Source organism: Duganella sp. FT27W (genome assembly GCF_009295655.1).
GTDB classification, from domain to species: Bacteria; Pseudomonadota; Gammaproteobacteria; order Burkholderiales; family Burkholderiaceae_D; genus Rugamonas; species Rugamonas zoogloeoides.
On record NZ_WHIV01000001.1, the window covers coordinates 686957 to 801048 of the forward strand.

105 protein-coding genes and 1 pseudogene (2 of these 106 running past the window's edge) are annotated in these 114092 nt (G+C 63.6%); 63 read left to right on the forward strand and 43 right to left on the reverse strand.

The window, feature by feature from the left end:
- The 11 genes from rseP to F8197_RS02980 form a co-directional block, all read left to right on the forward strand.
- A protein-coding gene (rseP, locus tag F8197_RS02930; RefSeq protein WP_152879821.1) for an RIP metalloprotease RseP crosses the window boundary here: on the forward strand, nucleotides 1-429 show its 3' portion. Its footprint begins 966 nt before the window's first position; 429 of the gene's 1395 nt are visible here — the last part of the coding sequence; its start codon lies beyond the left edge, outside the window; its stop codon occupies nucleotides 427-429.
- A 78-nt stretch (nucleotides 430-507) separates the two neighbouring features.
- On the forward strand, nucleotides 508-2844 hold the full coding sequence (gene bamA / locus F8197_RS02935) for an outer membrane protein assembly factor BamA (RefSeq protein ID WP_193333309.1): 2337 nt from the start codon (nucleotides 508-510) through the stop codon (nucleotides 2842-2844).
- 66 nt (nucleotides 2845-2910) lie between these two features.
- Nucleotides 2911-3438 (forward strand): OmpH family outer membrane protein, encoded by a 528-nt coding sequence (locus F8197_RS02940; protein ID WP_040377325.1) that lies wholly within the window; start codon nucleotides 2911-2913, stop codon nucleotides 3436-3438.
- Between the two features lie 14 nt (nucleotides 3439-3452).
- Nucleotides 3453-4508: a UDP-3-O-(3-hydroxymyristoyl)glucosamine N-acyltransferase gene (gene lpxD / locus F8197_RS02945; protein ID WP_152879825.1), complete on the forward strand. Its 1056-nt coding sequence runs from the start codon at nucleotides 3453-3455 to the stop codon at nucleotides 4506-4508.
- Complete coding sequence (gene fabZ / locus F8197_RS02950; RefSeq protein ID WP_026636885.1) at nucleotides 4505-4999, forward strand: 3-hydroxyacyl-ACP dehydratase FabZ; 495 nt, start codon at nucleotides 4505-4507, stop codon at nucleotides 4997-4999. The genes lpxD and fabZ overlap by 4 nt, the downstream gene beginning before the upstream one ends.
- Nucleotides 5000-5001: 2 nt before the next feature.
- Nucleotides 5002-5790, forward strand: coding sequence for an acyl-ACP--UDP-N-acetylglucosamine O-acyltransferase (gene lpxA, locus F8197_RS02955; protein ID WP_056147585.1), 789 nt, complete (start codon nucleotides 5002-5004; stop codon nucleotides 5788-5790).
- The gene (gene lpxB / locus F8197_RS02960; RefSeq protein ID WP_373996766.1) at nucleotides 5774-6934 is read left to right on the forward strand and encodes a lipid-A-disaccharide synthase; all 1161 of its coding nucleotides are present in this window, start codon (nucleotides 5774-5776) and stop codon (nucleotides 6932-6934) included. The genes lpxA and lpxB overlap by 17 nt, the downstream gene beginning before the upstream one ends.
- Before the next feature lie 28 nt (nucleotides 6935-6962).
- Nucleotides 6963-7586 (forward strand): ribonuclease HII, encoded by a 624-nt coding sequence (gene rnhB / locus F8197_RS02965; RefSeq protein WP_373996767.1) that lies wholly within the window; start codon nucleotides 6963-6965, stop codon nucleotides 7584-7586.
- Entirely contained in the window at nucleotides 7583-8368 is a 786-nt protein-coding gene (locus tag F8197_RS02970) for an RNA methyltransferase (RefSeq protein ID WP_152879827.1), read from the forward strand. Before rnhB ends, F8197_RS02970 begins: the two co-directional genes overlap by 4 nt.
- 21 nt (nucleotides 8369-8389) lie before the next feature.
- Complete coding sequence (locus F8197_RS02975; protein WP_152879829.1) at nucleotides 8390-9583, forward strand: EAL domain-containing protein; 1194 nt, start codon at nucleotides 8390-8392, stop codon at nucleotides 9581-9583.
- A 122-nt stretch (nucleotides 9584-9705) separates the two neighbouring features.
- Nucleotides 9706-12120 (forward strand): catalase, encoded by a 2415-nt coding sequence (locus tag F8197_RS02980; protein ID WP_152879831.1) that lies wholly within the window; start codon nucleotides 9706-9708, stop codon nucleotides 12118-12120.
- Nucleotides 12121-12221: 101 nt separating this feature from the next.
- Here F8197_RS02980 and F8197_RS02985 read toward each other — a convergent pair whose 3' ends face one another.
- A complete protein-coding gene (locus F8197_RS02985) occupies nucleotides 12222-13070 on the reverse strand; it encodes a pyruvate, water dikinase regulatory protein (protein WP_026636884.1) in 849 nt (282 codons plus the stop codon).
- Between the two features lie 167 nt (nucleotides 13071-13237).
- On the opposite strand from F8197_RS02985, the gene ppsA reads away from it, so the two are divergent.
- The 9 genes from ppsA to F8197_RS03030 all read left to right on the forward strand — a co-directional run bounded on the left by ppsA (nucleotide 13238) and on the right by F8197_RS03030 (nucleotide 19997).
- Complete coding sequence (gene ppsA / locus F8197_RS02990) at nucleotides 13238-15670, forward strand: phosphoenolpyruvate synthase (protein ID WP_152879833.1); 2433 nt, start codon at nucleotides 13238-13240, stop codon at nucleotides 15668-15670.
- Nucleotides 15671-15838: 168 nt separating this feature from the next.
- Entirely contained in the window at nucleotides 15839-16273 is a 435-nt protein-coding gene (locus F8197_RS02995) for an NfeD family protein (RefSeq protein ID WP_152879835.1), read from the forward strand.
- Nucleotides 16274-16298: 25 nt separating this feature from the next.
- Nucleotides 16299-17249, forward strand: coding sequence for an SPFH domain-containing protein (locus tag F8197_RS03000; protein WP_019919670.1), 951 nt, complete (start codon nucleotides 16299-16301; stop codon nucleotides 17247-17249).
- A 17-nt stretch (nucleotides 17250-17266) separates the two neighbouring features.
- Complete coding sequence (locus tag F8197_RS03005; RefSeq protein WP_056147559.1) at nucleotides 17267-17698, forward strand: DUF4259 domain-containing protein; 432 nt, start codon at nucleotides 17267-17269, stop codon at nucleotides 17696-17698.
- Nucleotides 17699-17709: 11 nt separating this feature from the next.
- Nucleotides 17710-18156, forward strand: a complete 447-nt coding sequence (locus tag F8197_RS03010; protein WP_152880805.1) for a zf-TFIIB domain-containing protein — start codon at nucleotides 17710-17712, stop codon at nucleotides 18154-18156.
- Between the two features lie 18 nt (nucleotides 18157-18174).
- Nucleotides 18175-18768 (forward strand): hypothetical protein, encoded by a 594-nt coding sequence (locus tag F8197_RS03015; RefSeq protein WP_056147552.1) that lies wholly within the window; start codon nucleotides 18175-18177, stop codon nucleotides 18766-18768.
- Between the two features lie 94 nt (nucleotides 18769-18862).
- Entirely contained in the window at nucleotides 18863-19474 is a 612-nt protein-coding gene (locus F8197_RS03020) for a hypothetical protein (protein ID WP_193333310.1), read from the forward strand.
- Nucleotides 19475-19525: 51 nt separating this feature from the next.
- Nucleotides 19526-19804, forward strand: coding sequence for a biopolymer transporter ExbD (locus F8197_RS03025; RefSeq protein WP_056147545.1), 279 nt, complete (start codon nucleotides 19526-19528; stop codon nucleotides 19802-19804).
- On the forward strand, nucleotides 19791-19997 hold the full coding sequence (locus F8197_RS03030; protein ID WP_152879839.1) for a hypothetical protein: 207 nt from the start codon (nucleotides 19791-19793) through the stop codon (nucleotides 19995-19997). Before F8197_RS03025 ends, F8197_RS03030 begins: the two co-directional genes overlap by 14 nt.
- Before the next feature lie 30 nt (nucleotides 19998-20027).
- Here the strand turns inward: F8197_RS03030 and F8197_RS03035 are convergent, their stop codons facing one another.
- Genes F8197_RS03035 through F8197_RS03055 form a run of 5 tightly spaced genes read right to left on the reverse strand, consistent with a single transcriptional unit; the run spans nucleotide 20028 to nucleotide 23905 of the window.
- On the reverse strand, nucleotides 20028-20360 hold the full coding sequence (locus tag F8197_RS03035; RefSeq protein ID WP_056147539.1) for a hypothetical protein: 333 nt from the start codon (nucleotides 20358-20360) through the stop codon (nucleotides 20028-20030).
- An 8-nt stretch (nucleotides 20361-20368) separates the two neighbouring features.
- Nucleotides 20369-21064, reverse strand: a complete 696-nt coding sequence (locus tag F8197_RS03040; RefSeq protein ID WP_373996768.1) for a TorF family putative porin — start codon at nucleotides 21062-21064, stop codon at nucleotides 20369-20371.
- The gene (locus tag F8197_RS03045; RefSeq protein ID WP_227012032.1) at nucleotides 21061-22587 is read right to left on the reverse strand and encodes a S8 family serine peptidase; all 1527 of its coding nucleotides are present in this window, start codon (nucleotides 22585-22587) and stop codon (nucleotides 21061-21063) included. The genes F8197_RS03040 and F8197_RS03045 overlap by 4 nt, the downstream gene beginning before the upstream one ends.
- Nucleotides 22584-23348: a zf-HC2 domain-containing protein gene (locus F8197_RS03050; protein WP_373996769.1), complete on the reverse strand. Its 765-nt coding sequence runs from the start codon at nucleotides 23346-23348 to the stop codon at nucleotides 22584-22586. Before F8197_RS03050 ends, F8197_RS03045 begins: the two co-directional genes overlap by 4 nt.
- On the reverse strand, nucleotides 23321-23905 hold the full coding sequence (locus F8197_RS03055; RefSeq protein WP_152879843.1) for an RNA polymerase sigma factor: 585 nt from the start codon (nucleotides 23903-23905) through the stop codon (nucleotides 23321-23323). Before F8197_RS03055 ends, F8197_RS03050 begins: the two co-directional genes overlap by 28 nt.
- Before the next feature lie 129 nt (nucleotides 23906-24034).
- Between F8197_RS03055 and F8197_RS03060 the strand changes: the two genes are divergently transcribed.
- The 6 genes from F8197_RS03060 to F8197_RS03085 all read left to right on the forward strand — a co-directional run bounded on the left by F8197_RS03060 (nucleotide 24035) and on the right by F8197_RS03085 (nucleotide 30082).
- Complete coding sequence (locus tag F8197_RS03060; RefSeq protein ID WP_152879845.1) at nucleotides 24035-24853, forward strand: alpha/beta fold hydrolase; 819 nt, start codon at nucleotides 24035-24037, stop codon at nucleotides 24851-24853.
- 70 nt (nucleotides 24854-24923) lie between these two features.
- Entirely contained in the window at nucleotides 24924-25328 is a 405-nt protein-coding gene (locus F8197_RS03065; RefSeq protein ID WP_152879847.1) for a hypothetical protein, read from the forward strand.
- Nucleotides 25329-25598: 270 nt separating this feature from the next.
- Complete coding sequence (locus tag F8197_RS03070) at nucleotides 25599-26402, forward strand: DUF4349 domain-containing protein (RefSeq protein WP_152879849.1); 804 nt, start codon at nucleotides 25599-25601, stop codon at nucleotides 26400-26402.
- Between the two features lie 269 nt (nucleotides 26403-26671).
- On the forward strand, nucleotides 26672-27526 hold the full coding sequence (locus F8197_RS03075) for an NAD-dependent protein deacetylase (protein WP_152879851.1): 855 nt from the start codon (nucleotides 26672-26674) through the stop codon (nucleotides 27524-27526).
- A 113-nt stretch (nucleotides 27527-27639) separates the two neighbouring features.
- Nucleotides 27640-29007: a family 43 glycosylhydrolase gene (locus F8197_RS03080; RefSeq protein ID WP_152879853.1), complete on the forward strand. Its 1368-nt coding sequence runs from the start codon at nucleotides 27640-27642 to the stop codon at nucleotides 29005-29007.
- 22 nt (nucleotides 29008-29029) lie between these two features.
- Nucleotides 29030-30082 (forward strand): glycoside hydrolase family 43 protein, encoded by a 1053-nt coding sequence (locus F8197_RS03085; protein ID WP_152879855.1) that lies wholly within the window; start codon nucleotides 29030-29032, stop codon nucleotides 30080-30082.
- Between the two features lie 25 nt (nucleotides 30083-30107).
- On the opposite strand, the gene F8197_RS03090 is transcribed toward F8197_RS03085, so the two are convergent.
- From F8197_RS03090 to smpB, 3 genes are all read right to left on the reverse strand, one after another.
- Nucleotides 30108-30662: a FlgO family outer membrane protein gene (locus F8197_RS03090; RefSeq protein ID WP_152879857.1), complete on the reverse strand. Its 555-nt coding sequence runs from the start codon at nucleotides 30660-30662 to the stop codon at nucleotides 30108-30110.
- Entirely contained in the window at nucleotides 30663-31334 is a 672-nt protein-coding gene (locus tag F8197_RS03095; RefSeq protein WP_152879859.1) for a hypothetical protein, read from the reverse strand.
- 195 nt (nucleotides 31335-31529) lie between these two features.
- Nucleotides 31530-31979 carry an SsrA-binding protein SmpB gene (gene smpB, locus F8197_RS03100; protein ID WP_019919646.1) on the reverse strand — a complete coding sequence of 150 codons (450 nt, stop codon included), beginning with the start codon at nucleotides 31977-31979 and terminating at the stop codon, nucleotides 31530-31532.
- Nucleotides 31980-32090: 111 nt separating this feature from the next.
- Here smpB and F8197_RS03105 point away from each other — a divergent pair, with 111 nt between their 5' ends.
- From F8197_RS03105 to F8197_RS03115, 3 genes are read left to right on the forward strand one after another with little or no spacing between them, the layout of a single operon-like run.
- The gene (locus F8197_RS03105; protein WP_152879861.1) at nucleotides 32091-32540 is read left to right on the forward strand and encodes a type II toxin-antitoxin system RatA family toxin; all 450 of its coding nucleotides are present in this window, start codon (nucleotides 32091-32093) and stop codon (nucleotides 32538-32540) included.
- Nucleotides 32515-32838 (forward strand): RnfH family protein, encoded by a 324-nt coding sequence (locus F8197_RS03110; protein ID WP_152879863.1) that lies wholly within the window; start codon nucleotides 32515-32517, stop codon nucleotides 32836-32838. The genes F8197_RS03105 and F8197_RS03110 overlap by 26 nt, the downstream gene beginning before the upstream one ends.
- Nucleotides 32838-33512, forward strand: coding sequence for a hypothetical protein (locus tag F8197_RS03115; RefSeq protein ID WP_152879865.1), 675 nt, complete (start codon nucleotides 32838-32840; stop codon nucleotides 33510-33512). The genes F8197_RS03110 and F8197_RS03115 overlap by 1 nt, the downstream gene beginning before the upstream one ends.
- 55 nt (nucleotides 33513-33567) lie before the next feature.
- On the opposite strand, the gene F8197_RS03120 is transcribed toward F8197_RS03115, so the two are convergent.
- The 3 genes from F8197_RS03120 to F8197_RS03130 form a co-directional block, all read right to left on the reverse strand.
- Nucleotides 33568-35772, reverse strand: coding sequence for a glycoside hydrolase family 3 C-terminal domain-containing protein (locus F8197_RS03120; RefSeq protein ID WP_227012103.1), 2205 nt, complete (start codon nucleotides 35770-35772; stop codon nucleotides 33568-33570).
- 90 nt (nucleotides 35773-35862) lie between these two features.
- Complete coding sequence (locus F8197_RS03125; protein ID WP_227012034.1) at nucleotides 35863-38247, reverse strand: GH36-type glycosyl hydrolase domain-containing protein; 2385 nt, start codon at nucleotides 38245-38247, stop codon at nucleotides 35863-35865.
- Between the two features lie 15 nt (nucleotides 38248-38262).
- Nucleotides 38263-39615, reverse strand: coding sequence for an MFS transporter (locus tag F8197_RS03130; RefSeq protein WP_373996770.1), 1353 nt, complete (start codon nucleotides 39613-39615; stop codon nucleotides 38263-38265).
- A gap of 259 nt (nucleotides 39616-39874) precedes the next feature.
- Between F8197_RS03130 and F8197_RS03135 the strand changes: the two genes are divergently transcribed.
- Together F8197_RS03135 and F8197_RS03140 are read left to right on the forward strand one after the other, a co-directional pair.
- Nucleotides 39875-40486, forward strand: a complete 612-nt coding sequence (locus F8197_RS03135; RefSeq protein ID WP_227012035.1) for an antitoxin Xre/MbcA/ParS toxin-binding domain-containing protein — start codon at nucleotides 39875-39877, stop codon at nucleotides 40484-40486.
- Complete coding sequence (locus F8197_RS03140; protein WP_152879869.1) at nucleotides 40483-40956, forward strand: RES family NAD+ phosphorylase; 474 nt, start codon at nucleotides 40483-40485, stop codon at nucleotides 40954-40956. The genes F8197_RS03135 and F8197_RS03140 overlap by 4 nt, the downstream gene beginning before the upstream one ends.
- 174 nt (nucleotides 40957-41130) lie before the next feature.
- Here the strand turns inward: F8197_RS03140 and F8197_RS03145 are convergent, their stop codons facing one another.
- Nucleotides 41131-42159 (reverse strand): LacI family DNA-binding transcriptional regulator, encoded by a 1029-nt coding sequence (locus F8197_RS03145; RefSeq protein ID WP_152879871.1) that lies wholly within the window; start codon nucleotides 42157-42159, stop codon nucleotides 41131-41133.
- Between the two features lie 135 nt (nucleotides 42160-42294).
- On the opposite strand from F8197_RS03145, the gene guaB reads away from it, so the two are divergent.
- From guaB to F8197_RS03170, 5 genes are all read left to right on the forward strand, one after another.
- A complete protein-coding gene (gene guaB / locus F8197_RS03150; protein WP_070247568.1) occupies nucleotides 42295-43758 on the forward strand; it encodes an IMP dehydrogenase in 1464 nt (487 codons plus the stop codon).
- A 67-nt stretch (nucleotides 43759-43825) separates the two neighbouring features.
- Nucleotides 43826-45436, forward strand: a complete 1611-nt coding sequence (gene guaA / locus F8197_RS03155) for a glutamine-hydrolyzing GMP synthase (protein ID WP_152879873.1) — start codon at nucleotides 43826-43828, stop codon at nucleotides 45434-45436.
- Between the two features lie 592 nt (nucleotides 45437-46028).
- Complete coding sequence (locus tag F8197_RS03160; RefSeq protein WP_152879875.1) at nucleotides 46029-47579, forward strand: sensor histidine kinase; 1551 nt, start codon at nucleotides 46029-46031, stop codon at nucleotides 47577-47579.
- Complete coding sequence (locus tag F8197_RS03165; protein ID WP_152879877.1) at nucleotides 47572-47769, forward strand: hypothetical protein; 198 nt, start codon at nucleotides 47572-47574, stop codon at nucleotides 47767-47769. Before F8197_RS03160 ends, F8197_RS03165 begins: the two co-directional genes overlap by 8 nt.
- A 17-nt stretch (nucleotides 47770-47786) precedes the next feature.
- The gene (locus tag F8197_RS03170; protein ID WP_152879879.1) at nucleotides 47787-48539 is read left to right on the forward strand and encodes a LytTR family DNA-binding domain-containing protein; all 753 of its coding nucleotides are present in this window, start codon (nucleotides 47787-47789) and stop codon (nucleotides 48537-48539) included.
- A 175-nt stretch (nucleotides 48540-48714) separates the two neighbouring features.
- Here F8197_RS03170 and vapC read toward each other — a convergent pair whose 3' ends face one another.
- The 3 genes from vapC to F8197_RS03185 all read right to left on the reverse strand — a co-directional run bounded on the left by vapC (nucleotide 48715) and on the right by F8197_RS03185 (nucleotide 52375).
- Nucleotides 48715-49116 carry a tRNA(fMet)-specific endonuclease VapC gene (gene vapC / locus F8197_RS03175; RefSeq protein WP_152879881.1) on the reverse strand — a complete coding sequence of 134 codons (402 nt, stop codon included), beginning with the start codon at nucleotides 49114-49116 and terminating at the stop codon, nucleotides 48715-48717.
- Nucleotides 49117-49347, reverse strand: a complete 231-nt coding sequence (gene vapB, locus F8197_RS03180) for a type II toxin-antitoxin system VapB family antitoxin (protein ID WP_152879883.1) — start codon at nucleotides 49345-49347, stop codon at nucleotides 49117-49119.
- 148 nt (nucleotides 49348-49495) lie between these two features.
- The gene (locus F8197_RS03185) at nucleotides 49496-52375 is read right to left on the reverse strand and encodes a TonB-dependent receptor (RefSeq protein ID WP_152879885.1); all 2880 of its coding nucleotides are present in this window, start codon (nucleotides 52373-52375) and stop codon (nucleotides 49496-49498) included.
- A gap of 379 nt (nucleotides 52376-52754) precedes the next feature.
- On the opposite strand from F8197_RS03185, the gene F8197_RS03190 reads away from it, so the two are divergent.
- Both F8197_RS03190 and F8197_RS03195 read left to right on the forward strand, forming a co-directional pair.
- Nucleotides 52755-53315, forward strand: a complete 561-nt coding sequence (locus F8197_RS03190; RefSeq protein ID WP_152879887.1) for a DUF4142 domain-containing protein — start codon at nucleotides 52755-52757, stop codon at nucleotides 53313-53315.
- Between the two features lie 148 nt (nucleotides 53316-53463).
- Complete coding sequence (locus F8197_RS03195; protein WP_152879889.1) at nucleotides 53464-55008, forward strand: M28 family metallopeptidase; 1545 nt, start codon at nucleotides 53464-53466, stop codon at nucleotides 55006-55008.
- 254 nt (nucleotides 55009-55262) lie between these two features.
- On the opposite strand, the gene F8197_RS28770 is transcribed toward F8197_RS03195, so the two are convergent.
- Entirely contained in the window at nucleotides 55263-55475 is a 213-nt protein-coding gene (locus F8197_RS28770) for a DNA-binding protein (RefSeq protein WP_373996771.1), read from the reverse strand.
- On the opposite strand from F8197_RS28770, the gene F8197_RS03205 reads away from it, so the two are divergent.
- A complete protein-coding gene (locus F8197_RS03205) occupies nucleotides 55459-55950 on the forward strand; it encodes a glycoside hydrolase family 6 protein (RefSeq protein ID WP_227012105.1) in 492 nt (163 codons plus the stop codon). The genes F8197_RS28770 and F8197_RS03205 overlap by 17 nt on opposite strands.
- Before the next feature lie 16 nt (nucleotides 55951-55966).
- On the opposite strand, the gene F8197_RS03210 is transcribed toward F8197_RS03205, so the two are convergent.
- From F8197_RS03210 to F8197_RS03220, 3 genes and pseudogenes are all read right to left on the reverse strand, one after another.
- On the reverse strand, nucleotides 55967-57688 hold the full coding sequence (locus F8197_RS03210; RefSeq protein WP_152879891.1) for an ABC transporter ATP-binding protein/permease: 1722 nt from the start codon (nucleotides 57686-57688) through the stop codon (nucleotides 55967-55969).
- Nucleotides 57689-57918: 230 nt separating this feature from the next.
- On the reverse strand, nucleotides 57919-60030 hold the full coding sequence (locus F8197_RS03215; protein WP_152879893.1) for a tetratricopeptide repeat protein: 2112 nt from the start codon (nucleotides 60028-60030) through the stop codon (nucleotides 57919-57921).
- A 97-nt stretch (nucleotides 60031-60127) separates the two neighbouring features.
- Nucleotides 60128-60589 (reverse strand): annotated as a pseudogene (locus F8197_RS03220) (SDR family NAD(P)-dependent oxidoreductase); the annotation flags it as partial.
- A gap of 83 nt (nucleotides 60590-60672) precedes the next feature.
- Between F8197_RS03220 and F8197_RS03225 the strand changes: the two are divergent.
- Nucleotides 60673-61359, forward strand: a complete 687-nt coding sequence (locus tag F8197_RS03225; protein WP_152879895.1) for a LysR substrate-binding domain-containing protein — start codon at nucleotides 60673-60675, stop codon at nucleotides 61357-61359.
- Between the two features lie 17 nt (nucleotides 61360-61376).
- Here F8197_RS03225 and F8197_RS03230 read toward each other — a convergent pair whose 3' ends face one another.
- The gene (locus tag F8197_RS03230; protein WP_152879897.1) at nucleotides 61377-63557 is read right to left on the reverse strand and encodes a TonB-dependent siderophore receptor; all 2181 of its coding nucleotides are present in this window, start codon (nucleotides 63555-63557) and stop codon (nucleotides 61377-61379) included.
- Between the two features lie 184 nt (nucleotides 63558-63741).
- On the opposite strand from F8197_RS03230, the gene F8197_RS03235 reads away from it, so the two are divergent.
- The gene (locus F8197_RS03235; protein WP_152879899.1) at nucleotides 63742-65868 is read left to right on the forward strand and encodes a TonB-dependent siderophore receptor; all 2127 of its coding nucleotides are present in this window, start codon (nucleotides 63742-63744) and stop codon (nucleotides 65866-65868) included.
- Nucleotides 65869-65947: 79 nt separating this feature from the next.
- On the opposite strand, the gene F8197_RS03240 is transcribed toward F8197_RS03235, so the two are convergent.
- Entirely contained in the window at nucleotides 65948-66628 is a 681-nt protein-coding gene (locus F8197_RS03240; RefSeq protein WP_152879901.1) for a Fe2+-dependent dioxygenase, read from the reverse strand.
- A gap of 139 nt (nucleotides 66629-66767) precedes the next feature.
- Nucleotides 66768-66998 (reverse strand): cupin domain-containing protein, encoded by a 231-nt coding sequence (locus F8197_RS03245; protein WP_373996772.1) that lies wholly within the window; start codon nucleotides 66996-66998, stop codon nucleotides 66768-66770.
- Nucleotides 66999-67211: 213 nt separating this feature from the next.
- Between F8197_RS03245 and F8197_RS29135 the strand changes: the two genes are divergently transcribed.
- The gene (locus F8197_RS29135) at nucleotides 67212-67343 is read left to right on the forward strand and encodes a hypothetical protein (RefSeq protein WP_255472785.1); all 132 of its coding nucleotides are present in this window, start codon (nucleotides 67212-67214) and stop codon (nucleotides 67341-67343) included.
- A gap of 6 nt (nucleotides 67344-67349) precedes the next feature.
- On the opposite strand, the gene F8197_RS03255 is transcribed toward F8197_RS29135, so the two are convergent.
- The 3 genes from F8197_RS03255 to F8197_RS03265 all read right to left on the reverse strand — a co-directional run bounded on the left by F8197_RS03255 (nucleotide 67350) and on the right by F8197_RS03265 (nucleotide 70565).
- The gene (locus tag F8197_RS03255; RefSeq protein ID WP_152879903.1) at nucleotides 67350-67829 is read right to left on the reverse strand and encodes a response regulator; all 480 of its coding nucleotides are present in this window, start codon (nucleotides 67827-67829) and stop codon (nucleotides 67350-67352) included.
- 166 nt (nucleotides 67830-67995) lie between these two features.
- On the reverse strand, nucleotides 67996-70101 hold the full coding sequence (locus F8197_RS03260) for a TonB-dependent receptor (RefSeq protein WP_227012036.1): 2106 nt from the start codon (nucleotides 70099-70101) through the stop codon (nucleotides 67996-67998).
- 137 nt (nucleotides 70102-70238) lie between these two features.
- Complete coding sequence (locus tag F8197_RS03265) at nucleotides 70239-70565, reverse strand: NIPSNAP family protein (protein WP_152879905.1); 327 nt, start codon at nucleotides 70563-70565, stop codon at nucleotides 70239-70241.
- Nucleotides 70566-70695: 130 nt separating this feature from the next.
- Between F8197_RS03265 and F8197_RS03270 the strand changes: the two genes are divergently transcribed.
- Nucleotides 70696-71856: an endo-1,4-beta-xylanase gene (locus tag F8197_RS03270; protein WP_227012037.1), complete on the forward strand. Its 1161-nt coding sequence runs from the start codon at nucleotides 70696-70698 to the stop codon at nucleotides 71854-71856.
- A 27-nt stretch (nucleotides 71857-71883) separates the two neighbouring features.
- On the opposite strand, the gene F8197_RS03275 is transcribed toward F8197_RS03270, so the two are convergent.
- Nucleotides 71884-73110, reverse strand: coding sequence for an alpha-hydroxy-acid oxidizing protein (locus tag F8197_RS03275; protein ID WP_152879907.1), 1227 nt, complete (start codon nucleotides 73108-73110; stop codon nucleotides 71884-71886).
- Between the two features lie 239 nt (nucleotides 73111-73349).
- Nucleotides 73350-74216, reverse strand: coding sequence for an SDR family NAD(P)-dependent oxidoreductase (locus F8197_RS03280; protein WP_152879909.1), 867 nt, complete (start codon nucleotides 74214-74216; stop codon nucleotides 73350-73352).
- A 226-nt stretch (nucleotides 74217-74442) separates the two neighbouring features.
- Between F8197_RS03280 and F8197_RS03285 the strand changes: the two genes are divergently transcribed.
- The gene (locus F8197_RS03285) at nucleotides 74443-74808 is read left to right on the forward strand and encodes a helix-turn-helix domain-containing protein (protein WP_152880822.1); all 366 of its coding nucleotides are present in this window, start codon (nucleotides 74443-74445) and stop codon (nucleotides 74806-74808) included.
- A 45-nt stretch (nucleotides 74809-74853) separates the two neighbouring features.
- On the opposite strand, the gene F8197_RS03290 is transcribed toward F8197_RS03285, so the two are convergent.
- On the reverse strand, nucleotides 74854-75753 hold the full coding sequence (locus F8197_RS03290; RefSeq protein ID WP_152879911.1) for a LysR family transcriptional regulator: 900 nt from the start codon (nucleotides 75751-75753) through the stop codon (nucleotides 74854-74856).
- Between the two features lie 115 nt (nucleotides 75754-75868).
- Between F8197_RS03290 and F8197_RS03295 the strand changes: the two genes are divergently transcribed.
- The 4 genes from F8197_RS03295 (at nucleotide 75869) to F8197_RS03310 (ending at nucleotide 80558) form a co-directional block, all read left to right on the forward strand.
- Nucleotides 75869-76768, forward strand: a complete 900-nt coding sequence (locus tag F8197_RS03295) for an arginase family protein (RefSeq protein ID WP_152879913.1) — start codon at nucleotides 75869-75871, stop codon at nucleotides 76766-76768.
- A 185-nt stretch (nucleotides 76769-76953) separates the two neighbouring features.
- Nucleotides 76954-77154: a hypothetical protein gene (locus tag F8197_RS03300; protein ID WP_152879915.1), complete on the forward strand. Its 201-nt coding sequence runs from the start codon at nucleotides 76954-76956 to the stop codon at nucleotides 77152-77154.
- Nucleotides 77155-77367: 213 nt separating this feature from the next.
- Entirely contained in the window at nucleotides 77368-79359 is a 1992-nt protein-coding gene (locus F8197_RS03305) for a hypothetical protein (protein WP_152879917.1), read from the forward strand.
- A 179-nt stretch (nucleotides 79360-79538) separates the two neighbouring features.
- Nucleotides 79539-80558 carry an NADP-dependent oxidoreductase gene (locus F8197_RS03310; protein ID WP_152879919.1) on the forward strand — a complete coding sequence of 340 codons (1020 nt, stop codon included), beginning with the start codon at nucleotides 79539-79541 and terminating at the stop codon, nucleotides 80556-80558.
- Here F8197_RS03310 and F8197_RS03315 read toward each other — a convergent pair whose 3' ends face one another.
- The 4 genes from F8197_RS03315 to F8197_RS03330 all read right to left on the reverse strand — a co-directional run bounded on the left by F8197_RS03315 (nucleotide 80559) and on the right by F8197_RS03330 (nucleotide 84747).
- Entirely contained in the window at nucleotides 80559-81203 is a 645-nt protein-coding gene (locus F8197_RS03315) for a hypothetical protein (RefSeq protein ID WP_152879921.1), read from the reverse strand.
- A gap of 72 nt (nucleotides 81204-81275) precedes the next feature.
- On the reverse strand, nucleotides 81276-83021 hold the full coding sequence (locus F8197_RS03320) for a bifunctional diguanylate cyclase/phosphodiesterase (protein WP_152879923.1): 1746 nt from the start codon (nucleotides 83019-83021) through the stop codon (nucleotides 81276-81278).
- A complete protein-coding gene (locus F8197_RS03325) occupies nucleotides 83018-84361 on the reverse strand; it encodes a sensor domain-containing diguanylate cyclase (RefSeq protein WP_152879924.1) in 1344 nt (447 codons plus the stop codon). Before F8197_RS03325 ends, F8197_RS03320 begins: the two co-directional genes overlap by 4 nt.
- The gene (locus F8197_RS03330; protein WP_152879926.1) at nucleotides 84358-84747 is read right to left on the reverse strand and encodes a phosphonate transporter; all 390 of its coding nucleotides are present in this window, start codon (nucleotides 84745-84747) and stop codon (nucleotides 84358-84360) included. Before F8197_RS03330 ends, F8197_RS03325 begins: the two co-directional genes overlap by 4 nt.
- Before the next feature lie 261 nt (nucleotides 84748-85008).
- On the opposite strand from F8197_RS03330, the gene F8197_RS03335 reads away from it, so the two are divergent.
- Genes F8197_RS03335 through F8197_RS03350 form a run of 4 tightly spaced genes read left to right on the forward strand, consistent with a single transcriptional unit; the run spans nucleotide 85009 to nucleotide 91709 of the window.
- A complete protein-coding gene (locus tag F8197_RS03335) occupies nucleotides 85009-87303 on the forward strand; it encodes a TonB-dependent receptor (protein WP_152879928.1) in 2295 nt (764 codons plus the stop codon).
- Between the two features lie 50 nt (nucleotides 87304-87353).
- Nucleotides 87354-90011, forward strand: a complete 2658-nt coding sequence (acnA, locus tag F8197_RS03340; protein ID WP_152879930.1) for an aconitate hydratase AcnA — start codon at nucleotides 87354-87356, stop codon at nucleotides 90009-90011.
- 31 nt (nucleotides 90012-90042) lie between these two features.
- Nucleotides 90043-90948: a GntR family transcriptional regulator gene (locus F8197_RS03345; RefSeq protein WP_152879932.1), complete on the forward strand. Its 906-nt coding sequence runs from the start codon at nucleotides 90043-90045 to the stop codon at nucleotides 90946-90948.
- A gap of 23 nt (nucleotides 90949-90971) precedes the next feature.
- A complete protein-coding gene (locus tag F8197_RS03350) occupies nucleotides 90972-91709 on the forward strand; it encodes an ABC transporter substrate-binding protein (protein WP_152879934.1) in 738 nt (245 codons plus the stop codon).
- Between the two features lie 108 nt (nucleotides 91710-91817).
- Here the strand turns inward: F8197_RS03350 and F8197_RS03355 are convergent, their stop codons facing one another.
- Nucleotides 91818-93134: a nucleoside hydrolase-like domain-containing protein gene (locus tag F8197_RS03355; RefSeq protein ID WP_152879936.1), complete on the reverse strand. Its 1317-nt coding sequence runs from the start codon at nucleotides 93132-93134 to the stop codon at nucleotides 91818-91820.
- 166 nt (nucleotides 93135-93300) lie between these two features.
- Nucleotides 93301-94185, reverse strand: coding sequence for a LysR family transcriptional regulator (locus tag F8197_RS03360; RefSeq protein ID WP_227012038.1), 885 nt, complete (start codon nucleotides 94183-94185; stop codon nucleotides 93301-93303).
- Nucleotides 94186-94291: 106 nt separating this feature from the next.
- Between F8197_RS03360 and F8197_RS03365 the strand changes: the two genes are divergently transcribed.
- The gene (locus F8197_RS03365; protein WP_152879938.1) at nucleotides 94292-95077 is read left to right on the forward strand and encodes a dioxygenase; all 786 of its coding nucleotides are present in this window, start codon (nucleotides 94292-94294) and stop codon (nucleotides 95075-95077) included.
- 12 nt (nucleotides 95078-95089) lie between these two features.
- Nucleotides 95090-95770, forward strand: a complete 681-nt coding sequence (locus F8197_RS03370; protein ID WP_152879939.1) for an alpha/beta hydrolase — start codon at nucleotides 95090-95092, stop codon at nucleotides 95768-95770.
- Nucleotides 95771-95906: 136 nt separating this feature from the next.
- On the opposite strand, the gene F8197_RS03375 is transcribed toward F8197_RS03370, so the two are convergent.
- Nucleotides 95907-97571 (reverse strand): methyl-accepting chemotaxis protein, encoded by a 1665-nt coding sequence (locus F8197_RS03375; RefSeq protein WP_193333312.1) that lies wholly within the window; start codon nucleotides 97569-97571, stop codon nucleotides 95907-95909.
- A gap of 363 nt (nucleotides 97572-97934) precedes the next feature.
- Here F8197_RS03375 and F8197_RS03380 point away from each other — a divergent pair, with 363 nt between their 5' ends.
- Entirely contained in the window at nucleotides 97935-98921 is a 987-nt protein-coding gene (locus F8197_RS03380; protein ID WP_193333313.1) for a TauD/TfdA family dioxygenase, read from the forward strand.
- Nucleotides 98922-98923: 2 nt separating this feature from the next.
- Nucleotides 98924-99838: an AEC family transporter gene (locus F8197_RS03385; RefSeq protein WP_152879943.1), complete on the forward strand. Its 915-nt coding sequence runs from the start codon at nucleotides 98924-98926 to the stop codon at nucleotides 99836-99838.
- 21 nt (nucleotides 99839-99859) lie between these two features.
- On the opposite strand, the gene F8197_RS03390 is transcribed toward F8197_RS03385, so the two are convergent.
- The 3 genes from F8197_RS03390 to F8197_RS03400 form a co-directional block, all read right to left on the reverse strand.
- Nucleotides 99860-100267, reverse strand: coding sequence for a hypothetical protein (locus F8197_RS03390; protein WP_152879945.1), 408 nt, complete (start codon nucleotides 100265-100267; stop codon nucleotides 99860-99862).
- On the reverse strand, nucleotides 100264-100551 hold the full coding sequence (locus F8197_RS03395) for a hypothetical protein (protein ID WP_152879947.1): 288 nt from the start codon (nucleotides 100549-100551) through the stop codon (nucleotides 100264-100266). The genes F8197_RS03390 and F8197_RS03395 overlap by 4 nt, the downstream gene beginning before the upstream one ends.
- A 100-nt stretch (nucleotides 100552-100651) precedes the next feature.
- Nucleotides 100652-101587 carry a LysR family transcriptional regulator gene (locus F8197_RS03400; protein WP_152879949.1) on the reverse strand — a complete coding sequence of 312 codons (936 nt, stop codon included), beginning with the start codon at nucleotides 101585-101587 and terminating at the stop codon, nucleotides 100652-100654.
- Between the two features lie 124 nt (nucleotides 101588-101711).
- On the opposite strand from F8197_RS03400, the gene F8197_RS03405 reads away from it, so the two are divergent.
- The 4 genes from F8197_RS03405 to F8197_RS03420 all read left to right on the forward strand — a co-directional run bounded on the left by F8197_RS03405 (nucleotide 101712) and on the right by F8197_RS03420 (nucleotide 105967).
- A complete protein-coding gene (locus F8197_RS03405; protein ID WP_152879951.1) occupies nucleotides 101712-102461 on the forward strand; it encodes an SDR family oxidoreductase in 750 nt (249 codons plus the stop codon).
- Nucleotides 102462-102622: 161 nt separating this feature from the next.
- Entirely contained in the window at nucleotides 102623-103705 is a 1083-nt protein-coding gene (locus F8197_RS03410) for a catalase family peroxidase (RefSeq protein WP_152879953.1), read from the forward strand.
- On the forward strand, nucleotides 103702-104232 hold the full coding sequence (locus tag F8197_RS03415; protein ID WP_152879956.1) for a cytochrome b: 531 nt from the start codon (nucleotides 103702-103704) through the stop codon (nucleotides 104230-104232). Before F8197_RS03410 ends, F8197_RS03415 begins: the two co-directional genes overlap by 4 nt.
- 70 nt (nucleotides 104233-104302) lie before the next feature.
- Entirely contained in the window at nucleotides 104303-105967 is a 1665-nt protein-coding gene (locus F8197_RS03420) for a diguanylate cyclase (protein WP_152879958.1), read from the forward strand.
- 9 nt (nucleotides 105968-105976) lie between these two features.
- Here F8197_RS03420 and F8197_RS03425 read toward each other — a convergent pair whose 3' ends face one another.
- From F8197_RS03425 to F8197_RS03440, 4 genes are all read right to left on the reverse strand, one after another.
- Entirely contained in the window at nucleotides 105977-107116 is a 1140-nt protein-coding gene (locus tag F8197_RS03425; RefSeq protein ID WP_152879960.1) for an FAD-dependent oxidoreductase, read from the reverse strand.
- A 48-nt stretch (nucleotides 107117-107164) separates the two neighbouring features.
- Nucleotides 107165-107515 carry a Rieske 2Fe-2S domain-containing protein gene (locus tag F8197_RS03430; RefSeq protein ID WP_152879962.1) on the reverse strand — a complete coding sequence of 117 codons (351 nt, stop codon included), beginning with the start codon at nucleotides 107513-107515 and terminating at the stop codon, nucleotides 107165-107167.
- Nucleotides 107516-107642: 127 nt separating this feature from the next.
- Complete coding sequence (locus F8197_RS03435; RefSeq protein ID WP_152879964.1) at nucleotides 107643-109004, reverse strand: sensor histidine kinase; 1362 nt, start codon at nucleotides 109002-109004, stop codon at nucleotides 107643-107645.
- Nucleotides 109001-109669 (reverse strand): response regulator transcription factor, encoded by a 669-nt coding sequence (locus F8197_RS03440; RefSeq protein ID WP_019924294.1) that lies wholly within the window; start codon nucleotides 109667-109669, stop codon nucleotides 109001-109003. Before F8197_RS03440 ends, F8197_RS03435 begins: the two co-directional genes overlap by 4 nt.
- A gap of 138 nt (nucleotides 109670-109807) precedes the next feature.
- Between F8197_RS03440 and F8197_RS03445 the strand changes: the two genes are divergently transcribed.
- The 3 genes in view from F8197_RS03445 to F8197_RS03455 are tightly spaced (each overlapping or abutting the next) and all read left to right on the forward strand, a layout consistent with a single transcriptional unit that may run on beyond the window.
- Nucleotides 109808-110938, forward strand: coding sequence for an efflux RND transporter periplasmic adaptor subunit (locus tag F8197_RS03445; RefSeq protein ID WP_152879966.1), 1131 nt, complete (start codon nucleotides 109808-109810; stop codon nucleotides 110936-110938).
- Nucleotides 110938-114009, forward strand: a complete 3072-nt coding sequence (locus tag F8197_RS03450; RefSeq protein ID WP_152879968.1) for an efflux RND transporter permease subunit — start codon at nucleotides 110938-110940, stop codon at nucleotides 114007-114009. Before F8197_RS03445 ends, F8197_RS03450 begins: the two co-directional genes overlap by 1 nt.
- A protein-coding gene (locus F8197_RS03455) for a DUF3240 family protein (protein ID WP_152879970.1) crosses the window boundary here: on the forward strand, nucleotides 114006-114092 show its beginning. Its footprint extends 231 nt past the window's final position; 87 of the gene's 318 nt are visible here — the first part of the coding sequence; its start codon is at nucleotides 114006-114008; its stop codon lies off the right edge, out of view. The genes F8197_RS03450 and F8197_RS03455 overlap by 4 nt, the downstream gene beginning before the upstream one ends.

Below are 114092 nucleotides of genomic sequence, written 5' to 3' on the forward strand. Positions count from 1 at the left end.
GTCGCCTTGCGCCCGGATATGATCAACGTGCCCTCGGGCCCGCTGAGCGCATTGGGCAAGGCGGTCGAGCGGGTATGGGATACCTGCACCATGACGCTCAAGATGATCGGCAAGATGGTCACCGGCGAAGCGTCACTCAAGAATGTCACCGGTCCGATTACAATTGCCGACTATGCCGGCCAGACCGCACGCCTGGGCGTGGCCAGTTATTTAAGCTTCATTGCGTTCATCAGTATCAGTCTGGGCGTAATGAATTTGCTACCGATTCCCGTTCTAGACGGGGGGCATTTGCTGTATTATTCGCTGGAAGTTTTAACCGGGCGTCCCGTGTCCGAGCGCGTAGCGGAATTCGCCCAACGCATCGGTATCGGTTTATTGATGACCCTGATGGTGCTGGCGGTATTTAACGACATCACCAGACTCATGTAACTCGATGAGTTCCCCGGTTTGTACTCACAGTTACATAGTTATATAGTAGTTCGTTGAATGAGACATTGAATAACCCCGATGAAATTATATTCTGACCGTATTACTCCATCTTCCATGCGCCGCAGTCTGATTGGCACCGCCGTCCTGGTACTGTGTGCCGGCAACGCCATGGCGATCGAACCCTTCGTGATCAAGGACATCCGCGTCGAAGGCATCCAGCGGACGGAAGCCGGTACGGTCTTCAGCTACCTGCCGGTACGCGTGGGTGAGACCTTCAACGACGATAAAAGTATTACCGCCATCAAGGCGCTGTATGCCACCGGCTTCTTCAAGGACGTGCGCCTGGAAGCGGACGGCCAGGTACTGGTGGTGCTGGTCGAGGAACGCCCGGCCATCTCCAAGGTGGAATTCACCGGTACCAAGGAATTCGAAAAGGACGTGCTGGTCAAGGCGCTGAAAGACATCGGCGTGGGCGAAGCGAAAATCTTCGACAAGGCGTCGGTGGACCGCGCCGAGCAGGAACTCAAGCGCCAGTACCTGTCGCGCGGCCTGTACGGCGTCAAGCTGGTGACCACGGTCACGCCGCTCGAGCGCAACCGCGTCAACATCACGTTCGCGGTGGACGAGGGCGAAATCGCCAAGATCAAGCAGATCAACATCATCGGCAACAAGGTGTTCTCGGACAAGGAACTGCGCGAGCAGCTGGCGCTCAATACGGGCGGCTGGTTCAGCTGGTACACCAAGGCGGACCAGTATTCCAAGACCAAGCTGACCGGCGACATCGAGTCGCTCAAATCGTTCTACCTCAATCGCGGCTACATCGAGATGAACATCGATTCCACCCAGGTCTCGATCACGCCCGATAAAAAAGACATCTACATCACCATCAACATCACCGAAGGTGAAAAGTACAACGTCGCCGACATCAAGTTCGAGGGCGAGACCTTCGGCCGCGAGGACGAGCTGCGTTCGCTGGTATTGCTGCGCAAGGGCGCCGTGTATTCGGGCGAACTGCTCACCGCCACCAACAAGCTCATTTCCGACCGCCTGGGCACCTTCGGCTACGCGTTCGCCAACGTCAACGCCAACCCGGACATCAACCAGGAAAAGCGTGAAGTGAGTTTTACCTTCATGATCGATCCGGGCAAGCGCGCCTACGTGCGCCACATGAACATCGCCGGCAACACCACCTCGCGCGACGAAGTGATCCGCCGCGAGTTCCGCCAGTTCGAATCGTCCTGGTACGACGCCAACAAGATCAAGCTCTCGCGCGACCGCGTCGACCGCCTCGGCTACTTCAAGGATGTCACCATCGACACGCCGGAAGCGCAGGGCACGTCCGACCAGGTGGACGTGAATCTGACCGTGGTGGAAAAACCGACCGGTAACTTCACCATCGGCGGCGCGTTCTCGCAGTCGGAGAAATTCACGTTCCAGGCGGCGATCCAGCAGGCCAACTTTGCCGGTTCCGGTACCACCGTGGGCATGGAACTGAACACGTCCAAGTACAGCCGCACGATTTCGTTCTCGCAGTTCGACCCGTACTACACCGACGACGGCATTTCGCGTTCGTACGAGGTGTACCTGCGTACGCAGCGTCCGCCGGCGCTGAACATCGGTAGCTACACCATCAAGCAAAAGGGCGGCCGCATCAGCTACGGCGTGCCGTTCTCGGAAACCGACACCGTGTTCCTCGGTATTGGCCTTGAGCGCTCGTCGATCGAAACCGATTCGACGTCGCCAACCCGGTTCCTGCAATACGTGTCCGACGTCACCGGCAACACCAGCGGTATCGGCAAGGCCGAGACCAACGCCGTGCCGCTCACGCTGGCATGGTCGCGCGACAGCCGCGATTCCGGCCTGACGCCGTCGGCCGGCCGTTACCAGCGCCTGAACCTCGAACTGGACGTGATCGGCAGGCAGAAATACTACCGCGCCATCTACGAGCAGCAGTACTACAAGCCGCTGATCTGGCGCTCCGTGCTCGCGCTCAAGGGCGAAATCGACTACGGCCGCGGCCTCGGCGACACGCCGTACCCGGTGTTCAAGAACTTCTACGGCGGCGGTATCGGTTCGGTGCGCGGCTACGAAAGCTCGTCGCTGGGCGCGGTCGATGCCCGCTACGGCGATGCCCTGGGCGGCGCCTCGCGCCTGATCGGTAACGCCGAGCTGCAACTGCCATTCCCGGGCTCCGGCCAGGATCGCAGCCTGCGCTGGTTCGGCTTCCTCGATGCGGGCCAGGTCTACCAGGAAGGCGAGAAGATGCGCTACTCGCAGCTGCGCTACTCGGCCGGTCTGGGTATCAGCTGGATTTCGCCGGTGGGCCCGCTCAAGTTGAGTTATGCTAAGCCTCTTAATGCCAAGCCGGGCGACCGCCTGGAACGCTTCCAGTTCCAGATGGGTACTGGTTTCTGACCTGTGCCCCCGACTCGGCTATCTATATTTAATCGGAGAATCAAGTTGAATACTGCATCCGCCAAGATGACCAAGACCTACGGCGCCTCGCTTGCCGCTACGCTTGCCCTGGCAGCGTTGGGCTGGTGCGCCATGGCGCCGGCGCAGGCGCAGACCTCGTTGTCGCGCATCGCCTGGCTCAGCCCGGAGCGCATCTACAACGAGTCCAAGCTGGCCAAGCTGGCCAGCGAAAAGCTGCAGGAAGAGTTCAAGTCGCGCGAAAAAGCCATGCAGGAGATGGAAGGCCGCCTGAAAGCGGCTTCCGCCAAGCTGGAAAAAGACGCGCCGGCCCTGGCCGAAGCGGAACGGGTACGCCGCCAACGCGACGTGTTCGATCTCGACAAGGAATTCCAGCGCCGCCAGCGCGAGTTCCGCGAAGACCTGAGCCAGCGCACCAACGAAGAGCGCCAGGCCATTTCCGACCGCGCCACCAAGATCATCCGCCAGATGGCCGATACCGAAGGTTTCGATATCGTGCTGCAGGATGCGGTGTGGGCCAGCAAGCGTATCGACATCACCGACAAGGTTCTGGCCGCGCTGGACAAAGATAAATAATCAAAGGATACCCGATGGGCACTCGACTAGGCACATTGGTCGAACGCTTCGGTGGCCGGTTGATGGGAGACGCGAACCTGGAAGTGACCGGGATCGCCCCATTGGCAGACGCCGGCGTTTCGCACATCAGCTTTCTCAGCAATAGCAAACTGCGCGCCCAGGCGCGCGACAGCCACGCGGCGGCGTTGATCGTCGCCGAAAAAGATGATGAGTTCATCGCCGCCGGCTACACCGGTGCGCGCATCGTCGTCGCCAACCCCTACGTGTATTTCGCCCGCGCGGCGCAGTATTTCGAATCGCTGACGGCCTTCGTGCCGGCGCCCGGCATCCATGCCAGCGCCGTGGTTGCCGATGATGCCCACGTCGCCGCCAGCGCCCATATCGGCGCACGCGTGGTGATCGAGTCGGGCGCCGTGATCGGCGAACACGCGGTGATCGACGCCGGCTGCTACATCGGCCGCGAAGCGGAAGTGGGCGAGGGCACGCATTTCTTTGCCAACGTCACGTTCCACGCCCATTGCATCATCGGCGCACGCGGCATCATCCATTCGGGCGCCGTGATCGGCACCGACGGTTTCGGCTTCGCCAACGAGGGCGGCGTGTACATCAAGATCCCGCAAACCGGGCGCGTGGTGATCGGCGACGATGTGGACATCGGCGCCAACACCACGATCGACCGCGGTGCACTGGCCGACACCATCATCGAAGACGGCGTCAAGCTGGATAATCAAATCCAGATCGGCCACAACTGCCACATCGGCGCTCACACGGCCATGGCCGGGTGTACCGGCGTGGCCGGCAGCGCCAAAATCGGCAAGTACTGCACCTTCGGCGGCGCCTCGATGGTGCTGGGCCATTTGACCATCGTCGATCGCGTCCACGTGGGCTCGGCCTCAATGGTGTCGCGCTCGATCCTGGAACCGGGCCAGTACACCGGCTTTTATCCGCTGGCGAAAAACGCCGAGTGGGAAAAGTCGGCCGCCATCGTGCGCAATCTGCCGGGCATGCGCGAGAAAATCCGCGCGCTCGAAAAAATTATCAAGACCAATAAAGAAAACGAAGAATCATGACCACTACTCAGCCCGACACCTCCAAGACCATGGACATCTGCGAGATCAAGTCCTACCTGCCGCACCGCTATCCGCTGCTGCTGGTGGACCGCGTGCTCGCGTACGAAGAGGGCAAGTCGATCACCGCGATCAAGAACGTCACCGTCAACGAAGAATTCTTCAATGGCCACTTCCCGCACAAGCCGGTCATGCCGGGCGTGCTGATGATCGAAGCGATGGCGCAAACCGCTGCGCTGCTGTCGTTCAAGACCATGGGCATCAAGCCTGACGAAAGCTCGGTGGTGTACTTCGTCGGTATCGACGGCGCGCGCTTCAAGCGTCCGGTCGGTCCTGGCGACCAGCTGAAAATGGACGTCGAAATCCTGCGCAATGCGCGCGGCATCTGGAAATACAAGGCCGTGGGCACCGTCGATGGCCAGGTGGCCGTGGAAGCGGAACTGATGTGCACCATCCGCAGCGTTGCGGACGCCAGCCAGCCTGCGGGGCAGTAATCATGGGTACCATCCACGCTACCGCAGTCATCGATCCGAAAGCGCAGCTCGATAGCAGCGTCGACGTCGGCGCATACACGGTCATCGGACCGCACGTGCAAATCGACGCCGGCACCGTGGTCGGCCCGCACGTGGTGATCGAAGGTCATACCACCATCGGCCGTGACAATAAACTGTTCCAGTTCTCGTCGATCGGCGCTGCGCCGCAGGATAAAAAATGGGCCGGCGAACCCACCCGTTTGACCATCGGCGACCGCAACACGATCCGCGAATTCTGCACGTTCAACACCGGAACGGTGCAGGACAAGGGCGTGACGTCGCTCGGCAACGACAACTGGATCTCGGCCTATGTGCACCTGGCGCACGACTGCCAGGTGGGCAGCAACACGATCTTCTCGAACAACGCGCAGATCGCCGGCCACGTGGAAATCGGCGACTGGGTGATCATGAGCGGCTTCGCCAATGTCCACCAGTTCTGCAAGATCGGCGCCCATGCGTTCGTGGGCATGAGCACCAGCCTGACGCAGGACGTGCCGCCGTTCGTGCTGTTGAACGGTAACCCGGCGCAGGCGCACGGCGTCAATATCGAAGGCCTCAAGCGCCGTGGTTTTACGCGCGAAGAGATCAACGGCATCCGCACCGCCTACAAGCTGCTGTACCGCTCGGGGCTCACGCTGGAAGAAGCCAAGGCCGCGCTGCGCGCCGAAGAAGAGGCCACGCCCGGTGCGGCGGTCCACATCCGCGCCATGCGCGAATTCCTCGATACGGCGTCGCGTGGCATCGTCCGCTGACAAGCTGTCGCTGGCGATGGTCGCCGGGGAACCATCGGGCGACCTGTTGGCCGCCCGTTTGCTTTCCGGCCTCAAGCCGCACCTGCCCGGTGTGCGCCTGCACGGCATCGGCGGCGAGCACATGATCGCCCAGGGTTTCGAGTCGCACGTGCCGATGGACAAGCTGACCGTGCGCGGACTGCTGGCCGTGATTCCGCGCTACCGCGAAATCAAGGGCATCCAGAACCAGCTGCGCGACCAGTTGCTGGCCGACCGGCCCGCCGCCTTCATCGGCGCCGACTACCCGGGTTTCAACCTGGGGCTGGAAGAGCAGCTGAAGGCGGCGGGCATCCCCACCATCCACTACATCGGGCCGCAGATCTGGGCCTGGCGCGGTGGCCGCATCAAGAAGATCGTGCGCGCGGTGTCGCATATGCTGGTGGTGTTCCCGTTCGAGGAAGAGATTTATCGCCAGGCGGGGGTGCCGGTCAGCTACGTCGGCCATCCGCTGGCGGAAGTGATCCCGATGGTACCGGACGAGGCGGGCGCGCGCGCCAAACTCGGTCTGCCGCAGGACGCCAACGTGGTCACCATCATGCCCGGCAGCCGCATGTCCGAGCTCAAATACAATACCGTGGCTTTCGTGCAGGCGGCCAAACTGCTCAAGCAGCGCGACCGTTCGCTGCGGTTCGTGGCGCCGATGGCGGGCGAACGCCAGCGCCAGTATTTCCTGGAACTGGTGGCGCAGGCCGGCTTGCAGGACGTGGAGATCGACCTGCTCGAAGGCCAGTCGCACACGGCGATTGCCGCCGGCGACGCGGTGCTGGTCGCTTCGGGCACCGCATCGCTGGAAGTGGCGCTGTTCAAAAAGCCGATGGTGATTGCCTATAAAATGATGGCGCTGGAATGGCAGATCTTGCGCCACTTCGGCTACCAGCCGTGGGTGGGCCTGCCCAACATCCTGGCACGAGAATTTCTGGTGCCCGAGATGCTGCAGGACGCCGCCAACCCGCAAGCGCTGGCGGACGCCATGTGGCAGCAACTGTCCGACGCGCCGCACCGGCTGCGCCTGGCCCAGCGCTTCACCGACATGCATCACAGCCTGCTGCGCAACAGCGCGGTGGAGAGTGCGGCGGCGGTGTTGAAGGTGATCGGCCGTGGTTAGCCAATTAGATGAATAAGTGAAGTAAAACGTGAAAAACCCAAATCCCGGCCTGTTCGACGACCTCCCGAACTCCCCCGACGAAATCATTTGCGGGGTGGATGAAGCCGGCCGTGGCCCGCTGGCCGGCCCGGTGTTTGCCGCTGCCGTCATTCTCGACCCGAACCGCCCGATCCTCGGCTTGCGCGACTCGAAAAAGCTCACCGAAGCCAAGCGCGACCTGCTGGCACCGGTGATCAAGTCGCAGGCGCTGGCCTGGGCCATCGCCCAGGCATCGGAAGACGAGATCGACCAACTGAACATCCTGCAAGCGTCGATGCTGGCCATGCGCCGCGCGGTTGAAGCGCTGTCCACCGTGCCCACCCTGGCACTGATCGATGGCAACCGCTGCCCGGTGATGCAGATCCAGTCGATCGCCATCATCGGCGGCGACGACAAGGTCGATGCCATCTCGGCCGCATCGATCCTGGCCAAGACCGCGCGCGACGCCGCCCTGGTCGAACTGCACGCGCAGTACCCGCATTACTGCTTCGACCAGCACAAGGGTTATGGTACCGCGCTGCACCTGGCGCGCTTGCGCGAGCATGGCGCGTCGCCCGTGCACCGCCGTTCGTTTGCGCCGGTGCGTGCCGTGCTGCTCAAGGTGGGCGCATGAAGACGATTACCTCGCGCGACAACGCGCAGTACAAGGATCTGGTCAAACTGGCCGGCAGCGCCCAGGCGCGCCGCAAGTCGGGCCGCACGCTGCTCGACGGCGTGCACCTGTGCCAGTCGTACCTGCAATTGCGCGGCGCGCCCGAGCAGTGCGTGGTCAGCGAAACCGCGCTGCACAACCCGGAAGTGATGGACATCGTCGGCGGCCTGGAAGCGCAACACGCGCACGTGCTGGCCCTGCCCGATGCGCTCTACAATGCAATCAGCCAGGTCGAACACGGCGTGGGCGTGATGTTCCTGATCCCCACGCCGGAGCGCGCGGTGACCGGACCGTTGCAGGTGTCGGCAGTGCTGCTCGACGGCGTGCAGGACCCGGGCAACGTCGGCTCGATCCTGCGCAGCGCGGCAGCGGCTGGCATCACGCAAGTGTATTGCAGTCCCGGCACCGCGTTCTGCTGGTCGCCCAAGGTGCTGCGCGCGGCCATGGGTGCTCACTTCGTGCTTGATATCTTCGAGAATGTCGATTTGCCGGCGCTGGTAGCGAATTCGCAGGTGGTGTCGCTGGCCACCAGCGGCTATGCCACCCAGCGCCTGTATGATGTGAACCTGCGCCAGCCGGTGGCGTGGCTGTTCGGCCACGAAGGGCAGGGCGTGGCGCACGATTTATTGGCACTCGCTTCGCACCAGGTAGTCATTCCCCATGCAGGCCAGGTGGAGTCGCTCAACGTCGCAGCTTGCGCAGCAGTATGCTTTTTCGAACAACTCAGGCAGAATCAGGGCTAGGCAGTTTCCACCGGAGCGGTTATGGATATCGGGCAGTTGCACTTTCTGGTCGCAGAAGGAGACGTCGCGCAGCGCCGCGTGCTGGTCGATATCCTGCAACGCACGGGGGCGCTACAGATTACCGAGGCGCCAGACGGCGACACCGCGCTGCGCTGCCTGGGCCTGCGCTACCAGCCGGCCGTCAACATCGTCATTCTCGACTTGCAGGTGCCCGGCATCGACGCGCTGGAAGTCATCCGCCGCATGGGCGACCTGCAAAGCCGCGCGGGGCTGATCATTTTCGGCTCGCAAACCAATTCCGTGCTGTTCTCGATCGAATCGATGGCCGATGCCTTCGGCCTCGACGTGCTGGGCGTGATGACCAAGCCGCTGATCGCGGGACGGCTGGAAGCGGTGATCGCCGCCCACCTGAAACCGCCCGAAATGCGGCGCGAGCGCGTGCCCACGCTGTCGTTCGCGGAGGTGGGCAATGGGCTCAATAACAACGAATTTGCACCGCACTTCCAGCCCAAGATCGAACTGGAAACCGGCCGGGTAAAAGGCCTGGAGATGTTTGCACGCTGGCGCCATCCGCGTTATGGCCTGCTCGGTCCCGCGTCGTTCATGCCGGCGCTGGTGGAAAACCACCGCATCGACTTCCTCGACTGGGCGCTGATCGAAAAATCGGTGCAAGCCTGCCGCCGCCTGCACGACGACGGCATTCCGATTTCGTTCTCGGTCAACGTCGATCCCAGCACGCTGGCGCACCCGCAGTTCATGGAGCAGATCGACGCCTGCCTGGAACGCCACCGCATCATGCCCGACTATCTCACCTTCGAGATGACGGAAAAGGCGGTGCTCACTACCACGCCGCACTTCCTGGAGCGGCTGCTGCGGCTGCGCATGAAGGGGTTCGGCCTGGCCATCGACGACTACGGCACGGGGCTGATCAACCTGCAACTGCTGGCGCGGGTGCCGTTCTCGGAACTGAAAATCGACCGCAGTTTCGTCGATGGCGCGTTCCGCAAGCCGGCGATTGCCACCGTACTGCGCTCGTGCCTGGGCCTGTCGCGCAGCCTGGAGCGGCGTTCAGTGGCTGTGGGGGTCGAGACCAAGCAGGATTGGGATTTCCTGCAGGGGCTGGGCTGCACGTATGCCCAGGGCTATTACATCGCCAAGCCGATGCCGGTCGAGGAGTTTCCCGACTGGCTATCGGATTGGCGCCACTTTTTCTAGGCGTTTTTCTGCGGCATTCCTGTTCTCCCGGCGCTTGAGCAACATCAAGCGGCGTCATCCCAAGACTCTCAAACTCGACTTCAGCCCGACGTTCGGAGCGGGTATTGAACAGGAGTCGAGACATGGCCAAACGCAAAAGCAATGGTGGCGACGTGGACGGCGCCGGTTCCATCCTGAGCACCCTGGGCGGTCCCTCGAAGGCGCCGCGCCCGTCGCGCCTCGGCCCGCCCAACCCCATCGCCACCCAGTTGATCGAGAAGGTCGTCAGCGACGCCCAACTGGCCGCCGACATGCCCTACAATCCCACCAAGGCGCTCGAATACGGCGATGCCGCCTGGGTGCCGCACGAGGGCGATACGGAGACGCCCACGTCGCCGCTGGCCACGGCCAGTACCAGCACCGAGACCGTGGCCTCGCCCAAAGTGGGCGCCGGCCAGCCGGACCTCGGCGACAATCCGCTTGACGGCCCGCTCGACCGGGTGCGGGTGGACGATACCGGCCGCATGCTGACCACCAACCAGGCGGTGCGCGTGGCAGATAACCAGAACAGCCTCAAGGCGGGCCTGCGCGGTCCCACCCTGATGGAAGATTTTATTCTGCGCGAAAAAATCACGCACTTCGACCATGAGCGCATACCGGAGCGCGTGGTGCACGCGCGCGGCTCGGCCGCCCACGGCTATTTCGAGAGCTACGGCGACCAAAGCGCCATTACCCGCGCCGCACTGTTCGGCGCGACGGGCAAACGCACACCGGTATTCGTGCGGTTTTCCACCGTGGCCGGCGAGCGCGGTTCGGCCGACACGGTGCGCGACGTGCGCGGCTTCGCCGTCAAGTTTTATACGGAAGACGGCAACTGGGACCTGGTAGGGAACAACATCCCGGTGTTCTTCATCCAGGATGCGATGAAATTCCCGGACCTGATCCACGCGGTGAAACCCGAACCGCACCACGGCATGCCGCAGGCATCGAGTGCGCACGACACGTTCTGGGACTTTGCGTCGCTCAGTCCCGAAATCGTTCACATGCTGCTGTGGCACACGTCGGACCGGGCCATTCCGCGCAGCTACCGCATGATGCAGGGCTTCGGCGTGCACACGTTCCGGCTGGTGAATGCGCATGGCACGTCGGTCTTCTGCAAGTTCCACTGGTCGCCCATGGCCGGCACCCATGCGCTGGTGTGGGACGAGGCAGTGCGCCTGGCGGCGGCCGATCCCGATTACCACCGGCGGGATTTGTGGGAAGCCATCGACAGCGGCCAGTTCCCGCAATGGGAACTGGGGCTGCAAGTATTCAGTGAGGCGCAGGCCGCGCGCTTCCCGTTCGACATTCTCGATCCCACCAAGCTGGTGCCGGAAGCGCTGGTGCCGCTGCGCTCCGTGGGCAAGCTGGTCCTCAATCGCAATCCCGACAATTTTTTTGCCGAGACCGAGCAGGTGGCGTTTTGCGCCGCCCACGTGGTGCCCGGCATCGACTTCACCAACGATCCGTTGCTGCAAGGCCGCTTGCACTCGTACGTCGATACCCAGATCTCGCGCCTCGGTGGCGCCAACTTTCATGAGATTCCGATCAATACGCCGGTGGCGCCCATTCACAACAACCAGCGCGACGGCATGCACCGCCAGCAGATCAACCGGGGTCGGGTCAACTACGAACCGAATTCGCTGGCAGGCGGCTGCCCGTTCCAGGCCGGCGTGCGCGGTTTTGTCAGCGTGCCGGAAGCGTCGCACGGCAACGAGGTGCGCGGCAAGCCGGAACTGTTCGCCGACCATTATTCGCAGGCGCGCCTGTTCTGGATCAGCCAGACACCGGTCGAGCAGGACCACGTCGTGCAGGCGTTCCGGTTCGAACTGACGCGGGTGCAGACGCCGGCCGTGCGCAAGCGGGTGCTGGCGGCGCTGGTCAATGTCGATAATGGGCTGGCCGCGCGCGTGGCCGCCAGCCTTGGGATGGACGTGCCGGACCCACTGCCGCCGGCCACCAGCCGCCCGCCATACCAGTATTTGCCATCGCCGCCGCTGTCGCTGTTCCACCGCCCCGGCAACGTGGGCGTGGCCACGCGCCGGGTAGCGCTGCTGGTGGCGCCGGGCGTCGATGGTCCGCAAACGCGCAAGCTGTATGCAGCCTTGCTGGACCTGGGCGCGGCGCCGCGCCTGGTGGGCGAACAAATCGGTAAGATCGCCGCCAGCGACGACGCGCCCTTGGACGTGGAAATCAGCATCGAGGCGGGACCGTCGGTGTTGTTCGATGCGGTGATCGTGCCCGATTATCCCGAGGGAGAGTGCGCGCTGTCGCGCGATGCACGCGCGCTCGAATTTTTAAAGCTGCAGTTCCGGCACCTGAAGCCGATGCTGGCCGTGGGCAGCGGCGCCGTGCTGCTGCGGGCGGCGCACATCCCGGACAAGCTGCCCGACGGCCAGCCGGATCCGGGCGTCATCAGCGCCGAAACCTGCGACCTGGCCGATGCGCTGGCGCGGTTCGTCGCGGTGCTGGCGCGGCACCGCGTGTACGCGCGCGATACCGATCCCCCAAGGGTTTAAGGGGCGCCCGAGAAAGCGTTCGGAGCAAGGCGCCGCCACGAAGACAGTACGACTGGTACGGCCGGGAGCGGCAACGCCGCCATGAAGCTTTTCCGGCGCTCCTAGTATTCGCGGCGGTCCGGCTTGATCTCCTGCAAAATCGTTGTCGAGATTTCCTCGATCGACTTGGTGGTGGACGACAGCCAGCGTATCCCTTCGCGCTTCATCATGGTTTCCGCCTCGTTCACCTCGTACCGGCAATTCTCGATCGACGCGTACTTGCTGCCCGCGCGGCGCTCGTTGCGGATCTCGCTCAGGCGTTCCGGCGTGATCGTCAGGCCGAAAATCTTCGACTTGAACTCGTACAGCGACGACGGCAGGCGGCCCCGTTCGAAATCGTCGGGGATCAGCGGGTAGTTGGCCGCCTTGATCCCGTACTGCATGGCCAGGTACAAGCTGGTGGGCGTCTTGCCGGAGCGCGATACGCCGACCAGAATGATGTCGGCCGAGGACAGGTTCTTGTGCGACTGGCCGTCGTCGTGGGCCAGCGAGAAGTTAATCGCCTCGATGCGGTTTTTGTACTCTTCGCTGTCGACGATATTGTGCGAACGGCCGATGGTGTGGGTCGATTTGACGTTCAATTCCTGTTCCAGCGGCGCCACGAAAGTCTGGAACAAGTCCATATACATGCCCTTGCAGCGGCGGATCACGTCCGACAGTTCGGTCTGCACCAGCGTGGAAAAAATGATCGGGCGCTGACCGTCGGTAACAAACGCCTCGTTGATCTTGCGTGCGGCGTCGTGCGCCTTGTCGAGCGTATCGATGAACGGCAGCCGGATCTGGCGGAAGCGCAGTTCGAACTGGGTCAGCACCGAGTGACCGAAGGTTTCAGCCGTGATGCCGGTGCCGTCGGAGACGAAGAACACCGTGCGTGATGCGGTAGGAAAGGAGGTTCGTTGTTCTTGTGTCATGTATTTTTCTGCCGGTGATGATCGGGAATCGTCAATTGTCGTTACAGGCTGTAGAATGGTTGCCAATAGCATGATTGTGGTGCACGACGACCAGAATAACAAGAACAAGCAAAACGGAGACGTCTGCACCCGGCTGAAAGATTTCTATCATCAAAAAGGTGTTTTTTATGTCTAACGCAGCATTGAAGGAGCAGGCAGGGGAAGCGGTTTACGTCGCATCGTTCGAAAATTTACGCATGACCGATGTGGAATCGGTCGGCGGCAAGAACGCGTCCCTGGGCGAAATGATCAGCCAACTGGCTGGCGCCGGCGTGCGTGTGCCTGGTGGCTTTGCCACCACGGCGCAGGCATTCCGCGACTTCCTCGAACACAGCGTCGACGGCGGCAAGCCGCTGGCCGAACGCATCGCCAATCGTCTGGCCGACCTGAATATTGACGACGTGCGCGCCCTGGCGCAAGCGGGCGCCGAAATTCGCGGCTGGATCGTCGAAACCCCGTTCCAGCCCCGCCTGCAGGCCGACATCACGGCCTTCTACGAGCGCCTGGTCGCCGACTCCACCACCGAAATGTCGTTTGCCGTGCGTTCGTCGGCCACCGCCGAAGACTTGCCCGACGCCTCGTTCGCCGGTCAGCAAGAGTCGTTCCTGAACGTGGTCGGCATCGACAACGTGCTCGAAGCAATGAAGCACGTGTTCGCGTCGCTGTACAACGACCGCGCCATTTCGTACCGCGTGCATAAAGGCTTCACCCACGCCGAAGTCGCATTGTCGGCCGGCGTGCAGCGCATGGTTCGTTCCGACCTGGGCGCCGCCGGCGTGATGTTTACCATCGATACCGAATCGGGCTTCAAGGACGTGGTGTTCGTTACCTCGAGCTATGGCCTGGGCGAGACCGTGGTGCAGGGCGCCGTCAACCCGGACGAATTCTACGTCCACAAGCCAATGCTGGAAAAAGGCAAATCGCCTGTCATCCGCCGCAACATCGGCTCCAAGCTGATCAAGATGGAATTCACCAACGAAGCCAAGGCTGGCCGCTCGGTGAAAACCGTGGACGTGCCAGTGGAACTGCGCAACCGCTACTCGCTCAACGACACCGAAGTGGTGGAGCTGGCCAAGTACGCCGTCATCATCGAAAACCACTACGGCCGTCCGATGGACATCGAGTGGGGCAAGGATGGCCGCGACGGCAAACTGTACATCCTGCAAGCGCGTCCTGAAACCGTCAAATCGCAGCAGAAAGCGACCGACGTGCAGCAGCGCTTCAAACTGAAATCGACCGGCACCGTGCTGACGTCCGGCCGCGCCATCGGCCAGAAAATCGGCGCTGGCCCGGTGCGCGTGATTACCGACCCGTCGGAAATGGAACGCGTGCAGCCCGGCGACGTGCTGGTGGCCGACATGACCGACCCGAACTGGGAACCGGTCATGAAACGCGCTTCGGCCATCGTCACCAACCGTGGCGGCCGTACCTGCCACGCGGCGATCATCGCCCGTGAACTGGGCGTGCCGGCCGTGGTCGGTTGCGGCGACGCGACCGAAGTGCTCAAGGACGGCACGTTCGTGACCGTGTCGTGCGCCGAAGGCGACGAAGGCAAGATCTACGACGGCCTGCTGGAAACCGAAATTTCGGAAGTGCAGCGCGGCGAACTGCCGAAACTGCCGACCAAGATCATGCTCAACGTCGGCAACCCGCAACTGGCGTTCGACTTCCAGTCCGTGCCGAATGCCGGCGTGGGCCTGGCACGCCTCGAGTTCATCATCAATAACAATATTGGTGTGCACCCGAAAGCGATCCTGGAATACCCGAACATCGACGCCGACCTGAAAAAGGCAGTGGAATCGGTCGCCCGCGGCCACGCGTCGCCGAAAGCCTTCTACGTGGACAAGCTGGCCGAAGGTATCGCCACCATCGCCGCCGCGTTCTGGCCGAAAAAAGTCATCGTGCGCATGTCGGACTTCAAGTCCAACGAATACAAGAAGCTGATTGGCGGTTCGCGCTACGAACCGGACGAAGAAAATCCGATGCTGGGCTTCCGTGGCGCTGCGCGCTACCTGGCCGAAGACTTCGCCGGCGCCTTCGAAATGGAATGCCTGGCCATGAAGCGCGTGCGCAACGACATGGGCCTGACCAACGTCGAGATCATGGTGCCGTTCGTGCGCACCCTGGGCCAGGCTGAAAAAGTCGTGAACCTGCTGGCCAAGAACGGCCTGGTACGCGGCGAAAACGACCTGCGCCTGATCATGATGTGCGAAGTGCCATCGAACGCGATTTTGGCCGACCAGTTCCTCGAGTTCTTCGACGGCTTCTCGATCGGTTCCAACGACCTGACCCAGCTGACCCTGGGCCTGGACCGCGATTCCGGCATGGCGCTGCTCGCTGCTGACTTCGACGAGCGCGATCCGGCCGTCAAAGCGTTGCTGTCGCTGGCCATCAAGGCCTGCCGCGAAAAGGGCAAGTACATCGGTATTTGCGGCCAGGGTCCTTCCGACCACCCGGACTTCGCCGTGTGGCTGATGGAGCAGGGCATCGAATCGATGTCGCTGAACCCTGACTCGGTGATCGACACGTGGCAGAAACTGGCAAGCCTGCAACCTAAATAAGGTAGCCAATAAGAGTTGACGCAAGACAAAAATCGTTTAGACTGGAGTTAATGAATTTAGTAGCCTTTTACTCCACAAAAAACGTTCTTGCATCCAAGACCCTCGTGGCCCATATTGGGCTCCGGGGGTCTTTGTATTTGAAAATAGCTCACGAGAGGAGGAGACATCATGGCTGACTGGAGTTTCTGGTTGATCGCCGCCGGCGTTGCGGTAACCGTCGAACTGTTCATCGGCACGTTCTACCTGCTGATGATCGCCATCGGCCTGGTGTTCGGCGCGCTCGCTGCCGCCATCGGGCTGGCGCTGCCGATCCAGACCATGGTGGCCGCCATCGTCGGCGTGGCCGCGACCATCGGCTTGCGCCGCAGCCGCTACGGCAGGATGGGCACCCGCGTGGAAGCCGAGCGCGATCCCAATGTGAACCTCGATATCGGCCAGACCGTTACCGTGCCGGCCTGGCAGGACGGCGTGGCGCGCGTGATGTATCGCGGTGCGCTGTGGGACGTGGAGCTCGACCGCACGGCAACTGGTGCTGCGGTCCCGGCGCCGGGCCAGTACATCATCCGCGAAGTACGCGGCAGCCGCCTGATTGTCGCGGCCTAATCAATTTCAAACGAAGGAGACCTGGATGGATATCAGTTTCGGCAATGTGACCCTGGTGCTGTTTGTGCTGGCATTGGTGTTTGTGTTCAAGACCATCAACGTGGTGCCGCAGCAGCATGCGTGGGTGGTGGAGCGGCTCGGCAAATACCATGCGACGCTGGGCCCCGGCCTCAATATCGTGATCCCGTTTGTCGATCGCATCGCCTACAAGCACGTGTTGAAGGAAATTCCGCTCGACGTGCCGCCGCAGGTCTGCATCACCAAGGACAACACGCAGTTGCAGGTGGACGGCATCCTGTACTTCCAGGTCACCGACGCCATGCGCGCCTCGTACGGTTCGTCCAACTACATCGCCGCCATCACCCAGCTGGCGCAAACCACGCTGCGCTCGGTGATCGGCCGCATGGAGCTCGATAAGACCTTCGAGGAACGCGACCATATCAACACCACCATCGTCAACGCCATCGACGAATCGGCCGCCAACTGGGGCGTGAAAGTGCTGCGCTACGAGATCAAGGACCTGACGCCGCCGGCGGAAATCCTGCACGCGATGCAGGCGCAGATTACCGCCGAACGCGAAAAGCGCGCGCTGATCGCCGCCTCGGAAGGCCGCAAGCAGGAGCAGATCAACATCGCCAACGGCGAACGCGAAGCGCAGATCGCCCGCTCCGAAGGCGACAAGCAGGCCGCCATCAACCGTGCCGAGGGCGAGGCGGCTGCCATCGTCGCGCTGGCCGAGGCCAACGCCAATGCGCTGCGCCAGGTGGGTTCGGCGATCCGCGATCCCGGCGGCGAAGACGCGGTGAACCTGAAAGTGGCCGAGCAATACGTGGAAGCATTCGGCAAGCTGGCCAAGACCAACAATTCCATCATCGTGCCGGCCAACCTGGGCGACATCAGCGGCTTGATCGCTACCGCGATGCAGGTCGTCAAATCACAAAAAGACGTGCCGCTGGTCAAACCGGTGCGGCCATAATTTAGCAGGAGCAGGACATGGGTACATGGGCGGTAGACGCTTTCGGTAATGACTTCGCCCAGGACTGGGCCGAGGACCTGCACGAGACGACCAATATGGACGCCATCGAGAACACGCTCGATACGGCCTTGGCAGGCGCCGACGCCGGCGGCGAACTCGAAGCGCCGCTGGCAGCCGAAGCGCTGGCGGCGATCGAAGTGCTGGCACGGCTGCAAGGCAAGGGCGGCGCACGTACCGAGGACAGTGCGGCCATCGACGAATGGGTGGATGCGCGCAAGGAAAAAGCGAAAGGTGCGGTCAAGCCGCGCACCGACCTCGCCGCCAAGGCGCAGCAGGCATTGGCGCGCATCGTGTCCGAACAGTCGGAGCTGCGCCAGCTATGGGAAGAGAGTGAGCATTACGCCGAGTGGTGCGCTTCGGTGGACGACCTGGCGGCGCGCCTGGGGTAAGGAGCGTGGCCATGCTTTGTCCAGCAGACGATACGCCGTTAGCGGCCAGCGCCTCCAGCGGCTACGAAGTGCATCGTTGCCCGCAATGCCTGGGCGTGGCGGTCGCGGGCAATGTGCTGCCCGCAGTACGTGCCTACGCGGCGCTGGAGCTGCACAAGCAACCGGACCAGCCAGCGCACGTACGGCCCTGTCCCCGCGACGGCAAGATGATGAAATCGCTGCCGTACAAGGGCATCGCGCTGGACGTCTGTCCCGAATGCCGGGGCCTGTGGCTCGAAGCCGGGAAGTTGCCCCGCTTGCTGGAACTGGCCCACGTCGCGCAGCCGGTGAACCTGGGCCGCCTGGCAGACGGCACGGAAATACGGCGTGAAAGGTCAACGCTCAACCTGGTCGACAAGGTGGAAGGTATCTGGTTGCTTGGTGATCTTGCCGGCTTGTTGTTCAAATTTTGGAAATAAACATCTCTCAAGGTCATCATGGCGACTGACTGGCTTTTCTACTGGGCGACACTGCCATTCGGGCTGATCCTCATCGGTATCGCGGTAGCGCTGCCCTGGTGGCTCTGGCGCTGGTTGCTCGGTCCGGAATATGACCGCATCGGCGTGATGCCGTATGCGGCAGGCTACCTGGCGGCGCTCGCCGGGCTGTTGGTCGTCAGCTTCGGCTATGCCTATCATGACTTCACCGGCTTGCCAGCGGACGGTGTATTCGCGCAAACCAAGTGGTGGACCTTCGTGCCTGGCCGGGGCATTTACATGATGGTACTGTCGCTGCTGTTTGTCTTGCCTTTGCTTGCACTGGTCGGCGTTCCCGTGGCAGCGGTGCTGATACGCCGTCATTGGTTCAACTTCCGGACGGTACTTGCCGTCGTGGCGATTGTGTCGTCAGCGATGACGTACCTGATGTGGTCGACGCCACCAAACAACTGGTCAAAAGCACATCCGCTAGAGTGGTTCACCATTGTGTTGACTGGAGTGTTGCCCGGGACGCTGATGGTCGCCTTGCCGTTCCTGCTCGCAATTCAATACGCGGTGCGTCTTCGTTGCGCAGGAAATGCTGAAGCGGGATAGTGCCGACTATCTGGATACAAAAAATCGATAGGCGTGAGGAGCATTGGACGATGCTGCCGGAGCGGTTTTTATTTCATCTGTCAAAGAAAATATCATGAGCTTCGCATCCAGGTGCTGCGGCATATTGCTCCTTCTATTGTTGGCCTGTTCGAAAAGTGAGCCGGCAAATACCATCGAAGAAATTGAGCTGGTTGACGGTGCACTTACCCGAAAATTTCTGATCCCATCGACGGTCAAGTCGGAAACTTCAGTGCCTTCAATGCTGAATTTTTCACTCCAATATCCCGGCATGGCGGCACGCAATTGGCGCGATGCTCCTCGTGCGGACGAGATAAGGGGCCAGATAATGCTTGGACGCGGGCAAGGCCGTACCGAATGGCTGGTTGCGAACGCTGCAGGTAAAATCGATACCACCAAGCCGGGCCGTCTTTATCGAGATGGCACGTCGGAAGGTTTCGACATCTACCGTGGCATGCTGAACAAGAAAACGATGAAGCCCGAATCGACGCTGTACGTCTTTCGTGACGTAGATGGTCATTTAGTAGGAGTGAACGATCCTGGAAGCTGGAGCGTGAACTATGTCGCATGGACCAAAATCGATCTCGACATGGAGATTCGGTACCATATCGCCAAGCCGCTGGGGAACGATTTCGTGACGATCAATCGCGCAGTAAAGAAGTTTGTTCGCTCGCTTATCAAGCAGTAAGCCGAGCGTGACATTCCCGGCGGTTCCAATTTTTATGACAAGGTAGTCACTATGAGCGACACACTGGTACTGAAAATTTCCGATAATTCCCGCGTCGAGCTGGAAGGGCAGAAAATGGCGTCCACTGCAGAGGTTGCGCAGGCGCTGGAAAAAATTATCCGTGACAGGCCCAATGTGGTCGTCTCCATCGAGGCAGACAAATCAGCACACTACGAAGCGATCGGCATGGCGATCTACGGCAGCACCCGGGCCGGATTCAGCGGTGAACGTTTGCGTGTAACGGTAGGCGGAAAGCCTTTACTGAGTGGTGAAGATAATGAAACGCGTTAACAAGTGGGTGGAAGCTATTTCCCTGCTCTTCATTGGACTGCTGATGTGCTACGGTTCGTGGGGCAAGGAGAGGGTGCTGCCGATCGGCGAGTTTACCCAGGTCGGCCTGGTTCTCTGTGCTGGCGCCGGTGTCTTATGGTATCGGACGCGGCAGGAAAAGCGGTTGCGCGAGGATGTAGCGGGAGGTAAATAATTTTTCGAAGTGCTGTTATTCTTGCCGTGCTCACGCGGGCGGGAGCTCCGCGTACCAGTGCGCATAGGGCGTATTCTTGACCATGTGCCGGTTCAAATCCGGTGCGCCATCGGTCCACCACACGGGCCCACGTTCTCCGAGCCCATGCTTGGCCTGGTCCACCGCCGCGCGCGCTGCGCGTTCGCGCTGCTTGTCGCCAGTCTTGCGCGCGGCGCCGACTTCGCTCCGCGCCGCCATCAACTGCTTGACCAGCGCCTCGCGGCGTTCCGGCGCCAGGTCGGGATTGCTCAGCCTCCACAGTCTGCCCTTGACCACGAAGTAGCGTCCATCCGGCGTGTGCGGATGCGGGTCAGCGCTGGCCATGGCCGCTCCTAGAACGCATAACTCAAGCCCAGGCTCCACTGCCGTGGCGGATGCACCGGGTACATGGTGTAGCGGCGGCCGTCGTCCTGCACGTGTTCGCGGGCCAGTTGCAGCGTGTAGCGCCCGAAGGGAATGCCGATGCCGATACGGACGTCGTAGCGCGAGGAGGTGGGAATGCCGGGGAAGTAGCCGCCGCTGAGGTTGCGCAGCAGGCCGATATGGCCTACCAGGTTGAAGCGCGGGTGGACCGGGTAAAAGGTGTTGATCTCCCCGTACAGCACGCGCGCGTCGTAGCCGAGGTACTTGGGCGAGTAGTAGAGCCGGGTGCTGCCGCGCTCGAAACTGAGCCCGCCATAACATTCGCTGAAGTCGTTGTCGTGCGCCTGGGTGTAGGTGATGCGGCTGCAGCCGAGTTCCCAGCTGCCGCCCCTACGCAGGCGCTGCGCGTAGCCGGCGTAGCCTTGCAGCTTGTAGCCGTCGAGATCGCCGATGGTCATGGCGCTGGCAAATGCGCCGCCGTACCAGCCCCGGTCGGTATCGATGTTGACGGTGGCCTGCGGCACGGCGCCGCCCTGGCCAGGATTCTGGCCCCGGTAACGGTATTCCGATTGCACCGCAACGCTGCCGGTAATGTCGAGCTGGGCCGAAGCGCACGGCGCCAGCATCGCAATAAAGGGTAACAGTGCCAGTCCGCGCCAGGTCACGGCACGGGTGCGCGCTGGATGGCGGGAACAGGGCAGGTGCAACTGCATTGACGGATCAGGCGGGAAATGGTGGCGCATGCGTCGATATTAGCAGTCTTGACCATGTCGGCGGGTTGCAACATGGTGCGCAATTGTGTGGGCGAGGCGTCGGGCCGCAGCTCTTCGAGCAAGGCCAGCATGCCGGAAACGTGCGCCGCCGCGTACGAGCTGCCATTGACGAACGACCAGCGCGCGCCGGGCGAGGTGGTCGGGATGTCGTTGCCGGGCGCCAGCAGGCCGGACTCAGTGCCGCTCCTGGTGGCGGCAATTACGGTCGGCGCCGCGCCGGGGCGCGGCTGCGCAGCCACCGCCATCACGCCGCGATGGCTGGCGGGAAACGCCGGTCCGCTGTTTTGCGGATCGATGGCACCCACCACGCTGATGCCGCGCTCGAGTGCGACATCGAGCAGGCGGTCGAGCAGCTTGTCGGGCGGGCCGGACAGGCTCAGGTTAATGATTTTGGCGTTGTTGAGGATGGCATAGTTGAGCGCCTTGGACAGCGTAAAACTGTTGCAGCGGGTGCGCTGGAGATTGGTCTGCCAGCAGGCACGCAGTCCCATCAACTTCGCGCGCGGCGCCACGCCGACAATGCCGCCGTTGCCGCTGCGCGCGGCAATGATGCCGGCAACCGCCGTGCCGTGCAGCTCGGGCGGCGGCGGACCGGCATCGACAAAATTGGTGTTGACCGCGAGCTGGCCTGCCAGGTCGGGGTGTTCGCCATCGATGCCGCTATCGACCACTGCCACCCGCACTTCGCGGCCGGTGGCATGGCGGTGCAGGTCCGCCACGTGCCAGTAGCGGGCGGCTGGCTGCACCTGGTACAGGGCGTCGGCGGCATCGGCGGCGGCCGAGTCGGGCACCAGCGCCATGCCGTCGAAGCGGGCCACGCTTTGCGCCCACTCCACCTGCGGATCGCGGCTCAGTTGTTCGATCAGCAGGTGCGGGTCGGCATGGTCGCCGTACTGCATCACGTAGCAGTCGATGCCGAGCAGCGACATGGCCCAGCCTTCGACCACCGTCAGACCGTGCTGGCGCGCCAGCGCTTCGGCGCGGCGGCGGCGCGCGCCGTTGCCGTTGTCGTCCATGTAGCGCCCGCCATAGGTGGCGTCGGGGCGATAGTGGGTGGCGGGCAGGCTCAGCATGACCAGCAACTGGCGCTGGTTCGGATCGCTTGCGCTATCGGCCTCGGCCTGGTCGGCGCTGCCGGCGGGGACCACGCCGACGTCGTCGTCGCCCGGTGCACCGATGGCGCTGTCCTGGGCGACGCTACGCCAGGCGTGCGCCGGCGCTGTCATGACTGTCGCGGTCAGCAACAGTGTGGCTGCTGCCAGTGCGGCAAAGCTGCGCGGCCAACAGGCGCTGATTGTCGCTCGCCGGACGGCCAATGCCAGCGCTGCCAGGAGGCGCGGCCGGCGCGCGCTTGCAGTTGGCGGCCGGGAGACCGCTGCCGGCGCGGCCGAGCCGAATAGCCAACGAGCGTTCATGGCGTACCGTTTTCGTCCAGCGCTTCGGCTAAACGCACGGCAGGATCGTGGCGCAGCGCCTCGAGCGCGCGCTGGCGCTCGGTGTCGGCTACCTGCAACAGGTAGGCATCGGTGACGGTCGGGCCATCCACCACGCGCGCGCCATGGCGTTGCAGGATGCGGCGGAATTCGCGCTCGGTGGTCGCCGGCTCGAATATCACGACCAGGTTGCCGCCGGATGGCGCGGCGCCATTGCCTAAAGCGTGATACGCGGACAGGCTGGCGGTGTCCGCCGCGTCGGGACGCGCCAGCAGCGCGGCCATGCCGACGATCACCACGCACTGGGCTGCGGCCGCCCAGCGCAGCCACGACGGCTCGTTGGCGGCGGCACGGCGCCACCACGGCAGCGCGGCACGCAGCGGCACGACGGCCGGGCTGGCGGCTGGCGGTGCAGGTGGGCTGGTGTCGGTATCGCTGGCGTCACCAGACTGATCCTGCGCGCCCAACTGCGGCATCAGGCGCGCCAGCGCGGCGTCCATATCCAGTCCCGGTGGCAGGACCTCGTCGTCATTGGCGGCGGCCAGCAGCGCGCGTTCGCGCGCCAGATCTCGCCGGCAGGCGATGCAGTGTTGCAGGTGGCGCGCCACGCGACCGCTTTCGTCGGCCAACAGCCTGTCTGCCGCATACCAGGGCAACAGCTCTTGCACCGCCTGGTGTTCCGGGCCCGATCCATCGATGTTGAAGACGCCCGCGTTCATCGGTTGTTCTCTCTTTCGTTCCACAACACTTCCTTCAATTTCTGCCGCGCGTTGAACATGCGCGTTTTGACCGTATTGACCGGACAGGCGACGATGTCGGCGATGTCGCTATAGGCCATCTCGTGATAATACGTCAGCACCATGACCGCGCGCTGCGGCGCCGGCAGTGCGTCGAGCGCGTCTGCCACGGTTTGCTGCAACTGCTGGCGGTGCATATGCTGCTCGGGCTGCAGGCCGAGGTCATCTTCGTACAACGTGGCGTCGGATTCCAGCGGTTCATCGCTGGCGCGCAGGCCTTTCAGGGTCTTGCGGTAGGCGATCGCAAACACCCAGGTCGAGGGCTTGCACGTGCCGTCGAAGGTGGCGGCTTTTTGCCACACCACCAGCATGGTGTCGTTGATCACTTCCTCGATCAGCGGGGTGCTGCGCGTCATGCGTCCCACGAAACGCGTCAGCCGGGAAAAATACAGTTTATATAGTTTTTCAAACGCAGCGCGGTCCCCGCCCGCCACCCTGGCCAGCAGGCACTTCTCGTCGTTGTCACTGTGAGAGCCCGTCGACAGGCCCAGTTGATGCTGCATCAGCGATCCTCCTTGTTACCGTTGATACCTTGCCGCCTACAAATGGTTCTACAAAACAGGAAATTATTTTTACGGGCGCATGGTAGCACTGTGCTTGTTCCCGGCAGGCATAACTATTAAGATGACAACATGAAAAAAATCCTGCTGCCGGCCGTCATGGCCACTTCCGTCCTGTTCGCCGCTGCGCCGGCCCACGCCGCGCCGCCAGCCGGCCAGGATGCCTTTGCCGGCGCCCAGGTGCGCGTCGATGTCGGTGGGCGCAAGCTCAATATGTATTGCCTGGGTAAGGGATCGCCCACCGTGCTGTTCGAAGCCGATGCCGGCCGCGCCGGCTGGGACTGGTCGACGGTAATGCCGCAGGTAGCGGCCCGCACCCGCGCCTGCGTGTACGACCGTGCCGGCATGGGCGCGAGCGATCCCATTATCCGCGCCGCCTCGGTCGGCAATGCCAGCCGCGACCTCGGTTTCCTGCTCAAGAACGCCAGGATCGAGGCGCCGCTGGTGCTCGTTGGCGTGGGCTTCGGCGCGCTGGTGGCGCAGCAGTATGCCTGGCGCTCGCGCGGCGCGGTGACCGGGCTGGTGCTCGTCGATGCGCTGCATGAAGGTGCGTTGCCGGCCGGACGCGACGTTCAGTTACAAGCAGCGTTGGGATGCCTGGCGGCGGCCGAGCAGGGCAGCATGGGCGCCGGCTGCGGTTACCCTGCGGTAGCCTTCAACGGCGAGATCGGCCCAACACTGGCGGCGGCCCAGATGGCGCAACTGCGCAAGCCGACTTACTGGCGCGCCCGCGCTTCCGAACTCGACAGCCTGGAGGTGAGCGCCACCCAGGTGCGCACCGCGCGCAAGCCCTTCGGCACGCTGCCGGTGGTGGCGGTGGAGCAGGGCGATGCGGCCGCCATTGTCGCTGCAGTCATGCAAGTGCTCGACCAGCAGTTGCCTTTGAAATGAATTTTAAAAAGCTGACAATTTGTGAAAGCAGGCCCTCCAGGCGGCCCGAACAATTCATGAGCGGGGCGCGATGAAAATAGTAGCTTTGTTGCTAGCGGCTTCGACAGGTGTCTCAAGTCTGCCGCCATCTCCCCCGACGCCGCTCACGAAGACAGACATCAATCAAATCGTCGGTGCCGTACTGACCCACGTGAAGGTCGCACAGTATCTGCATCCGGAGATGCCTGGACGCCTTCCTGTCAAGATTGCCATCGCCGCACCTTACTCGGGTACCCAGCCAGACCTGGTGCTTTATAACCGGCCGGTGGTAGTCGTCGTAGCGGGAGACGACGCCGTAAACTTCGAGATTGGCAGCACTTCTAACGGCGCTAAAGCCGAAATATCCTATCGCCCAGAAGGAATGGGGGGAACGGTACTGCTGCTCAAAGTACGGAATCGATGGATAGTGAGCAGTGCCAGCATCTATGAGTATTAATTTGACCGTCAATCTACCAAGGCAGGCATTAATAAGAAATTTATGAAAAGAATACTGATGACCGCTTTGCGGGTGACATCAATTGGGAAACGTCGATAGTTTTCGACTTGCTTTTTGGACTTATTTTTATTTTTTTGGGAGCAAAAGCGGGAGGTGTGGAGGTCGAACGGCAGCGTACTATAGCGTCGGCATATTCTATGCGCTATGGCTCTCGCCGGCCGAGAATGGAAGTTCATATGAAGTATCTAAATTTTATTTTAGGAGTAATTGATGTACCGTCCGCTTCTTATCGCAATTTTGATGATTGGGTTGTCTGGTTGTACTAAAAAAATAGAAGCGGGGGAAAATTCGCCGTTGATGCCATTAAAAATAAAAATGATTGATGAGGCGGGAAATGAGTCAGGTCGCGATTTAGCTTATGAGCGCTCAATTACCATTGATTCAAGCGAAGATAAAATAGTCGGTCTATTTGAGTCATTTCAAAAGAATTGTCGTGATGCATCTGCCGATGCCTGCACTGTTCTAGATTCAAATATTGAAATGAGTCGCAATCCTTCCGCGCGAATTAAATTCAGGGCGAAGCCAAAGGGAATTCAAAAACTCGTTGACTCAATTGGTAAGCAGGGCGAAATTTTTGAACAATCTACTCGTGCGGAAGAATTGGCAACTCCGCTAATGGACGCGTCAAAGCAACTGGAAATGCTTAAAGACTATCGCTCAAAACTAGAGGCGTTGCTGAATCGAAAAAATCTTGATGCTGACAGTCTAATAAAATTAAATAAAGAACTTTCACAAGCTCAAAGTGAAATTGAAACACAGGCCGGAAAGCAAGCGTTTCTCAATCAGCGGCTCGAAACTGAAATTCTTAACGTATCCATAGTTACCTACAAGAACTTATCCTTCTGGAATCCAATCACCAGGTCTGTGCAAGACTTTGGCACGAATCTTTCGGAGGGAATTTCCAGCGCAATTATTGGAATTGCTTTTTTAATTCCTTGGCTAATTTTATTGTTGTTCCTTGTTTGGCTGGGACGAAAGTTGTGGAGACGTCGAAACCTGACAAAATCAAGTTGACTGGCCACTAAGGAGAAACCTAACTCGCCGCAATGGAGCGAACTTCATAGGCTGCTTCGGGGCGACAGCACCGACTCGCAAAGTTCAGGTAGTCCGACAAGGTGCGGCCACTCCCGTGCCTCGACGAGCGTCAGTAACGTACCAGGTTTTTGCGCGCACAGCGGGTGAAACGCTGTCCTCTTCATGCGCTGCAGTTGACCCGCTGATCATCGGCGGGATGGTGGCCCGGCACCTTCCGCCGACCACCGTCGGGCCGCCATGGTGCTAACATGACGGCCATGAACCTCCATCCCCATCTCACAGCTCAAATCGACCAGCTCCAGACCTTTTTACACCAGCACCGCCGCGTGCTGGTACTGACCGGTGCCGGCTTGTCCACTGCGTCCGGTATCCCAGACTATCGCGACAAGGACGGCGTGCGGCGCGGTCGGGCGCCGATCCAGGGGCCTGACTTCCGGCGCGACGTGGCCGTGCAGCGCCGCTACTGGGCGCGCAGTATGGCCGGCTGGCCGGTGATGTCGAAGGCGTCTCCCAATATCGGCCACCACGCGCTGGCCGAGCTGGAAGCGGCGGGGCGCATTGACGCCATCATCACCCAGAACGTCGATGGCTTGCACTACCGCGCCGGCAGCCAGAAGGTCATCGAACTGCATGGCAATATCCACGGCGTGGTGTGCCTCGATTGCCGCACCGTCCATCCGCGCGATGAAATCCAGGCCTGGCTGGCGCGCGAGAATCCGCACATGGTCCACACCGGACCGGTCGATGGCGTGGTGCCGGAAGCACGGCCCGACGGCGATGCCGAGCTGGAACTGAACGGCCAGGATTTTCACATGCCGGTCTGCGCGCAATGTGGTGGCGCGCTGCAACCCGATGTGATTTTTTTTGGCGACAATATTCCCGCAGAGCGCACGGCGCGCGCGCTGGCGCTGGCCGACCAGGCTGACGCCTTGCTGGTGGTGGGATCGTCGTTGATGGTGTTTTCGGGCTACCGGTTCTGCAAGCTGGCTGCAGCTGCTGGCAAGCCGATCGCGGCGATCAATTGGGGGAAGACGCGGGCCGATGAGCTGATCAGTCTGAAGGTGGAGGCGTCGGCGATCGAGGTGCTGCCGCTGCTGCTCTAAACCAGGCCGTATTCAATCATCGCCACGACTATTTTCCGGTCGGCAGGCTGAATGCTTGACTGGCGCATGGATCGGTTTAGTATGGTTTCGCCTTGCTAACCTCCCTGACATCCATGCATTTGCCGCTTGCCCGCCACCGCCGCATCTTGTTCGCCGTGGCGCTGTCTGCCACCTGCCTGCTGGCGCCCGCCGTGGGCGCGGCTCCGTCCAAATGGCCGGTCGATGCCTGGATCCGGCCACTGGCGCTTGCCGACGGTGTGCGCTGGCAGGTGAGCGACGACGGCACGCACTGGCGTCAGCTCGAACACGCGGGATTTACGCCGCAAAATGGCGGCGGGCTGCGCGAACCGCAGTTGTCACGGGGCGTGGACGGGCTGTTCCGGCTGCGATGGCGCGACGATCGGCACGGTGCGCAATGGCGGTTCGCCAAGTCCGCAGACCTGGTGCATTGGTCGGATGCCGCGGCGGCCGGTGCGGCGGACGGCGTTCCGGCAACGGCTGCGCTATGGGTGCCGCCATGGCTGATCAAGGAGATGCTGGCAGCGCCGGCCGCCAGGGATTCAGTCGCGCCGGCGCCTGCGCCGGCACTGGAAGGCTACACCGCCGATCCCGCCATCCGCGTATTTGGCGACACTTATTATCTCTACCCCACGTCCGACAAGCCACATTGGCAGACCACGGATTTTTCTGTCTGGACCTCCAGCAACCTGGTGCAATGGAACAAGCAGGCGATGGTGCTCGATGTCACCCGCGACCTCGGTTGGGCCAGGATAGAAGCCTGGGCGCCAGACGCCATTGCACGCGATGGCAAATTCTTCTTTTACTTTTGCGCCGGCGGCGAGATCGGTGTTGCCAGCGCCGCCAGTCCGCTCGGGCCGTTCAAAGACGTGCTGGGCGCGCCGCTGATACGCAAGGGCACGGGCATCGAGACCAATCCGATCGATCCGTATCCGTTCATCGACGATGACGGGCAAGCCTACCTGTACTACGGCAATGGCCGCCTGGCCAATGTGTACCGGCTCAAACAGGACATGGTGACGCTTGACGGTCCGCCGGCGGCGATCGCACTGAAGGAATTCCGCGAGGGCGTCGTGGTCTTCAAGCGCCAGGGAAAGTATTACTTCATGTGGTCGATCGACGATGCGCGCAGCCCCGATTACCGGGTGGGCTGGGGTGTGGCCGATTCGCCGTTGGGGCCGGTAACGCCGGCCGCACAAAACTTTATCGTGCTGCAGCGGCATGGCGCCGCCGTCGGTACCGCCCATCACAGCGTGGTCAACGTGCCCGGTACCGACCGCTGGTACGTTGCCTACCATCGCCATGCGCTGCCGGTCGGCGGCGGTTACCAGCGCCAGACCGTGCTGGCGCGAATGGAATTCGACGCCGCTGGCAATATCCTGCCGATGGATCCGCTGGCTGCGCCATTCCAGCCCGGCGACATCGGCGAGCCCATCGTCAATGGCAAGGGCTTGCCCCGCTGATGGCGTACACCGGAGACCTCCCATGAACAAGCTGAAAATTTCCCCTCGTATGCCGATGCGCCTGCTTTGCGCCGCCCTGTTGCTGGCAAGCGCAGCGGCGCACGCGGCGGCAGTTCCCGAACAAGCAAGTTATCTGCTGGTGCACTTTACCGAAGGCGCACCCGACAGCGAACAGATTTATTTTTCCACCAGCACGGACGGCGTGCGCTGGAGCGACCTTAACGGTTCGCGCCCCGTGCTGGTATCGGACGTCGGTGAAAAAGGCTTGCGCGACCCGTCCATCGTCCGTTCGGCCGATGGCAGCAAGTTCTGGATCCTGGCTACTGATTTGCGCATCGCCAGCAACAAGGGCTGGCAGGCGGCCATGCACCGGGGCAGCACGTCGATCGTGATTTACGAGTCGTCCGACCTGGTAAATTGGTCTGCGCCACGGCTGGTCGATATCGCCGGCGCCATCGACAAGGCCGGCTGTGCCTGGGCGCCGGAAGCGATCTTCGACGAAGAAACCGGTGATTACCTGGTGTACTGGACCACGATTTCGCCCATAGACGGCATCGACAAGCCGCGGATTTATTACGCCCGCACGCGCGATTTCATCAATTTCACGCCTGCACGGCTGTACATCGACCGGCCCGGCAATACCGGCGTGATCGATACCCAGATCGTGCGCGACGACCATCCCGGCGCGCGCTATCGCTATATCCGCGCTTCGGGGGATGGCGAGATCACCATCGAGGGCAGCCAGCAGTTGCTCGGCGAGTGGCGCACCCTGGGCAACCTCGGTGCTATCGGACTGACCGGCAAGGATGTCGAAGGACCGATCCTGTTCCAGATGCCGGCCAGCGGCGCATGGGGGCTATGGGTCGATCAGTACCGCTCACGTGGCGGTTATCTGGCGCTGCAGACCAGCGACCTGTCGCGGCCGCAGGACTTTCGCCGCAGCCCAGCGTCGGCTGTCGATTACGGCGCCAGAAAAAAGCGCCACGGCTCGATACTCAATCTCAGCGAACAGGAATACCGGCGCGTGCTGGCAAAGTGGCCTGCCGGCGCGCAGCAGCCGGTGGCGGGCAACTAGCGCGGCGACCTGCCGTGGCCCGCGGCTAGTTACGCTGCAACATCGACCGGACTACGGCTTCCTTGGCCAGCACATAATCCTGGCCAGCCAGCACGAAGTTGGTATTCGGCTGGATCACCTTGACGTTGATGAACACCATGTCGCTGGTCTCGGCATACGAGCCCACCACGATAGCTTGCGCATTGTGGGCGGTGGCCACTTCGCCGATCTCGCGGGTGAGCATCAGCTCGCCCTGGTTGCGCTTCAAATACACATTGCTGCGCAATTTCATTTCCACCATCGACAGGCCGCCCTGCGCCAGGCGCGTGGACAGCTGTTCCGATACCAGCCGGCCCAGCGTGGTGGTTTGTTCCAGCTCGTCGATGTTGACCAGGGTGGCCATGATCAGCGGCTTGTCGCCGGCCAGCTTGCCGGTCAGCTGGCGCATCAGCGAATCGGCCGCCTTGTAGTTGGCCTCGATGAACTGGTTGGACGAGACGGTGGTGTAATCGCGCTGTTGCTTGTCCTTGTTGGTGGCGCATGCCGACAGCAGCAGCGGCAGGGTGAGCAGGAGGGCGCTAGCCAGTTTGGTCATCGGCATTTACAGGTCTCCGCGTACTTTGAATACGCGCGTCAGTTTGGTGTTTTCAGGTTCCGGCTCGGTCACGCCGTACAGCGCGTAGTCGGCGTCGGCCACGTAATAGGCCGACGTGCTGCGCGCCAGATAGCGGTACTGGTCCGACACCGAAATGGTGACGATGATCTCGGTGCGCGGCGTGGCGCCGGGCGCAAATTCGGAATCGAGCGGATCGATGGGTTCGTTTTCCACGTGCGGTGCGGTCAGCTCCTGCGCCATCCACACGCCGCCCGCCAGCGGAAAGCGCTGGCCGAAGTTGCGCCGGTACTGCGGACGGTTGGGGGCAAAGGTCAGTGTTTGCACGTCGAGGTCGATCTTGAGGGCGCCGGCCGGCGCGCGCGCCACCGTGAAGCCGTCGTTCACCAGCGCGGTGATCAGCTGGGTAGCCAGCGCGCGCTGGAACGGGTTAGGTTCGGCGGGGATATTGATGTACACCGGGCGGGTAGGCGTTTTTTTCAGCTCCACCGCCAGTTGCCGTTCGACCGCATTGGCGACGATGCCCCAATGGTACGTTGCCTGCAGCTTGGCCTGCTTGGTGGACGGGAAGTTGGCCGCCAGCGGCGCGGGCGTGTAGCGGGTCGCACATCCCGACAGGATCAAACCGGCTGCGACAGCCATTGCGAGTTTCAGCGCCATTTGTTGCCTCATTGTCAAAAAGTAGCTTTTGTCACGTCTCCACGCCGCACGAGCGCAGGCCATGAATGACAAATCATCTGCGCCAAGTGTAACATGGATGTTTCTCGTTAGAAATTACCCGGGCAATAAAAAACCCGGCGCCGGGCCGGGTTCTGTCATGGGCGCGCAACAATGGCACGCCATGATGGCGTGGCGTCAACGGTTGTGAGTCTTCATGGCGGCGGCCACTTCGCGCTTGCCGTCGCGGTCTTTCTCGGTGGCGCGCTTGTCGTGCTGTTTCTTGCCCTTGGCCAGGCCGATTTCACATTTCACGCGGCCTTCCTTGTAGTGCAGGTTGAGCGGCACCAGCGTGTAGCCGGAGCGCTCCACTTTACCGATCAGCTTGTCGATCTGGGCGCGGTGCAGCAGCAGCTTGCGGGTGCGCACGGCTTCGGGGCTGATGTGGGTGGAGGCGGTGGGCAGGGCGCTGATGTGGGCGCCGAAGAGGAACAGCTCGTCGCCACGGATGGTGACGTAAGCTTCCTTGATCTGCACGCGGGCGTCGCGGATCGCTTTGACTTCCCAGCCTTCGAGCACGATGCCGGCTTCGAAACGGTCCTCGATGAAGTAGTCAAAAAATGCTTTTTTATTATCTGCTATGGTCATGAATTCGGTAAATCGACGATAAACCCGTACCGGGTCGGTTAAATTTCGGTTTCGCGTATAAAATTACGGCTTACAGCATCTTATTTCCACATCATAGCAAATGGTTAGCCAATGGCAGTAGTGCACAAATCAGTTTTCCTCGGTTACAGCGCCCAGCAGATGTTCGAACTGGTGGCGCGCATCGAAGACTATCCCAAATTCCTGCCGTGGTGCGGTGGCGTCGATATCCGCGAGCGCACTGAAAACCGCACCGTGGCCAGCGTCGGCATCAACTACCACGGCGTCAAGCAGAGTTTTACCACCGCCAACGACAACGTGCCGTTCGAATCGATCCGCATGAAGCTCGTCGATGGTCCGTTCAAATGCCTCGACGGCGTGTGGACCTTCAAGGCCCTGCGCGAAGACGCCTGCAAGATCGAACTCGACCTGCGCTACGAATTTTCCAGCACCATCCTCGACAAGCTGGTGGGCCCGGTGTTTGGCATGATCGCCAACAGCATGGTCGATTCCTTCTGCAAGCGCGCGGAGACGGTGTATGGAAATTCCCCCCTTCGTGGTTGATACGGCTGCCACCTTTACCGTCGAAGTCTGCTACGCCAGCGACACCGTGCAGTTTTTGCGCGCGTTGCAGGTGGCGCCCGGTACCACTATCGAGCAGGCGCTGGCCCTGTCCGGCGTGGCCGTCGAGGTACCCGGCATCGACCTGGCTACCCTGCAGACCGGCATCTACGGCAAGAAAAAACCGCTCGATACACCTTTACGGCCCCACGACCGGGTGGAGCTCTACCGCCCCCTGATCGCCGATCCCAAGAACGCGCGGCGCCGCCGCAAGAATCCCCCTGTCACTTCCGCTTCCTGATGCCCGATACACAACCTGCTCCCTCCATCCTGCGCCGCGCCGGCGTAGTGCTCCTTGCGCTGTGCGCGTTCGAACTGGCCTGGATGGCATGGCGCATCGCCACCGGCGCCGATTATTCGTACAGCATGATCATCCCCGCCCTGATCGGCGGCATCTACCTGGTGCGCGGCAGCCTGCGTGCCGCCTTCTTCCTGGTCTGGATCGCCAGCGTGCTGCTGCCGCTGGCGCTCGCCATGTTCGTGCTCACGCTGCTGCAGCCGTTTGACCTGACCCTCACGCAATGGCAGCTCGACCCCGGTGCGCAACTGGCGGTGCTGCTGCCGCTGCTGCTGTTTTGCGCCGTGCTGCACTGGCTGCGCACCGAACTGCTGCGTCAGCCCGTACGCACCGCCATCCTGTCGAGCGGCCGGCGCGAACCGGCAGCCCACCTGGCGCTGGGCATTGGCGTGGTGCTGGCATTGCTGGCGCTGGGCGGCCACCAGCTGGGCCGCGATGCCGACCTGGTACGCAAGGCCGAATTCCTGGCCAAAGAAAAGCACGGCGAGGAATACCACTACTACGCCACCAAGATCACCCCGCGCGACGATATGGAAGGTACTTTCGTGGAAGCGAAGGTGCAGGCCTGGCGTGCGGACCGGATCGATACTGTCGACGTGTTCTGGAAAGAGAAGTAGGCGCGCGTCGGGGGGAGGGGGGAAGTCCCGCGCGAGTGCGCGGGACTGAGCGAAGTTACTTGCCGTGGATATCGACGGTCTGCGCGTCGAGGCTGACCTTGACCGTGGCGGCAGGCTTGGCGCCTGCCGAGTCGGCCAACGTTACCACGTACTCGCCCGGGGCGATCTTCCAGGTCTTGCTGGCGCTGTCGTACATGGCCAGCAGGCGCGGATCGACCTTGACGGTGGCTTTGCCCGTCTCGCCGGCTTTGACTTCCACTTTATCCCAGCCGCCCAGGCGCTTCGGCGCTTCCCAGCCGCCTTTGGCCGGTGCGATGTACACCTGTCCCACCGCCTTGCCGTCACGCTTGCCGGTGTTCTTCACGTTGAAGGTCACTTCGATGCCCTTGTCGGCCTTGTTCGCCGCGAGGTCGGACAGCGCGAACGTGGTGTACGACAGGCCGTAACCGAACGGGAACAGCGGCTTGTGGCCCTTCAGGTCGAACCATTTGTAGCCGACCGCCGCGCCTTCGATGTTGTAGTTGGTGGTGGTCTTGTTGAGGATGTCCTCGTCCTTGGTCACGGCGTCGCCGTCGATCACGGGGCGCGGCAGCTGCGCCACCGAGGCCGGGAAGGTCGCCGGCAGGCGGCCGCTCGGATTGACTTCGCCGGTAAGCACGCGCGCGATCGCGGCGCCGCCATTGGTGCCCGGGTACCACGCTTCCAATACGGCCGCCACGTTGTTCAGCCACGGCATCACGACCGGGCCACCGGTTTGCAGCACCACCACGGTCTTGCTGTTGGCCTTGGCCACGGCGGCGATCAGGTCGTCCTGCTTGTTGGGCAGGTTCAGGTCGGGCGCGTCGATGCTCTCGGCGGCCCACTGGTTGCCGAACACGATCACCAGGTCGGACGATGCTGCCAGCTTGGCTGCCGACTTGAGATCTTTACCGTCGGCGTAGCTGATCCTGGCCTTGGTGCGCGACGCCAGTTCCTGCATCGGCGACGAGCGGTGATAGACCATCGGGCCCGGGAAGAATTGCGGACCTTCGTTCGGCACCGGCGACAGGCCGATCGGATACACCTGGGCCGAACCGCCGCCCGACATCACGCCCACGTTGGCGTGGCCGCCGATGATGGCGATGGTGCGTACAGTCGCCGCCAGCGGCAGGATGTCGCGGCTGTTCTTGAGCAGGACCATGCCTTCTTCGGCGCCGGTCTGCGAGATTTTGCCGTTGGCGGCAAAGTCGATGCCGGCGTCCTTGGTGGTGGCGGCTTTTACCGGATGCTCGGCCAGGCCGTGGGCGAACATGGTGCGCGTGATGCGCTTGACCATGTCGTCGAGGCGCGACTGCGGCACGTGGCCGTTGACCACCGCCTCTTTGAGCGCCTCGTTGAAGTACGCCGACTTGTCGAACGGATGGCCCGACTGCTGGTCCAGGCCTGCCATGGCGGCCGGGATGGTGGAGTGCGTGGCGCCCCAGTCGGACATCACGTAACCCTTGAAGCCCCAGTCTTTCTTCAGTACTTCGTTGAGCAGGTAATCGCTCTCACAGGCGTACGGGCCGTTCACTCGGTTGTACGCGCACATGACGGAGCCGGGGTCGCCCACTTCCATCGCGATCTGCAAGGCCAGCAGGTCGGACATGCGGCCGGCGGCGTCTTCGATCTTGACGTTGATGTGATTGCGGTTGGTTTCCTGGTCGTTGAACGCGAAGTGCTTGAGCGTGGAGACCATGTGGTTCGACTGGATGCCGCGAATCTGCTCGCCGACCATCACGCCGGCCAGCAGCGGGTCTTCGCCGCCGTATTCGAAATTGCGGCCGTTGCGCGGTTCGCGCATCAGGTTCACGCTCCCGGCCAGCATGATGTTAAAGCCGCTCATGCGCGCTTCGCTGCCGATCATGTGGCCGCCGGCAAACGCCAGCTTGCGATCCCAGGTGGCGGTGGTGGACAGGCCCGAGGGCAGGGAAGTGCGTTCGACCGGATTCTTGGACGCGGCTTGCGTGGCCACGCCCATGCCGGCGTCGGCCTGCCATTGCGACGGCAAACCGAGGCGCTCGATGCCGGGCACGAAGCCGGCCGAGTCCTTGCGGCCGTCTTTCGGGGCCAGGTACTGCTTGGATTCGAAATCGGTGGAGAAGTAGCCGAACACGGTCTGGATTTTTTCATCCAGCGTCATCGCCTTGACCAGCTGGTCGGCGCGCGCGTCCGGCGACTGCGCGGCGTCGAGCCAGGGGCGGTTGGCTTCGGGGGCGGCATGGGCCGCGCCAGTCATCATGAGGGGGTAGGCCAGGGCCAGCGACAACCAGAGACGCTTCTTCAATTTGTTTATCCTTGTAGTGTAGTTTCAGTCTTAAACGCGCTGTCCTTAACGCGGAATCAGGACTTCCAGCGCGTGTACTCCACCCGCAACGATACCTGTCACTTTCGTATCAGGCAATCGTTTTCCGTCGAGTTTGACAACGATTTCATGAATATCGCCGCGTTGTATAACTACATGGAATGTCGCACCCCGGAATTGGCGTACCACGCGTATGCCACCCCAGTGTTTCGGCAGTTGCGGCGCCACGCGCAGGCCATCGATTTCTCCCTGCAAGCCGCACAGCCCTTCAATGAAGCAGCGGTACACCCACGACACGGTGCCGGTGTTGAACAACTGGCTCGAGCGGCCTGCCGTGCGCGGATACTGGTGGTAAGCGCCGCGATAGTAGTTGGGGATGAACACCGGCAGCTGGCCGCGCTGCAGGTAGTCTGCCTCGCTGGGGCCGGGGATCATCTGGCGCAGCAGTTGGTATGCGCGGTCGCCTTCGCCCACCGAGTACAGGCTGTAGATGTAGAAGATCGACGCGTGGTTGTACACCGCGCCATTTTCCGCCGACCCCGGGTGCTTTTGCGTGACGCGGCCCACGTCGTCGCGCATGGCGCTGTACGGCGGCGCGAACATGGCCACGCCGTACGGCGTGTGCAACTGCTGCTTCACCTGCTCAAAGATCGACGCGCGCTGGCCCGCATTGGCCGCGCCGCCCAGCATGGCCCAGGCCTGCGGGTTCAGGTAGATGCGGCCCTCCACGTCTTTCGAGACGCCGAAGACCACGTTGTCGTCGGTGATCCCGCGCGCGTACCAGTCGCCGTCCCACAGGTGCTCGTTGGCGGCGCGGTTGACGGCTTGGGCGCCGCTGCGGAAATGTTTGGACTTGTCGGCCAGCGCACCGTCGATGTGAGCGCCTTGCTCGCACATCCCGGCCCACAGGTTGAGTGCGTACGCGGTGGCCACCGTCAGCCAGCCGGAAACGCCTTTGCCCTTGTAGCCCACCATGTTCATAGGATCGCACCAGTCGCCCTGGGCGATGTAACTGAGGCCGCGCGCATCGCGCGCCTGCAGCAACCAGTCCATGGCGGCGTGCATGCGTTCGGCCACGGTCAGCGTCACGCCGCTGTCTTTTCCGGTCACCGGCGCGGCCAGCACGTCGTAGTCACCGGTCTCGTCGAGATAGACTTTCAACGCGATCGGCAGCCACACGCAGTGGTCGGTATGCGGCACCTGGTTGATGTATTTGAGCTCCGCCCCCTCGACCAGCAAGATCCCGTCGGGCATCGCGCCGCTGGCTTCCTGCTGCGCCAGCGCGTGCAGCAGCGCCGCGCGCATCACGGCGGGCTTGATGAAGCTCATGCCCATATTGTCTTGCAGGTAGTTGCGGGTTTGCGGATCGGTGGACAGGCGATTGACGTCGCCGTGGTAGAACACCTGGCGTGGCAGCCAGTGGTTGACGAAGTTGTCGAGTTCCTTGTCGGGCGTGTCGATACGCAGGCAGCCGGTGCCGCTGGCGATGTAGTCGGCGTAGTCGGCGCGGGCCTTGGTAAAACCTTCGGCGTGGAGGTAGCGCGCACGTACGGCGGCGATTTCGGCGTCATCGAAAGCGGGGCCGAAGATGAAGCGGTAGTCGTGCGAGGCGTTCGCGTCTAGCGCCAGGCGGTACTGGACCACGGCGGCGGGCGTTTCGTAACGGGCGTCGCCGTTGGCCAACAGCTCGGCATCGATGGCGGTGGGGCGATGCAGGCCGCCTTCGCCTTCGAACGCCTGCTGCTGTACTTCCCACGCGTCGGGTGCTTCTTCGCACAGGAAGTAGGTCTTGTCCTTGAAATCCTTTTGCTTGAAGTAGTCGGCCACCTTCTGGTACGGCGCCACGCTGCTGGCCACCACGCCGCCCAGGTCCGGCCGATACTCGCCCGATTGATTCATCCACGACATGTAGCCGATCGGGAAATACGGGTACACACTGAGCTTGCGTGCGCGGCCCGACAGGTCGGACACGCGCAGCGACCACAGTTCCACCACGTCCGACGTCGGAATGGAGAGGGTGAGTTCCACCCGTACGCCCAGGTGTTCGACAGTCCAGGCCAGGTCGTTCTTGCCGACCGAGAAAGCGAAACGGTCAACCGGTGCGCGTACCGGCTCGTACGGCGCGGAGAACAGTTCGCCGGTTTCCTCGTCCTTGATGTAGAAGAAGCGGCCCGGGTGGTGCGCGTAGTAATTCTGCTCCGGCTGCATGAAGGTCTTGGCTTCCAGGTTGGGCGCGTGCGCGTACTTGGCCGGTTCCGGCTGCATGAACTGGGCGACCGCGTAGCCGCGGCAGGTCACCTGGATCATCATCTTCTGGTTCCACAGGAAGCCGCCCGCGCGCGGCATGGCCGTGGGGCTGGTCAGTTCGTAGCGGTTGCCATCATCGGCAGGGCTTAACATCGGGCGTGACATGAAACAGGTCTCCATTTATTGAATTTTGCGCGCTTGCAGGTCGGCCTGGATCTGCACCAGCTTGCGGTTGTCGAGGTTATAGAAAAACATGATGGCCACGGCCAGCACCGCAAACGCGGCGGGGATGAACGACATCAGCCACACGATGCCGGCCTGCGAGCCGCTGTTCTGGGCCGAATTGGCCACGTAGCCGAGCACCGTGAACAGCCAGCCGATGACCGCCACCGCGATCGCGGTACCGAGCTTTTGCGAGAAGGTGGCGGCGGCAAACGTCATCGCGGTGGCGCGGCGGCCGGTGCGCCATTCGTTGTAGTCGGCGGTGTCGGCATACATCGAGAACGCCAGCGGCGACTTGGGGCCGAGCGCCAGGCCCATGCCGATCTGCAGTGCGAACATCAATGTGACCTGGTCGCTGGGCACGAAGAAGAACGCCGACGACAGCACGGCGGTAATGCTCATCAGGATAATCATCAGCTTTTTCTTGTCCACGTAGCGCGTCATCAAGGGCGTGAGCGAGGCGCCGATGGCGGCCGAGATCATGTACGCTGGCACGAAGCCCTGCATCAGTTCCGGGCGGCCCACCACGTACTTGAAGTAGTAGGCGGCGCTCGTGGTGCGCAGGGTGATGGTGATCATGATGATCAAGGCCAGGAAGAACAGCACCACCCACGGCCGGTTCTGCGACAGGTCGCGGATATCCTGCATCACGTTCGACTTTTGCGACGGGGGAGGGGCGATCCGTTCACGCGTGTTGAAGAAGGTGAGCACGAACAGCAGCGAGGCGAAAATGCTCCACACCAGCATGGTCAGTTGCCAGCCCAGCTTGTCGTTGCCGTTGCCGAACCAGCCCACCATGGCCGGCGTGGCGGCGGTGACCAGGGTGCCGCCGGCAAACGCGAAGATGAAGCGCAGGCCATTGACGGTGGAGCGCTCCTGCGGATCCGCCGACAGCACGCCGGACAGCGCGTTGTACGGAATATTGATGCAGGTGTAGCAGACCATCATCAGCAGGTAGGTGCCGTAGGCCCAGACCAGTTTGCCGTCGCGCGACAGGTCGGGCGTGGTGTAGGTGAGGATGGCGGCGCAGCCGAGCGGAATCGGCACCCACAGCAGGTAAGGGCGGAACTTGCCGAAGCGGGTGGTGGTGCGGTCGGCGGCGGCGCCGATCATGGGGTCGGTGAAGGCATTGATGATCTTCACCGAAAACATCATCGACGCGGCAGCCGCAGCCGAGATGCCGAACACGTCGGTATAGAAGATCAGCAGGAAGGTGGCGATATTGGTCCAATAAAAATTGAACCCCATGTCGGCCACGCCGTAGCTGAATTTTTCGCGCCAGGTAAGCGGCGCAGTCTGGGTCGGAATCACAATCGCCTTCAAAAAGAAGGCAGCGGAGCGCTCGCTCCACTGCCCGGAACAGGGATCACGCCAGTGGACGCTACCCTGAGAGAGCCCAATAACAAAAAACCATGTTAGCGCTAACAGTGATGTTAAGCAGTGTAAGGGTTTGCCAAGATTTGTAAACAGAATTTCATGTTGCGGCGCAGCGAACTTATATGCGCCATTGAGTCTTGCGCGATTGTGGGTTACCATTTGACTGTCATAATCCAACCAAATGGAGGGCGGTATGGCTGCAACGGACGAAATAATTGTTGCTCACCGCAGCCGGGGAGGCGCGGAGAAATTGGGAACCAAGAGCGTAGCGGAACGTCCGCAACCTGCTGTCCGCAAGATCCATGTTCTGTGGGACAAAAAATTGGGGCAGTCAGGCAGTACCGGGAAGACCCCGCTGCTGCAACTCAGGGCGCTGGTAGAACGAGTGCGCGAGGCGCCAGGCGTTCAGCTGTACGACGCGGTAGAAGCGGGGGTGCCAACCGACGTGGTCAAGATGATTGCCAGGGCCACGGGCGAACCGGCTTCCATCATCATGGGACTGGCCGGTGTGTCGCAGACTACTTTTGTGCGCAACGAAGCTGCCAACAAGCCGCTGCCTGACGTTGCTGGGCATCGCATCATGGCTTATTTGCGCCTGCTGGCCACCTTGCGCAGGATGCTCGATGAGAGCGGCGACCCTGAGCAGATGAAAACCTTTGACCTGGAAGGTTGGTTTGCGCGCTGGATCCATGAAAAGCTGCCTGAACTGGGGAACAATACCCCGGCCGACATGTTACGCAATCCCGAAGGGCAGCGCGCGGTCGAGCAAGTGCTGGAGCGTATGCGCGGTGGACTGGCAGCATGACGGTCCATTTGTGGCGCATTGCCTCGGACACCCCCAGCTATACGGCGGAAGACATGGCTGGCAAGGGAGCAGCCAGCGGCGGGGCGCGATGGAACAATGCCGGCGAGCATGTGACCTATGCGGCAACGTCGATTTCGCTGGCAGCTTGGGAAACACGCGCCCATTTCGCCAGAGGAGCAATGCTGCCATGGAACCGTATCTTGGTGCGCATTGACGTGCCGGACGTGGTGTGGGCAGCGCGCATCGTCACGCCCCGTCCTTTGCCAGTCGGCTGGAATGTGGTTCCCGAGGGCATGGTCTCTCGTTCCGTTGGCTCGGCCTGGTTGGCGGGCGGTGCTTCAGCACTGCTGGTTGTGCCGTCGGTGATCATCAACGAGGAAGACAATGTATTAATCAATCCGGCCCATCCCGACGCAGCCTTGATCACGATCGCCCGCGTCCGGCGTTTCGTCTACGATCATCGCGTCTAGCGCAAACTGTGGCCTGGCGGTGCCGCGGAAGAAAATCGCTCAATCAGTGTCTCCACCGGCACGCCATCGTCCCCGTCCTGCGCCAGCTTTCGCAGGTCTACGCCACTGGCGAGAATCCCATGCCGGAATGCCTTGACCTGTCTCAGTTGCCAACACACAGAACGTTTCGCTCACTCACGCACTCTCGCGCGCCATCAAGGTAAATCCCAGATCGATCTGCCGAACTGCCGGCGCATCTCCTTTGATCACCGACCGCAGCAAGGTGGCCGCCTCGAACCCGATGCGGTAGCGCGGCGTGCCGATCGTGGTCAGCGATGGATTCATCCAAGCCGATGCCGGCAAATCGTTGAAGCCGCAAATGGCCAGTTGCGCCGGCACCGCGATGCCGCGCCGCTGGCACTGGTAGATGGCGCCGTGGGCCAGGTCGTCGTTGCAACAGAAGATGGCGTCGCAGTCGGGCGCCTGGGCCAGCATGCGGCCCAGCAGTTCGGCGCCCAGCGCCAGGGTGGATGGATCGGGCACCATCACTTCCAGGCGGGGATCAAACAGGCCCGCCTCGTGCATGGCCTTGCGGTAGCCTTCAGCACGGCGCAGGGTGCGCTCGTCGAGTTGGGCGCCAATGAAGCCGATGCGCCTGTGGCCCTTGTCCAGCAAATAGCGGGTCATCGCCTGGCCAGCCTGGAATTGCGAGAAGCCCACGGTGAGCTGGGCCGGGTCGGTGGACATGTCCATCATCGACACCACCGGCACGCGCGAGGTGGTCAGTATCTGCTGCACGCGGTCGCTGTGGGTCAGGCCCGACAGCAGCATGCCGTCCGGGTTCGATTGCAGGTAGGTGTTGATCAGCTTTTCTTCTTCGCGGTCGGAGTAGCGCGTGTTGCCGATCAGGATCTGGTAGCCGTCGGCGTCGAGTGCATCCTGGATGCCGGCCAGCACCTCGGTAAACACGGCGTTCGACAGCGACGGCACCAGCACCGCGATCACCTTCGATTGCGACGAGGCCAGCGCCCGCGCAGCGCGGTTGGGTACATAGCCCAGTTCCAGCACGGCTTTATCCACGCGGTCGCGCAGCGCCTGCGACACCATGTCGGGTTGAGTGATGGCGCGCGAGGCCGTCATGGTGGCCACGCCTGCATGTTGGGCCACCATCGCCAGGGTAATGCGCCCGCTGGCGCGGCTGCGGACCGCTTGTGATTTCGTCATCGACTATGGCTCATGAACATTGATAGCGATATCATACGGCAGCTATGGTGAAAGTGACAGCGGCCGATCGCAAGCTATGCCTGACAGCAAGGCCGTTTTCCTGTACAATGCCGCTTTGCGCCTATAGGAAATACTATGCGTCTACTCCAAAAAGCACTCACGTTCGATGACGTGCTCCTCGTTCCAGCCTATTCCAACGTCTTGCCTGCAGATACGTCCCTCAAGACGCGCCTGACCCGCAATATCAGCCTCAACATCCCGCTGCTGTCCGCCGCGATGGATACCGTGACTGAAGGCCGCCTGGCCATCGCCATGGCGCAAGAGGGTGGTATCGGCATCATCCATAAAAACCTGCGCCCGGCCGACCAGGCCCGCGAGGTCGCCAAGGTCAAGCGTTTTGAAGCTGGCGTGCTGCGCGATCCGATCACGATCCCGCCGGACATGAAAATCCGCGACGTCATCAAGCTGACCGAGTTGCACGGTATTTCCGGTTTCCCTGTCGTTGAAGGCAAGGAAGTCGTCGGCATCATCACCAACCGCGATTTGCGCTTCGAACAGGAACTGGACGCCGAAGTGCGCGCCAAGATGACGCCGCGCGAAAAACTCGTGTATGTCAAGGACGACGAAGACCGCGACGAAGCCAAGCGCCTGATGAACAAGCACCGCCTCGAGCGCGTGCTGGTCGTCAACGACAGCTTCGAGCTGCGCGGCCTGATCACGGTAAAAGATATCCAGAAATCGACCGAGCACCCGAATGCGTCGAAAGATTCGCACGGCAAGCTGCTGGTCGGCGCTGCCGTTGGCGTCGGTGCCAAGGATGAAGAGCGTATCGACCTGCTGGTTGCTGCCGGCGTGGACGTGCTGGTGGTCGATACCGCCCACGGCCACTCGCAAGGCATTCTCGACCGCGTAAAGTGGATCAAGACCAAGTACCCGCACGTGGACGTCATCGGCGGCAACATCGCTACCGCCGCCGCCGCGCTGGCGCTGGTGGAATACGGCGCCGATGCAGTCAAGGTCGGCATCGGCCCGGGCTCGATCTGCACTACCCGTATCGTTGCTGGCGTGGGTGTGCCGCAAATTACCGCGATCTCCAACGTGGCCGAAGCACTGGAAGGCACGGGCGTGCCATGTATCGCCGACGGCGGTATCCGCTTCTCGGGCGACATCTCGAAAGCACTGGCCGCTGGCGCCTCGACCGTCATGATGGGTTCGATGTTTGCCGGTACCGAAGAAGCACCTGGCGAAGTGATCCTGTACCAGGGTCGTTCGTACAAGTCGTATCGCGGCATGGGCTCGCTGGGCGCCATGTCCGACGGTTCCGCTGACCGCTACTTCCAGGACGCCACCATGAAGGCCGACAAGTTCGTGCCTGAAGGTATCGAAGGCCGTGTCGCTTACAAGGGCTCGGTGCTGGCGATTATCTTCCAGCTGGTGGGCGGCGTGCGCCAGTCGATGGGTTATTGCGGCTGCGCCACCATCGAAGAGCTGCGCAACAAGGCGGAGTTCGTCGAGATTACCTCGGCCGGCATGCGCGAATCGCATGTGCACGACGTGCAAATCACCAAGGAAGCGCCGAACTACCGTTCGGGCGACTAAGTCCTTGCAAACGCCGGCATGATGCCGGCGTTTTTCTATAGTCTTCATACTGCTCAGTACCTACCCTATGCACTCAAAAATCCTCATTCTCGATTTCGGCTCCCAGGTAACCCAGTTGATCGCGCGCCGCGTGCGCGATTCCGGCGTGTTCTCGGAAGTGTTCCCGTACGACGTCAGCGACGAATTCGTCCGCAACTACGGCGCCGCCGGCGTGATCCTGTCGGGCAGCCACAGCTCCACCCTGGAAGGCGACGCCCCGCAGGCGCCTGCCGCCGTGTTCGAACTGGGCGTGCCGGTACTGGGCATCTGCTACGGCATGCAAACCATGGCCGCGCAACTGGGCGGCAAGGTCGAGAACGGCCTGGTGCGTGAATTCGGCTACGCCGAAGTGCGCGCCCGCAGCCACACCAAGCTGCTCGATGGCATCAACGACTTCGTCACCGACGAAGGCCACGGCATGCTCAAGGTCTGGATGAGCCACGGCGACAAGGTCCTGGAAATGCCGTCAGGCTTCGTCCTGATGGGCAACACCCCAAGTTGCCCGATCGCCGCCATGGCCAACGAAGAAAAGCAGTTCTACGGCGTGCAATGGCACCCGGAAGTCACGCACACGGTGCAGGGCAAGGCCATGCTGGGCCGCTTCGTGCACGAGATCTGCGGCTGCAAGGCCGACTGGAACATGCCCGACTACATCACCGAAGCAGTCGAGAAAATCCGCGCGCAAGTCGGCACCGATGAAGTCATTCTCGGCCTGTCCGGCGGCGTCGATTCGTCCGTCGCTGCCGCGCTGATCCACCGCGCCATCGGCGACCAGCTGACTTGCGTGTTCGTCGATCACGGCCTGCTGCGCCTGGACGAAGGCAAGATGGTCATGGACATGTTCGCCAAGAACCTGGGTGTGAAAGTGATCCGCATCGATGCCGAAGACCAGTTCATGGGCCACCTGGCCGGCGTTGCCGATCCGGAACAGAAGCGCAAGATCATCGGCCGCGAGTTCGTCGAAGTGTTCAACGCCGAATCGGGCAAGCTGGTCAACGCCAAATGGCTGGCGCAGGGCACGATTTACCCGGACGTGATCGAGTCGGCCGGCAAGGGTAAAAAGGGCCAGACCATCAAGAGCCACCACAACGTGGGCGGCCTGCCGGAACACATGAAGCTGTCCTTGCTGGAACCGCTGCGCGAACTGTTCAAGGACGAAGTGCGTAAACTCGGCGTCGCACTGGGCCTGCCGCACGACATGGTTTACCGTCATCCATTCCCGGGCCCTGGTCTCGGCGTGCGCATCCTCGGTGAAGTGAAGAAAGACTTCGCCGACCTGCTGCGCCGCGCCGATGCGATCTTCATCGAAGAACTGCGCAACACGCCGTACGAGTTCATCGCCGGCCAGGCCGTCGATAGCGACAACCTGCCGAAGAACTGGTACGAAGCGACGTCGCAGGCGTTTGCCGTGTTCCTGCCGGTGAAATCGGTGGGCGTGATGGGCGATGGCCGCACGTATGAATACGTGGTGGCCTTGCGTGCGGTGCAGACGCAGGACTTCATGACGGCTCACTGGGCGCATCTGCCGCATGCGTTGTTGGGTAAGGTGAGTAATCGCATCATCAACGAAGTGCGCGGGATTAACCGGGTGGTGTATGACATCTCGGGCAAGCCGCCGGCGACGATTGAGTGGGAATGATTTCCTAGTCGGCACAGGCCGGCAACCGCTGGCAGACTGATCCTTCCAAGCCCCTGATTTTCAGGGGCTTTTTCATTTTCGGGCAGCGATGGTTGGCAAGCTCAGGCATTCGTAAGCAGCGCGGTTTGATGGTATTCATGATGGTATCGCTCATATGCTGCATTTGCTCGGGAGCGGCGCGAAGACGGCACAGCGATAATTAGCCGATACGCTCGATGGCGTGGTCGACAACAAGGGATTCACCGGTCATGAAACGCTTGAGCAGCTCGATCTGGTGTATGTGAACGGCAGGGTATATGATCCGCTGGTGGCGCGTTTCCTGTCGGCAGATTCATTTATACAAGATCCGTACAACAGGCAGAACTACAGTCGTTATATCCGATTTGGAACTCCTAACGGAGGAAAGCAGGTTTATTCGTGGGATAACGCGCGCCGCGACAGGAGCCTGGGCGCGGCGCCACACGGCCACCGTATCTTGCCCGGGCCACTCTGCGCCTGTTTCGTCGCCTCTCAGCCGGTCTTGTCGCATCGATGCTTGCTGAGGACTGTACACCTTACACTGGCGCCTCCTCCAACCACCCAAGAGCGCACCATGATCGCGTCCGATTCTCTGTACACAAGAGCAAGTACCTCCTCATTGCTGCCACCGGAAGTGGTGGTGCAAACCAGCTGGTTTGGGCGCGCGCGCAATTTTTCGATTTTCAGCCTGGCTTGGTATCGCTACCGCAGCACGGCCTTCCTGATCGGCACGCTGCTGGTGGCCCTGCTGCTGACCGCGCTGGCCGCCGTCCCGGCTCAGCCGGTCGACCTCGACTGGGGCGACGTTCTGCAGGTGGCCGCCGTTTACTGCGTGCCTGTCGCCTTGCTGATCTTGCTGGGGCCGGGATGGGCGGTTTGGGTGCACAAACGGGCATGGACAGGTCGGGTGGAGCTGTTCACCATGTTCATGGTCCTGCTGTTGGGCATAGCGGTAAGCCTCGCAACCTTTTTCCAGCTCAAAACCCTGTATGAGGCTGTCCGGGTCGACCAGGCCAGCGGCGTCCGGTCATGGAAAACCTTGCCGCGCGCAGAAGTGTTCGTGAACCGGCAGCGCAGCCTCAGCGCTGGCGGGCCTCCTTACACACTGCAGACAGACGAAAGCAAGCCAATGTTGGCGATGGTCGCGGCGATCGAGGAGATGGCCCGAACGGCGCCTCGTAAAATCGACCCACCAGACGACGCCGACCGACCGCTGCATATGTCCGAGATTTTGACGCCGACAGAGCGAGCTGCGATGAATGACTATTTCAAGCTGCATGCAAGCGGAACGCCGCCAACGCCGGCTCAAGAAAAAGCGATCGGAAACGGACTGCAAGCAATCGAGAAATGGCAGCGCGCCATTAACGACTATGCCAGCAAGCCGCACAAGCCAGTCCGTACCGAGCCGGAGAGCGCCGAGTACAAGGCGGCGGTGGCTAAATTCTTGCTGGCGCAGAAGGAAGTCACGCAGAACATGCTCAGCCGCGCACCGCCACAGCTTCCACCTCAAGCTGTGGCCCAGCCAGGCGCACGCAGCGTCGCCGCCGACGCCGGCACGGCCACCTTGGCGCTTGCCATTGTGCTGCTGCTGTCCTGGCTTGGCGGCCTCACCGACTTGGTCGCATTTAGTCGCCAGCGCGGCAAGCTCGACTATGCCCTGCAGGCCCAAGCGCTACGCCGCGCCGACGCCGCGCGTGGCGAGGCCGAATTGCGCCTGTCGGTGCTGGCGGCCCAGGTGGAGCCGCACTTCCTGTTCAACACCCTGGCCAGCCTGCGCTCGGCGATGGTGTCGGACCAGGCGCGCGCCGCCAACATCCTCGATCACCTGGTCGACTACTTGCGCTCGACCATTCCGCAAATGCGCAGCGACGCCGCCAGCCCCAGTGTCTCCTTGGCCACCCAATTCAATGCCGCACGCGCCTACCTGGCGCTGATGCGCGAGCGCATTCCTCGCCTGTCCTTCTCGGTGGACGCCGAGAGCGGTTTGGACGAGGCGCAGATGCCCCCGCTGATGCTTATCTCGCTCGTCGAGAACGCCGTCAAGCACGGCGTCGAGCCCAAACCAGGCGCCGCCCACATCGCCGTGATGGCGCGCCGGATAACGGAGCGAAACGGATATGCTTGAGCTGAGCGTCAGCGACGACGGTGTCGGCTTCGGCAACGCCACCGGTGGCAGCGGCATCGGCCTGGCGAATATCCAGGAGCGGTTGGGCAACCTGAACCGCCAACAGGCCAAACTGGTGCTGCGGGCCTTGCCGGACGGTGGCGTCGCCGCTATCCTGCATCTGCCCCTGCGTTTTCCACCCGAGACCTGAGAACTGAGACCTGAGCCATGCCTACTGCAATCATCGCCGACGACGAAGACTTGCCGCGCGCAGCGCTGCGCCGCCTGCTGGCCAATGCCTGGCCGGAACTGCAGGTGGTGGCCGAATGCGAGGACGGCCACGCCGCGTTGGAGGCGATCCGCAGGCACCAGCCTGACATCGCGTTTCTGGACATCCGCATGCCGGTCCTGAGCGGGTTGGAGGTTGCGATCGCGGCCAACGGTGCCTGTCTCGCCGTATTCACCACGGCCTACCACACGCACGCCCTCGACGCTTTTGAGGCCGGCGCGATCGACTACCTTCTCAAGCCTGTCACTTCGGCGCGGCTGAGCCTGTGCGTGGACCGGGTCCGGGCGCGGGTCCGGCCGTCGGTACAGGACATGAGCGCGCGCCTGGCAGAACTGGAGCGCCGCCTCCGTCCCCAGGCCGCAGCGCCGCGCCTGCGCTGGATCAGCGGCAGCGTCGGCGACACCATCAAGGTGATCCCGGTGTCGAAAATCCTGTTCCTGCAGTCCGAGGACAAGTACACGCGCATAGTCAGCAACGACGACGAGACCCATGTGCGCAAGTCGATCAAAGAGTTGCTTGAGGCACTAGACCCTGAAGAATTCTGGCAGATCCACCGCAGCGTGGTAGTGCGCGCCGACGCGATCGCGCACGCGCGGCGCGACCTGATGGGGCGCATCACCGTGCAATTGGCGGGACGCGAGGAGATATTGAAAGCCAGCCAGACATTCGCCTGGCGCTTTCGTCCGATGTAGGCGCCACCGGTCGTCACGCGGATGGCCTGGCGGCGCCAAGTAAGCTGCTACCAGAGCAGTGGTCTAGTTTGCCTGAGTAATTACCCCATTTTTAGAGCGCGCTAAAAGTAGAGGTTAAGCGGCGAAGGCAAAGGGGATGCCGGCCCGGTGGTTCAGTATTGGGTCCGCGCCAGCACTACACGGTCCAGTCTTCCACGCGCAGTCCCGGCACACGGTCAAATTCTCGCCGGTTGTTGGTGACAATTATCAGGCCTCGTGAGCGGGCATGGCCTGCGATCATCTGGTCGTAGGGGCCGATTGGCGTGCCAGTTCGCGCTAATTCTGCCCGGATCTGTCCTGTGTTTGCTGCGGCATGACCGTCGAAGTCCAGTACCTCCAGCCTGGCCGCGAAGCCCTCCACTTCCGCCAGGTTGCGTGCCGGGTTGGACGATTTCTCCACGCCGTAAAATAACTCAGCCAAGGTCACTGTACTGATGCACATCAAACCATGCTGCCTTATGAAGTGCTCTCGAATATGGGCAGGCTTGTTCTTGATGGTAAAAATGCAGATATTGGTATCGAGCATGAACTTGAGCATTTAAAACGATTCCCTTTCCTGCTCCGCTGGCTGCTCGCGCTCTAGCATACAGTCAGCGCTGACGCCTGGACCATCAAACCAGCTCTCCCATGATGAACCTGCTGGTGTAATGATTCGAGTTTTGCCCAACACCACGACATCAACCCGCTTCACATGGTCAGGAAAAGCCACAGCCTTGGACAAGCGTATTGCCTGGCTACGATTGCTTTGAAAAATGGCACCTTGATCCATGATTGACTCCGCAGTATATACAAAACCCATATCCCATTTTAGGGGTCTATCGGGATATGTCAATGGTATATCCGGCGGCACATCCAAGTGCCGCCGCTATTGCTACACATCCACTAGGCGTGACGTGCGAGGTCTTCCTGACGATGGACTACATCTTCCAGCGCAAACCAACCGACACCGAACGTCCGATCTGCAGCGTACCGAAGTTGGTGGTCTGGGCGTTACCCGCATTACCGAAGTGGTAGTACTGCTGCTGCATTTCGTTGGTCAGGTTGACGCCGCTGATATCGACCGACATGTTGTCGTTGATTTTGTAGGACACCTGCATATCCACGCTCTTTTCCGGATGACGCCAGATACCGATCGGGTTGGCGAACAGGGCGGCTTCGTTGGCGGCCAGGAAGCCGGAGCGCCAGACATAGGACAGGCGCGCGCTGACCGGGCCTTTTTCGTAAGCCATGGTGGCGTTGTAGGACCGGTTGGACACGCCGAAGAACGGGGTCTCGAGCTGGGCGACGATTTCACCGGCATCGTTCGCGTCAGGCACGTTCTGCGACGAGCTCAGTCGCGTAAAGCTGCCCTGGAATCCGAGGCCGTCCAGCAGGCTCGGTAATCCTTTCGGGAAGTAGATCAAGCCCAGCTCGACGCCCTTGATCGTGCCGTCCGAGGCGTTGACCGGCGAGTTGATCACGTAGTCATAGCCATTCGTGTGGTCGCCACCCGAGGTCGAGTTACGGAACGGGTCGTTCGCCGGATCGACGTGCACCTTGCGGCGCAAGCCCACGACCAGGCCGTCGATCTTGCGCTTGAACACTGTGCCATACAATGCGCTGTCCTTCTGGAAATACCACTCGGCTGTCAGGTCGAGGTTCTTGGAGCGCGTCGGTTTCAGGTCCGGATTGCCACCGCTGCCCGAGCCATAGCCTACCTTCGAGACGTCGTCGCCGAGTTGCAGGACCGGATTGAGATCACCGAAATTCGGGCGGCGCAAGGTTTCGCCATAGTTCAAGCGCATCACAACGTCCTTGGCCGGATCGTACATCAGGGTCAGGCTGGGCAGGAACTTGCTGGTCGACTTGCTGGCGCTGGACGGGGTAACCGCCTTGGTGGTGGCATCGACCTTGTAGAACGTCATGTCGGTCTTGACCTTGACATAGCGCACCCCGAAATTACCGCGCAGGCGATGGCCGAACAGCTCGGATTGGGCGTTTCCCATCAAGAACAGGTTGCTGGTCTTTTCTTCGACCTCGAACGTCTTTTGCAGGCTGAGTTTGTCTGTTGTCAGGAAGTTCGGATCGGTCGCGTTGAACATCTTGCGCCAGTCGTCGATATGGTCGCGGATGTAGTACGCATTGGGCTCGACCCAGGAGCGGGGAACGTTCGAGATGTCCGTGCCGAAGTTCGAGTTGGTCGAGGCGTACTCGGGACCCAGCGAGGCAAGGTTGCGGTTCAAGGTGCCCGACTGGGTCCGGTTGGCCTCCGACGCCTTGCGGTCGTCGAAGCGTGCGCCGAAGTGGATCGTCTCCAGCGCGCCCCAGTCGGCGTCGAACACACCGGACAGATTGGCCGTCGCGGCGCTGCCCTTGTTGCGGTTGGCGTTATCGTAGAATTGTGCAACGTTCCACTTGGACGCGTTGGTCAGGTCGGCATTGTCGTTGAAGCTGAACGCCGTGTTGCCGCCGCCGGCATTGAAGTCGACGTTGATGGAGGGCGCCACGCGATCGATGCGGGTGGCGGTAAATTCCGAATGATAGGTGCTGGATTGGTAGGCCACGTCACCTTCGAGCCGCAGGCGGTCGCCCACATTCCACTTGCCGTTCAGGGCATAAATGCGGGAGTCGGTTGCCGACGTGGTGTAGTCGCCGCTGTTGAAGCCATAGACATTATTGACGGTGCGGCTCTTGATGATGTTCGTTCCCGGGAACGTAGTAATGGTCGAGGCAGGATTGCTGCCCAGATCGCCCCACCAGTCGACAAAACTGAACAGCAAACGGTTGAAGGACTTGTCACGATAACCGTTGTACATCGATTCGAAGGTGTAGACCGAATCGCTGTTCGGCTTCCACTGCAGGGCGATATTGGCGGCAGGGCGCTCACGTTCGCCTTCAACGTCGCTCTGGAACACGGCGTCGCGCGCCAGGTAATAAGGATACGCTTTGCCGTTGAAATCGAGTGTTGAACCTGCTGCGGACGGCAAGCCGGCATGGGTGCCAGGCTTCCAGATATTGGTGTCGGTAATGCGCTGCAGGGGCGTATAGCCGGGAGGGACCTCCGCAGCATTGGGACTGGTGAACGGCACCATGGCGCCCGGCGTCACACTCTCGTTGCGGTACTTGGTCCGGCTGGCCGACAGGTTGACCAGGGCGCCGACTTCACCGATGCCGGTTTCCCAGCGGTTGCTCAACATGGCGCTGAGCTGCGGGTTGGCCTTTTTAGCGGGGTCGAGATAAGTCTCACGCGCCAGGACCGACACTTTGGGGCCCTTGAAATCGAAAGGCCGCAGCGACTTGACGTCCACCTGGCCGGCGATGCCGGTGTCCAGCTGGCTGGCGTCGCGTGTCTTGTAGACGTCAATCTGGCGTACCAGAGTGGAAGGAATGTCCTGCAGCGCCACCTGGGTACCGGACGCAGTGAAAATACTGCGACCGTTCCAGGTGGTCTGGACATCGGGCAGACCGCGAATCGACAGGGTGCCGACTTCGCCGCCGGCGCGATTGGTGACCTGAATCCCCGTCACTCGCTGTAGCGCTTCTACAACATTATTGTCAGGCAGCTTGCCGATATCTTCGGCAACGACCGATTCCACGACCTGATCACTGTTGCGCTTGATCGCCAAACTCTTGATCAGCGATGCCTTGACGCCGGTGACCACCACCGTATTTTCAGGCGTCTCGGTCGTGTCGGTGGTGGCTTGCGCCCACACGGAAGCGCTGCTCAGCACGCCAGCGCCCAGCAGGGTAGCGACCGACAGTTTCAAGTAGAGTGGGCGTGCGATGACAGCCCCGATGCGTCCGCATTGGTTGTCCATAATGTCTCCTTTATGTAATTTTTTTAATGCAGTTTTTGCACTGCGTAAATCATCTTATGGAGACCTTAAATTGTGATCCAATCGTTTATTTTTGCTATCCGATATTGGTTTCAGTATCGCAGTTGAGGAATGCCGCGAACGCGTCGCGATAGCGATCCAGTTCATCCTGGTATAAATCGTCCACGCCGTCGATACAGCCGCCCCAACAAGTCTTGGTGCGTTCTCTTCACACGGCGTAAACCGGTGCGCGACCGGCATTGGCATGCACCGTCGCATGGCAAGCTGGTCTCTGTAACCTTGCGTACAGAGTTGTTGCAGTGCTTGCTGCACACTTGATATTCCAGACAGCCAGTCTTAACCTGCACCACGGAAGATCATCATGAAACCAGCAAAACTGTTTATTGCCTTATCGATTGCCGCCTCGCTCTCCGCTGTCGCGCATGCACAAACCAGCGTCACCGCCAAGAACAGCGTCAGCGCCAAAACCGGCACGGCAACCACCATCAGCAAGGACGACTCGGCCCGGCTGATCGGTATCGCGCAATCCAATATGGCAGAAATCGAGACGGGCAAAATGGCGCTGAAAAAAAGCAGCAACGCGGACGTGAAGGCCTTTGCCCAGCTGATGATCGACGATCATACCAAGGGCCTGGAAGAGACCAAAAAAGTCGCCGCAGCCAAGAAAGTGACTTTGCCGACCGAGCCTGATATTGCGCATCAAAAGCTGGCGGCCGAACTCGATGCACTGTCCGGCAAGAGGTTCGATGAGGCTTATGCCAAGCGTGCCGGCGTGGCGGGCCATGCCAACGTTCACGCATCGCTGAAAAAAGATATCTCGGCCGTCGAAGACCCTGATGTCAAAGCGCTGGCCACCAAGCTCGAACCCACTGTCGCGCATCACCTGGCGATGTCGAAGAAGCTTGCCGACGCGGTGAAATAATTCGGCCGGCCATCGCTGCGCACGATGGCCGCCCTTCGCAGGGCGCCACCGGTTGGGGGCTGCTGCGGCCCTCCTGCTGATGCACGGCGAACTCTGATATGATCCGTTGCACAATAAACATGCCGTCAGGCACAATACAGGATCACACATGCAGAGATTATCCGCCTACGCTTTCGCAGCGTTCATCGGCTTCGCCGGTATTTATGCAGGCGCCAGCGCCGCCGCAGATCCACACCTGACACCCGACACCAGCGCGACTCTCGAACGCATTTCAGCAGACTCCTTGCGCGGCCACCTGTCGTTTATCGCATCGGACCTGCTGGAAGGGCGCGGCACGCCATCGCGTGGCCAGGACCTGGCGGCCGAATACATCGCCGCCCAGTTCCGCCGTGCGGGACTCGAAGCGGTTGGCGACGACGGTTATTTCCAGACCGCGAACTGGACCTTCGCCGAGACCAACCTGAAGGATTTTTCGTTCAGGATCGACGCCGGCAAGGAGCACTTGAACATTCCCGCCAACCAGCTCAGTTTCAGTCTCCCGCACGCACTGGCGCTGGCGCCGTCCGCCATCGTCAACATCGACGCCGGCAACGCCGCCGCGCTCGGTGCGCACAGCAGCGCCACGCTGGCCGGCAAGGTCGTGGTCAGCGATCTGCCCGACTTCAAGTCCATGCCGCCCGAGCAGGCCAAGGTCGCCTACCTTGGCTGGCAGGCCTACAACGCGCAACTGGCGAAGTTGCGGCCGGCGCTGCTGCTGATCGTCGATCGCAAGCAACCGAAAGGTAATGCCGGCGGCAACGGCCGCCTGATCGATCCCGAGAACAGTGGCGAAACCGTCGCCACCGTCCCGCGCATCACGCTCCACTCGGCGCAAGCCATACAGGCGCTGGACGCGTTGCGCGCCGGCGGCGGTGAACGCGTCAGCGTCAGCGTCAACGTGGCGGCGCCGGTCGAACGTGCGGTCAAGCTGCGCAACGTGATCGGCGTGCTGCGCGGCTCGGACCCGGAACTGAAAAATACCTATGTGATGGTGACGGCGCATTACGACCACCTCGGCATCAAGGACGGGGTGATACACAACGGCGCCAACGACGACGGCAGCGGCACGGTGTCGGTCATGGAGATTGCCGGCGCACTGGCCGGCATGAAGCAGCGGCCGGCGCGCAGCATCGTCTTCATGACGGTGTTCGGCGAGGAGCTGGGCCTGTTCGGCTCGCGCTACTACGGCCGCCACCCGATCCTGCCGATCAGGCAGACGGTGGCCAACGTCAACCTGGAGCAAGTGGGGCGCACCGACAGCTCGGAGGGCCCGCAGTTGAATAACGCGTCGATGACAGGCTTCGATTTCTCCGATGTCGGCACGATATTCCGGAAAGCCGGCAAACTCACCGGCATCAACGTCTACAAGAATGAAGCCAACAGCGATTTCTATTTCGCCCGCAGCGACAACCAGGCGCTGGCCGACCAGGGCGTACCCGCACACACGCTGTGCGTGGCCTTCGAATATCCCGACTACCACGCGCCCGGCGACCACTGGCAAAAGGTCGACTATGCCAACATGGCCAAGGTGAACCGGATGGTGGCGCTGGGCGTGCTGATGATCGCCAACGATCCCGTCGCGCCCAAGTGGAATACGGCCAATCCGCTGACCAGGCCGTATGTCGAGGCGTGGAGGCGGCAGTCGAGCCAGTGAGGCGAACCGTCGCAGCAAGAGTTAAGACTGGTTTTGGAATTGCCCCTTTCTGCCCCTATGATCGTAAGTGATAAGAACTAGAACCATGCCAAGCCCGCTAATCGCGGGCTTAATTTATTTGAAATCTCTGCTGCTCGCAGCGCTTCACAATAACTACGCCATCGACTACAGCTTTCCAGTACTATTGCCTGAAAAAAGGCCGGATACGATCTTACAGTCTATTAGCGCTGATTCTGATCCGATCTTCGCCCGCATTAAATAGCGTGATACACCCTGGCTTTAATCCAGCAGCTGTCGAGAACAGCCATCAGTGTCTTCATAGTGGGATTGCTATTGGGCGAGAGCGCTCGATACTGACTTTCACGCGGGATTCTGGCGCGCCAGGCTACTCCTGCCCTACCTTGAGCTTCGGCGACGTGGCGTAGTGCAGCCCTGCCGCAACTGGACTGCCTGGACGCAGCCGGCAAAAGCGCACGGCTGGAACTGCTGCGCTACGCAGTGGCGCAATTTGCCGCGCTGGCGCCCGGCGCTTACCTGTATCTCGACATGGGCAACAGTGCCTGGCTGACCCCGGCGGAAGCGGCCACGCGGCTGGTCGATGCCGGCGTGGCCGGCGCACGTGGCTTTGCGCTCAACGTGTCCAACTACCGTACCGATGCCGAGAGCAACCCGTACGGCGTGGCGGTGGCCAACGCCTTGCGCCAGCGTGGCCTGGAAAAAGCCTTCGTGGTCGATACCAGCCGCAATGGTAACGGACCGAACGGCACCCAGTGGTGCGATCCCGCCGGCCGCAAGCTGGGGGTGGCGCCGCGCGTCAATCCGGCCTGCAGCGCGCCGGAAATGGTGTTGTGGATTAAGTCGCCCGGAGAATCGAACGGCTGCGCGGCGCCGGCAGGGACCTTCTCGCCGGACCTGGCCTACAAGATGATCTACGGTTATTAAAACCCGGTTTGCGCGGCTACGCCGCCTGCGCCGCGCTCGGCACCAGTTCGATGATGTCGTCGTGGTAGTCGGCCACGGCGGTGCGGTGCGCCACGCTGATGATGGCGCTGTCGGGCAGTTCTTTCAGCAGGGCCTGGTACAGGCTCGCTTCGGTGGCCGGGTCGAGCGCGCTGGTGGCTTCATCGAGAAACACGAAGTCTGGCCGTTGCAGCAGCACCCTGGCAAAGGCGACGCGCTGCTGTTCGCCGCCGGACAGCAACTGCTGCCAGTTGTCGCGCGTATTGAGCGACGTGATGCGCCCGCCCAGGCCGCAGATTTCCAGCACGCGCCGGCAGGTGGCGTCGTCGAACTGGTCGGGCATCAGCGGGTAGCACATGGCGGCCTTGAAGGTGCCGCTCGGCAGGTAGCTGCGCTGCGGCAGAAACATGATGCGCGCCTTGGCCGGCAGGGTGACGGTGCCGGCGCCGTGCATCCAGATGCCGGCCAGGGTGCGCAGCAGCGTGCTCTTGCCGGTGCCGGACGGGCCGCGCACCAGCGTGCGGCTGCCGGCCGCCAGTTTCAGCGGCGCCACATCGGCCAGCGGCTCACCTTCCGGGGTGCGCAGGGCCAACACGCTGCTGTGGATGTCGGACTGGTTGCCGCGCACCACGGTAAAACCGTTCGGCCGGGCATGGGCCTTGTTGATCGCCCACGAAAAATCGCGCAAGCGGTTGGCCAAAGCCAGCCACATTGCAAAACTCTTGTACGACTCCTGGAAATAACCGAGCGACGCGCTTAGTTGGCCGAAAGCACCGACGGCCTGGGTGACGCCGCCCATGGTGATCTCGCCGGCAAAATAGCGCGGCAGGGCGGTCAGCGTGGGCAGCACGGCAAACAGGTGGCCATAGACTGTCCTGGTCATTTCGAGCTTGGCGTTGCGCACGACCGTGGCCAGGACGTTGTCGCGGATTTTCGCAAAGCGGCGGCGCAGGCGCTGCAATTCGTTGGCGGCGCCACCATAAAACGCGATCTGCACGGCATTTTCGCGCACCTGCATGGCGCCGTAGCGGTAGTCGGCCTCGACGGTCTGGCGTTTCATGCCCAGCACGATCAGGCGCTTGCCCACCCAATGGACCAGCAGCAAATAGGCGATGTTGTACAGCAGGGCGACATAGACCATGTAGCCGGGGATTTGCACCCGCCAGTCGCCGATCGGGATGGTGAGCGTGCCAGACAGCGCCCACAGCACGGCCGTAAAGGCGACGATATTGACCAGCACGTTGATCATGTTGGAGATGTTGACCACGCTGCTGTTGGCAAACAGCCGGACGTCTTCGGCGATGTGCTGGTCGGCATTGGAGAGGGCGCCATCGGGATCCATGGCGTAGTAGGCGTGCGAGCTGAACCACTGTTCCAGGTAGTGGTTGCTGAGCCAGGTGCGCCAGTCGAGGTCGATCAGGTCGATGATGGCGGTGCGCACCACGCCGAGCGCCCCCACCAGCAAGCCGACGCCGATGGTCATCCAGACCACTTTTTTCAGCACGTCCCAGTTGCGCGCCAGCAGGGCGTCGGTCAATTCGCCGGTCAGCTCGTTGGCGCGGACGTACAGCCATGCGGAGCCCAGCGTGATCGCCAGCCACAGCACTACCAGCAGCCAGGCACGCCAGCGCTTGCGCGCACCCCAGTACGGCGCGAACAGGTGCAGCATGCCGGGACGGCGCGCCGCGTCGATCGGGGAATGGGCCGGCGCGGCGCTCATGGCCTGCTGGTTTGCCAGGTGCGGCCCGGCATCGGTCGCGGCGGCTGCGCACGGTCAGGATCGGCGCGGCGCGCAGGTGGGCTTAGCAAGTTGAAAATGGATGAACGTGCCATGAAATGCGCCTATGAGATGATTTGGGTGCATAAATTACGCTGCTGCACCGCATCATAGCGCCAAAGTAAAAATGTTTGCAAAACGGCAGGCAACCGTGCGCGTTCATCCACTTTCATTCAGTTCACTTCGAACACCACTGCCGGCGTCTCGAGCCCGTATTGTCTCAGCTTCTCCGCCATGTTTTTCAGGTCTGCGCGGTAGCTGCCCTTCTGCTCGGGCGTGCCGCGGTACTTCAGTTTGCCCTCGCGCTGCAAAGCCTGCATCAGCGCCACGGTTTGCTCGAAATCGCGGCGCGCTGCATCGGTGCGGCCCAGCTTGTCGTAAGCAAGGCCGCGATAATAAAACGCTTCGAAATAGTCGGGCTGGTATTGCAGGCCGGTGGTCAGCGATGCCGCCGCCTCTTCATCGCGGTTGAGCGCCAGTTGTGCCCGTGCCCGGTGGTAGTACAAGGGCATGCCCGGATGGGTATAGATCCGGTTGGCGATGGTTTCCGCCTTGGCCAGGGCACGCAGCGCTTCGTCCAGCAGACCCTGTTTGCGGGCCACGGCGCTGGCATAGTACAGCAAGCCCCGGTACAGGTGGTCGTCGCGCTGGCGGATTTCGGCGGCGTCCGGGCGCATGCGGCGCTCGCCGCTGTGAGCCAGGCATTCGTCATAGGCTAGTTCGCCGCGATAGCCCCAGCTCTGGAACACGCGCCGTTCGCCGATGCGGCGCAGCACGTCGTCCATGACCGGATAGTCGCGCGCGCGGCAGGCAAAATACGCGTACGCATTGAGATTCCATGGATCGGGATAGCGCGCCACCATGGCGTCGAAACTGGTTTTCATGCGGTCCCAGTCGGCCAGGCTGGCCGGGTCGTCGAACAGCTTGTCGCCATAGACTTCTTGGTTGGCATACCAGTACACGCGGGCGTACATGGCGGCGGCGTCGGCGCCGCCAGCTGCCGCGCCGCGAGTGGCAATGTCCTCGATTTCATCGGGCGCGGCATTCCACATGGCGTTGCCGAACAGCGCCGCCGTAAAATACAGCTCATGGTAATCCGGGTAGTGTTGAATGCCCATGCGCAGCCCGGTGCGGTTGTCCGTGGCGCGGAAGTTGGCGGACCAGGCGGCGATGTTCATGAGCAGCCGGTACAGTTCCGGATCCTTGTCCTTGACCAGTTGCTGATCGGCCTGCGTCAGAACGATTTGCGCCTCGCCCATGGCCGCGAGCAGGCGGTTGAGGTCTTCCTGGCTGACTGCTTCGACAAAACCAGAGCCACGGTAGGACAGGCCGCGCGCCATCAGCACGTAGGCATGGAAAATACGCGCCGCGCCCGAGGCGGGCGCCTGCTTTTCCCAGGCCTTGGCGCGCGCTTCCATCTGCACCCAGTGGGCGGCATCGCGGGTGCGACCAGGATAACTTTTCAGTGCGCCGTAATACACCGCCAATTGCCAGACGCCGCTGGCCGTACGCGCCCGGGACTTGAGCAGGCGGTTGCGCAGCGCGTCGAGCTTTTGGTAATCGTTGTTACGCAGGTAGCCTTCCACTTCCAGGATCAGGGCCCTGCGTTGATTGAATTCGGTCGCGTCGGTCGCACGTGGGGGGGTGTCGGCAACCGCATCGGTAACCGGGGCGGCGGAGGGCAGGCCGGCATCGGTGCCCACCGCGCGCTGCAGGATCGCTGCCAGCCGTCCCGCCTCCGGTCCCTGCGCGGTCGGTGCAAGTTCGGTCAGGCTGATAGGGCGCTGCAAAACCTTGCCGTCGATGTAGGCACTCAGGTAGCCCACGTAGTTCATCAGCAGCGGTCGGCTTTTGCCAAAGTAATTGGCATCGACCACGCCGCCGGTGCCGGCGGGCGGCGTCGGATCGGGTGTGAGCATGACCTGGCGGATCGCCTGGCTCACGCGCTCGGGGTCGAGCGCCTGGCACGGAGTTTTCATGAACTTCGGGTGGAACGGGCACGCCTGGGCGCCGTTGCGGGTGACGATGAACCACGTCGCTTGCGCATCGCCCGCATGGGAGTCCGGGCGCTCGACCAGCAGAGATGCAATGATGGGCTCGCCCTGGTAGGCGGCCAGTTTTTTGTGGATGGGTCGCTCTGGATGTTGCAGCGGCCAGATACGCATGAATTCATTGTCCGCGATCGGGTGATCGCGCAAGGCTGCCTGGTAACTGAGGTCCCACGGTAACTCGGCCGCCCGCCCCGACACACACAACATCAAGGCGGCCATCGCTTTGTAGCGCATAAAAATCCGATGTCTTTAAAACAAGCGAGGATATCACTGTTGTAAAGGAAATATTGATTTTCTTGCCAGCTCCGGATGCCGTGCGTGGTCGCTCGCCTTACACCTGCGCCAGGCCACCGTCCACGAACAATTCCGCGCCGTTGACGAAACTGGCGTCATCGGACGCGAGGAACAGCACCGCCCTGGCGATTTCCTCGGGTTCTGCGACGCGGCCGAGCGGTACCTGTGCGGCCAGCATGTCGAGCAGCCCTTGCTGGGCGGCGGCCTCGGGGCCGGCCAGTTCCACCAGTCCCGGGGTGCGCACCGGGCCGGGGCTGACGACATTGATGCGCACCGCGCGGTCTTTCAGGTCAAGGATCCAGCTGCGCGCCAGGTTGCGCACGGCAGCCTTGCTGGCGCTGTACACGCTGAAGGCCGGAGTGCCCACGACGCCAGCGGTGGAGCTGGTCAGCACCACCGAGGCGCCCTGGCCCAGCAGCGGCAATGCATATTGGACGGTGAAGATCAGGCCCTTCACATTGCGGTCGAACGCGTCGGCAATATGTTCCTCGGTGATGGCGCACCACGCGCTCGATCACGGTCACGCCGGAGGGCGCCCAGTACTACGAGCGGGCGCGGCGCCTGATCATCGACCTGGAAGAAATGGACGCTGCTGCGCGGCAAACGCGCGCGCGGCCCGGCGGGCGGCTGCGCGTCGATATCGGTTCGATCCTGGCCAACCAGATCCTGCTGCCGGCGCTGCCGCAGTTCCAGGCGGCCTATCCCGACATCGAGCTGCGGCTGGGTGTGAGCGACCGACCCACCGACCTGGTCAGCGAAGGTATCGACTGCGTGGTCCGGGGCGGGCCGCTGGCCGACACCACGCTGATCGGGCGTAAATTGTGCGACATGGAATTCATCACCTGCTGCCATGCGTCTTACCTGGCGCAGTACGGCCGTCCGGCGCATCCGCGCGACCTGGAAACACACCGCATCATCGGCTATTTTTCTTCGCTGAGCGGCAAGGTGTTCCCGCTGCGCTTCCAGCGTGGCGACGAGACCCTGGAGATCGACGCAGCGGCGGCGGTGGCCGTCAACGAAAGCACCGCCCACCTGACGGCGCTGGCGGCGGGGCTCGGCATCGGTCAGACCTTCGCGTGGTTCGTGCGCGAAGCCGTGGCGCGCGGCGACATGGTGCAACTGCTGCCCGACTGGCAACCGCCGCGCCATCCGCTGCACGTGCTCTATCCGCCCAACCGCCACCTGAATGCCAAGGTGCGCGTGTTTGTCGACTGGGCGGTCGAGGTGTTTGCGGCGTTGGACGCCCGGGTCAGCCCGGCATTCCGTTGACGTAGCGTTGCAGCTCGTCAGAAATCAACCGTCGCCGACAACGTCACCGTGCGCGGCGCCGCCAGCACCAGCGCGCCCGAGTCGAACGACACGACTGCCGCCGACCAGTAGTTGCGGTCTGCCACGTTGTCGACGCGGGCGCGGAAGGTCACGTCGCGGTCGGCGATGCGGGCCAGGTAGCGGGCGCCGAGGTCGAACCGGGTCCACGAACCGATTTCCAGCGTATTAGCCGGGTTGATGTACTGCTTCGAGGTGTACACCGCGCGGGCGGTCAGGGCCAGGCCGGCAGCGCCAGGCACGTCCCATTCGGTACCCAGGTTCAGTTGCGTCTTCGGTGCGCCGAGGGCATCCTTGCCCGAGTACGCGGTGCCGCGCTGTTCGGCATTGAGCAATGACAAGCCGCCGAGCAGGCGCAGGCCCTGGGTCGGCACGCCGAACACGCTGAGGTCCAGGCCCCGGTTGCGCTGTTCGCCACCGAGCGCATACACGCCGTTCAGCTCACCGGTGCCGATCGGCTTGGCGGCGGTGTACAGCGCCGCAGTCATGCCCAGCTTGCCGCTATCGTACTTGACGCCGATTTCCTTTTGCTTGGTTTTATATGGCGACAGCACGGCGCCGCGATTCGAATAATCGCTGCCGACAATGCCGCCTTGTACCAGGCCTTCGCTGTAGTTGGCATACAGCGACAGGTCGCTGCGCACCTTGTACACCACCGCAGCAACCGGGGTCGTGGCGCTCTCGTCGTAGTGGGTGTCTGTGGCCAGGCCGGTGTTATAGGCGTAGCCCTGGTCCTTGATGGTCTGGCGGCGTGCGCCGATCGTCACCAGGACGGTATCGCCGTTGAAGCCCAGCGTGTCGGCAATCGCATAGCTCGACAGAATCGACTTCTGCGTGGTGCGCGGATCGTTGATATCGTTGCCGTAGGAGAGGGCGGAAGTGGGAATGTAGGTGGTTGTCGGCGCGTTCAGGTTGGTATTGCCGAGGCCGAAGCCGCCGAAGCCGTAGGCATTGCGCGAATCGAGCCAGAAGCCCGAAGCGGAGGCCACCAGCGTGTGCGTGACCGCGCCGGTGGCGAGCTTGCCCCGTACGCCCGTTTCACCGGTACGGGTATTGCGTTTGCCGGCATTGTCGAAGCGGTAGAAGCTGGCGGCCCCATCGGCCGACGACGATGTCATGTTCGCCAGGCTATTGTTTTCAACGCCGGCGCGGCCGCCGAAGGCTGCCCAGGCGGTGATGTTCTGGTTGAGGTCATATTCGGCGCGGACGGTGCCGAAGGTGTCGCGCTCCCTGGAGAACGACCATGGCTGGGCAAAATTCTTCGATGCATCGGGAGCGGCCGGTACCGCCGTGCCACCCACGGTGACGCTAGGGCGTGGTGCGGTCAGGTCGAAGTCCTGGTAGCCGAGGTCGGCGGACACGCGCAGGTTGCCGGCGCGGTAATCGAGGCCCACCGTAAACAGGCTCACTTCACTGCGCTGGTTGTCAACGCTGGTTTCGCCCTTGCGCTTGGCGGCATTCACGCGCACGCCGAACTGCTGGTTTTCGCCAAAGCGCCGGCCGATGTCAACCGCGCCATAGCCGTTGCCGCCGGACGCAATGCCCGCCGTGAACTGGGTCAGCGGCGTATTGCCGGCGCGCTTGGGCACCAGGTTGATCGCGCCGCCCAGGCCGCTGCCGCCAGGCGCTGCGCCGTTCAGGAAGCTGCTCGCGCCTTTGAAGACTTCCACGCGTTCGAGCAATTCCGGCGAGACATACTGGCGCGGCAAGATGCCGTACAAGCCGTTGTAGCCGACATCGTCCGAGGCCAGCTCGAAGCCATGAATCACATACGACTCCTGGAAGTTGCCGAAGCCACGGCTGACGCGAACGCCGGGATCGGCTACCAGCACGTCGCCGATGCTGGAAGCTTGCTGGTCGGCGACAAATTGCGACGTGTAATTAGTGGAATTGAACGGTGCGCTCATCATGTCCACGTTGCCCAGGATACCCATGCGACCGCCCCGCGCGACCTGGCCGCCAGCGTACGCTTTCGACAGTCCATCCTTGGAGGCGTCCGCCGACGCGGTAATGGTGACTGTTTGCAGCGTTTCAGGCTCGGCGGCAGCCGGGGCCGCACCGCTCTGGGCTTGCGCAGCAGCGGTGGTCATCAGAAAAGCGGCCAAAGCCAGTGGCGACATCTTGAACGTAGAGATTTGCATGATTTGAAAAATGGTTGAAGGCGGTGACCTGAACGAGCCGACGTATTCACGCCGGGTAATAGGAATGATTATCATTATAGCCGCCATCCTGGCAACGGTGTGCGCTTGCCGATTCCTCTCCCTTTTTGTAGAATGAGAACAGTTATCATTCTCAAAATCATTCAAATAATAAAGGACGTCCCTCATGTCGCACCGTGTATCCCCGTTTCAACCACGCCGCCTGGTGCTTGCAGTATTGCTGGCCGAACTGGCGGTCGGTGTCGCCGTGCCCTCGCTGGCGCAGACCGGCGCCGCCGCGCCTGCCGATAGCGACATCGCCGTGCTGCCCCAGGTGCTGGTAACGGGCCAGGGTGAAACCGCCACCAGTGCAGTAGCCGGCTACCTTGCCAAGCGCAGCGCCACCGCCACCAAGACCGATACCAAGCTGTCGGAAACGCCGCAGGCGGTTACCGTCGTTACCCGCGACCAGATCATCGACCAGGGCGCCGGCAACCTGCAGGACGCGCTCAACTACGCGGCCGGCGTGCGCTCGGATGCCTATGGCATCGATTCGCGCAGCGACGGCATGCTGGTGCGCGGCGTCTCGCCCGACGAATACCTGGACGGCGTGCGCAAGTCGATGAGCTACTACACCAGTACCGCCCGCACCGATCCGTACACCCTCGAGCGTATCGAAGTGCTGCGCGGCGCGGCCGCCATGCTGTACGGCCAGGGCGGCACCGGCGGCGTGGTCAACATGGTCAGCAAGCGCCCGCAGGCCGTGGCGCAGAACGAGATCGGCGTGCAGTACGGCAGCTACCAGCGCAAGCAGGTGCAGGCCGATTTCACCGGCCCGCTGACCGAGGATGGCAAGTGGCTGTACCGCCTGGTGGCGGTCAAGCGCGACGCCAATACCCAGGTCGATTACGTGCCCGACGACCACGCGCTGGTGGCGCCGTCGCTGACGTGGAAGCCCAACGCCGACACCACGCTGACGCTGCAGGCGCTGTGGCAGGACGATAAAACCGGCTCCACCTCGCAATTCTTCCCATGGTCCGGCGTGCTGACCAGCAACCCGAACGGCAAGATCCCGACCAACCGCTTCATCGGCGAGCCGGGTTTCGACCGTTACGACACCAAGCGCAAAACCATCGGCTGGACGTTCGAGACGGCATTGAATACCGACTGGAAATTGCGTCAAAACATGCGCTACTCGTACAACAAGAACGACTACCGCACGTTGTACGCCGATTCGTTCTCGTTGCCGGGCGGGTTCAACGCCGATCCGGTCAACCAGCGCGTGGTGGACCGCTATGCGGGCGCCTCGCTGGCGCAGACCAAGGTGTTCGGTCTCGACCAGTCTGTGGAAGGCAATCTCGTCACCGGCACCATCAAGCACAAACTCCTGCTCGGCGTCGATTACCTGCATTACAAGCAGACCGGCTCGGCCGGTTACCCGGTGGCTACGCCGATCGACGTCTACAACCCGGTCTATACCGGCTTCACGTTCAACGACCTGTCGCTGCTGGCCGCCAATACCCAGAAGCAGACCGGCCTCTACGTGCAGGATCAGCTGAGCCTGACGTCGAAATGGTTGCTGACGCTTGGCCTGCGCCATGACAAGGCCCGCAACGAGACCGAGGGTGCAGATACCCAGAAGTCGAGCGCCACCACCAAGCGCGCAGGGCTGATGTACCTGTCCGACAGCGGCGTCTCGCCGTACGTCAGCTACAGCGAATCGTTCACCCCGGTGGCCAACAGCACCCAGGGCCAGGTATTCAAGCCGTTGCGCGGCGAGCAGTGGGAGGCGGGCGTCAAGTATGAGCCGGTCGGCCGCAACCTGTCGCTGAACGCCGCCGCGTATCGTTGGAAGGAAAAAAATCAGCTGGTCGCCATCACCCCGGTACTGTCGGCCCAGCTCGACAGCACCAGCGCCCGCGGCGTCGAACTGGAAGCGCGTGGCCAGGTCGTCAAGGGGCTGGAGGTAATCGCCAATTACAACTACATCGATCTCGACGAACAGCTCAACGGCGTCCCGTCGCAACAGACGTCGCTGTGGACCAAGTACAGCTTTGCCGCCGCCGGCGTGACCGGGCTGTCGGTGGGCGGCGGCGTGCGCCACATGAATTCGTTCCGCGACGGCACCGCGCCCACCACGCCCGACGTCACCCTGGTGGACGCCATGTTTGCTTGGGACAGCCCGAGCTGGCGCGTGGCGCTCAATGTCAACAACCTGAGCAACAAGACCTACGTCGCTACCTGCCTGAGCCGTGGTGACTGCTGGTTCGGCGCCAAGCGCAACGCGGTGCTGTCGGCCACGTACCGCTGGTAAGTTCTGCGACCGCCAATTTCAGGTATTGATCGATAGCTTGTAGCGCGCAACGCCACCTTCGGGTGGCGTTTTTTTGGGATCAGACTTGGCTCCACTGCCGCAGCAGGTTGTGGTAATGGCCGGTGAGCGACACCAGTTCCGGGCAGTCGCCGAGCCGCGCGCGCAGCGCCTGGATGTTGCGGTCGAGTTCGAGCAACATGCCGCGCCGGGCATCGTCGCGCACCATGCTCTGGCTCCAGAAGAACGAACATACGCGTTCGCCGCGCGTGACCGGTTCCACCTGGTGCACACTGGTCGAGGGATACAGGATCAGGTCGCCCGCAGGCAATTTCACTTCATGCGTGCCATAGGCGTCGATCACCACCAGTTCGCCGCCGTCGTAGTCGTCGGGCTCGCTCAGGAACAGCGTGGACGAGACATCGGTGCGCAGCCATTGGCCGCTGCCGGGGACTCGGCGCATGGCGCCGTCGATATGGTCGCCGTAGTGTTCGCCGCCGGCATAGCGGTTGAACAGCGGCGGCAGGATGCGGTACGGCAGCGCGGCCGAAAAGAACAGCGGGTTGTCGGCCAGCGCCGCCACGATGATCTGTCCCAGCTCCAGCGCCAGCGGCGAGCCTTCGGGCAGTTGGCGGTTGCGCTTGACCTTGGCACCCTGGTCGCCGACCGAGGCGCGGCCGTCGATCCAGTCGGTCTGGTCGAGGCGCTGGCGGATATGGGAGACTTGCTCCGGCGTGAGCACGCCGGGGACATGCAGCATCATGATGGATTTCCTTGCAGGTAAACGCGCTACGAAAAGCTGACAGGATAATCCGATGTGCGCATGGCGTCTATGGCCGGCGCCATGAATGCTGCTCGATGCGGGGTCAGCCAGCCCGCTGGTGCGCTGATTAATTTCGTAATCAGCTGATCACGTTGCGAACGAAGTGCAGCGGCTCGGCGCCCAGGTTCAGATAGGAATACACCTGGGCGCTGCTGAACACCAGGAAGTCGCCAGCGCCGATGGTGCGGGTTGTGTCGGTTTGCAAGGTCAATTCGCCGCTCAACACCCACAGCATTTCGCAAAAGCCCGGTCCGTCGGGCTGGGCGTCGTAGCGCTCGCCCGGCGCCAGGGTCCACTGCCACAGTTCCACCTGCGTAGCCGCGCTGATCGCCGGCTGCTTGTGCTACCGCCAGTTGCGCGGGCTGACGCGGGCGGAACTGCTGGCGGGCGCCACCATCGGCGTCACCATCGGCGTCACCATTTACGCCGGCTACTCGCTGCAGACTGCGGGTTTGTTGCACATTAACAGCAGCAAGTCGGCGTTCATCACGGCGTTTTATGTGCCGCTGGTGCCGCTGTTCCAATGGCTGTTTTTGCGCAAGCGGCAGCACCGATGGCGTGGCTGGCGGTGGCAATCGCGTTTGCCGGCCTGGTGCTGCTGGCCGGTCCTGCCGGGCTGTCCGGCGGGCCTTTGCCGCGCCCGGTCATGACGTGACCGGCGTCAGAAGCCGGATTTGTAGTTGAATGCGGGCGCCGCTTCGCCGGCGGCCGGCGTTGGTCCGTCACCTCGATTGCTGTAGGCCGGCGCAGGGTTCTGCTTGCGCGCTCGTGCATTGGCAATCACCGTGATGACTTGCTTGATCGTCGCCGGCTTGGGCAGGTGATAATCAAATCCCGAACGCATTGCCAGGTCAGTCGTTGCCGTATCGCTCAATGCGCTGAACGCGATCAAGGTGGGCTGGTGCGGGAAACCGGGCTTTCTGACCGTGCTGGCGACCTGGAAGCCGTCAACTTCCGGCATCAGCAAGTCGAGCAGCACCACGTCGGGACTGAAGTTCCTGATGGCCTCGATGCCGGAGGCGCCGCCATATGCCGCAGCGCTGCTGTAGCCGCACGCCTGCAGCAGCTCGACCATCAAGTCGGCCGAGTCGTGGTTGTCGTCGATAACCAGAACGAAAGGTTGTTGGGTGCAAGAGGCCATGATAAACAATCGTTGTTGTGTCGAAGGACACAGATATTCGGCGATTGTTTGGCCGACACGACTCGCGCGGTCGGGATGAGGACCTCGCGAAGACTTGGTAGGAGTGATACTTACCGGAAGTAATTATACTTGCATTCGGAAAATTACAGGGCCGCTTTTCGGTCTATCAGAAGAAGTAGCGCAGCGACGCGCCCAACTGGCGCTTGGGCACGGTCGAAACCAGCAGGCCGGCGGTGGTGCCGTAGGCGATGTCGCTGGCAAATTCGTGCGGCTGCACCGTGGCGAACACCGATGCTTGCACGCTCCCGTCATCCCAGGTGGCTTTCAGGTCGTAGCGCACATAGGTTGGCATATCGCGCTGCACCGACGGCGAGCCCATGTAATAGGGATTGCGGGCCGTGACGTAGGCATCGCCATTCAGACGCAGCTTGCCTGCCGCCAGTGGCAAGCGGTATTCCATGCCGGCCTTGAACTGGTGGGCCGGCACTGACAGCAGCGCAGCGGTGCCCGGTGTCGGATTGTCGATCCTGGCGCGCAGGATGCGGCCGTAGCTGGCGTAAGCGCTGTAGCCGTTGCCGGGTGTATAGCGCGCGTCAAGATCGAAGCCCCTGCGGGTGGTCTGGCCGGCGGCGGTATACACGTCGGGCGCGGAGTTGATGATCTCGTCGTCGTTCTGGATGTAATAACCGGTGGCGGACAACTGCCACGCCGGCGACGGCTTGAGATTGATGCCCAGGTCGTACGAGCGCACCTTGCTTGGTTTGATGCCGGTGTTGGCGCGGCCGCCAGTGGCGCCCGGCGGTCCCAGCGAACCGCTGGAGCTGATCTGCTCCGCCGCCGGCGAGCGGAAACCCTCGGCGATATTGGCAAATACCTCCAACTGGTCCAGCGCATTCCACAGCACGCCATATTTCGGCGTGAACACCGAGGCGCTGTAATCGGTCGATGCCGCCGGCAGCTTCAGGTTGCGCAGCGTGTAGTCGAAGTGGTCGTAGCGCATGCCGCCATGGAGCTTGAGCGTGGGCGCCAGGCGATACTGGCCCTGGGCGAACCCGCCATACGTCAGCAGGTCGAGGTTCTGGTCGTTGATGTAATTGGCGGTGGGGACGCCATTTCGATACTGGCGGCGCAGCGCGTCGCCTTGGTCGGCGCGGGTTTCGGCGCCCACGATCAGCACGCCCTTGCTGCCGAACTGCCACTGATAGGCGAGGCGGCCGCCGTGGATGTTGCGGTCATCGTAGCCGAACGTATGCTGGGTAGTGCTGGTGGTAATGGCCCGGCTGCGCTCGAACTTTTCGGCATACACGGTGGCGTACCAGCCGGCCTCGCCGCTGGCCGGTTTGCGATTAAAGACCACGGTGCTGCGCTCAGCATCGCCGAACCCGGGCAAATTGAACTGGACCGAACGCGGGCTCAGCCCCGCTTCCATGGCGGGCATCAGCAGGTAGCCGGCGGCGGTGAAGCGGCTGTCGTAGTAGCTGGCGCGCAGGCTGTAGTCGCCGTCGCCGATGGTGGTCGACAGTTTCCAGAACAGGTTGTTGCGGCGATTGTGCGCATCGTTACGGTAGCCGTCGGTGCGATAGATGTCTGCCACCACCAGCGACCGGACACCGTTGGCTTCACCCGCCACCGTCAGCGAACCGCGCCGGCCGTTATAGCTCTCGCGCGTGACCGCCAGGCTCGACGGCGTACCGGCGCCGCCGTCGCGGGTGGTGATTTCCACCGCGCCGGCGCGGTTCTGGTCGCCATACAGCGCCGAAATCGGTCCTTTCACCACGTCGATATTGCCGATCATGTCAGGCGTCATCCATTCCAGGAAAACCGGGCCGTGACCGGCGCCGCCCTGGCTCGACGGAATGTTTTGCGGCACGCCATCGACATACACGGCGGTATCGGCGCCATGCGTGCCCTGGGTGGCAAAGCCGCGCATGCGGAAGCCGTTGCCGGTGTCGCCCTGGTCGATGTTGTTGGCCACCACGCCCGGTACGCGGCGAAACACGTTGGAGATGTCGCGGCCGATATTGGTGCCGGCAATGTCGTCGGGCGTCACCGCGATGACCGACGTGGGCAAGGCACGCGCCGACGAGCTGGCGGCGGCGCGCTCGTCCTCGTTTTTGTCGCCGCGAATTTCGACCACCTGTAAGGCTGGCGCTTCGGCCTCACCGTTCGCCTCGCTGCCGGCGGCAAACGCGGTCCCGGCCATGGTGCAGGACACCAGGACGGCGTGGGGAAGGGTGCGCAGGACGCTGCGCTGTTGGCGATAATGATTCAACTTCGGCTCCGGTCAACACGACACTTATTAATGCAATAGAGTTGCGATTGTAGACTTGCGTTTCAGATAAACGCAAGTCTATTGCAATAAATAAGCGCCGGCGGCGGGGGATGCTGCCCCGAAAGCCGCGTCCGGGTTCAACGCATTGGCGAGTACGGGGTAGGGGAGAGGAAGGAGTTTTCGATATGGCCCACGATCGGTGCATCGGCTTCGGATGCCGCGCGTTTGGCGATCCACTCGGGGTCGGCCATGAAACTGTTCCACCTGGTTTCGCGCTCGGCCAGGCTGTTCCACTTGAGCAGGTAGGTCAGGGTCTGGTTGCTGGGTCCGACGAGGGTGGTGAAAAAGCCAGCCGGTTCGATGCCGTGCTTTTCCCACAAGGGCAGCGTGACGTTCTGGAAGCGCTCGTGCAAGGCGGGCAGGCGGCCCGGCAGGCAGTGGTAGACCCGTAATTCGACGATCATTGTCCGTCCTTTCAAAATAGTGTGCGGCCAAGGATACCCGGGGCGCCATCTGGCGTCCAGTGAGCCATCAGCATCCCCCTGTCCAGCGCGCGCCAGTTGCATTAAGATGGCGATTCGTCCAGGGAGAGCCATGCCGAATCGCAGATCCGTATTAACCATGCTGGGCGGCGCCGCCGGCGCCGTGCTATTGCCCGCCCCGGCGTTTGCCGCCACATCCGAGTCGTTGAAAGATATCGCTGCCCGCAAAGGCATGCGTTTCGGCTGCGCCGTCGGTCGCCGCAGCGAGGCGGGCGACTCCGCATATGAGCAACTGCTGGCGCGCGAATGCGGCATGGTCGTTGCCGAAAACGCCACCAAGTGGCCGGCCTTGCAGCCGCAACCGGGACCGCACCGCTTCGCGGCCGCCGACCAGATGGTCGCCTGGGCCAGGGAGCGCCGCCTGCTGGTGCGCGGCCATACCTTGTTGTGGCAGTCGCGGCGCTGGCTGCCGGACTGGGTCAACCAGTACGATTTCGGCGCCTCGCCCGGACGTGTGGCCGAGCGCCTGATGACCGAGCACATCAAGGCGGTGTGCACGCATTTCGGCCGCAATATCTTCAGCTACGACGTTGTCAACGAGGCGGTCGATCCCAAGACCGGTGAGTTGATCGGCAATGTGCTGAACCAGAAGATGGGCGCGCTGGAACAGATCGACCTGGCGTTCGTGCTGGCGCGCCAGTACGCGCCCAATGCCCAGCTGGTCTACAACGATTACATGGGGCCGGGCGCTGGCAGCGAAAAGCACCGCGCCGGCGTGCTGGCGCTGCTGGCCGCGCTGCGCGCACGCGGCACGCCGATCGACGCGCTCGGGCTGCAAAGCCATATCGGCAATACGTTGCCGGCAGCGGCCACTGCCGCCGGCAGCGACTGGCGCAAATTTCTCGACCAGGTATCCGACATGGGATACGACCTGCTCATCACGGAATTCGACGTCAACGACCGCCAGTTGCCGGCCGATGTCGCTGCGCGCGACGCCGGCGTGGCCGCGATCGCGCGCGATTACCTGGACCTGACCCTCAGCTATCCGCGCTGCCGCGATTTCCTGCTGTGGGGGATGGCCGACCATGTCAGCTGGCTGCAACAGTGGGATGACGCACGGCGCGCCGACGGCTTGCCGCAGCGGTGCACGCCGTACGACAGCGACCTGCGTCCAAAACCGCTGCGCGAGACCATTGCCCATGCATTGAAGGTCATGCCACCCAGATTGAATTCGGGGCAGGGGCAGATCTATCGCCCGGACGGCACCCCCTGATCGAGGCGACGGGCGCTGCGCAGCAAGTCAGGCAGCCGGCTGCAACGCCGTGGCGCGGATTTCGGCCACGGTGTGCACGCCGGCCAGTTGCATGGTCATGCGCAATTCGCGGTTGAGCAATTCCAGCACCGACCGCACGCCTTGCCAGCCGCCCAGCGCCAGTCCATAGATGACGGGCCGGCCGATCGCCACCACGTCGGCGCCGCTGGCGAGGGCCTTGAACACGTCCTGGCCGCGCCGCACGCCGCTATCGAAAATAATCGGCACGCGTTGGTTCACCGCCTTGGCTACCGCAGGCAGCACGCTGAACGCGCCCGGCGCGCCGTCGAGCTGGCGTCCGCCATGATTGCTCACCTGGATAGCCGCCGCGCCAGCGTCGATCGCCAGCAGCGCATCGTCCGGGTGGTTGATGCCTTTGACGATCACCGGCAGGCCGCTCTCGCGGATGGCAAATTCGATGGTCTTGCGGTTCAGGCGCGATTCGAATGTCCGCCGCGTGAGCGGAATCGGGGCGGCCGGATCGTCGCCCAGCAGGTTGCCCGGCTGGAGCGGGAACTGGAATCGTTGCCGCAAGCTGTCTTCACGATTGCCGACCACGGTGGTATCGGCCGTGAGCACGATGGCGCGGTAGCCGGCGGCCCTGGCCCGCCGCAACAGTTTGGCGCTATAAGCGACATCTTGCAGCATGTAGAGCTGGAACCACTTGGGACCGGCCGCTGCCGCCGCCACCTGCTCCAGCGCGAGCGTCGAGACCGTGCTCACGCCCAGAATGGTGCCGGCCGCCGCCGCGCCGCGCGCGGTCCCGGCTTCGGCGGTGATGTGGGCCAGCCCGTGCGCGGCCACCGGCGTGATGATGATGGGCGAGGCAATCGCGGTGCCGAGTATCTGCGTGCGCAGATCCGGCGCCGCCTTGCCGGACAGTACGCGCGGAACGATCAACTGGCGGTTGAAGGCGTTGCGGTTTTCACGCAGCGTCCATTCGTCGCCCGCGCCGCCGGCGATGTAGCTGAACGCGCCCGGAGCCAGTACCCTGGACGCCCGCGCCTCGATCTCGATCAGGTTGATCAGGTCGAGCGGCGCTTCGGTCCGGCTTACGACGAATTCGCCGGGCGAGGTGGCGGCAGCCGGCGCCTGCCCGGGGCGGGCCAGGGCCGGCTCCGCTTGCAGCGACGTTGCCGCCACCGCCGGCAGCGCGGCCAGCGCGGCAGTTGACGTGACGGCCTTGAGCAGGTCGCGGCGGGTGCTGTTGGTCATGGAAGGTATCCTTTTTGAGCGTGATGCCGCCGATTGTAGGGCGTGCGCAATTATGCAAAAAGGAATTATTTATTATAAAGATATATGAATATCACGCATGAAGTGCGTTGACCGGCCCCGAACCCGCATCCCGGGCGGGGCGCGCTGGTGCGATGGCCGCAGCAATCTCGTCCTCGCTGCGGCAGCCCACCAGCGCGCGGTCGCCGGTATGGTGAGCGGGTTCATGGTGTCGTCCGGTTTCACGGCAGGGTGAGGCTGGCACGTGCGGCCAGTTCGGTGGTATGGCGCCATAGGCGTTCGGCCAGGTTGGCGTCGAGCGCGATCGGCGTTGCCAGGTACTGTTTGGGCTTGGTGAGTTTGGCGCCGGCCACGTCGGCGGCCGCGCGCGCTGTCAGCACGCGCACGGCGTTCATGGCCGAGCGCTCCGGCGTGGTGCCGAACAGGCGCGCCAGCCAGCGCATCGCCGGCGGCATCGACGGATCGGCCATCACCTTGGTCCGGGTGGGGCCCACGCATACGGCGGTGAGCGTTACTGGAGTGCCGCTCCAGCGGCGCGTCGCTTCCTGGATGTGCAGGTGGCCCAGCAAGTGCGTGCCCATCGCTGCTTTCATATGCCCCCAGGGCCGCCGTTCGAATTGCAGGTCGTCGAGCGGCGGCATGAACATCAGCGGCACGTCGCCCGAAATGAACACCACGCGGCCGTCGCCCGACGCCGCCAGTTGGTCGGCCAGCAGCCGGTCGAGCACTGCTCGCGCCAGGTATTGCAGTGAAAATGCCAACTCGAGACCGTCTGCAGTCAGCTGCTTGGTGCCGAATGCCGACATGGCAGTATGCATCACGCCGTGCAATTGGCCGCGCCATGCCTTGACGCCGGCGGCAGCGGCGGCCATGCCGTGCACGGTCGAGAGATCGGCAGCGAAAAAGGTGGCCGAGCCGGCCCCGGCCGCCAGGATCTCGGCCACGGCGGCAGCGCCCGCCGCAGCGCTGCGCCCGACCAGCAGCACGTTGGCGCCGCGGCGGCCGATTTCCTTCGCTGCCGCCAGGCCGATGCCGGACGAGCCGCCGAAGAACACAAAGTTGGCGTTGCGCAGATCGCGCTCGGGCATCACAGCGGTACTCCAGGAAGCGTTTTCATGTTAAATATCCTTTTTGACGTTACGTACAAAATGTACGTGACAAGTATCAAGCAGTTCGGATATATTGACAAGAATGCACAATTTTGTGCCTCACGCACATCGGTGTGCGTGTCGATCGGAGAGCCATGCCATGCCAGCGAAAACAATCACTGCAATGCCGGATGAAGAAAAAATACCCGGCAACGAGTCAGCGTTGATGGCCGGTGCGCGCGACGAACACGCCAACTGCAAGGCGTTTGCACAGGTACTCGATCGGGTAGGAGACAAATGGACGGTGATGGCCGTGGGGGCGCTGTCTGACGGGCCGATGCGATTCAATGCCATCCTGCGCCTGATCGGCGGCGTGTCGCACCGGATGCTGACGCTCACCCTGCGCGGACTTGAGCGCGACGGCCTGGTCACGCGCACCGCGTATCCCACCATTCCGCCGCGCGTGGACTACGAGCTGACGGCATTGGGCCAGTCGCTGATCGAACCGCTGAAAATCCTCGGCACCTGGGGACTGAACAACCAGAAGGCGATGGAAGCAGCACGCGCCAGGTACGATGCTGCCCAGCAGTAGTATTGATGCGTTGCCTGGCCTGGTCTGGCCGGCGTCATGGACGGCTCACGCGTTCAATTGCCGATGCGTGCGCAGGTGGTCAGCCAAAAAATCGATCAATACCCGCATCGCTGCCGGCATATGCCGGCGCGACAGATAGATCGCGTAAACGCCGAGGATGTCAGGCTCCACTTCTGGCAGCAAGTGCGCCAGCTTGCCGTCCGCAATCAGGCTGGCGGCGGCAAAGTGGGGCAGCAGTGTGATGCCGTGGCCGTTGACGGCAGCGCGCACCACGATGGCGGCCTCGCTGGTACTGAAGTTGCCTGATACGGACACCGCGACAGGCCGGCCCTGTACCTGAAAATGCCAGGTGTTGCGACTGTAGTTGTTGTACATAAGGCAGTTGTGCGCGGTCAGGTCCGGCGCTGCCGTGGGCGTGCCGTGTACCCGCAGGTAAGCGGGACTGGCGCATACCACCGACCGCACCTCGCCCAACTTGCGCGCGATGACGCCGGGTTCCAGCTGTTTCGTCACCCGCAGCGCTAGGTCGATGCCATCGCCGGCCAGGTTGTTGGCGTGGTCGGCGATTTGCAAGTCCACCGTCACGGCAGGATAGCGGCGCAGGAAGGCCATCAGCGCATCGGTCAGGCAGTATTCGGCAAAGATCGACGCCGCGCTGATGCGCACCAATCCGCTGGGCGCGTCCCCGTCCTGGCCGGCCAGCGCGCTGACATTGCCCTCCAAAGCCAGCATCTGCCGACATAGCGGCAACATTTCTTCACCAGCCGCCGTCAGACTTAGTTTGCGCGTGGTGCGATGGAGCAGGCGTGCCCCGGCCCATTGCTCGGCCAGTGCAACGTAGCGCGTGGCCATTGCGCGCGACATGCCCAGGTGTGCGGCGGCAGCGGAAATGCTGCCCCGGCCCACCGCTTCGAGCAACACGGCAGCGGCAGTTAATCGGTCCATATGATCAGTCTATGCAACAAAGCGTCAACTGTACGCGAGTTTATTGATCAGCGTGCAACCACTACAGTGCCGGGTTGCAGGCGAACCTATCGCCCGCAATCACCGGAGACCTACCATGAACGAACCAGCTGGCACAACCCTGCGCCTGATCTTCCCGCAATGGCAGGGCGGGAATCATCCAACTTACCACTTCGGCGCGCGCTTGCTGGAATGGCTGGCGCCGGCGCCCACCGGGCCGGTGGAAGAAGTGCCGGTGGCGCCGCCCTCGGCTGCGCCACTGCCGCTCGAACGCGGCATCGTCGCGCGCGCCGCGCTGCGCGAGCAATTGCACCAGGCGCGGCGCCTGATCGAGCTCCACCGCCCGGACCGCATCGTGGTGCTCGGTGGCGACTGCCTGGTGGACCTGGCGCCGTTTGCCTATCTGAACGAACGCTATGACGGCGACCTGGCCGTGCTGTGGGTGGATACCCACCCGGACATCATGACGCCGCAGCAGTTTCAGCATGCCCACGCCATGGTGCTTGGCAACCTGATGGGGCAGGGGGATGCCGATTTTGCCGCCGCCGTGCCGCGCCCGATCTCCCCACATAACGTGCTGTACGTGGGCTTGCATGATCCGACCGCGTGGGAAGCGCAGCAGATGGCGCGGCTGGGGTTGCGCAATGTGCCGCCTGACCAGCTGCAGCGCGAAGGCAGTCAGCCTGTCGTGGATTGGTTCAAGTCCACCGGCGCCCGTCACCTGGCGGTACATCTCGACCTCGACGTACTCGATCCTGCGCTGTTTGGCGCAGTGCTGTTTGCGCGGCCCGATGCGCCTCCCGGCGCCTTTGATGGTGTGGCACAGGGCGAGCTGTCGGTACCAACGGTGGTGCAACTGTTGAGCGATGTGGCGCAACACGCCGATATCGTGGGCCTGGGCATTGCCGAACATTTGCCGTGGGCAGCGCTGGCGCTGCGCGACATGCTCGCCCGGCTGCCCTTGCTTGCCGCGCCAGTAGTGGACAGGCCTGGTTGAGGCTACCGTCCAGGATCGGCAAGCCCACGTTTGGCCAGATGCAGCGAGATGCTTTGAAGCAATCAAAGTGTGCATTTGGCGCGATTTTTTTTGTGGACATGGAATAACTAATCTTGGCATATTACAATGATGGCCATCCCATTTTTCCATTGTTTATGAAGCCGCTGCGAAGAACCGACCACCTGATGGCCCAACGCGTCGATGTTGCAATCGTTTTCCGCGACATGCTGGGCCCGGACGATGCCGCCGCCTACATGGCCAGGTACGACATGCCGGAGCACGTCGTGCAGCGTGTATTGAGCGGTTTGGCCGTCACCCGCATCGATGAGGGTGGTGCGCTGGTCGAATATGTACCCACCATGCCCAAGGACTCGGGCTCGACGTGAACCGCGCCAGGTATCGCGTTTTTGTCCTGCCGAGCTTGCGTTTTTACCTTTGTTGTCTTGGGCAAGTTTGATCATCGTCAATTCCGTGGCATTTCGGTATGCCTACAGTGTTCCTGGCGTTGGGTGAGTCGTGCTTTTCACCTCGCGTGGCAACAGGTCACCCGGCGTTAGCGCAAGCGTCCGCTTGCGTTCAACCTGCCTGGGAGATTTACGATGCATCAAACCTGGACCATCAAACCCCTTCTGCAACAACGCGCCATGGCGCTTGCTGTTGCCGGCGCTGCTGCCGGCGCGCTGGCAGCAATGTTTTTAACATCGCCCGCCACGGCTGCCGCCACCGGGCCGGCCACATCCGCCGCCCCGGCCATCACGCCGGCCGGCACCGTGTACAGCATCATCAACCTGGGGCCGGACAGCGGTGGTACTGCCTTGCTTAACGAACGGGGCCAGGCCGCGTTCAATTCCTTCAACTACTACGGTGGCACCAACGGCTATTTCGACGGCGACCGCATACGCGAGATCGGTACGCTGGGCGGCAGCTACACCGAGATTACCGCCCTCAACAACCAGGGCGTGGTGGTAGGCAGCTCGGAGGACGGCGCCGAGCACAGCAACGTGCTCGGCTTTACCTGGACTGCGGCTGGCGGCATGCGCGCGCTGCCCGGCACCTCGGTGGCCAGCGCGCAAGCCATCAACGACCTCAACTATATTGCAGGCCTGAATTCCGAAGCGGGGATTTCGGCACGGGCCGTGCGCTGGAATCCCGGCGGGTCCATCACGCCGCTGGGGCCCCGGCCTACGTCGCTATCCGAGGCGAGCGCGATCAACCAGCTCCATGTCGCGACCGGCTTCGCCGATTCCGCCAGCGGCATCATCAACGCCACCTTGTGGGACGCCAGCGGCAACCCGACCAACCTGGGCACGCTGGGCGGCAGCCGGGCGTTCGGCTTCCACATCAATGCGCTTGGCGAAGTGGCCGGCCGGTCCGACATTACCGGCAACACGCGTGAAATTGGTTTCTTCTGGCGGCGTCTCGGTGGCATGCTGCCGATCGATGGCGGCGGCCCTCTCACCGATGTGGCCGACCTGAATGACCGTACCGAGGCAGTCGGCTACACCTTGCGCAGCGACGAGCGCCTGGTTGCCTACAAATGGACGCCTACCAGCGGCCTCACGCAATTGCCCAGCCTGTCGTTCAGAGACACCGTGGCCAGCGACATCAACAACGGCGGCGACATCGTGGGATCGGCGCAATTACCGGTGGGGCAGGGCTATGCCTCCTCGCGGGCCGTGCGCTGGGGCGGCGTTACCACCCCGATCGACCTGAATGCGCGCCTGTACCGCGCACCGGCCGGCCTGATCGTGCATTCCGGCCATGCCATCAACGACGCCGGCGTCATTCTGGCCAATTCGAACGCGGGCCTGGTGATGCTGCGGCCCGGTACGCGCGGTACCGACGCGCCGGTGCTGGGACCGATCGCCACCTTGCCGCGCTCGGTGCAGCTGGGCCAGGACCTCACGCTCACGGTCGGCTTTGTCGACAACTCCGTCACGCAAACCCACAAGGCCAGCGTGGTGTGGACCGACGGTTGCCCGTCGCCGGCGCCCACCGTGCGCGAGGCCGCCGGCACCGGGCAGGTCACTCTGCGCCATCGCTTCTGCGCGACCGGCTTCCAGGCGGTGCGCCTGCGTGTGACGGACTCGGGCGGCCGCTCCACCGAGTTGCTGCAGGATGTCATGGTGGAAGATCCCGCGCAGGCATCGCTGAGCGGCACCGGCACGTTGCGTGCCGGCACCGCTGCCACCGGCCGCACCACCAGCGCTGCGCCGCTGCGCTTTTCGCTGTGGGCGCCGCTGGGCGGCGCCAGCCAGCGCGCCGGTGCAGCGGGGGTGATGCTGAACGGACCATTCCACTTCCGCAGCGAGCAAGTCGCCAGCGTCAGCCGTGAAGGCCAGCTGGCCCGCGTGAGCGGCACCGGCCGCTTCAACGGCCGCGCCGGCTATCGCTTTACCCTCGAAGCACAGGATGGCGGCAGCCAGAACGGCGCCACCGATCGCCTGCGCGTGCGCATCACGCACGTGGATGCGACCACCGATACCGAGGTGGTCGATTACGACAACGCCGCGCCAGCCAACCTGCGCGCGGCTACCCCCGCGCGCGACCTCAGCGCCGTGGCCGACGGCAGCCTGGCGCTGCGGAACTAGTCCATTCCATTTGGTAATTCGCATCATCGGGCGGGCGTGGGCGCAGGGTGTGCCAGCGCACGCCCACGGGCGGCAACGCGACGACCGCTTAATGCCGGGGCCGGTAGAATCTTTGGTACACCGGGCCAGCCTCGCAGCTGTCGCCATTTCTCCCGAACATCACGTCAAAAGGATATACCTTGAGCGAACATAACCAACGCATCCTGCTTGCCAGTCGCCCGGACGGCAAGCCTGCACCCGAGCATTTCAAGCTCGACGCCGTACCGGTTGCCGAACCCGCCGACGGCCAGGTGCTGCTGAAAGTTCTCTTCCTGTCGCTGGACCCCTATATGCGCGGCAGGATGAATGCCGGCAAGTCGTACGCCAAGCCGGTGGAGGTGGGCGATGTCATGGAAGGCGGCACGGTGGCCCGGGTGGTCCGGTCACGGCACCCCGATTTTGCCGAGGGCGACGTCGTGCTGTCCTATTCCGGCTGGCAGAGCTATGCCGTGGCCGATGGCGCCACGCTGCGCAAGATCGATCCGTCGGCCGCGCCGGTCAGCACCGCGCTTGGCGTGCTCGGCATGCCCGGGTTTACCGCCTACGCCGGTCTGCTGACCATCGGCCAGCCGAAACCCGGCGAGACCGTGGTGGTCGCAGCGGCCAGCGGGGCTGTGGGGTCGGCCGTCGGCCAGATTGCGAAGATCAAGGGTGCGCGCGCGGTCGGTATCGCGGGCGGTGCGGACAAGTGTGCATTCCTGCGGGACGAACTCGGCTTCGATGCCGTGGTCGATCATCGCGCGCCGGATTTCGCGACGCAGCTGGAGGCCGCCTGCCCGCAAGGGATCGACGTCTATTTCGAAAATGTGGGCGGACATGTCTGGGACGCCGTCTTCCCGCTTCTGAACGACTTCGCACGCGTGCCGGTATGCGGACTCATCGCGCAATACAATGACACCGCGCCGCGTCCCGGCCCGGACCGTCTGCCGGGCGTGATGCGCGAAATCCTGAGTCGCAGCCTGCTGATACGCGGTTTCATCCAGCGCGAGTTCGTGGACCAGCGTCCGGCGTTCGAGCGCGAGATGGCGGCCTGGATAGCTTCCGGCCAGGTCCGCTACCGCGAGGATATCGTCGATGGCCTGGAAAGTGCACCGCAGGCGTTTATCGGTCTGCTGGAAGGGCGCAACTTCGGCAAGCTGGTCGTGCGCGTCAGCGAATAACTAGTTTATCGCCTGCTCGCGGTGCGCCGGGCGGCGCCTGTTCCGGGCAACCAGACCCATCACGCCCAGCCCCAGGCCCAGCAGTGCGGCGGGGGGCAGCTCCGGCACAGCGCTGAGCGGCACCACCTCGATATCGAAGCGGATCGCTTCGAATTGGATCTGGCCGGAGAAAGCAGGAAGCTGCCCGGTCATGATTTCATACACCAGCAGGCGGCCATACAGTCCCGAGGCGAGCGAGGTGTTGGTTGTGTACGTCAGCGTGCTGCCGTTGTCGGCGAGCATACCGTCGTGGCCTGTGCCCACGAGGTCGGAGTCGAACATGCCGCAACGGTCGCAACGCGGTACCAGCACGTCGAACGACAGCGCGATGTTGGCGTTGCCCGTCCCATTGCCCAGGTCGTACGTGGCGCTCAAGGTGGCATTCATCTTGCCGGTGAGGGCGTAGTTGATAGGCGCTTCCAGCTGAAACACGCGCTTGTCGATCCACATGCCTGCGCCGGTTGGCGTGGGCAAATATAACGTATCGTAAGGAATATCGTAGGTGATGGTGTGGGACTGGGTAGCAGGGACAGTGCCTGCAGTAGCGATGCCGGCGCTGGTGGCGATCAGCGCGGGGAACAGCAGTTTCGACAATGAATATTTCATGTTTATCCTCGTGGCATTGGTAAGATGGTGGCCGCTGTGATAGCACGAAGATAATACATGTAATAAATATAATTATGCAATATTTAACACTTCCCGGTGCTGATTGAGCCACTTCAGCAACACGGCGCTCTCCAAAGGCCGGCTGTACAGGTAACCTTGCCCCTTGTCGCAGCCCTGGGCATGCGCCACGTTGGCCTGCTCCACGGTTTCGATGCCTTCCGCCACCGTGGTCATGCCGAGGCTGCGGGCGACCAGCACGGTGGCCTCGATCAGTACCTTGTGGTGCGCACTGCTCGCAGCCAAACTCACGAACGAGCGGTCGATCTTGACCGTGTCCACCGGCAGCAGGTGCAGGCTCGACAGCGACGAATAGCCGGTGCCGAAATCGTCGAGCGCCAGCTTCACACCGAGTTGCTTGAGGCCGATCAGTTGCTGCTGGATGTCTTCGCCCTGCGCGGCCAGGCTCTCGGTGATTTCCAGTTGCAGCTGTGCGGCTGGCATGCCGCTGGCCGCCAGGATGATGGCCACCTGGTCGCACAGGCCGGGCTGGGTCAGCTGCGCGCGCGACAGGTTGACCGCCAGCAGGCGCGGTGCGCGATCGCCCAGCTGGCGCTGCCAGGCGACGAAATCGCGGCACGCCGTGGCCAGCACCTGCGCACCGATCGCGTTGATCATGCCGGTCGATTCGGCGATGCCGATGAATTCGACCGGGCCGACCAGGCCGCGTACCGGGTGGCGCCAGCGCACCAATGCCTCCACGCCGGCGCCCGGGTCCATGCGGCCATCGGCCAGCAGGCCCACCACCGGCTGGTACACATTGAACAATTCGGCGCGGTCGATCGCCAGGCGCAAGTCTGCTTCCAGGCTGCTGCGCAGCAGCGCCTGTTCGCGCATTTCCTGCTCGAACGCGACCATGCGGTTGCCGCCCTGCGACTTGGCCACGGCCATCGCAATGGCGGCGTCGCGCAGCAGGTCGTCGGCGTCCTGCGCGCCGGTTTTCAGCACCACCAGCCCCAGGCTGAAGGTGAGCGACAGGTCCTGTTCGCCCACGCGATAGGGCCGGCCCAGGCGCTGGAGCAGGCGGCCGGCGATGCGCTCGACCACCTCCGGCGCCGGCAAGCCGTCGAGCAGTACGGCAAATTCGTCGCCGCCCACGCGGGTGGCGGTTTCCACGGCCAGGCCGCTGCCGGGGCGTCCGCCCGCGCGCAGCGTGGTGCGCAGGCGCTCGGCCACCAGCGCGATTACCTGGTTGCCTACCGCGTTGCCGAGCGTATCGTTGACCTGCTTGAAGCGGTCCAGGTTGAGCAACAGCACTGCGCAGTGGTCGCCGCTGGCAGCACGTTCGCGCGTGGCCATCTTGCGCAGCAGCGTCAGGGTGCCGGCCCGGTTCGGTAGCTGAGTGAGAGTGTCCAGCTGGGCTGCGCTGGCCAGCATGCGCTGCTCGCGCACCACCTCGTGGGTGGCGTCCAGCAGTACCGCCATCAGGCGGTTGTCGTCGAGCTTCAGCAGGCCTAGCGACAGTACGTCGGGGCCTTCGGCGTGGCCGTGGGTCGCTTCCACGCTGATGCGGCGGCCTTCGCACACCACGCCCTGCTGGTCGGAATAGTCGGCGCACAGCTGCGGCAGATCGGGCGCGTGGCGGCGCAGGACGTGGAAAAAGTTTTCCATGTCGCCGTCCGGCGCCAGCGGCATCAACAGGCGTGCCGCCATCGGATTGAGGATCTCGATGGCGCCGTCTTTCTGCAGCTGGATCAGCGCCACCGGCGCCCGGTACAGGAACTGGATCAATGCCTCGTAGGCCAGGTCACCTTCGCTCATGCCTGCTCCGCTGCCGGTGGTTCCCAGCACGCCACCTGGTTGCGGCCGCGCCGCTTGGCTGCGTACAGGGCTTCGTCGGCGCGCTTGATCAGGCCGTCGAAGCCGTCGAGCGTGTCGTCCATCACCGCCACGCCGATGCTGATCGAGTACACGATTGGCTGCTGCTCGTAAGTGGCGGGCGTGCGTTCCACCTCGGCGCGCAGGCGCTCGGCAATCGCCAGCGCATCGTCCAGCGCCACCGACGGCAGGATGATGGCAAATTCTTCCCCGCCGATGCGCGCCAGCACGTCCACCTGGCGGCACACGCTGCGCATGGTGCGGGCCAGGTGGGACAACACCGCGTCGCCGGCCGGGTGGCCATGGCGGTCGTTGATGGCCTTGAAGTGGTCGGCGTCGATCACGATCAGGGCCACCGGGCGCAGCGCTTTTTTGCGGCGCGCCAGTTCCAGGTCGGCCGCCTCGAAGAATGCGCGGCGGTTCGACAACCCGGTCAGGTGGTCGCTGTAGGCGGCCTTGCGCAGGCTTTCGCTGGCGTCGCGGCGGTCGGAAATATCGCGGATGATCATGCAGTAGGCCGGTTCGTCGTCGGCCGGCGGGGCAGGGGACACTGTCTCGTCGCCGCGTACCGGCAGTGGCGAAATCATGGCGCTGCCCCAGAACTCGGTGCCGTCGGCGCGCAGGCGCAGGCCTTCGTCCAGGGTCCAGCCGTTTTCGTCGGCCTCGCGCAAGCGGTCCAGTTGCTGCGCTTCGGTGGTGGCGCCGGCGGGATAAAAGCGGGCGTAGTGCTGGCCCTTGATGGCGGCCGATGCATAGCCGGTCACGCGCTCGATGCTCTCGTTCCACGACTCCACCCGGCCCTGGCGGTCGAGACAGACCAGCGCATAGTCGGTGATGTTGGTCATGATGGCGTTGAGCCAGGCATCGGTTTTGCGCAGCTGCCGCTCGCGCCGGTCTTGTACGGTAACGTCGGCCAGCACCGCCATCAACCGGTCGGTATTGAGCTTGAGCATGCTGAGCGACATCACCTGCGGCCCGCCGCTGCGGTCGTCCGCGTGCACATACAGGCGGACGGCGTCGCAGATCGTTCCTTGCGGTGCGGCGAAAGTGGCGCACTGCTGGCGCAGGTCGGGCGCAACCGGCGCCAGCGCCTCGAACAGGTTGGTCAGCCCGCCGTCGCGGCTGAGCGGCATCAGCAGTTGCGCCGACACCGGGTTGAGCATCTGGATGGCGCCGTCCGCAGCGAGCTGCACCAGTCCCACTGGCGCCATGTACAGGAACTGCAGCAGTGCTTCATGTTCCTGAGCATGCTCCTGCGCGGTATCCTCTCCGATGGCGCTCATGAGCGATGTACCAGCACGTAGGCCAGCGCGGCGCCGGGCTGGTACACCAGGCGCAGCTGGACCTTGGTCGGGCGCATGCGCAAGGTCAGCACGTAATTGATGGTGGCGTCAAGCGGTGTGCCGTCGGCGCGGGCGTCGGCAAAGCGCTGGGCCACCATGAAGTTGTTCATGCACGGCGCCACGGCCAGGAACAGGTCCTGGCCCAGCACCCGCTCCGCGCGCAGCCCCGCCGCCTGCGCTTCGAAGGTGTTGTAGCGCTGAACCACGCCAGCGGCGTCGAAACCGATCACACCGAAACCCAGGGCGTCCAGCGCAGTGGCATCGCTGTGCTCGAGCAAGGCGGCCAGGTCGGGCTGGTCAAAGGGGATTTCGGCATGCAGGGTCATTTCGGTTTCCTAGGGTACGGACAAAAGCAAGGGTAACATTTACTCAAGGCAATTTACCATCGCTGGCTGATCCGTTATGTGCGCTAACTAGCATTGGCGTGAGGAAACTCAAATCTGCGCGTGATCGCGCACAGATTTGCTCAAGGACGTGAGTGTTTGTTACCTGGAAGCGAATACCGGTAACTTTTGGCCTACCATTCACTAATTGATATATTAGTGTTTAAGCACCGCAGAGTGCTTCCTTCAACCCACGGAGACTGTATGCCACGTATTTCCCTCGGCGCGCCCCTGCGCCTGACCACCCTTGCCCGCGCCACCGCACTTGCCCTGACGGGCCTGGCCGCCCATTCTTCGCTGCACGCCCAGGACGTTGCCGCCAAGCCGGAAGAGGGACTGCAAACCGTGGTCGTCTCCGCGCAAAAGCGCTTGCAGTCGATGCAGAACGTGCCGGTGGCCGTCAACACGGTGGACTCCCGCGCGATCGAGAACCAGCAGATCATGGAGTTTTCCGACCTGACCCGCGTGGCGCCGTCGATGACGCTCAATCAAAACCCCGGCAACAACACGATTTCGCTGCGCGGCATCGGCACCTTTGCCTACAGCACCGGCATCGAATCGGCGGTATCGGTGATCGTCGATGACGTGCCGGTGATCCAGCAGGCGCAGGCGTTTTCCAACCTGTCCGACATCGAGCGCATCGAAGTGCTGCGCGGCCCGCAAGGCACGCTGTTTGGCAAGAATTCGTCGGCCGGCGTGATCAACGTGGTGACCAAGGCATCGGCCGAGACGCTCGAAGGCAGCGCCCAGGTCACGCTCACCAGCGACGGCGAACACCGGGTGGAGGCATCGATTTCGGGCCCGCTGAGCGAAGCTGCCGGCTTCCGCCTGAACGTGTACGGCAACCAGCGCGACGGCGAAATCACGAACCTTGCCACCGGCCACGACCTGAACGGCGATCGCGGCAAGGGCGTGCGCGCACGCCTGGACCTGAAACCGGCCGCCGATGTCACCGCCAGGATCATTGCCGACTACAGCACCCGCCAGGTGGAAGGCCCGGTGACCACCATGCGTTCGGTGCCGCCCGGCTCGCGCCAGCAGGGCGTGGCGCCGCTGGAACCGGCCCTGGTCGGCGTCAACGTGGGCCCGGAAAACCGCAGCGTGCGCATGGATACGCCCGGTTTCAACCGCAACGAAGCCGGCAGCCTCAGCGCCAGCATCGGCTGGAAGCTCGACCGCCACACGCTCAACTCCACCACCACGTACCAGGACTGGCGCAACACCGTGCTGGCCGACTTCGACTTCAGCACCGTCGATCTGCTCGCTGCGCTGACCAATGATGTGCGCCACGGCGGCGTGTCGTTCACCAGCCCCACGCGGTCGCGCATGTTCACCCAGGAGCTGCGCCTGACCTCGAACGGCGACGGGGTGTTTAATTACCTGGGCGGCTTGTACTACTCCAATTCCGACACCAACCGCAAGTTCGATCGCGGTCCGGTCCTTTCGGTCGCGCGCTGGGACGCCAGCAATGGCAACCGCACGCTGGCCGCTTTCGGCCAGGCCGACTACAAGCTCACCGACGCCACCCGCATCAATGCCGGTGTGCGCTACAACCGCGAGAAAATCGACGTCGATTACACCAACCTGGTGCCGGCCGCGCAGCCGCGCTACATGGGCGAGAACACCGACACGGCCACCACCGCCAAGCTGGCGCTGCAACACGACCTGGACAAGGCCATCATGGTGTATGCGTCGTACGCGACCGGCTACAAGGGCGCCGGTTACGATATCTCGACCGGCTTCGATGCCACCCGCGTGCGGCTGCCGGTGGCGCCGGAAAAATCGAAGGCGATCGAACTGGGCCTGAAAAGCCGCTTCCTGCAAAACCGCGTGCAGTTGAACGCCACTGCGTTCCAGACCGACTACGACGACTTCCAGGCGCAGTCGTCGCGCATCGATCCGCTGACCAACATCCGCCAGAACGCGGTGACCAACGTGGGCGAACTGCGCACCAAGGGCGTGGAACTGGAACTGACGGCCAAGCCGATCAACACCCTGATGATCGAAAGCTCGCTCGCTTACGTGGATGCCAGGATACGCTCCATGCCCAACGGCTTGTGCTACCCGGGCCAGACCGTGGCGCAGGGCTGCGTACGGGTGGGGACCGCCTCGGTGCAGGACCTGGCCGGCAAGCGCCTGTCGAATGCGCCCAAGCTGAAATTCACGCTGGGCGGCACCTATAATTTCGGTTTCGGCGAGTCGGGCTATAGCGGCGTTGCCAACCTGAACTACCAGCACCAGTCGGCCGTCAACTTCGACCTGGGCGCCAATCCGCTCACCGAGCAGCAAGGCTACGGCATCCTCAACGGCAGCATCGGTGTATCGAGCCCCGACCACAACTGGAAGGTGACGCTGTTCGTCAACAATATGCTGGACAAGAGCTACAGCAGCTTCATCGGCGACCACTACAACTTCTACAGCGGCAGCCACGTGCTGATGCAATACCTGCCGCGTAATTCGGAGCGTTACGCGGGCGTGCGGGTCAAATACGAGTTCTGACGCTTGCATACTATTTGCATATTAATGCGGTAATATGCAAAGATGGTGGCATGGAAAAATCATCCGCCATCACAGTTTTCCCACCAGCCTGGCTGGACCACGCCGGCCAGCGCTATCGCGTGGTCGATCTGCCGCAATTGCTCGGCGACGACCTGCCACGGTTGCCCGTCGTGCTGCGGCTGCTGCTGGAGAACGCGGTACGCCACACGGGCGGCGACGAGCGCGTTGCCGGTGTTGCGGCCATCGTCGACTGGCTGGCGCACGGCACCAGCGCGGCGGAAATCGCCTTCCAGCCGGGCCGCGTGCTGATGCACGACACCACCAGTACGCCGGCGCTGGTCGATATCGCCGCCATGCGCGATGCGCTGGCCGAAGCGGGCTTAGATCCCACCGTGCTCAATCCGGGTCTGCCGGTCGATGTGTCGGTGGACCATTCGCTGGGGGTGGAATTTTTCGCCCGGCGCGACGCGGTGCAGCGCAACCTGGCGCTGGAACTGCACCGCAACCGGGAGCGCTACAGCTTCCTGCGCTGGGCGGGGGCGGTGATGCGCGGCGTGCGCATCCACCCGCCCGGCACCGGCATCATGCACACGATTAACCTCGAACAGCTGGCCACCGTGGCCCGCGCCGAACAGCGCGACGGCACGCTGTGGGCCGTGCCCGACACCCTGATCGGCACCGACAGCCACACCCCGATGATCAACGGTATCGGCGTACTGGGGTGGGGCGTGGGCGGACTGGAAGCGCAGACCGTCATGTTCGGCATGCCCATCATGCTGCGCGTGCCCGACGTGATCGGCGTGCGCCTGACCGGGCGCCTGCCGGCCGGCGTGACCGCCACCGACCTCGCCCTGAACGTCACCCAGCGCCTGCGCGCCATCGGCGTCTCGGGCGAGTTCGTGGAGTTTTATGGGCCCGGCGTGGGCGCGCTGACCGCCGGCGAGCGCTCGGTGGTGGCCAATATGGCGCCCGAATACGGCGCGTCCAGCGGTTACTTCCCGATCGACGAACACACGCTGGCATACTTGCGCGATACCGGCCGCGCGCCGGCTGCGGTGGCGCTGGTGGAAGCGTATGCCAAACGCGTGGGCCTGTGGTACCAGCCCGACAGCGCGCCGCGCTACACGCGCACCATCGACGTGGCGCTGGACGCGATCTCGATGCACGTGGCCGGCCCGCGCCGCCCGCAGGACCTGCTGTCGTACGCGCAGACCGGCGCCGCACTGGCGAAGCTGGCGTTTGCTCCAAAGCCGGGGGCTGCCGCGCAGTTCCCCGGCATGCCGCGCCACCCGATCGCGATAGCCGCCATCACCAGCTGCACCAACACGTCCGATCCGGCGCTGCTGGTCGCCGCCGGCCTGGTGGCGCGCCGCGCGCGTGCATTGGGATTGACCGTTCCATCCTGGACCAAGACCTCGCTGGGCCCGGGCTCGCCCGCCGCCGCCGATTACCTCGCGGGCGCCGGCTTGATCGACGACCTGGCGGCCGTGGGGTTCGACATCGTCGGTTTCGGCTGCACCACCTGCATCGGCAATTCCGGTCCGCTCACGGAACCGATCCAGCAGGCCCTGCATGCCGGCGCGATCCACCCGGTAGCGATGTTGTCGGGGAACCGCAACTTTCCCGGCCGCGTCCATCCCGACCTGGACCTGGGCTTTTTGATGTCGCCGCCGCTGGTGATCGCCTTTGCGCTGGCCGGCAACGCCGAGGCGGATTTGAGCTGCGATCCGGTGCAGCACCGCGCCGACGGCACGCCGGTATACCTGCGCGACCTGTGGCCCACGCCGGCCGAGGTGGCGCAGGCGCTGCACGCAGGCGCCCGGGCCGACGATTATCCGCGTGCGTTCGCGCTGGCCAGCGCCAATCCGCTGTGGCATGCGCTGGACGTGGCGACCGCGGCGCGCTTTCCGTGGGACCCGGCATCCACCGCGCTGCGCCGGCCGCCGTTTGCCGCCATCGACGAGGGCAGCCAGTTGGGCCGCTACAGCGCGTATCCGCTGCTGGTGGTGGGCGACGACATCACCACCGACCACATCTCGCCGGCCAGCGCCATCCCGAAAGACAGCTATGTCGCCGACTTCCTGGTGGCGCGCGGCGACGACCGCGACGACCTGAATGTCTTCGCTTCGCGGCGCGGCAACTGGGAAGTGATGCTGCGCGCCGCTTTTTACAGCAAGACGCTGCGCAACCTGCTGGCGCCCGGAGCTCCCGTCGCCAACACCTTGCACGTGCCCAGCGGCGTGGTGGCGCCCATCTTCGAGGTGGCGCAGCAGTACCGCCAAGCGGGCGACCCGGTCGTGCTGGTGGCTGGTGAGCGCTATGGCACCGGTTCGTCGCGCGACTGGGCGGCCAAGGGCCAGCGGCTGCTGGGCATCCGCAGCGTGCTGGCGGTGAGCTTCGAACGCATCCACCGCTCCAACCTGATCGGCATGGGCATTCTGCCGTTGCGGCTGCCCGCCGGCGTCAACCCGGCCACGCTGAACCTCGCGCCCGGCGACCGCATCGAGATCGACGCCCGGCCCGAGCTGATCGCGCCGCGCTGCCCGGTGGCGGTCAACATCGTGCGCGTCAGCGGCGCCACCGAACGGTTGCAGGCCACGGCTGCCGTGGAAACCCGTCTGGAAACCGCGCTGCTCAAGCATGGCGGCGTGATCCCGTTCATCCTGCAGAAAACCATTGCGCAGCAACGGGGCGAGGAATTCTGCTAGCCTTCGGGCTGGTCACCATCTATTTGGCAGCATGAAAAACCCGGACAATTCGATAGCGCGCCAGATCGTGGCGCTGATCCAGGAACAGCACTGGGAGGCCGGCACCCACCTGCCGGCGCAGATGCTGGCCGACCGGCTGCGCGTGTCGCGCCAGCCGGTCGGCGAAGCGCTGGCGCTGCTGCACGAAAAAGGCGTGCTCACGCGCGAGCGCAATCGCGGCTTTTTCACCGCCCGGGTGCTGAACGAGCCGCTGCACGAGGTGGTGCGCGGCCTGGGCCTGGAAGAGAGCGACGTGGTCACCAGCGTGTACTTCCGTATCGCCGACGATTTGCTGCGGCGCGAACTGCCGCTGGCGTTTTCCGAGCAGCTGATCAAGACCCGCTATGGTTTGACGTCGGCGCAGCTGAACGCGGTGCTGAGCCGTATCGCCAAGGAAGGCTGGGCCGAGCGCAAGCCCGGCTACGGCTGGGAATTCTCCAGCATGCTCACCACCCCGGACAGCCTGTTGCAGTCTTACCGCCTGCGCCTGGCGCTGGAACCTGCTGCGTTGCTGGAGCCGGCGTTCCGGCTGGCGCCGGAAGTGATCGCGCAATGCCGCGCGGCCGAGCACCACCTGCTGGCCGGCGGCATCGAAACCGATACGGCCGACCAGTTGCATGATCGCGGCGTGCGCTACCACGAAAGCCTGGTGGAGGCTTCCGGCAACACGTTTTTCATCGATACGATCCGCCGCGTGAACCGCGTGCGGCGTTTGCTGTCTTACCGTTCGATGCAGAGCCGCGGGCGCTACATCGAACACTGCAAGCAGCACCTGCACGTGCTGGACCTGCTCGAGCGCGAACGCAACGACGAGGCGTCCGAATTCCTGCGCCAGCACTTGCAGCATACGATCGCGGCGCTGTCCCGCATCGAGGATATCCTGCAGCCGCCACCCTGAATTTTCAACTTGAGAGGCACACCATGACCATCGACATTTCTCCGGCCGTCCGCGCCGCTTTCGCCCCCACCGGCGTGCTGCGCGCTTCCATCAACCTCGGTAACCCGATCCTGGCCAACACCGGCGCCGACGGCGCACCGGGCGGGGTGTCGGTGGACCTGGCGCGCGAACTGGCTGCGCTGCTTGATCTGCCCCTGGAACTGGTGGTGTTCGACGCGGCCGGCAAGTCGGTGGAGGCGGTGGCCGGCGGCCAGGCCGATTTCGGCTTCTTTGCCATCGACCCCGTGCGCGGCGCCGATATCGCGTTTACCGCGCCGTACGTGCTGATCGAAGGCTATTACCTGGTCAAGGAAGACTCGCCCATCACCGGCAACGCCCAGGTGGACGATGCCGCCAACCGGGTGGTGGTGGGCAAGGGCAGCGCCTACGACCTGTACCTGACGCGGGAACTCAGGCAGGCCGCCATCGTGCGCTCGCCCACGTCGCCCACGGTGGTGGAAGTCTTCCTGGAACAGGGCGCCGAGGTGGCGGCCGGCGTCAAGCAGCAACTGGAGGCCGATGTTGCGCGCCACGGCGGCCTGCGCCTGCTCGACCAGCGCTTCATGGTGATCCAGCAGGCCATGGGGCTGCCCAAGGTGCGCGGGGCGCAAGCGGCACAAGTGCTGCGCGATTTTGTCGAGCGCATGAAGGCCAGCGGCTTTGTCGATGCGGCGCTGGCGCGTCATGGCGTCAAGGGCGCCTCGGTGGCGCCCGCAGCGTAAGCGATGCTGCCGGCGTTCGCGCAGCGCGAACGCCGGCTTCGCCATATGGCAATGTCGCCGCCGTCGGGCCGGCATCGGCATACGGCACAAGTTCTGAGCAGTGGGGCGTCAGGATCCGGCGCCGGCCGGCGTCTTGGCGCGGCGCAGGCGGGCGGCGAAGTCGCGCAGGAAGTCGGCGCGCCAGCGGCTCACGGTCTTGGCGCCCTGGTGCTGCCCTTCGCTGAATTGCGGCGCGGGGTCATCGGTCCACCAGTTGGGATAACGCGCCGACGGCTGGCGCGCCAGTTCGGGCGCGGGCATACGCGACGTGAAGGCGCCGGCCTGGCCGTCGAGGCCCGGGTGGTTGCTGCGGATCCGGTACGACCAGGTTTTGGCTTCCTTCGGCGAGAACAGGAAATGCCAGGCGCCGTCGGCACCGAGGTAACCGTCGAACTCCTGCTTGTCCACCACCAGGTGTGCATGCGGCTGCGCCGGTGCAACGCCGGCGGGGCGGAACACCAGCTCCATGATGGCAAAGGTTTCCACCACGTCGGCGGCGGCAGGTGGCGCGGTATAGGTCACGCGCGGCCGGTCCCAGGCGCGCACGAAATGTCCGCCCCAGCCGTCGGCGGCCGGGTTGCCGGGCGTGGCGCCGAACAGGTAGGTGAGGGCGGGCGTGTCGCCCATCTTGATGTCCGGCCCGATCGAGGCGAAATAATCACCGAGCGCACCGGCGCCCTTGACGTGGCGGTTGATGAAGCTGGCATTGCCCAGATCGCCGGACTGGTCGCCGCCCAGGAACCAGCCGCGATACGTGGCGTTGTTCTCGATGATCCACAGGTCCGGGTGGGCACGCGCCAGGTAGTCGTAGGCGTTGGTGGACCATTTTTTGTTCGGGCCACCGATCATGTACACGCGTAGCTTGCCCTTGATGGACGGATCGTCGTGCAACGCCTGCGCCAGGTCCTCGAAGCCGCCCCACAGCAGCACCCACAGCGGACGCGGATCGTCGCGGCGCGCGTTCTCGATGATCCATTGCGATCCTTCGGTGGGCTGGCCCCAGCCCTGCGGGCCGGCCAGGTCCGAGCCGCCCTGCTTGGCGACGGCACGCAAGCGGTCCGGCGTGGGATAGCGGTCGGACCAGGTGCGCAGGTTGGGATAATCTTTTTCGTAGACGGCGATGATGTCGAGCAGGTGGCGCTTGCGGTCGCGGCCCTCGCCCCACGGCGAGGCGATCAGGCCGTCGAGGTCGATCATGTCGCTGTAGAGCAGCAGGTGCACCAGCGACTGGAAGTCGTCGAAATCGGTGCCGCCGATGTCGGTGGAGACGATTACGCGCGGTCGTTCGCTCGGGGACGAGGGGGCAGCAGCGGCGAAGGGGGACGCGCCGAGGCCCAGCAGAGGCAGCCCCAGTGCAAGGTTGATCAGCAGTTGTCGTCGGTTCATAAGCTCTATAGTTGGAGTAAACAAGATGGGGCAACGATACGCAGTGTTACGCCGGCAGGGCAGGGCGCGCACCAGTATCGCACCCGGTTGCCGCTACAGCAACCGCCAGCGGCTCCATGCCGAGGAATCATCGCTCAGGGTGCGCGTGCGGTATGAACCGCTGACGTCAGCCTGCCAGCGCCGCCGCCAGGAAGTCGACAAACGTCCGCACCTTGGCTGACAGATGCTTGCGGCTTGGGTACACCGCGTACACGCCCAGCTCTGCCGACTGCCATTGCGGCAGCAGTTGCACCAGGCGGCCGGCGGCCAGGTCGGCGTCGACGATGAAATGCGGCTGGAACAGGATGCCGGCGCCGCTCAGGGCCGCCAGCCGGATGATGTCGCCGTTGTCGGCGCGGATCGGCCCGGTGATCGGCACCACCAGCGGGCCGTCCGGCGTCTCGAACCGCCAGTCGGTGCCGCTGCCCGTCAGGCTGTAGCCGAGGCAGGCGTGGCCGCCCAGTTCCTGCGGCGTGTTCGGGGCGCCGTGCCGCGCCACGTAGCCGGGACTGGCGCACACGATGCTGCGCACGCCGCCAAGCTTGCGGGCGATCAGGTCCGATTGCGGCAGTTCGCCGATGCGTACCGCGAGGTCGAAACCATCTTCGACCAGGTCCACCTTGCGGTCGCTGAGCGCGATATCGAGCTGCACCTCGGGGTAAGCCTGGGTGTAGTCGCCGATGATGGTGGCCAGCCGGTGCTGGCCGTACGACAGCGGAATGGTTACCCGCAGCACGCCTTGCGGCGTGCGCGTCATGTCGCCCGCCACCTGCTCGGCTTCTTCCACGTCTTGCAGGATTTGCTGGCTGCGGTCGTAAAACGCCCGGCCCGTTTCGGTGATACTCAGGCGCCGGGTGGTGCGGTTCATCAGCCGCGTGCCCAGGTGTTCTTCGAGCTTCTGGATCTGCTTGGAGATCATGGCGCGCGAGATTTCCAGCTTGTCGGCCGCCGCCGCAAAGCTGCCGCCATCGACCACCGCCACGTACATCCGCATCGCATTAAAAAGGTCCATTGCGCTCAATTGTCAACCAAGTGGAAATAGTTTAGCCACCGATCGCGTATTTATCAACTGGATTGATCAGAATATGATGGTGGCATCCCATCCATCGAGGTGCACCATGTCTTCATTCCCCACCATTTTCGTTTCCCACGGCTCGCCGATGCTGGCCCTGCAGGACAGCCCGGCGCGCCGCTTCCTGCTCGGCCTGGGCGCGGAGCTGCCGCGTCCCAAGGCCATCGTGGTGTTTTCCGCGCACTGGGAAACCGGCGCCGCGCCGGCGGTATCGCTGGCCACGCACCCCGAGACCATCCATGATTTCGGCGGCTTTCCGCAGGCGCTGTTCGATATCCGGTACCAGCCGGCCGGCGCGCCGGACGTGGCCGAGCGGGCGGCGGCGCTGTTTGCGGCGGCGGGCATTCCGGTCGGCCGCCATCCGTCGCGCGGCCTGGACCACGGCGCCTGGGTGCCGCTGCGGCTGATGTATCCCGATGCGGACATCCCGGTGCTGCAGATTTCCATCGTACGCGGCGCCGGTCCTGCCGCCCACGAAGTGCTGGGCCGCGCGCTCGAACAGTTGCGCCACGAGGGCGTGCTGGTGATCGGTTCCGGTTCGCTCACGCACAACCTGTACGAATTCCGCGGCCAGGCCGTCGATGCGCTGGCGCCGGCCTGGGTGACCGAATTCGAACAATGGATGCGCGACCGTCTTGCTGCAGGCGACCGCGCAGCGCTGCTCGACTACCGCAACCGGGCGCCGTCGGCCGTGCAAAACCATCCGTCCGAAGAACACCTGCTGCCGCTGTTTGTAGCGATGGGGGCGGCCGGCGCCGGCGCCCAGGCGCAGTTGCTGCATTCGAGCTTTGAACATGGCGTGCTGGCGATGGATGCCTACGCCTTTAACTGAGAGAGAAACGAGATGACTGAAGCATTGCATACCACCCTGGTCGAACCGGTCTCAGGACTGACGTACCGCCTGCGTCCTGCCCAGCAAGGACAAGGCGCTGCGCCATGCCTGGTGCTGCTGCACGGCGTGGGCGCCAACGAGCTGGGTTTCATCGAACTGGCGCAGAAAATCGACCCGCGCCTGAACGTGGTGCTGGCACGCGGCCCGCTTGAATTTGGGCCGATGCAGTTCGGCTGGTTCCAGGTGCGGTTTACGCAAGACGGCCCGGCCATCAATCCCGCGCAGGCCGAGGACTCGCGCCGCAAACTGCTGGACTTCATCGCCCAGCTGCCGCAGCTGCATAACGTCGATCCGGCGCGGGTGTGGATTGCCGGTTTTAGCCAGGGCGGCATCATGAGTGCCAGCGTGGGGTTGACGGCGCCGCAGCATGTGGCCGGTTTCGGCATCCTGAGCGGGCGCATCCTGCCGGAAGTGCTGCCGCTGGTGCAGCCTGGCCCGGCGCTGCAAAAGGTGAAGGCGTTTGTCAGCCACGGCGTGCTGGACGACAAGCTGGGCATTCACTTCGGCCGCAACGCCAGCCAGGTGCTGGAAAGCTACCAGGTGCCGCTCGAGTACCGCGAATACCAGGCCGGTCACGCCCTGACGATGGCGATGGCGGCCGATTTCCAGCAATGGTTGGCGGCGCAGATCTGACTGCTGTCCACCATGCCGGCGGCAGGACCGGATAAGCCCCTGGTATCGGAGGCTTATCCTTTATGGTGCGCCCGCAATCGGCGCTGCATCAGGCGCTACATTAGGCGCAACTTCAGGCACTACATCAAACGCTATATCAAGCCCGGCGCCGGACCGGCTCAGCTGCAATCGCCGGCACCGGCTGGCGCGCCGCGTTGGTGATCACGCGCAGGTCGTGGCGTGCCGCGGCGCGGCCCGAACCCTGCTTGGCCAGCTGGAATACCGAGACCAGCTCGCTCAGCGCGGTGGCCTGGTTCTGCATGCTTTGCGAGGCTGCCGTCGCTTCTTCCACCAGTGCGGCGTTTTGCTGGGTGACGGCATCCATGCCGGCGATGGCGGTGTTCACCTGTTCGATACCGGCGCGCTGCTCCGCACCGGCGGCGCTGATCTCGCTCATGATGTCGGTCACGCGGCGCACGCTGACCACCACGTCGTCCATGGTGGCGCCGGCTTGTTCCACGAGCTTGCTGCCGCTTTCCACCTGGTTGACCGAGTCGCTGATCAGTTCCTTGATTTCCTTGGCTGCCGCCGCCGAGCGCTGCGCCAGGTTGCGCACTTCGGAGGCGACCACGGCAAAGCCGCGACCCTGTTCGCCGGCGCGCGCAGCTTCCACTGCCGCGTTCAATGCGAGGATGTTGGTCTGGAACGCGATGCCGTCGATCACGGCAATGATGTCCACGATCTTGCGCGACGACTGGTTGATCGAGCCCATGGTCTGCACCACTTGCGACACCACGGCGCCGCCTTTTTGCGCGACCGCCGAGGCGCTCAGCGCCAGTTCATTGGCTTCGCTGGCGCTGGCCGAGTTCTGTTTGACCGTGCTGGTCAGCTCTTCCATCGAAGCGGCGGTTTCTTCGAGCGACGCGGCCTGCTGTTCGGTGCGGGCCGACAGGTCCACATTACCGGCAGCAATCTGCTGCGACGCGGTGGCGATGGTGTCGGTGCCGCTGCGTACCTGTTCGACCAGTCCGGCCAGGCTGTCGCGCATCGATTTCATGGCATACAGCAGGCTGTCCTGGTCGCCTTCGCGGGTGTGGATGGCAACGGTCAAGTCACCGTCGGCAATCTTGCCGGCAATTTTTACGGCGTAATCGGGCTCACCGCCGAGGCGCTTGACCAGCCAGCGGGTGATCAGGGCCGCGCACAGGGCGCCCAGCACGATCGAGCCGATCAGCAGCGTGATGATCCAGACGCGTGCGGAGTCGTACAGCGCATCGGCGCGGTCGGAAGCGGCATCACCGCCGTCGCCATACAGCTTGACCAGCTTGTCGATCTGGCCGCGCAGCGCCACGATCAGCTTGTTCGACTCGCCGCGCAGCAACTGTTTTGCGGTATCGCTTTCGGCAGCGCGCGAGGCGGCGCGGATCTTGCCGTCTTCAATCATGTAGCGGTCCCACAGGGACAGGAACTCGTCGTACAGCGCTTTTTCCTCGGGCGTGGAGATCAGCTTGGCGTAGGTGTCCTGCATCTTGCGCAGATCGACCAGGTCGTTGGCGATGACCTTGTCGTACTTGTCCATCTCGGCCGGGTCGGTGGAAATGATGTACTGGAATTCGCGGGTGCGCACCCGGGCGATTTGTGCCTTGAGATCCTGCACCACGCGCATCGCCGGCATCCAGCGCTCGGACAATTCGGTCGAGGCGCGGTTGAGTTGCGCCAGTTTGACGATGGCGAATATGTCGACTGCTGCCGCCAGTACCAGCACCAGCGCAAAGGCCAGTCCCAGCTTGGTTGCCAGCTTCAAATCACGTAACGAAGTCATAAAAGTATCCTTCAGGCAGTGGGCGCCAGCGCGCCCTGTTTTGTTATTACGAACGATGGGATAGAAAGTGAGAGAATTTCCCAAGGGAAACTTATAATATCACAGCGGAATTGTTTGCGTATCTGCCATCTGTTGCAGTGCCCACTACGTAGTTTCCCTATAGACACAATTGTGCTGGAAAACAACATTTATAGATTATTTAGTGTTGAATAACGCAGGCCATCACGCTGTTAGCCGCATTCCGCCTCGCTTTCAGCCTCAAATAGCCAGAAAGTATAGTCATTCTTGCATGTTGCATTGCGGCATCGCCCATCTTAGTATTTGCAGAACATTTCCATGAAGCATTTCTCCAAGGAGGTTCAGATGGGCATAGCACTCGAGCAATCCCCGCAGGTTTTCGTCAACCAGCGCAACTTCGACTGGGGCCAGGACCAGGCAGCCATCGTCGCGCTGGTCGGCCGCTACTTCAGCGACTTCAATGGCAATGGCTTCTATCCCCACCCGGATGAAGTAGCTTTGCAGCGCGAATTGCTGGCCGTGCCATCGCTGCGCTACTTGCAGCGCTACATCGTGGGCGCCGAAGCGCGCGGCCTGGCGATCACCGGGCTGGGCCTGGCCGGCCTGGAGGAGGCGCCACGCAACGCCGTGCTGTACGCGATTGCGCTGAGCCTCGGTTTTCCGACCTCGACCGACCAGCGTACCCAGCGCGTGGCGTGGGATATCCGCGCCCGGCCCGGCAGTGCACAGAAAAGCAGCTTCGTGACCTTCTCCGAACGGGTGGGCAGTGCCGACATGCATACGGACTCGTCGTTTTATCCGATGCCGGAAGAACAGTTCCTGCTGTACGTGGTGACGGCGGCGCGCTGCGGTGGCGGCGCATCCTTGCTGATCGGCGTCGATGACATTTATGCCGAATTGCAGCGTACCGAAGCTGGCAGCGCCGCCTGTGCGCTGCTGTTCGAGACGCCGCTGCCATTTCGCGTACCATCGGTGTACGCGGCCAGCGACGAGCAGGTGGAAATCGAGATGGCGCCGGTCTTCGAACGGCGCGGCGCGGAGCTGACGATGCGCTGGCGTTACGATTCGTTGTTCAAGGGGCTGGCGGCGCGGCCGGCGCTCGATACGCCGGCCGTGCGTGCAGCGCTGGAGCTGCTGCACGAAGTCATCGAACAGCGGGCGCCGCGCTTTTCGCAGCAACTGCCGGATGACACCCTGTTGTGGGCAAACAATCGCCGTTCGCTGCATGGCCGCGCCGATTACACCGATCCGGCCCGTCACCTGATCCGCATCCGCATTGCCGATACCCCCAATGCCGAACGCATCGGGCCATCGGGCATTTCGGCGGACTGAGCATGGTAAACGCAATTCTTCCGGTATTGCTGATCATTGCGCTGGGCGTGGCGATCCGGCGCTATGGCTGGCTGCCGGAAGCGTTTTTTCCGTCGATTGAAAAGTTCACGTACAACATCTGCTTTCCGGCGCTGCTGTTTGCCGGCACGGCACGGCTCAGCTTCGAGTCGGCGCAGGTCGGCGAACTGGCCATGGCAACGGTGCTGCCGACCCTGCTGATCACGGCCGTGGCGTTGCTGATGCTGTTGCCGGCGCGCGCCTTGCCCGATCCGGCGCGGTCGTCAGTGGTGCAGGGCGCGGTACGGCCCAACACCTATTTCGGCATCGCCGTCTCGACGCTGCTGTTCACGCCGCAGACGGCGGCGCTGGTGATGCTGTCGCTGGCGTTGTGCCTGCCGGTGGTCAACGTCATCTCGGTGATCGCCCTGTCGTGGTGGAGCGGCATGCCCACCCACCCGGGGCGCATCGCGCGCAACCTGGCCACCAATCCCATCATCCTGTCCACGCTGGCCGGCGTGATCTGGAGCGTGGCGGGCCTGCCATTGCCGGCGCCGCTGTTCAATACGCTGGACATTCTCGGCAAGGCGGCGCTGTGCCTGGGCCTGGTGTGCGTCGGCAGCGGGCTGGTGTTTTCACTGCAGGGCCTGCGGCCGCTGGCCCTGAGCCTGACGTCGGTGCTGAAACTGCTGGTGCTGCCGCTGCTGGCGGCCAAGGTCTGCGTGCTGTTCGCGGTATCAACGCCGGTGGCGCTGGCCGCCTGTTTCTACTGCGCACTGCCGACCGCGCCCAATGCCTACATCATGGCCCGGCAGATGGGCGGCGACACCCGCCTGATGGCGGCGCTGATCACGTTGCAGACGCTGGCGGCGGCGGTGACGCTGCCGCTGTCCGGGCAGTTTTTGCTGTGGATGGGGTGAAATGCCGCCGAGCGGCGCCACTCACTTGGCGCGGCGATATGCGGCCTGGACTGCCGGCACGAGGGAAGGATGCAGGGTGCCAAGTCTGGGTATCTGGCCGTGCGGCGCGCCCGGCGGTACCGAGAACCACTCGGCGGTATAAGGCAGGTCGATGGCCTGCTTCAGGTTGAATTTGGTGTCGTAGCTCAGCCCGGCTGCCTGGTAAGCGGCAGGGTTAAGCGCACGCAAGATCGAAAATTTGCCGCTATACAGCGTCTTGGTACGTTGACTGGTGCCGTAGGCTACCTGGACGTGAAATTGCGGTGCGTCGTCGTCGAAAACCGCGAGGATGAGTGCCGGTCGGGGTTTGGGGCGCGGATTAATGTTGTCAGGAAAATGACACCATACGATTTCTCCGGCGGTAGGCTCAGCCCACCAGATGGCAGTCATGACGTCTCGGTGTCAAACAGGCTGGAACGTACCGAACGTTTGCTACCCTGCGGTACGCGCTTCTTGATCTGGCGCACCTGGGAGGCCGTCAACGGACCCTCGTCGGCTTCGTACTGCGGCAACAGCTTGACGGCGAGCTCGCGCAGTGCCATGTGAATTGCCTGGGTTTCATCGACACCAAGCTGTTCCGCCAGGCGTTTGGCAGTTTCGCGCGTAATCCCGGTGGCACTGTCGGTAGTGCGGTAGCGAAATGCTATCTGATTGCTGATGGCCAGCGTAGTCATAACAACCCCTCTTTTTTTTTGAGATATCTTCAAGATATCCACGCCGAGATGCTTTGTCAAATAATACTGAGCGTTGCGCTGTTTTAGACAAAATTGTCAGTCAAGCATTTTCCTGGCCGAAGCGCGCCGCATGGCCGCTGGCCCGGAACCGTTCGACGACATGCTCCACGAAGACGCGCACCTTGGCCGGCACCAGCTTGCGGCTCGAGTAATAGATGGTCAGCGGGCGCGTTTCCGCGTACCAGTCCGGCAGCAGCCGGACCAGCTCGCCGCTGTCCAGGCAGGGCAGGGCGTGCGGCAGCGGCAGCAGGGCGATACCGAGTCCGCGCGCGGCCGCGCTGGTCATCGCTTCCGGATCGTCGAACACGGCCACTGGCCGGATGCTGGCGACCAGCTCGTGGCCGGCCTTGTTCTTCAGCGTCCACGGTTGCAGCCGGCCGGTGGCCAGCGAGCGGCGCAGCAGTCCGCGATGGCGGGCCAGGTCGGCCGGTGTGGCCGGCGCGGCATGGCGCTCGAGATAGGCAGGCGCAACGGCCAGCACAATGTGCACGCGGGACAGTTCGCGCGCGATCAGCCCTTCGGTCAGTTCGATGCCGCCGCCGATGCCCACGTCGTATCCCTGCGCGATCAAATCCACCTGGCGGTTATCGAAATGCAGGTCGAGGACCACGTCCGGGTAGCGCTCGATAAAATCGTCGAGCAACGGCAACACGTAGTTGCGGCCCATCGTGTGGGCCATCGACACCTTGAGCGTGCCTGCCGGCTTGCCGGCGCCCTGGCGTAGAGCGGTCAGCGCGTCGCCGATCTCGGTCCACGGCAGGCGCACCTGCGCGTACAGGCGATCGCCGTCGGTGGTCAGCGCCAGGCTGCGCGTGCTGCGCTGGAACAGCCGCACGCCCAGCTGGCTCTCCAGGCGGGCCACGCTTTTGCTGACGGCGGCCGGGGTCTGCCCCAGCTTGCGGGCGGCGGCAGAAAAGCTGCCCTCGCTGGCGGCGGCAATGAAGGCGTCGAGATAGCTACTGAGTTCGGTGAGCATGAGCGTCCATTTGATTCCATTTGATACCATTGGTTGAAAGTGTACCTGCTAATTACCGGCTATACGCAATCAATTCTCCGCGCCATACTGGATCCATCAACTCACCCCACGAAAGGAAATGATCATGAACTCTAACCTGAACCTCAGCGGCAAAGCAGCTTTCATCAACGGCGGTTCGCGCGGTATCGGCGCTGCCACTGCCCGCCGCCTGGCCCGTGACGGCGCCAAAGTGGCGATCGGCTACGGCGCTTCGGCCATCGCCGCCGAAGCGCTGGTCGCGGAAATCGAAGCGCAGGGCGGCACCGCGTTTGCCATCCACGCCGACGCCAACGACGCCGTCGCACTGACCCGCGCCATCGACCAGTCGGCGGAGCGCTTCGGCCGCCTCGATATCCTGATCAACAGCGCCGGCGTGTTGAAACTGGGACCGGTCGAAGAGTTTTCGCTGGAAGATTTCGACGCCACCGTCGCCGTCAATATCCGCGCCGTGTTCGTGGCCACCAAGGCAGCCGTGGCGCACATGAAAGAGGGCGGTCGCGTGATCAATATCGGCAGCACCAATGCCCAGCGCATGCCGTTCGTGGGTGGCGCCGCCTACGCCATGAGCAAGTCGGCATTGGTCGGCCTGGTGAAGGGGCTGGCGCGCGACCTGGGACCGCGCAATATCACCGTCAACAACGTCGCACCGGGCCCGATCGACACCGACATGAATCCTGCCGAAGGCGATTTCGCCGCCAGCATGCACGGTTTGATGGCCTTGCAGCGCCACGGCCACGCCGACGAAGTCGCCGCCATGGTCGCGTACCTGGCCGGCCCGGAAGCCGGTTTTGTGACCGGCGCCGACCTGCTGATCGATGGCGGCTTCGCGGCCTGATCGTGTAGAGGGCGAGATTATGGACTGACAGGCGCCGGGTCGGTGGCGTCGGGTCGGCGCCGGCGGCCTGCCGAACCACGCGGGCCGCCGGGAACCGTTATCATGGCGGTCAATCCGACTATACCCGTCGCCAGCCATCGACCCACGAAAGCCAGCCTGACATGCCCAACCCCACTTCGCGCCGCGGCTCGCCGCTGCTGCTGTTACCAATCGCCCTGATCGTTGCCGTCCTTGCCGCGCTGTTTGCGTGGGTGGGCGGCTGGTTCGGCCACCACGACCTGACGCCGCAAAAAATGATGAACTTTGCCGAGACCTCCGGCAAACAGGCGTCCGGCTTCCGGCGCGCGCACAGCAAGGGCGTGTGCTTTGCCGGTACTTTCACGCCTGCGCCCGACGCGGCAAAACTGTCGAAGGCCCGGGCGTTTGCGCAGCCATCGATTGACGTCATCGGCCGCTTTTCGGCGTCATCCAACAACCCGTATGCGCCTGATGGCGCCTCGCCGGTGCGCGGCATGGCCGTGCAACTGAAAACCGACGACGGCCAGGAATGGCGCATTGCCATGAACAGTTTCCCGTTCTTTGCCGCGTCCACGCCGCAGGCCTTCCAGGCCATGAACGAAGCCGGCAAACCCGATCCGGCCACCGGCAAGCCCGATCCCGAGAAAATGAAGGCGGTGCTGGCCGCCAACCCGGAGATCGCCGCCTTCCAGGCCTGGGCCAAAACCGCGCCCAAGTCCGACAGCCTGGGTAACACCCGCTTCAACGGCGTCAACGCCTTCCGCCTGACCGATGCGCAAGGCACGGACCGCATGGTACGCTGGTCGATGCGCCCGCGCCTGCCGTTCGTGGCGCTTACGCCCGAACAGCTGAAAGCAGCCGATCCCGACTTCCTGATCGCAGACCTGGACCGCCGCCTGGCTGCGGGCCCGCTGCTGTGGGATCTGGTGGTGCAAATCGCTGCGCCCGGCGACCCGATCACCGACCCGTCGAAGGCCTGGCCCGACACGCGGCAGGAAGCCAACATCGGCACGCTCGCCATCAAGCACGCTGAACCGCAAGCGACCGGCCCTTGCCGCGACCTCAATTTCGACCCGCTGATTGTGCCGAACGGCATCGCCGGCAGCGACGATCCGGTGCTGCGCGCCCGCTCGGCCGCCTACTCGGTATCGTTCAACCGCCGCGAGCGCGAAATTTCAGAAGGCAAGTCCGCCTATCCGGTCAACCAGAACGGGAGCGCCCGATGAACCGCCCACGCCACTTCAATCTGCTCGCCCGCGTGCTGCACTGGTCCATGGCGCTGGCCATCCTGGCCATGCTGTTCGTCGGCGCCGGCATGGTCGTCTCGCTGCAATACCGGGCGCCGCTGCTCGACCTGCATCGCCCGCTCGGCATCGCCATCCTGCTGCTGGCCATCGTGCGCCTGGTCAATCGCCTGACCCGGCCCACGCCGGCGCTGCCTGCCGACCTGCCGGCCATCCAGAAATTCGCCGCCCACGCGTCGCACTGGCTGCTGTACGCGCTGATGCTGGCGATGCCGCTGATTGGCTGGGCCATGCTGTCGGCCGGCGGCTACCCGATCCCGATGTTCGGCGGCGTGCACCTGCCGGCCATCGTGCCGCACAGCCCGGAGGTGTACGGCATGCTGCGTCCCCTGCACGGCGTGCTGGCATACGTGCTGTTTGCCACCATCCTGGCTCACCTGGGCGCGGCGCTGTATCACGCGTGGGTTCGGCGCGACGAAGTCTTTGGGCAGATGGCCAAAGGTGATTAAAAGTGACTGCTCAGGTTCTTGAGCATAACTTTCTGTTATATGATCGGCGGGACCAATAGGCTTCCCACCGATGATGAGACTGCTCCAAGTTCTGCTTGCCATGCTGCTGGCGGTGCTTCTGCCCACCAGTGCCGCGAATGCTGCATCCATCGTCAGCGGAACGGACCTGATGCTGGGCGCCGGCCGGATTTACCCTGCTGGCGCCCAGGACCATGCATTCCCCCGGGCGCAGGCCGAGATCGCGCGGTGGGAGCAGCAGCGCACGGCCGTCCCGCGTGTAAACCTGTTCGGCGGGGCGTACTGGCTGGTGGCTGAGGTGCGCAATGACAGCGCGGTGGAAGACTGGGTACTGGCGCCCGGCAGCGTGCTGTTCGACCATGCGCTGATCAAGGTGTACGCCAGCGACGGCAGCGTCCAGCAACTGGCCAGCGGCTACCGCGCCGATTACGAGTACGCGCTCCATTACGGCAAGCGCTTGCGGCTCGCGCCGGGCGCCACCGCCACCATCGTCGAACGCATCGACAGCCCGTTTTACCAGGCGCCGCCGTCGCTGCGGCTGTACCCTGAGGCCGAATACCGGCACCTGACCACGCTGGAAAACACGCTGATCCTCGGCTCGCTGGGCGCCTTGGGCGCGCTGGCCGTGTTCAACCTGTTCGTGCACCTGATGAAGCCGGACCGCGCGACGCTGTTCTATGCGCTGTATCTGTTCATGTACCTGCTGGCCTGGGCCCAGGAATTCCACCTGCCGGCACACCTGCTCGGGTGGCACGACCTGCGCTGGCTCTACGTGCCGTTCTTCCTGCTCGCGGTGCCGCATACGGCGTTCTACGTCGAGTTCCTGCAACTGCGCCAGCACTTTCCGCTGCTGGCAAAGATCAGCCGCATCAACTACGTGCTGCCGCTGCTGCTGTTGCCCGTCAACCTGCTGGCGCTGCCGTACGCGCCGATGCTGGCCACGCTGACCATCAGCATCTGGCTGTCGCTGGCGCTCATTTGCGGCATTGCCAGCCTGCGGGCCGGCATGCGCCAGGCACGCTATTTCGTGCTGGCGTCGTGCGCGTTGATGGTGCCGGCAACCATCATCTTGCCCAGCAATTTCGGGCTGATGGCGCCCCCGGTGGGCAACCCGGAATTACTGACGCTGCTGGGCGGCACGCTGGACGCCTTGCTGCTGGCCTTTGCGCTGGCGCACAAGTTGCGCCTGTTGGTGCAGGAAAAGGAGCGGTCCATCATCCTCGCGCGCACCGACCACCTGACCGGCATTGCCAATCGCCACGCGTTCGACGAGCAACTGGCGCTGCGCTACGCTGCCGCGCGCGTGGACGGCAAGGCAAAGGGCGCCGGCCTGGCGCTGCTGCTGATCGACCTCGATGGCCTGAAAGCCGTCAACGACCGCGATGGCCATGCGCGCGGCGACGCCTTGCTGCGCGAATTTGCCCATGGATTGAACGCGCTCCAGCACGAACAAACCGCCGTGTTCCGTCTGGGCGGCGACGAGTTCACCATCCTCACGCCCGCGCACAACGTGGCGACCTTGCTGGCGGCGCTGCAAAAACTGGAGGCGGCGCTGCGCCAGCGCGGCTATCCGCAGGCTGGCGCCAGCGTGGGGTGGGCCAACGCGGCCGAGTCGGCATCGGCCGAGGCCATGGTGGCGCTGGCCGACCAGCGCATGTACGACCATAAAACTTCGCGGCGGCGATCGCGCGCCAGCGACGGACTGAGGGCGGTGTAGCAGGCATCCTTAGATGGGCGCCGCAAGGGCCACGTGAGTGTCGTGCATGATGCGCGCATGCTCGGCCTTGTCGCCGCCGGTGATCTCGATCTCGCCCAGGCGACCGGAGTTCTCCACCACCATGCGGCAGCGTTCCCAGCGCCGCGCCTCGAACCCGGTCAACGCCGCCTCGATGGTGGCCGCGCCATCGAGTTCGTCGGCCAGCACGATGGCGTCCTCGATGCCGATGCAGGCGCCGGACGCCATGTGCGGCGTGGTGGCGTGCACGGTGTCGCCGATCAGCACCACGCGGCCGCGATGCCACGGCTGCGGTACCAGCAGCGCCTCGAGCGGGCGATAGACGATCTGGACGTCGGCGCCCGGTTCCAGCAATTGCGCGCGGCATTGCTGCAGCAGCGGCGCAGCGAATGGCGCCAGCAGGTCGGCCAGCATGGCGGGAAACTGCGCCGGATCGAGCCGCACATTGTCGGCGCGGTCTTCGGTGACGAACAGGTACATCTGGTTGCGCGAAACAGGATTGAGCCCCGCCTTGATCTTCGCCCCCACCCACATCGTGGCCCGTTCGATTTCCGGCGGGCGCGGCAGCACGGCGCGCCAGACGCACTGGCCGCTGTAGCGCGGTGCAGGTGCTGCCGGCAGCAGCGCCTCGCGCACTTGCGAGTACAGGCCATCGGCGCCGATCACCAGGTCGTACTGGCCCGCCGTGCCGTCGGTGAACTCCACCTCCACGCTATCTGCATGCTGGCGCAGGCTCGTAAAAGTGCAGCCGAGGCGTACCCTGGCGCCGCTGGCGATGGTGGCGTCGGCCAGGATTTTCGCCAGCACCGGGCGCATGATGGCGCCGCCGCCGGGCACGTCGGCGCCGGCCAGGCGCGGCGTGGGCACGGTGGCCAGGTACTGGCCGTGCGGCAGCATCAGGTCCACGCCATCGGCCGCTGCACCCTGTTCGAGAAACCGGTCGAGAATGCCGAGCGTGTTGAACGCGCGCAGCGTGGCGCCGCCCAGGCTGATGCCGGCGCCGTACGAGCGCCAGCCCGGATCGATCTCCACCACGTCCACGTCCACGCCCAGTTTGCGCAACTGGATGGCGGCGGCCATGCCGGAAAAGCCGCCGCCGATGATCAGGATCCTGTTTGCTGGTGATGTCATGGTTGTCTCCGTCGAAGTATGATTATTGTGGTGTTCAGTTGCTTGTTTTTAGTCGCTTGTTAGCAGCACGTTGCCGCTGGCATCGACCGTGAGTGCAATCGGCGTGAGCGCCTGGCCCAAACACGGCCCGCGTACGCAGGCGCCGCTGTCGATCTCGAACAGCGCGCCATGCGCCGCGCACACGATGTGGGTGCCGTCGGCGTTCAGGTAGGCGTGCCGGCGCCAGGCCATCGGCGTGTCGCCGTAGTGCGGGCACAGGTCGCGGTAGCCATACAGGTGCGTGCCCTGGCGTACCATCAGGATGCTGTCCTGGCCGCAGCCCGCAGGATCGAAGCCGCGCGCGGCGCCGTCCGCCAGCTCGTCCAGGCGGCACAGCAGGAGTGGGAGCGGCGCGGCCATCGGTTTGTCTCGCTGATTGTTTTTACGGTGAGGGCAGTGTGCCGACCAAGCCACGCTGTGTAAAATCAATTGGATGCATGGCTGGTATCCGGATCGTCGATACCTGGACCGTGAGCGCTGCCGAGCTTCAGGCGTCGGCTGGAATTTCCATGGTCACCGCCAGCCCGCGCCCATCAAGCCCGCCGCTCATCCTGATGCTGGCGCGGTGGCGCTCGGCGATGCGGGCCACGATCGACAACCCCAGTCCGCTGCCCGGCAGCGACGCGCCGGCCAGGCGGAAGAAGCGCTCGAACACGCGCTGCTGCATCTCCGCCGGAATGCCGGGCCCGGAATCGGCCACGCACAGGAAGCTGCTGCCATCGCGCTGGCCGCAACTGATGGCGATGCGGCCGGGGGCGGGCGTGTAGCGTACCGCGTTATCGACCAGGTTACGGATCAGCATGTGCATGCTGTCCGCGTGCAGCGCACAGGGCGCCGGCGCGATCGACAGCTCCAGCGCCAGTCCCTGCTGCGCGCACACCTGGCGCCAGTGGTCGGCGTGCTCGAGCAGCAGCGGCGCCAGGTCGCCGGCTTGCGGCGTGGTGATCGCGCCTTCCACTTTTTCCAGTGTCAGCAACTGGTCCATCAGCCGCGCCGCGCGGTCCACGCTCACGCCGAGGGCGGCGATGAACTCCTCGCGTTCCCCGGTGGTGCGGGCGCGCTGCAGCACCTGCAAATTGGTCTTGATGGCGGCCAGCGGCGTGCGCAGTTCGTGGGCTGCATCGGCGGTGAAGCGCTGTTCGTGTTCCATGGTTTGCCGCACGCGGCCGAACAGGCGGTTGATGGCCGAGAGCAGCGGATGCACCTCGCTCGGTGCGGCGTCGAGGCTCACCTCGGCCAGGTCGTTGGGCGTGCGCGCCGCCACTTCGTCCGCCGAATCCTGCAGCACCCGCACCACGCGGCTGATGCTCCACCACAGCGCGGCCGTCGCCAGCAACGCCAGCAGCGTGCCGAAGATGACGATCTTGTAGAAGAAGCGGCTGCTGATGTCCTCGCGGTGGCTGGTGGGTTCGGCCACCACCAGCGCCAGTTCGCGGCTTTCGTCCCATAGTGTGTACAGGCGCCAGCGCTGGCCGTGCAGCGTGGTCCACGACAGGCCGGCTGGCGCGTCGGGCGAGAGCGCCGCATCGGGGGCGCCGTCGTTCTTGTACAGTACCCGGTCGTTGACGTCGCGCACCTGGAACAGCAGGTAGCGGTGCGGGTTGGCGTGGCCCTTCATCGGCAGGCTGATCGGCTGCGACAAGCCATGCTCGCGCACCTCGTTTTCGACCAGCGACAGCAGCAAATGGCCGGTTTCCACCAGCGACTGGTCGAACAGTTCGTCGCTTTCCTGCTGCGCCTCTACATAGACGATGGCTGCGCTGCTGGCCCACAGCAGCAGCGTCAGTCCCAGCAGCGACGCCAGCAACGTGCGCTTGAGCGACCACGGTTTGCCAGCTGCTGCGCTCATGGCGCCGCCGGCTTGTCGATGCAGTAGCCGATGGCGTGCACGGTGCGGATCAGGTCGCGGCCCAGCTTTTTGCGCAGGTGGTGGATGTGGACCTGCACCGCGTTGCTTTCCACCTCGTCGCCCCAGCTGTACAGGTTTTTCTCCAGCTGCTCCCGGCTCAGCACCCGGCCAGCCTGTTCGACCATCATCAGCAGGATGCGGAACTCCTTGATCGTCAGCGCCACTTGCCGACCTGCCTTGGTCACAAGCCGGTCGGCGACATCGATCACCAGGTCGTCGTGTACCAGCTGTTCGCGCACGCGCCCGGCCGCGCGGCGGCAGGCGCTGCGGATGCGGGCCGCCAGTTCGTCGAGGTCGAACGGTTTCACCAGGAAGTCGTCGGCGCCGGCGTCGAGCCCGGCGATGCGGTCGGGCACCTGGTCGCGCGCCGTCACCATCAGCACCGCGCCCGTATAGCCGCTATCGCGCAGCAGGTGCAGGGCCTGCATGCCGTCCTGGCCCGGCAGGCCGATGTCGAGCAGGATGCAGCCGTAGTCGTGCAGCCGCGCCGCCGTCAGTGCATGTTCGGCGCTCAGCACCCAGTCGACGGCGTAGCCGTTCTGTTCCAGCCCGATCTGGGTGGCGCGGCCCAGTTGCGGGTCGTCTTCGGTCAGCAGTAGTCGCATCGTGTCAGCCTGTTTTCTTCAGTGATCGGGTGGCGCGGATACTGGGCGGCAGTTGTTAAGAACCTCTTAAGAACTGCTCAGCACCATCGCCCGCATTCTCCCCACCGCGAATCAACCATGTTCAACGCATTATTACTCATGTCCGCCGCTGCCACCGCAGTGGTGCCGGCCGCCCGGCCTGAGCAGGTGGCCATCACCGCCGCGCAGATTCAGCGCGCCGGCATCCAGACTACGCCGGCGCTGGCCCGCTTGCCTGAAGCGGGCGGCATGGACGGCGATGCCGTGGTGCTGTCCGGCACCGTGGTGCCATCGGCCACCGCGATGATCGTCAGCGGCACGGCCTGGGGCGGTATGGTACAGGAAGTGCACGTCGCCACGCTGCAGGCGGTCAAGGCCGGTGCGCCGCTGGCGACCCTGTTCAGCCAGCCCTGGATGGAACTGCAGCGCGACTACGTGGAGCTGTCGGCGCGTGCACGCCTGGCAGCCGACAAGCTGGCCCGCGACGAAAGTCTGCATGCCGACGGCATCATCGCCCGCGCGCGCCTCGACGAAAGCCGCTCGGCCGCGCAACTGGCGCAACTGGCCGTGCACCAGCACGCGCAGGCGCTGCGCTCGGGTGGCATGAGCGCAGCAGCGCTGGCGGCCCTGCCGGCCAGCCAGCGTCTGAGTCCCCTGCTGACGGTGCGCGCGCCGGCGGCCGGCACGGTAATCGAGATGCCGCTGGCGGTCGGCCAGCAGGCCGAACCCGGCGCCAGCGTGGCGAAGATCGTGCGCGACGGTCCGCTCTGGGTCGAACTGCAAGCCTCGCGCCAGCAACTGGCGGCGCTGGCGGTGGGCGACCGGTTGACCGTGGCCGAAGGGTGCCAGGTGCGCATCAGCGCGATTTCTCCGCTGGTCAATGGCGTCAACCAGACCGCGCTGGTGCGCGCGGCGCAGCAAGAGCGCAACAACTGCCTCAAGCTCAACGCGTTTGTCGAGGCGCGCCTGGCGCGTGCGCGCACGCAGACCGGCGCGCTGGCGGTGCCGACCGCCGCGCTGGCGCGGCGCGGCGCGGCCAGCTACGTCTTCGTCCGCAACGCGCAGGGCTTCGAGGCGGTGCCGGTGCAACCGGGCGCCACTGCCGGTGAGCTGGTCTGGGTGCGTGGCGCCATCAAGGATGGCGCGCCGGTGGCAATGCGCGGCGTGGCCGCCATCAAGGGCGCGTGGAGCGGTCTCGGTGAACCCGCAGCCGAGGCGCCGGTGGCGCCTGCCGCCAAAGGACAGCCATAATGCTGGGCCGTCTGATTGCCCTGTCGCTGGCGCAGCGGCTGCTGGTCCTGGTGCTGGCGATATTGATGGTGCTGGCCGGCGCCAGGGCGGTCGGTGAGCTGTCGATCGACGCTTTCCCGGACGTCTCCAGCACCCAGGTCAAAATCATCATGAAGGCGCCCGGCATGACCCCGGAAGAAGTGGAAACCCGCATCGTCGCGCCGATCGAACAGGAACTGCTGGGCATACCGCACCAGGCGGTGCTGCGTTCGCAATCGAAGTACGCGATTGCCGACATCACGCTCAATTTCGACGATGGCACCGATATGTACTGGGCGCGCCAGCAGGCCACCGAGCGGTTGGCCGCAGTGCTGCAGGACCTGCCGGCATCGGCCAGCGGCGGCCTGGCGCCGATCACCACGCCGCTGGGCGACGTGTTCATGTTCACTATCGACGGTCCGCTGTCGCTGATGGAAAAGCGCACGCTGCTCGAGTGGACCATCCGCCCGCAGCTACGCAATATTCCCGGCGTGGCCGATGTCAACTCGCTGGGTGGCGAAGTACGCAGCTTCGAGGTGATTCCCGACCTGGCCGCGCTGGCGGCGCGCAAGGTGTCGCTCGACCAGCTGGAACAGGCGCTGCAGGCGAACAACCGCAGCGATGGCGCCGGCCGCCTGAACAGCGGTGAGGAATCGTTCCTGATCCGCAGCGACTCCAGCGTGCGCAACCTGGCCGACGTGGCGGCGATCGCCATCATCAGCCGCGATGGCGTGGCCGTGACGGTGGGCCAGGTGGCGCAGGTGCGCATCGGCGCGCTCACGCGCTACGGCACGGTCACGCAAAACGGTACCGGCGAGGCGGTGCAGGGCCTGGTGCTGGCCATGCGCGGCGCCAATGCGCTCGACGTGGTGGACCAGGTGCGTGCGCGGCTGGCCGACATCGGCAAAACGCTCCCCGCCGGCACCACCATCAACACCTTCTATGATCGCGGCCACCTGGTGGAGCGCGCGGTCGGCACCGTCGGCAAGGCGTTGTTGGAGGCGACGGTGCTGGTCGTGGTGCTGCTGTACATCTTCCTCGGCAATGTGCGGGCGGCGGTGGTGGTGGCGTGCATCTTGCCGCTGTCGGCGCTTGGCACCTTCCTGCTGATGCGGCAGTTTGGCCTCAGTGCCAACCTGATGTCGCTGGGCGGCCTGGCGATTGCCATCGGCATGCTGGTCGATGCGGCGGTGGTGGTGGTGGAAAACATCGAAGCGCACAGCAGCAAGGCGCAGCCGGGCATGTCGTGGCTGCACGTGATCTACCGCGCGGTGCGCGAGGTGGCCGTGCCGGTCACGGCCGGCATGGTGGTGATCATGGTGGTGTTCATTCCTCTGCTGACGTTACAGGGACTGGAAGGCAAGATGTTCGCGCCGGTGGCCATGACCATCATCTTCGCACTGGGCGCCTCGCTGCTGCTGTCGCTCACGGTAATTCCGGTGCTGTCGTCGCTGCTGCTCAAGGCCCATCACGGCCCGGCGCCGCGTATCGTGGTGTGGATGGAAGGCGTGTACCAGGCGGTGCTCACGCGCGCGCTGGGGCGCGAGCGGCTGGTGATGACGGCGGCCGGCGTGGCGCTGGTGGTGGCCGTGGGCCTGTTCATGGTGGTAGGCAAATCGTTCATGCCGGTGCTGGAAGAGGGCGACCTGATCATGCAATCGGAGAAGCTGCCGTCGATCGGCCTGGCCGAATCGACTGACCAGGACCTGGCGATCCAGCGCCGCATCCTGCAGCAGGTGCCGGAAGTGACGCGCATCGTCGCCCGCCTCGGTACCGATGAACTGGGCCTCGATCCGATGGGTCCCAACGAAACCGATTCCTTCCTGGTCCTGAAACCGCGCGATGAATGGCGCAGCCCCGACAAGGAAGACCTGATCGACGCCCTGCGCCAGGCCACCGCCGATTTCCCCGGCATCAATTTCAGCTTTACCCAGCCGATCGAGATGCGCACGTCGGAAATGCTGTCCGGCGTACGCGGCGACCTGGCCATCAAGATCTTCGGTCCGGACACGCACCAGCTGGGCGAGCTGGCCGAAAAAATTGTCGGCGTGGTGCAGGCGCTGCGCGGCAGCGAAGACGTGCTCACCGTGAAGAACGAAGGCGTGCAGTACATGCTGGTCGATATCGACCGCGTGGCTGCCGGCCGTCTCAACCTCACCGCCGAGCAGGTGCAGAACGACCTGCGCACCATGATCGAGGGCCGCACGGCCGGCATCGTCATCGACGGCGCCCAGCGCCTGCCGCTGCTGCTGCGCGGTGGCGACGACCTGCGCATGTCGCCCGAGCTGTTCCGCCAGATGCGCATCCCGCTGGCCGATGGCCACTCGGTGCCGCTGAGCCAGATCGCCGCGCTGCGTGCGGTCGATGGCCCGGTCAAGGTGGAGCGCGAGAACGGCAGCCGGCTGGCCGTGGTGCGCGCCAACGTGCGTGGCCGCGACCTGGTCGGCTTTGTCGAGGAAGCCAAGGCTGCGGTGGCGCAGCAGGTCAAGCTGCCGGCCGGTTACCGCCTGTCGTGGGGCGGCCAGTTCGAGAACCAGCAACGGGCGGCGGCGCGGCTGGCGGTGGTAGTGCCGGCGGCGCTGGCGCTGATTTTCCTGCTGCTGTTCAGTACCCTGGGCAGCGTGCGACAGGCGGTGCTGGTGTTCGTGAACATTCCGTTCGCGCTGATCGGCGGCGTGGTGGCGCTGGCGGTGACTGGCGAATACCTGTCGGTGCCGGCCTCGGTGGGCTTTATCGCGCTGATGGGCATTGCCGTCCTCAACGGCCTGGTGATGATCACGTGCTTCAACCAGATGGTGGCGCGCGGCGTGCCGCTGGCGGAGGTGGTCACCCAGGGCGCGCTGCGGCGCCTGCGCCCGGTGATGATGACCGCCTGTATCACCGGCCTGGGCCTGGTGCCGCTGCTGCTGGCCACCGGCCCCGGCTCGGAAATCCAGAAGCCGCTGGCCATCGTCGTCATTGGCGGCCTGCTCAGCGCCACCTTGCTGACGCTGATCCTGTTGCCGTTGCTGTTCCGCCGTTTCGGCATGCCTGCCCGATTGGAAACTGAATGAAGATTTTAACCAACGATACCCTGCTGACGCTGGTGATTCCCGTCAGCCTGGAAGAAGACATCCTCGATTTTTTGCTGCTGCAT

Bases quoted from the DNA above. Each gene is read 5' to 3' on its own strand.
- F8197_RS29135 (WP_255472785.1), top strand. From the start codon at position 67,212: ATGGCTGTTTTTGCGCAAGCGGCAGCACCGATGGCGTGGCTGGCGGTG.
- vapB (WP_152879883.1), bottom strand. From the start codon at position 49,347: ATGGATCAAGGTGCCATTTTTCAAAGCAATCGTAGCCAGGCAATACGC.
- F8197_RS03230 (WP_152879897.1), bottom strand. From the start codon at position 63,557: ATGCAAATCTCTACGTTCAAGATGTCGCCACTGGCTTTGGCCGCTTTT.
- F8197_RS03360 (WP_227012038.1), bottom strand. From the start codon at position 94,185: ATGGACCTTTTTAATGCGATGCGGATGTACGTGGCGGTGGTCGATGGC.
- F8197_RS03115 (WP_152879865.1), top strand. From the start codon at position 32,838: ATGCCCGATACACAACCTGCTCCCTCCATCCTGCGCCGCGCCGGCGTA.
- F8197_RS03235 (WP_152879899.1), top strand. From the start codon at position 63,742: ATGTCGCACCGTGTATCCCCGTTTCAACCACGCCGCCTGGTGCTTGCA.
- F8197_RS03025 (WP_056147545.1), top strand. From the start codon at position 19,526: ATGAGCGACACACTGGTACTGAAAATTTCCGATAATTCCCGCGTCGAG.
- F8197_RS03070 (WP_152879849.1), top strand. From the start codon at position 25,599: ATGTACCGTCCGCTTCTTATCGCAATTTTGATGATTGGGTTGTCTGGT.
- F8197_RS03170 (WP_152879879.1), top strand. From the start codon at position 47,787: ATGCCTACTGCAATCATCGCCGACGACGAAGACTTGCCGCGCGCAGCG.
- smpB (WP_019919646.1), bottom strand. From the start codon at position 31,979: ATGACCATAGCAGATAATAAAAAAGCATTTTTTGACTACTTCATCGAG.
- F8197_RS03345 (WP_152879932.1), top strand. From the start codon at position 90,043: ATGAAAAACCCGGACAATTCGATAGCGCGCCAGATCGTGGCGCTGATC.
- F8197_RS03065 (WP_152879847.1), top strand. From the start codon at position 24,924: ATGAAAATAGTAGCTTTGTTGCTAGCGGCTTCGACAGGTGTCTCAAGT.
- F8197_RS03135 (WP_227012035.1), top strand. From the start codon at position 39,875: ATGGCTGCAACGGACGAAATAATTGTTGCTCACCGCAGCCGGGGAGGC.
- F8197_RS03405 (WP_152879951.1), top strand. From the start codon at position 101,712: ATGAACTCTAACCTGAACCTCAGCGGCAAAGCAGCTTTCATCAACGGC.
- F8197_RS03290 (WP_152879911.1), bottom strand. From the start codon at position 75,753: ATGGACCGATTAACTGCCGCTGCCGTGTTGCTCGAAGCGGTGGGCCGG.
- F8197_RS03450 (WP_152879968.1), top strand. From the start codon at position 110,938: ATGCTGGGCCGTCTGATTGCCCTGTCGCTGGCGCAGCGGCTGCTGGTC.
- F8197_RS03075 (WP_152879851.1), top strand. From the start codon at position 26,672: ATGACGGCCATGAACCTCCATCCCCATCTCACAGCTCAAATCGACCAG.
- F8197_RS03185 (WP_152879885.1), bottom strand. From the start codon at position 52,375: ATGGACAACCAATGCGGACGCATCGGGGCTGTCATCGCACGCCCACTC.
- F8197_RS03020 (WP_193333310.1), top strand. From the start codon at position 18,863: ATGAGCTTCGCATCCAGGTGCTGCGGCATATTGCTCCTTCTATTGTTG.
- F8197_RS03090 (WP_152879857.1), bottom strand. From the start codon at position 30,662: ATGCCGATGACCAAACTGGCTAGCGCCCTCCTGCTCACCCTGCCGCTG.
- F8197_RS03160 (WP_152879875.1), top strand. From the start codon at position 46,029: ATGATCGCGTCCGATTCTCTGTACACAAGAGCAAGTACCTCCTCATTG.
- lpxA (WP_056147585.1), top strand. From the start codon at position 5,002: ATGGGTACCATCCACGCTACCGCAGTCATCGATCCGAAAGCGCAGCTC.
- F8197_RS03015 (WP_056147552.1), top strand. From the start codon at position 18,175: ATGGCGACTGACTGGCTTTTCTACTGGGCGACACTGCCATTCGGGCTG.
- F8197_RS03440 (WP_019924294.1), bottom strand. From the start codon at position 109,669: ATGCGACTACTGCTGACCGAAGACGACCCGCAACTGGGCCGCGCCACC.
- F8197_RS03390 (WP_152879945.1), bottom strand. From the start codon at position 100,267: ATGACTGCCATCTGGTGGGCTGAGCCTACCGCCGGAGAAATCGTATGG.
- F8197_RS03305 (WP_152879917.1), top strand. From the start codon at position 77,368: ATGCATCAAACCTGGACCATCAAACCCCTTCTGCAACAACGCGCCATG.
- F8197_RS03110 (WP_152879863.1), top strand. From the start codon at position 32,515: ATGGAAATTCCCCCCTTCGTGGTTGATACGGCTGCCACCTTTACCGTC.
- F8197_RS03095 (WP_152879859.1), bottom strand. From the start codon at position 31,334: ATGGCGCTGAAACTCGCAATGGCTGTCGCAGCCGGTTTGATCCTGTCG.
- F8197_RS03215 (WP_152879893.1), bottom strand. From the start codon at position 60,030: ATGCGCTACAAAGCGATGGCCGCCTTGATGTTGTGTGTGTCGGGGCGG.
- F8197_RS03055 (WP_152879843.1), bottom strand. From the start codon at position 23,905: ATGCAGCATCAACTGGGCCTGTCGACGGGCTCTCACAGTGACAACGAC.
- F8197_RS03380 (WP_193333313.1), top strand. From the start codon at position 97,935: ATGGGCATAGCACTCGAGCAATCCCCGCAGGTTTTCGTCAACCAGCGC.
- F8197_RS03370 (WP_152879939.1), top strand. From the start codon at position 95,090: ATGACTGAAGCATTGCATACCACCCTGGTCGAACCGGTCTCAGGACTG.
- F8197_RS03315 (WP_152879921.1), bottom strand. From the start codon at position 81,203: ATGAAATATTCATTGTCGAAACTGCTGTTCCCCGCGCTGATCGCCACC.
- F8197_RS03410 (WP_152879953.1), top strand. From the start codon at position 102,623: ATGCCCAACCCCACTTCGCGCCGCGGCTCGCCGCTGCTGCTGTTACCA.
- F8197_RS02995 (WP_152879835.1), top strand. From the start codon at position 15,839: ATGGCTGACTGGAGTTTCTGGTTGATCGCCGCCGGCGTTGCGGTAACC.
- F8197_RS03145 (WP_152879871.1), bottom strand. From the start codon at position 42,159: ATGACGAAATCACAAGCGGTCCGCAGCCGCGCCAGCGGGCGCATTACC.
- F8197_RS03265 (WP_152879905.1), bottom strand. From the start codon at position 70,565: ATGATCGTCGAATTACGGGTCTACCACTGCCTGCCGGGCCGCCTGCCC.
- F8197_RS03045 (WP_227012032.1), bottom strand. From the start codon at position 22,587: ATGAACGCTCGTTGGCTATTCGGCTCGGCCGCGCCGGCAGCGGTCTCC.
- F8197_RS02985 (WP_026636884.1), bottom strand. From the start codon at position 13,070: ATGACACAAGAACAACGAACCTCCTTTCCTACCGCATCACGCACGGTG.
- F8197_RS02975 (WP_152879829.1), top strand. From the start codon at position 8,390: ATGGATATCGGGCAGTTGCACTTTCTGGTCGCAGAAGGAGACGTCGCG.
- F8197_RS03140 (WP_152879869.1), top strand. From the start codon at position 40,483: ATGACGGTCCATTTGTGGCGCATTGCCTCGGACACCCCCAGCTATACG.
- F8197_RS03325 (WP_152879924.1), bottom strand. From the start codon at position 84,361: ATGAGCGCCATCGGAGAGGATACCGCGCAGGAGCATGCTCAGGAACAT.
- F8197_RS03395 (WP_152879947.1), bottom strand. From the start codon at position 100,551: ATGACTACGCTGGCCATCAGCAATCAGATAGCATTTCGCTACCGCACT.
- F8197_RS03080 (WP_152879853.1), top strand. From the start codon at position 27,640: ATGCATTTGCCGCTTGCCCGCCACCGCCGCATCTTGTTCGCCGTGGCG.
- F8197_RS03210 (WP_152879891.1), bottom strand. From the start codon at position 57,688: ATGAGCGCCGCGCCGGCCCATTCCCCGATCGACGCGGCGCGCCGTCCC.
- F8197_RS03000 (WP_019919670.1), top strand. From the start codon at position 16,299: ATGGATATCAGTTTCGGCAATGTGACCCTGGTGCTGTTTGTGCTGGCA.
- F8197_RS03365 (WP_152879938.1), top strand. From the start codon at position 94,292: ATGTCTTCATTCCCCACCATTTTCGTTTCCCACGGCTCGCCGATGCTG.
- F8197_RS03355 (WP_152879936.1), bottom strand. From the start codon at position 93,134: ATGAACCGACGACAACTGCTGATCAACCTTGCACTGGGGCTGCCTCTG.
- F8197_RS03270 (WP_227012037.1), top strand. From the start codon at position 70,696: ATGCCGAATCGCAGATCCGTATTAACCATGCTGGGCGGCGCCGCCGGC.
- F8197_RS03105 (WP_152879861.1), top strand. From the start codon at position 32,091: ATGGCAGTAGTGCACAAATCAGTTTTCCTCGGTTACAGCGCCCAGCAG.
- F8197_RS03195 (WP_152879889.1), top strand. From the start codon at position 53,464: ATGCAGAGATTATCCGCCTACGCTTTCGCAGCGTTCATCGGCTTCGCC.
- F8197_RS03120 (WP_227012103.1), bottom strand. From the start codon at position 35,772: ATGATGACTGGCGCGGCCCATGCCGCCCCCGAAGCCAACCGCCCCTGG.
- F8197_RS03350 (WP_152879934.1), top strand. From the start codon at position 90,972: ATGACCATCGACATTTCTCCGGCCGTCCGCGCCGCTTTCGCCCCCACC.
- acnA (WP_152879930.1), top strand. From the start codon at position 87,354: ATGGAAAAATCATCCGCCATCACAGTTTTCCCACCAGCCTGGCTGGAC.
- fabZ (WP_026636885.1), top strand. From the start codon at position 4,505: ATGACCACTACTCAGCCCGACACCTCCAAGACCATGGACATCTGCGAG.
- F8197_RS03035 (WP_056147539.1), bottom strand. From the start codon at position 20,360: ATGGCCAGCGCTGACCCGCATCCGCACACGCCGGATGGACGCTACTTC.
- F8197_RS03285 (WP_152880822.1), top strand. From the start codon at position 74,443: ATGGCCGGTGCGCGCGACGAACACGCCAACTGCAAGGCGTTTGCACAG.
- F8197_RS02980 (WP_152879831.1), top strand. From the start codon at position 9,706: ATGGCCAAACGCAAAAGCAATGGTGGCGACGTGGACGGCGCCGGTTCC.
- F8197_RS03295 (WP_152879913.1), top strand. From the start codon at position 75,869: ATGAACGAACCAGCTGGCACAACCCTGCGCCTGATCTTCCCGCAATGG.
- F8197_RS03165 (WP_152879877.1), top strand. From the start codon at position 47,572: ATGCTTGAGCTGAGCGTCAGCGACGACGGTGTCGGCTTCGGCAACGCC.
- F8197_RS03190 (WP_152879887.1), top strand. From the start codon at position 52,755: ATGAAACCAGCAAAACTGTTTATTGCCTTATCGATTGCCGCCTCGCTC.
- F8197_RS03125 (WP_227012034.1), bottom strand. From the start codon at position 38,247: ATGTCACGCCCGATGTTAAGCCCTGCCGATGATGGCAACCGCTACGAA.
- F8197_RS03375 (WP_193333312.1), bottom strand. From the start codon at position 97,571: ATGACTTCGTTACGTGATTTGAAGCTGGCAACCAAGCTGGGACTGGCC.
- F8197_RS03385 (WP_152879943.1), top strand. From the start codon at position 98,924: ATGGTAAACGCAATTCTTCCGGTATTGCTGATCATTGCGCTGGGCGTG.
- F8197_RS03030 (WP_152879839.1), top strand. From the start codon at position 19,791: ATGAAACGCGTTAACAAGTGGGTGGAAGCTATTTCCCTGCTCTTCATT.
- F8197_RS03300 (WP_152879915.1), top strand. From the start codon at position 76,954: ATGGCCCAACGCGTCGATGTTGCAATCGTTTTCCGCGACATGCTGGGC.
- guaA (WP_152879873.1), top strand. From the start codon at position 43,826: ATGCACTCAAAAATCCTCATTCTCGATTTCGGCTCCCAGGTAACCCAG.
- F8197_RS02940 (WP_040377325.1), top strand. From the start codon at position 2,911: ATGACCAAGACCTACGGCGCCTCGCTTGCCGCTACGCTTGCCCTGGCA.
- F8197_RS03430 (WP_152879962.1), bottom strand. From the start codon at position 107,515: ATGGCCGCGCCGCTCCCACTCCTGCTGTGCCGCCTGGACGAGCTGGCG.
- F8197_RS03420 (WP_152879958.1), top strand. From the start codon at position 104,303: ATGATGAGACTGCTCCAAGTTCTGCTTGCCATGCTGCTGGCGGTGCTT.
- F8197_RS03425 (WP_152879960.1), bottom strand. From the start codon at position 107,116: ATGACATCACCAGCAAACAGGATCCTGATCATCGGCGGCGGCTTTTCC.
- F8197_RS03335 (WP_152879928.1), top strand. From the start codon at position 85,009: ATGCCACGTATTTCCCTCGGCGCGCCCCTGCGCCTGACCACCCTTGCC.
- F8197_RS03085 (WP_152879855.1), top strand. From the start codon at position 29,030: ATGAACAAGCTGAAAATTTCCCCTCGTATGCCGATGCGCCTGCTTTGC.
- ppsA (WP_152879833.1), top strand. From the start codon at position 13,238: ATGTCTAACGCAGCATTGAAGGAGCAGGCAGGGGAAGCGGTTTACGTC.
- F8197_RS03320 (WP_152879923.1), bottom strand. From the start codon at position 83,021: ATGAGCGAAGGTGACCTGGCCTACGAGGCATTGATCCAGTTCCTGTAC.
- F8197_RS03330 (WP_152879926.1), bottom strand. From the start codon at position 84,747: ATGACCCTGCATGCCGAAATCCCCTTTGACCAGCCCGACCTGGCCGCC.
- F8197_RS03275 (WP_152879907.1), bottom strand. From the start codon at position 73,110: ATGACCAACAGCACCCGCCGCGACCTGCTCAAGGCCGTCACGTCAACT.
- F8197_RS03445 (WP_152879966.1), top strand. From the start codon at position 109,808: ATGTCCGCCGCTGCCACCGCAGTGGTGCCGGCCGCCCGGCCTGAGCAG.
- F8197_RS03400 (WP_152879949.1), bottom strand. From the start codon at position 101,587: ATGCTCACCGAACTCAGTAGCTATCTCGACGCCTTCATTGCCGCCGCC.
- F8197_RS03415 (WP_152879956.1), top strand. From the start codon at position 103,702: ATGAACCGCCCACGCCACTTCAATCTGCTCGCCCGCGTGCTGCACTGG.
- F8197_RS03010 (WP_152880805.1), top strand. From the start codon at position 17,710: ATGCTTTGTCCAGCAGACGATACGCCGTTAGCGGCCAGCGCCTCCAGC.
- F8197_RS03240 (WP_152879901.1), bottom strand. From the start codon at position 66,628: ATGATGCTGCATGTCCCCGGCGTGCTCACGCCGGAGCAAGTCTCCCAT.
- F8197_RS03280 (WP_152879909.1), bottom strand. From the start codon at position 74,216: ATGCCCGAGCGCGATCTGCGCAACGCCAACTTTGTGTTCTTCGGCGGC.
- lpxD (WP_152879825.1), top strand. From the start codon at position 3,453: ATGGGCACTCGACTAGGCACATTGGTCGAACGCTTCGGTGGCCGGTTG.
- guaB (WP_070247568.1), top strand. From the start codon at position 42,295: ATGCGTCTACTCCAAAAAGCACTCACGTTCGATGACGTGCTCCTCGTT.
- F8197_RS03435 (WP_152879964.1), bottom strand. From the start codon at position 109,004: ATGAGCGCAGCAGCTGGCAAACCGTGGTCGCTCAAGCGCACGTTGCTG.
- F8197_RS03255 (WP_152879903.1), bottom strand. From the start codon at position 67,829: ATGGCCTCTTGCACCCAACAACCTTTCGTTCTGGTTATCGACGACAAC.
- bamA (WP_193333309.1), top strand. From the start codon at position 508: ATGAAATTATATTCTGACCGTATTACTCCATCTTCCATGCGCCGCAGT.
- F8197_RS03005 (WP_056147559.1), top strand. From the start codon at position 17,267: ATGGGTACATGGGCGGTAGACGCTTTCGGTAATGACTTCGCCCAGGAC.
- vapC (WP_152879881.1), bottom strand. From the start codon at position 49,116: ATGCTCAAGTTCATGCTCGATACCAATATCTGCATTTTTACCATCAAG.
- F8197_RS03060 (WP_152879845.1), top strand. From the start codon at position 24,035: ATGAAAAAAATCCTGCTGCCGGCCGTCATGGCCACTTCCGTCCTGTTC.
- F8197_RS02970 (WP_152879827.1), top strand. From the start codon at position 7,583: ATGAAGACGATTACCTCGCGCGACAACGCGCAGTACAAGGATCTGGTC.
- F8197_RS03225 (WP_152879895.1), top strand. From the start codon at position 60,673: ATGGACGCTGCTGCGCGGCAAACGCGCGCGCGGCCCGGCGGGCGGCTG.